The sequence below is a fragment of the Mesorhizobium sp. SEMIA396 genome, from assembly GCF_024518615.1.
Classification (GTDB): domain Bacteria; phylum Pseudomonadota; class Alphaproteobacteria; order Rhizobiales; family Rhizobiaceae; genus Mesorhizobium.
Genome location: NZ_JANIFC010000003.1, coordinates 450,948 through 549,411, shown reverse-complemented (window position 1 = coordinate 549,411; position 98,464 = coordinate 450,948). Strand labels below are relative to the sequence as shown.

The 98,464-nt window shown below is 63.7% G+C and carries 102 protein-coding genes and 3 pseudogenes (1 of these 105 running past the window's edge); 52 read left to right on the top strand and 53 right to left on the bottom strand.

Translation table 11 applies throughout. The features are described 5' to 3' along the window. Positions 1 to 297: 297 nt before the first annotated feature. The 3 genes from rho to hemE all read right to left on the bottom strand — a co-directional run bounded on the left by rho (position 298) and on the right by hemE (position 3,362). On the bottom strand, positions 298 to 1,563 hold the full coding sequence (gene rho / locus NP503_RS12140) for a transcription termination factor Rho (RefSeq protein ID WP_127268017.1): 1,266 nt from the start codon (positions 1,561 to 1,563) through the stop codon (positions 298 to 300). 231 nt (positions 1,564 to 1,794) lie between these two features. Next, the gene (hemJ, locus tag NP503_RS12135; RefSeq protein ID WP_127268018.1) at positions 1,795 to 2,331 is read right to left on the bottom strand and encodes a protoporphyrinogen oxidase HemJ; all 537 of its coding nucleotides are present in this window, start codon (positions 2,329 to 2,331) and stop codon (positions 1,795 to 1,797) included. Next, on the bottom strand, positions 2,331 to 3,362 hold the full coding sequence (hemE, locus tag NP503_RS12130) for a uroporphyrinogen decarboxylase (RefSeq protein WP_127268019.1): 1,032 nt from the start codon (positions 3,360 to 3,362) through the stop codon (positions 2,331 to 2,333). The genes hemJ and hemE overlap by 1 nt, the downstream gene beginning before the upstream one ends. Positions 3,363 to 3,767: 405 nt before the next feature. Between hemE and NP503_RS12125 the strand changes: the two genes are divergently transcribed. The 5 genes from NP503_RS12125 (at position 3,768) to dnaQ (ending at position 7,785) form a co-directional block, all read left to right on the top strand. Beyond that, positions 3,768 to 4,589, top strand: a complete 822-nt coding sequence (locus tag NP503_RS12125) for a pyruvate, water dikinase regulatory protein (RefSeq protein ID WP_027037546.1) — start codon at positions 3,768 to 3,770, stop codon at positions 4,587 to 4,589. A gap of 169 nt (positions 4,590 to 4,758) precedes the next feature. Beyond that, the gene (locus NP503_RS12120) at positions 4,759 to 5,358 is read left to right on the top strand and encodes a Maf-like protein (RefSeq protein ID WP_027037547.1); all 600 of its coding nucleotides are present in this window, start codon (positions 4,759 to 4,761) and stop codon (positions 5,356 to 5,358) included. After that, a complete protein-coding gene (locus NP503_RS12115) occupies positions 5,351 to 6,193 on the top strand; it encodes a shikimate dehydrogenase (RefSeq protein WP_127268020.1) in 843 nt (280 codons plus the stop codon). The genes NP503_RS12120 and NP503_RS12115 overlap by 8 nt, the downstream gene beginning before the upstream one ends. After that, entirely contained in the window at positions 6,190 to 6,789 is a 600-nt protein-coding gene (gene coaE, locus NP503_RS12110; RefSeq protein ID WP_127268021.1) for a dephospho-CoA kinase, read from the top strand. The genes NP503_RS12115 and coaE overlap by 4 nt, the downstream gene beginning before the upstream one ends. 294 nt (positions 6,790 to 7,083) lie before the next feature. Next, positions 7,084 to 7,785: a DNA polymerase III subunit epsilon gene (gene dnaQ / locus NP503_RS12105; protein WP_127268022.1), complete on the top strand. Its 702-nt coding sequence runs from the start codon at positions 7,084 to 7,086 to the stop codon at positions 7,783 to 7,785. A gap of 132 nt (positions 7,786 to 7,917) precedes the next feature. Here dnaQ and NP503_RS12100 read toward each other — a convergent pair. The 3 genes and pseudogenes from NP503_RS12100 to NP503_RS12090 all read right to left on the bottom strand — a co-directional run bounded on the left by NP503_RS12100 (position 7,918) and on the right by NP503_RS12090 (position 9,580). Continuing rightward, positions 7,918 to 8,201: pseudogene (locus NP503_RS12100) on the bottom strand (GIY-YIG nuclease family protein). A 253-nt stretch (positions 8,202 to 8,454) separates the two neighbouring features. Continuing rightward, positions 8,455 to 8,952, bottom strand: coding sequence for a protein-export chaperone SecB (gene secB, locus NP503_RS12095; protein ID WP_023813420.1), 498 nt, complete (start codon positions 8,950 to 8,952; stop codon positions 8,455 to 8,457). 130 nt (positions 8,953 to 9,082) lie between these two features. Further along, entirely contained in the window at positions 9,083 to 9,580 is a 498-nt protein-coding gene (locus tag NP503_RS12090; protein WP_127271639.1) for an FxsA family protein, read from the bottom strand. Positions 9,581 to 9,797: 217 nt separating this feature from the next. On the opposite strand from NP503_RS12090, the gene NP503_RS12085 reads away from it, so the two are divergent. Genes NP503_RS12085 through NP503_RS12070 form a run of 4 tightly spaced genes read left to right on the top strand, consistent with a single transcriptional unit; the run spans position 9,798 to position 12,576 of the window. Further along, on the top strand, positions 9,798 to 10,505 hold the full coding sequence (locus NP503_RS12085; protein WP_127268043.1) for a Tim44/TimA family putative adaptor protein: 708 nt from the start codon (positions 9,798 to 9,800) through the stop codon (positions 10,503 to 10,505). 25 nt (positions 10,506 to 10,530) lie between these two features. Beyond that, complete coding sequence (locus tag NP503_RS12080) at positions 10,531 to 11,655, top strand: murein transglycosylase A (protein ID WP_127268044.1); 1,125 nt, start codon at positions 10,531 to 10,533, stop codon at positions 11,653 to 11,655. Beyond that, entirely contained in the window at positions 11,652 to 12,182 is a 531-nt protein-coding gene (locus NP503_RS12075) for a Smr/MutS family protein (RefSeq protein ID WP_127268045.1), read from the top strand. Before NP503_RS12080 ends, NP503_RS12075 begins: the two co-directional genes overlap by 4 nt. A 25-nt stretch (positions 12,183 to 12,207) precedes the next feature. Then, positions 12,208 to 12,576 (top strand): helix-turn-helix domain-containing protein, encoded by a 369-nt coding sequence (locus NP503_RS12070; protein WP_127268046.1) that lies wholly within the window; start codon positions 12,208 to 12,210, stop codon positions 12,574 to 12,576. 84 nt (positions 12,577 to 12,660) lie between these two features. Here the strand turns inward: NP503_RS12070 and NP503_RS12065 are convergent, their stop codons facing one another. The 4 genes from NP503_RS12065 to NP503_RS12050 form a co-directional block, all read right to left on the bottom strand. Further along, positions 12,661 to 12,897: a hypothetical protein gene (locus NP503_RS12065; RefSeq protein ID WP_127268047.1), complete on the bottom strand. Its 237-nt coding sequence runs from the start codon at positions 12,895 to 12,897 to the stop codon at positions 12,661 to 12,663. 366 nt (positions 12,898 to 13,263) lie between these two features. Further along, positions 13,264 to 13,881 carry a transglutaminase-like cysteine peptidase gene (locus NP503_RS12060; RefSeq protein WP_027040328.1) on the bottom strand — a complete coding sequence of 206 codons (618 nt, stop codon included), beginning with the start codon at positions 13,879 to 13,881 and terminating at the stop codon, positions 13,264 to 13,266. Positions 13,882 to 14,114: 233 nt separating this feature from the next. Further along, the gene (locus NP503_RS12055) at positions 14,115 to 15,392 is read right to left on the bottom strand and encodes a polyhydroxyalkanoate depolymerase (protein WP_127268048.1); all 1,278 of its coding nucleotides are present in this window, start codon (positions 15,390 to 15,392) and stop codon (positions 14,115 to 14,117) included. A 233-nt stretch (positions 15,393 to 15,625) separates the two neighbouring features. Continuing rightward, entirely contained in the window at positions 15,626 to 15,985 is a 360-nt protein-coding gene (locus NP503_RS12050; protein ID WP_127268049.1) for a septal ring lytic transglycosylase RlpA family protein, read from the bottom strand. 309 nt (positions 15,986 to 16,294) lie between these two features. On the opposite strand from NP503_RS12050, the gene NP503_RS12045 reads away from it, so the two are divergent. Next, positions 16,295 to 16,471, top strand: coding sequence for a hypothetical protein (locus NP503_RS12045; RefSeq protein ID WP_164749060.1), 177 nt, complete (start codon positions 16,295 to 16,297; stop codon positions 16,469 to 16,471). Positions 16,472 to 16,534: 63 nt separating this feature from the next. On the opposite strand, the gene NP503_RS12040 is transcribed toward NP503_RS12045, so the two are convergent. The 4 genes from NP503_RS12040 to NP503_RS12025 all read right to left on the bottom strand — a co-directional run bounded on the left by NP503_RS12040 (position 16,535) and on the right by NP503_RS12025 (position 20,318). Then, complete coding sequence (locus tag NP503_RS12040) at positions 16,535 to 17,326, bottom strand: ATP-binding cassette domain-containing protein (protein ID WP_127268050.1); 792 nt, start codon at positions 17,324 to 17,326, stop codon at positions 16,535 to 16,537. A 10-nt stretch (positions 17,327 to 17,336) separates the two neighbouring features. Then, positions 17,337 to 18,113, bottom strand: a complete 777-nt coding sequence (locus tag NP503_RS12035) for an ABC transporter permease subunit (RefSeq protein ID WP_127271637.1) — start codon at positions 18,111 to 18,113, stop codon at positions 17,337 to 17,339. Beyond that, complete coding sequence (ssuD, locus tag NP503_RS12030) at positions 18,110 to 19,273, bottom strand: FMNH2-dependent alkanesulfonate monooxygenase (RefSeq protein WP_164749061.1); 1,164 nt, start codon at positions 19,271 to 19,273, stop codon at positions 18,110 to 18,112. Before ssuD ends, NP503_RS12035 begins: the two co-directional genes overlap by 4 nt. 91 nt (positions 19,274 to 19,364) lie before the next feature. Continuing rightward, the gene (locus NP503_RS12025; protein ID WP_127269228.1) at positions 19,365 to 20,318 is read right to left on the bottom strand and encodes a sulfonate ABC transporter substrate-binding protein; all 954 of its coding nucleotides are present in this window, start codon (positions 20,316 to 20,318) and stop codon (positions 19,365 to 19,367) included. Between the two features lie 329 nt (positions 20,319 to 20,647). On the opposite strand from NP503_RS12025, the pseudogene NP503_RS33395 reads away from it, so the two are divergent. Next, positions 20,648 to 20,761 (top strand): annotated as a pseudogene (locus tag NP503_RS33395) (GIY-YIG nuclease family protein); the annotation flags it as partial. Positions 20,762 to 20,900: 139 nt separating this feature from the next. Here the strand turns inward: NP503_RS33395 and NP503_RS12020 are convergent. From NP503_RS12020 to tauA, 4 genes are all read right to left on the bottom strand, one after another. Then, positions 20,901 to 21,086 (bottom strand): hypothetical protein, encoded by a 186-nt coding sequence (locus NP503_RS12020; RefSeq protein ID WP_127269227.1) that lies wholly within the window; start codon positions 21,084 to 21,086, stop codon positions 20,901 to 20,903. Between the two features lie 29 nt (positions 21,087 to 21,115). Then, a complete protein-coding gene (locus NP503_RS12015) occupies positions 21,116 to 21,976 on the bottom strand; it encodes an ABC transporter permease subunit (RefSeq protein ID WP_127269226.1) in 861 nt (286 codons plus the stop codon). Continuing rightward, on the bottom strand, positions 21,973 to 22,782 hold the full coding sequence (locus NP503_RS12010; RefSeq protein ID WP_127269225.1) for a taurine ABC transporter ATP-binding protein: 810 nt from the start codon (positions 22,780 to 22,782) through the stop codon (positions 21,973 to 21,975). The genes NP503_RS12015 and NP503_RS12010 overlap by 4 nt, the downstream gene beginning before the upstream one ends. A gap of 161 nt (positions 22,783 to 22,943) precedes the next feature. Next, positions 22,944 to 23,957, bottom strand: a complete 1,014-nt coding sequence (gene tauA, locus NP503_RS12005; protein ID WP_127269224.1) for a taurine ABC transporter substrate-binding protein — start codon at positions 23,955 to 23,957, stop codon at positions 22,944 to 22,946. Positions 23,958 to 24,445: 488 nt separating this feature from the next. On the opposite strand from tauA, the gene NP503_RS12000 reads away from it, so the two are divergent. The 10 genes from NP503_RS12000 to NP503_RS11955 all read left to right on the top strand — a co-directional run bounded on the left by NP503_RS12000 (position 24,446) and on the right by NP503_RS11955 (position 36,417). Next, positions 24,446 to 24,673, top strand: a complete 228-nt coding sequence (locus NP503_RS12000) for a hypothetical protein (RefSeq protein WP_127270314.1) — start codon at positions 24,446 to 24,448, stop codon at positions 24,671 to 24,673. A 147-nt stretch (positions 24,674 to 24,820) separates the two neighbouring features. After that, positions 24,821 to 25,297, top strand: a complete 477-nt coding sequence (locus NP503_RS11995; RefSeq protein ID WP_127269713.1) for an Rrf2 family transcriptional regulator — start codon at positions 24,821 to 24,823, stop codon at positions 25,295 to 25,297. Positions 25,298 to 25,328: 31 nt separating this feature from the next. After that, on the top strand, positions 25,329 to 26,663 hold the full coding sequence (locus tag NP503_RS11990) for an FAD/NAD(P)-binding protein (RefSeq protein WP_127269715.1): 1,335 nt from the start codon (positions 25,329 to 25,331) through the stop codon (positions 26,661 to 26,663). Positions 26,664 to 26,923: 260 nt separating this feature from the next. Continuing rightward, positions 26,924 to 28,345 (top strand): pyridoxal-phosphate dependent enzyme, encoded by a 1,422-nt coding sequence (locus NP503_RS11985; RefSeq protein ID WP_127269717.1) that lies wholly within the window; start codon positions 26,924 to 26,926, stop codon positions 28,343 to 28,345. Continuing rightward, complete coding sequence (locus NP503_RS11980) at positions 28,342 to 29,523, top strand: PLP-dependent aspartate aminotransferase family protein (protein WP_127269719.1); 1,182 nt, start codon at positions 28,342 to 28,344, stop codon at positions 29,521 to 29,523. The genes NP503_RS11985 and NP503_RS11980 overlap by 4 nt, the downstream gene beginning before the upstream one ends. Positions 29,524 to 29,768: 245 nt before the next feature. Further along, on the top strand, positions 29,769 to 30,740 hold the full coding sequence (locus tag NP503_RS11975) for a GlxA family transcriptional regulator (protein ID WP_127269721.1): 972 nt from the start codon (positions 29,769 to 29,771) through the stop codon (positions 30,738 to 30,740). Positions 30,741 to 31,059: 319 nt separating this feature from the next. Continuing rightward, positions 31,060 to 32,364: a Xaa-Pro peptidase family protein gene (locus NP503_RS11970; protein ID WP_127269723.1), complete on the top strand. Its 1,305-nt coding sequence runs from the start codon at positions 31,060 to 31,062 to the stop codon at positions 32,362 to 32,364. Positions 32,365 to 32,719: 355 nt separating this feature from the next. Beyond that, positions 32,720 to 33,400, top strand: coding sequence for an isochorismatase family protein (locus NP503_RS11965; RefSeq protein ID WP_127269725.1), 681 nt, complete (start codon positions 32,720 to 32,722; stop codon positions 33,398 to 33,400). Beyond that, positions 33,397 to 34,350, top strand: coding sequence for an alpha/beta hydrolase (locus tag NP503_RS11960; protein WP_127269727.1), 954 nt, complete (start codon positions 33,397 to 33,399; stop codon positions 34,348 to 34,350). Before NP503_RS11965 ends, NP503_RS11960 begins: the two co-directional genes overlap by 4 nt. A 426-nt stretch (positions 34,351 to 34,776) precedes the next feature. Then, a complete protein-coding gene (locus NP503_RS11955; protein ID WP_127269729.1) occupies positions 34,777 to 36,417 on the top strand; it encodes an ABC transporter substrate-binding protein in 1,641 nt (546 codons plus the stop codon). A gap of 425 nt (positions 36,418 to 36,842) precedes the next feature. Here the strand turns inward: NP503_RS11955 and NP503_RS11950 are convergent, their stop codons facing one another. After that, complete coding sequence (locus tag NP503_RS11950; protein ID WP_164748708.1) at positions 36,843 to 37,355, bottom strand: hypothetical protein; 513 nt, start codon at positions 37,353 to 37,355, stop codon at positions 36,843 to 36,845. A 361-nt stretch (positions 37,356 to 37,716) separates the two neighbouring features. Beyond that, on the bottom strand, positions 37,717 to 38,559 hold the full coding sequence (locus tag NP503_RS11945; RefSeq protein WP_127268674.1) for a hypothetical protein: 843 nt from the start codon (positions 38,557 to 38,559) through the stop codon (positions 37,717 to 37,719). A 397-nt stretch (positions 38,560 to 38,956) separates the two neighbouring features. Between NP503_RS11945 and NP503_RS11940 the strand changes: the two genes are divergently transcribed. After that, on the top strand, positions 38,957 to 39,373 hold the full coding sequence (locus tag NP503_RS11940; protein ID WP_127268673.1) for a hypothetical protein: 417 nt from the start codon (positions 38,957 to 38,959) through the stop codon (positions 39,371 to 39,373). A gap of 50 nt (positions 39,374 to 39,423) precedes the next feature. Here the strand turns inward: NP503_RS11940 and lepA are convergent, their stop codons facing one another. Continuing rightward, on the bottom strand, positions 39,424 to 41,229 hold the full coding sequence (gene lepA, locus NP503_RS11935; RefSeq protein WP_127268672.1) for a translation elongation factor 4: 1,806 nt from the start codon (positions 41,227 to 41,229) through the stop codon (positions 39,424 to 39,426). Between the two features lie 259 nt (positions 41,230 to 41,488). Between lepA and NP503_RS11930 the strand changes: the two genes are divergently transcribed. The 4 genes from NP503_RS11930 to msrA all read left to right on the top strand — a co-directional run bounded on the left by NP503_RS11930 (position 41,489) and on the right by msrA (position 44,811). Next, entirely contained in the window at positions 41,489 to 42,541 is a 1,053-nt protein-coding gene (locus NP503_RS11930) for a TadE/TadG family type IV pilus assembly protein (RefSeq protein ID WP_127268671.1), read from the top strand. 147 nt (positions 42,542 to 42,688) lie between these two features. Beyond that, entirely contained in the window at positions 42,689 to 43,381 is a 693-nt protein-coding gene (locus NP503_RS11925; protein ID WP_127269731.1) for a thioredoxin family protein, read from the top strand. A 101-nt stretch (positions 43,382 to 43,482) separates the two neighbouring features. Beyond that, positions 43,483 to 43,761 carry a hypothetical protein gene (locus NP503_RS11920; RefSeq protein WP_127269733.1) on the top strand — a complete coding sequence of 93 codons (279 nt, stop codon included), beginning with the start codon at positions 43,483 to 43,485 and terminating at the stop codon, positions 43,759 to 43,761. 318 nt (positions 43,762 to 44,079) lie between these two features. Further along, positions 44,080 to 44,811 carry a peptide-methionine (S)-S-oxide reductase MsrA gene (gene msrA, locus NP503_RS11915; RefSeq protein WP_127268581.1) on the top strand — a complete coding sequence of 244 codons (732 nt, stop codon included), beginning with the start codon at positions 44,080 to 44,082 and terminating at the stop codon, positions 44,809 to 44,811. A gap of 183 nt (positions 44,812 to 44,994) precedes the next feature. Here msrA and NP503_RS11910 read toward each other — a convergent pair whose 3' ends face one another. Together NP503_RS11910 and NP503_RS11905 are read right to left on the bottom strand one after the other, a co-directional pair. Continuing rightward, positions 44,995 to 45,999, bottom strand: coding sequence for a cytochrome d ubiquinol oxidase subunit II (locus NP503_RS11910; protein WP_127269735.1), 1,005 nt, complete (start codon positions 45,997 to 45,999; stop codon positions 44,995 to 44,997). Between the two features lie 295 nt (positions 46,000 to 46,294). Beyond that, positions 46,295 to 47,655 (bottom strand): annotated as a pseudogene (locus NP503_RS11905) (cytochrome ubiquinol oxidase subunit I). Between the two features lie 260 nt (positions 47,656 to 47,915). Between NP503_RS11905 and NP503_RS11900 the strand changes: the two are divergent. Both NP503_RS11900 and NP503_RS11895 read left to right on the top strand, forming a co-directional pair. Beyond that, on the top strand, positions 47,916 to 48,842 hold the full coding sequence (locus NP503_RS11900; protein WP_127268578.1) for an ABC transporter ATP-binding protein: 927 nt from the start codon (positions 47,916 to 47,918) through the stop codon (positions 48,840 to 48,842). Then, positions 48,839 to 49,600, top strand: coding sequence for an ABC transporter permease (locus NP503_RS11895; protein ID WP_127268577.1), 762 nt, complete (start codon positions 48,839 to 48,841; stop codon positions 49,598 to 49,600). Before NP503_RS11900 ends, NP503_RS11895 begins: the two co-directional genes overlap by 4 nt. A gap of 77 nt (positions 49,601 to 49,677) precedes the next feature. On the opposite strand, the gene NP503_RS11890 is transcribed toward NP503_RS11895, so the two are convergent. Continuing rightward, positions 49,678 to 50,715 carry a phosphatidylglycerol lysyltransferase domain-containing protein gene (locus tag NP503_RS11890; protein ID WP_127268576.1) on the bottom strand — a complete coding sequence of 346 codons (1,038 nt, stop codon included), beginning with the start codon at positions 50,713 to 50,715 and terminating at the stop codon, positions 49,678 to 49,680. A 352-nt stretch (positions 50,716 to 51,067) separates the two neighbouring features. On the opposite strand from NP503_RS11890, the gene NP503_RS11885 reads away from it, so the two are divergent. Then, positions 51,068 to 52,258 carry an NAD(P)/FAD-dependent oxidoreductase gene (locus tag NP503_RS11885; RefSeq protein ID WP_127269737.1) on the top strand — a complete coding sequence of 397 codons (1,191 nt, stop codon included), beginning with the start codon at positions 51,068 to 51,070 and terminating at the stop codon, positions 52,256 to 52,258. On the opposite strand, the gene NP503_RS11880 is transcribed toward NP503_RS11885, so the two are convergent. Then, a complete protein-coding gene (locus NP503_RS11880; RefSeq protein ID WP_013528677.1) occupies positions 52,250 to 52,474 on the bottom strand; it encodes a hypothetical protein in 225 nt (74 codons plus the stop codon). The two genes, NP503_RS11885 and NP503_RS11880, sit on opposite strands and share 9 nt — an antisense overlap. A gap of 225 nt (positions 52,475 to 52,699) precedes the next feature. Beyond that, positions 52,700 to 54,703, bottom strand: a complete 2,004-nt coding sequence (locus tag NP503_RS11875) for a PhoX family phosphatase (RefSeq protein ID WP_127267188.1) — start codon at positions 54,701 to 54,703, stop codon at positions 52,700 to 52,702. 537 nt (positions 54,704 to 55,240) lie between these two features. On the opposite strand from NP503_RS11875, the gene NP503_RS11870 reads away from it, so the two are divergent. Then, entirely contained in the window at positions 55,241 to 55,702 is a 462-nt protein-coding gene (locus NP503_RS11870; RefSeq protein ID WP_127267187.1) for a hypothetical protein, read from the top strand. Between the two features lie 317 nt (positions 55,703 to 56,019). Here the strand turns inward: NP503_RS11870 and NP503_RS11865 are convergent, their stop codons facing one another. Together NP503_RS11865 and NP503_RS11860 are read right to left on the bottom strand one after the other, a co-directional pair. Then, positions 56,020 to 56,679: a response regulator transcription factor gene (locus NP503_RS11865; RefSeq protein WP_023813468.1), complete on the bottom strand. Its 660-nt coding sequence runs from the start codon at positions 56,677 to 56,679 to the stop codon at positions 56,020 to 56,022. Further along, entirely contained in the window at positions 56,676 to 58,070 is a 1,395-nt protein-coding gene (locus NP503_RS11860) for a sensor histidine kinase (RefSeq protein WP_127267186.1), read from the bottom strand. The genes NP503_RS11865 and NP503_RS11860 overlap by 4 nt, the downstream gene beginning before the upstream one ends. A 172-nt stretch (positions 58,071 to 58,242) precedes the next feature. Here NP503_RS11860 and NP503_RS11855 point away from each other — a divergent pair, with 172 nt between their 5' ends. The 5 genes from NP503_RS11855 to NP503_RS11835 all read left to right on the top strand — a co-directional run bounded on the left by NP503_RS11855 (position 58,243) and on the right by NP503_RS11835 (position 63,361). Next, the gene (locus NP503_RS11855; RefSeq protein ID WP_013528672.1) at positions 58,243 to 58,584 is read left to right on the top strand and encodes a hypothetical protein; all 342 of its coding nucleotides are present in this window, start codon (positions 58,243 to 58,245) and stop codon (positions 58,582 to 58,584) included. A gap of 14 nt (positions 58,585 to 58,598) precedes the next feature. Beyond that, a complete protein-coding gene (locus NP503_RS11850) occupies positions 58,599 to 59,318 on the top strand; it encodes a phosphatase PAP2 family protein (RefSeq protein WP_127267185.1) in 720 nt (239 codons plus the stop codon). Positions 59,319 to 59,563: 245 nt separating this feature from the next. Then, positions 59,564 to 59,842: a helix-turn-helix domain-containing protein gene (locus NP503_RS11845; protein ID WP_127267184.1), complete on the top strand. Its 279-nt coding sequence runs from the start codon at positions 59,564 to 59,566 to the stop codon at positions 59,840 to 59,842. A gap of 69 nt (positions 59,843 to 59,911) precedes the next feature. Further along, complete coding sequence (locus NP503_RS11840; protein ID WP_127267183.1) at positions 59,912 to 61,645, top strand: SulP family inorganic anion transporter; 1,734 nt, start codon at positions 59,912 to 59,914, stop codon at positions 61,643 to 61,645. 339 nt (positions 61,646 to 61,984) lie between these two features. Next, positions 61,985 to 63,361 (top strand): adenylate/guanylate cyclase domain-containing protein, encoded by a 1,377-nt coding sequence (locus tag NP503_RS11835; RefSeq protein ID WP_127267182.1) that lies wholly within the window; start codon positions 61,985 to 61,987, stop codon positions 63,359 to 63,361. 128 nt (positions 63,362 to 63,489) lie between these two features. On the opposite strand, the gene NP503_RS11830 is transcribed toward NP503_RS11835, so the two are convergent. Genes NP503_RS11830 through NP503_RS11815 form a run of 4 tightly spaced genes read right to left on the bottom strand, consistent with a single transcriptional unit; the run spans position 63,490 to position 64,840 of the window. After that, positions 63,490 to 63,828, bottom strand: coding sequence for a hypothetical protein (locus tag NP503_RS11830; protein ID WP_127267181.1), 339 nt, complete (start codon positions 63,826 to 63,828; stop codon positions 63,490 to 63,492). A gap of 1 nt (position 63,829) precedes the next feature. Further along, positions 63,830 to 64,348: a hypothetical protein gene (locus NP503_RS11825; protein WP_127269739.1), complete on the bottom strand. Its 519-nt coding sequence runs from the start codon at positions 64,346 to 64,348 to the stop codon at positions 63,830 to 63,832. Further along, complete coding sequence (locus tag NP503_RS11820) at positions 64,341 to 64,700, bottom strand: hypothetical protein (RefSeq protein WP_164748707.1); 360 nt, start codon at positions 64,698 to 64,700, stop codon at positions 64,341 to 64,343. Before NP503_RS11820 ends, NP503_RS11825 begins: the two co-directional genes overlap by 8 nt. Beyond that, positions 64,697 to 64,840: a hypothetical protein gene (locus tag NP503_RS11815; protein WP_127269741.1), complete on the bottom strand. Its 144-nt coding sequence runs from the start codon at positions 64,838 to 64,840 to the stop codon at positions 64,697 to 64,699. The genes NP503_RS11820 and NP503_RS11815 overlap by 4 nt, the downstream gene beginning before the upstream one ends. A gap of 175 nt (positions 64,841 to 65,015) precedes the next feature. Here NP503_RS11815 and NP503_RS11810 point away from each other — a divergent pair, with 175 nt between their 5' ends. Continuing rightward, a complete protein-coding gene (locus NP503_RS11810; RefSeq protein ID WP_127269743.1) occupies positions 65,016 to 65,987 on the top strand; it encodes an AraC family transcriptional regulator in 972 nt (323 codons plus the stop codon). Between the two features lie 72 nt (positions 65,988 to 66,059). On the opposite strand, the gene NP503_RS11805 is transcribed toward NP503_RS11810, so the two are convergent. From NP503_RS11805 to NP503_RS11795, 3 genes are all read right to left on the bottom strand, one after another. After that, complete coding sequence (locus tag NP503_RS11805) at positions 66,060 to 66,866, bottom strand: YiiX/YebB-like N1pC/P60 family cysteine hydrolase (RefSeq protein WP_127269745.1); 807 nt, start codon at positions 66,864 to 66,866, stop codon at positions 66,060 to 66,062. Positions 66,867 to 66,947: 81 nt separating this feature from the next. After that, complete coding sequence (locus NP503_RS11800) at positions 66,948 to 67,880, bottom strand: CHAD domain-containing protein (RefSeq protein ID WP_127268426.1); 933 nt, start codon at positions 67,878 to 67,880, stop codon at positions 66,948 to 66,950. Beyond that, positions 67,877 to 68,350, bottom strand: a complete 474-nt coding sequence (locus NP503_RS11795) for a CYTH domain-containing protein (protein ID WP_127268427.1) — start codon at positions 68,348 to 68,350, stop codon at positions 67,877 to 67,879. The genes NP503_RS11800 and NP503_RS11795 overlap by 4 nt, the downstream gene beginning before the upstream one ends. A gap of 90 nt (positions 68,351 to 68,440) precedes the next feature. Between NP503_RS11795 and NP503_RS11790 the strand changes: the two genes are divergently transcribed. Genes NP503_RS11790 through NP503_RS11775 form a run of 4 tightly spaced genes read left to right on the top strand, consistent with a single transcriptional unit; the run spans position 68,441 to position 72,144 of the window. Then, entirely contained in the window at positions 68,441 to 69,127 is a 687-nt protein-coding gene (locus tag NP503_RS11790; protein WP_127268428.1) for a CerR family C-terminal domain-containing protein, read from the top strand. Positions 69,128 to 69,140: 13 nt separating this feature from the next. Then, positions 69,141 to 70,094, top strand: a complete 954-nt coding sequence (locus NP503_RS11785; RefSeq protein ID WP_127268429.1) for an HlyD family secretion protein — start codon at positions 69,141 to 69,143, stop codon at positions 70,092 to 70,094. Then, positions 70,091 to 71,011, top strand: a complete 921-nt coding sequence (locus NP503_RS11780) for an ABC transporter ATP-binding protein (protein WP_127268430.1) — start codon at positions 70,091 to 70,093, stop codon at positions 71,009 to 71,011. The genes NP503_RS11785 and NP503_RS11780 overlap by 4 nt, the downstream gene beginning before the upstream one ends. After that, complete coding sequence (locus NP503_RS11775; protein ID WP_127268431.1) at positions 71,008 to 72,144, top strand: ABC transporter permease; 1,137 nt, start codon at positions 71,008 to 71,010, stop codon at positions 72,142 to 72,144. The genes NP503_RS11780 and NP503_RS11775 overlap by 4 nt, the downstream gene beginning before the upstream one ends. An 83-nt stretch (positions 72,145 to 72,227) precedes the next feature. Here NP503_RS11775 and NP503_RS11770 read toward each other — a convergent pair whose 3' ends face one another. From NP503_RS11770 to NP503_RS11760, 3 genes are all read right to left on the bottom strand, one after another. Further along, complete coding sequence (locus tag NP503_RS11770; RefSeq protein WP_127268432.1) at positions 72,228 to 72,827, bottom strand: DNA-3-methyladenine glycosylase; 600 nt, start codon at positions 72,825 to 72,827, stop codon at positions 72,228 to 72,230. Between the two features lie 97 nt (positions 72,828 to 72,924). Beyond that, the gene (locus tag NP503_RS11765) at positions 72,925 to 73,902 is read right to left on the bottom strand and encodes a threonine/serine dehydratase (protein WP_127269749.1); all 978 of its coding nucleotides are present in this window, start codon (positions 73,900 to 73,902) and stop codon (positions 72,925 to 72,927) included. Between the two features lie 309 nt (positions 73,903 to 74,211). Beyond that, positions 74,212 to 74,535 (bottom strand): hypothetical protein, encoded by a 324-nt coding sequence (locus NP503_RS11760; RefSeq protein WP_023813492.1) that lies wholly within the window; start codon positions 74,533 to 74,535, stop codon positions 74,212 to 74,214. Between the two features lie 176 nt (positions 74,536 to 74,711). Between NP503_RS11760 and mbfA the strand changes: the two genes are divergently transcribed. Further along, the gene (gene mbfA, locus NP503_RS11755; RefSeq protein WP_127269751.1) at positions 74,712 to 75,695 is read left to right on the top strand and encodes an iron exporter MbfA; all 984 of its coding nucleotides are present in this window, start codon (positions 74,712 to 74,714) and stop codon (positions 75,693 to 75,695) included. 165 nt (positions 75,696 to 75,860) lie between these two features. On the opposite strand, the gene NP503_RS11750 is transcribed toward mbfA, so the two are convergent. The 3 genes from NP503_RS11750 to NP503_RS11740 all read right to left on the bottom strand — a co-directional run bounded on the left by NP503_RS11750 (position 75,861) and on the right by NP503_RS11740 (position 76,813). Continuing rightward, complete coding sequence (locus NP503_RS11750) at positions 75,861 to 76,205, bottom strand: antibiotic biosynthesis monooxygenase (protein WP_127268914.1); 345 nt, start codon at positions 76,203 to 76,205, stop codon at positions 75,861 to 75,863. Beyond that, on the bottom strand, positions 76,202 to 76,534 hold the full coding sequence (locus NP503_RS11745; RefSeq protein ID WP_127268912.1) for an NIPSNAP family protein: 333 nt from the start codon (positions 76,532 to 76,534) through the stop codon (positions 76,202 to 76,204). Before NP503_RS11745 ends, NP503_RS11750 begins: the two co-directional genes overlap by 4 nt. 63 nt (positions 76,535 to 76,597) lie before the next feature. Then, positions 76,598 to 76,813 carry a DUF1127 domain-containing protein gene (locus NP503_RS11740; protein ID WP_127268910.1) on the bottom strand — a complete coding sequence of 72 codons (216 nt, stop codon included), beginning with the start codon at positions 76,811 to 76,813 and terminating at the stop codon, positions 76,598 to 76,600. 68 nt (positions 76,814 to 76,881) lie between these two features. Between NP503_RS11740 and NP503_RS11735 the strand changes: the two genes are divergently transcribed. Further along, positions 76,882 to 77,556: a helix-turn-helix transcriptional regulator gene (locus tag NP503_RS11735; RefSeq protein WP_127268908.1), complete on the top strand. Its 675-nt coding sequence runs from the start codon at positions 76,882 to 76,884 to the stop codon at positions 77,554 to 77,556. 12 nt (positions 77,557 to 77,568) lie between these two features. Here NP503_RS11735 and ligD read toward each other — a convergent pair whose 3' ends face one another. Continuing rightward, positions 77,569 to 80,085, bottom strand: coding sequence for a DNA ligase D (gene ligD / locus NP503_RS11730; RefSeq protein ID WP_127268906.1), 2,517 nt, complete (start codon positions 80,083 to 80,085; stop codon positions 77,569 to 77,571). Positions 80,086 to 80,097: 12 nt separating this feature from the next. Next, positions 80,098 to 80,967: a Ku protein gene (locus NP503_RS11725; RefSeq protein ID WP_127268915.1), complete on the bottom strand. Its 870-nt coding sequence runs from the start codon at positions 80,965 to 80,967 to the stop codon at positions 80,098 to 80,100. Between the two features lie 378 nt (positions 80,968 to 81,345). Between NP503_RS11725 and NP503_RS11720 the strand changes: the two genes are divergently transcribed. Continuing rightward, a complete protein-coding gene (locus tag NP503_RS11720) occupies positions 81,346 to 81,486 on the top strand; it encodes a hypothetical protein (RefSeq protein WP_013528645.1) in 141 nt (46 codons plus the stop codon). Between the two features lie 254 nt (positions 81,487 to 81,740). Continuing rightward, entirely contained in the window at positions 81,741 to 82,127 is a 387-nt protein-coding gene (locus NP503_RS11715; RefSeq protein ID WP_256754965.1) for a thiol-disulfide oxidoreductase DCC family protein, read from the top strand. Between the two features lie 49 nt (positions 82,128 to 82,176). Here NP503_RS11715 and NP503_RS11710 read toward each other — a convergent pair whose 3' ends face one another. The 3 genes from NP503_RS11710 to NP503_RS11700 all read right to left on the bottom strand — a co-directional run bounded on the left by NP503_RS11710 (position 82,177) and on the right by NP503_RS11700 (position 85,867). Continuing rightward, complete coding sequence (locus tag NP503_RS11710; protein WP_127267559.1) at positions 82,177 to 82,560, bottom strand: DUF1850 domain-containing protein; 384 nt, start codon at positions 82,558 to 82,560, stop codon at positions 82,177 to 82,179. Further along, positions 82,557 to 84,677 (bottom strand): TRAP transporter permease, encoded by a 2,121-nt coding sequence (locus NP503_RS11705; RefSeq protein WP_127267558.1) that lies wholly within the window; start codon positions 84,675 to 84,677, stop codon positions 82,557 to 82,559. The genes NP503_RS11710 and NP503_RS11705 overlap by 4 nt, the downstream gene beginning before the upstream one ends. Positions 84,678 to 84,907: 230 nt before the next feature. Beyond that, the gene (locus NP503_RS11700; RefSeq protein ID WP_127267557.1) at positions 84,908 to 85,867 is read right to left on the bottom strand and encodes a TAXI family TRAP transporter solute-binding subunit; all 960 of its coding nucleotides are present in this window, start codon (positions 85,865 to 85,867) and stop codon (positions 84,908 to 84,910) included. 258 nt (positions 85,868 to 86,125) lie between these two features. Between NP503_RS11700 and NP503_RS11695 the strand changes: the two genes are divergently transcribed. Both NP503_RS11695 and NP503_RS11690 read left to right on the top strand, forming a co-directional pair. Next, a complete protein-coding gene (locus NP503_RS11695; RefSeq protein WP_127267556.1) occupies positions 86,126 to 86,494 on the top strand; it encodes a YciI family protein in 369 nt (122 codons plus the stop codon). Between the two features lie 7 nt (positions 86,495 to 86,501). Then, positions 86,502 to 87,746 carry an RNA polymerase sigma factor gene (locus NP503_RS11690; protein WP_127267555.1) on the top strand — a complete coding sequence of 415 codons (1,245 nt, stop codon included), beginning with the start codon at positions 86,502 to 86,504 and terminating at the stop codon, positions 87,744 to 87,746. Positions 87,747 to 87,749: 3 nt separating this feature from the next. On the opposite strand, the gene NP503_RS11685 is transcribed toward NP503_RS11690, so the two are convergent. The 6 genes from NP503_RS11685 to hrcA form a co-directional block, all read right to left on the bottom strand. Continuing rightward, positions 87,750 to 88,376, bottom strand: a complete 627-nt coding sequence (locus NP503_RS11685) for a glutathione S-transferase family protein (RefSeq protein WP_127267554.1) — start codon at positions 88,374 to 88,376, stop codon at positions 87,750 to 87,752. Between the two features lie 130 nt (positions 88,377 to 88,506). Then, complete coding sequence (gene cysK / locus NP503_RS11680; protein ID WP_127267553.1) at positions 88,507 to 89,487, bottom strand: cysteine synthase A; 981 nt, start codon at positions 89,485 to 89,487, stop codon at positions 88,507 to 88,509. A gap of 194 nt (positions 89,488 to 89,681) precedes the next feature. Beyond that, entirely contained in the window at positions 89,682 to 90,299 is a 618-nt protein-coding gene (locus NP503_RS11675; RefSeq protein WP_127267552.1) for a LysE family translocator, read from the bottom strand. 274 nt (positions 90,300 to 90,573) lie between these two features. Next, the gene (locus NP503_RS11670; RefSeq protein ID WP_127267551.1) at positions 90,574 to 91,923 is read right to left on the bottom strand and encodes a sorbosone dehydrogenase family protein; all 1,350 of its coding nucleotides are present in this window, start codon (positions 91,921 to 91,923) and stop codon (positions 90,574 to 90,576) included. A 98-nt stretch (positions 91,924 to 92,021) separates the two neighbouring features. Next, positions 92,022 to 92,219 (bottom strand): hypothetical protein, encoded by a 198-nt coding sequence (locus tag NP503_RS11665; protein ID WP_023814156.1) that lies wholly within the window; start codon positions 92,217 to 92,219, stop codon positions 92,022 to 92,024. A gap of 24 nt (positions 92,220 to 92,243) precedes the next feature. Further along, complete coding sequence (gene hrcA / locus NP503_RS11660) at positions 92,244 to 93,326, bottom strand: heat-inducible transcriptional repressor HrcA (RefSeq protein ID WP_023814157.1); 1,083 nt, start codon at positions 93,324 to 93,326, stop codon at positions 92,244 to 92,246. Positions 93,327 to 93,524: 198 nt separating this feature from the next. Between hrcA and rph the strand changes: the two genes are divergently transcribed. The 5 genes from rph to NP503_RS11635 all read left to right on the top strand — a co-directional run bounded on the left by rph (position 93,525) and on the right by NP503_RS11635 (position 97,479). Further along, positions 93,525 to 94,241 (top strand): ribonuclease PH, encoded by a 717-nt coding sequence (gene rph / locus NP503_RS11655; RefSeq protein ID WP_056585385.1) that lies wholly within the window; start codon positions 93,525 to 93,527, stop codon positions 94,239 to 94,241. Positions 94,242 to 94,424: 183 nt separating this feature from the next. Then, entirely contained in the window at positions 94,425 to 94,835 is a 411-nt protein-coding gene (locus NP503_RS11650; RefSeq protein WP_127269530.1) for a VOC family protein, read from the top strand. Beyond that, positions 94,835 to 95,482: an RdgB/HAM1 family non-canonical purine NTP pyrophosphatase gene (rdgB, locus tag NP503_RS11645; protein WP_127269531.1), complete on the top strand. Its 648-nt coding sequence runs from the start codon at positions 94,835 to 94,837 to the stop codon at positions 95,480 to 95,482. Before NP503_RS11650 ends, rdgB begins: the two co-directional genes overlap by 1 nt. After that, on the top strand, positions 95,479 to 96,642 hold the full coding sequence (gene hemW / locus NP503_RS11640) for a radical SAM family heme chaperone HemW (protein ID WP_127269532.1): 1,164 nt from the start codon (positions 95,479 to 95,481) through the stop codon (positions 96,640 to 96,642). Before rdgB ends, hemW begins: the two co-directional genes overlap by 4 nt. Before the next feature lie 399 nt (positions 96,643 to 97,041). After that, positions 97,042 to 97,479 carry an EamA family transporter gene (locus tag NP503_RS11635; RefSeq protein ID WP_127269533.1) on the top strand — a complete coding sequence of 146 codons (438 nt, stop codon included), beginning with the start codon at positions 97,042 to 97,044 and terminating at the stop codon, positions 97,477 to 97,479. 73 nt (positions 97,480 to 97,552) lie between these two features. Here NP503_RS11635 and NP503_RS11630 read toward each other — a convergent pair whose 3' ends face one another. After that, positions 97,553 to 97,741 carry a hypothetical protein gene (locus tag NP503_RS11630; protein WP_127269534.1) on the bottom strand — a complete coding sequence of 63 codons (189 nt, stop codon included), beginning with the start codon at positions 97,739 to 97,741 and terminating at the stop codon, positions 97,553 to 97,555. 134 nt (positions 97,742 to 97,875) lie between these two features. Here NP503_RS11630 and rsmI point away from each other — a divergent pair, with 134 nt between their 5' ends. Beyond that, on the top strand, positions 97,876 to 98,464 hold the 5' portion of the coding sequence (gene rsmI / locus NP503_RS11625; protein ID WP_127269756.1) for a 16S rRNA (cytidine(1402)-2'-O)-methyltransferase. 341 nt of this gene lie beyond the right edge of the window; the window shows 589 of its 930 coding nt (coding positions 1-589); the start codon lies at positions 97,876 to 97,878; the stop codon falls past the right edge of the window.

The following is a 98,464-nucleotide window of genomic DNA, read 5'->3' as shown; positions in this document are numbered from 1 at the left end:
GCGCTGGCGCGAAAACTCCTCGTCATTCTCAATGCAAAAGCACGCGATGCGCGCATGGAGTTCGCCAATGCAACTTGACACCACAGATAGTCGCTCATTGCCCTGCCGGGCATTTCTCCCCGTATAGGGACGGGGAGAAAGACGCCGTCATGGACGGTTTCGCCAATTTTCAACGCAGCAGAACGAGCGCCGAGGTTGCGGCCATCTCCCTTCTCCCCGTCACTATACGGGGAGAAGGTGCCGGCAGGCGGATGAGGGGCAGCGCAAGCAGTTGGCCGTTGGCCCTCGCCAGTCCTCTTACGTGTTCATCGAATCGAAGAAATCGGCATTGGTCTTGGTCTGCTTGAGCTTGTCGATCAGGAACTCGATTGCGTCGGTGGTGCCCATCGGCGCCAGGATGCGGCGCAGCACGAAGATCTTCTGCAGATCCTGCTTGGAAACCAGCAGGTCTTCCTTGCGGGTGCCGGACTTCAAGATGTCCATGGCCGGATAGATGCGCTTGTCGGCCACCTTGCGGTCGAGCTGGATTTCGCAGTTGCCGGTGCCCTTGAACTCTTCGAAGATGACTTCGTCCATGCGGCTGCCGGTATCGATCAGCGCGGTGGCGATGATGGTCAGCGAACCGCCTTCCTCGATGTTGCGGGCGGCGCCGAAGAAGCGCTTCGGCCGCTGCAGCGCGTTGGCGTCGACACCACCGGTCAGCACCTTGCCGGATGACGGCACGACGGTGTTGTAGGCGCGGCCGAGACGAGTGATCGAATCGAGCAGGATGACGACGTCGCGGCCATGCTCGACCAGGCGCTTGGCCTTCTCGATGACCATTTCGGCGACCTGCACGTGGCGCACCGCCGGCTCGTCGAAGGTCGAGGAGATCACCTCGCCCTTCACCGAGCGCTGCATGTCGGTCACTTCTTCCGGCCGCTCGTCGATCAGCAGCACGATCAGATAGCATTCCGGATGGTTGGCGGTGATCGAGTGGGCGATGTTCTGCATGAGAACCGTCTTGCCGGTACGCGGCTGCGCGTTGATCAGAGCGCGCTGCCCCTTGCCGATCGGCGCGACCAGGTCGATCACACGCGGCGAGATGTCCTTGGTGGTCGCATTCTCGATCTCCATCTTCAGCCGCTTGGTGGGATAGAGCGGCGTCAGATTGTCGAAGTGGATCTTGTGACGGATCTTTTCGGGATCGTCGAAATTGATGGTGTTGACCTTGAGCAGCGCGAAATAGCGCTCGCCCTCTTTCGGGCTGCGGATCGGCCCTTCGACCGTATCGCCGGTCTTCAGCGAAAAGCGCCGGATCTGCGACGGCGAAATATAGATGTCGTCGGGACCTGGCAGATAATTGGCGTTGGCGGAGCGCAGGAAGCCGAAACCATCCTGCAGCACCTCGACCACGCCATCACCGATGATCTCGATCTCCTGGGCGGCCAGCTTCTTCAGGATCGCAAACATCAGCTCCTGCTTGCGCATGACGCTGGCGTTTTCGACCTCGAGCGATTCGGCATAGGCGATCAGCTCTGGCGGTTTCTTGTTCTTGAACTCGGCGAGTTTCATTTCTTGCATAGACGGACCTTGAATAGATGGAGTCTGGGTAGGCTTTGGGAAAAATATCGGCGGGATGCGACAAATGCCGGGCGCGGCCGAAAACAATGAGGGGCGGCGCATGACGGGAAGGAAGACCCGTCTTTTATCGTCGGTCGGGTGAAAGAGCAAGCTGCGTTTTGCGTGACCTATGAAGGCTTGAAACGCATCACTGCCCGTCGTTGTCTCCTGGCCGTTTTTGAGCAGCATGCATCAGAACGGCTTGACCACCACCAGGATGACGATTGCGATCATCAGCAATGTGGGGATCTCGTTGACCATCCGCCAGTGCCTGGCCGGTTTTTCATTGCGGTCCTCGGCGAATTTGCGCACCGCGCCCGCGAGATAGCCATGCATGGCGGACAGCAAAAGCACCGCACCGATCTTGGCATGCAGCCAGCCGCCCTGGAAACCAAAACCCTTCCAGGCGAGCCACAGGCCGAACACCCAGGTGACGATCATCGCCGGGTTGATGATGCCGCGCAGCAGGCGCCGCTCCATCACCTTGAAGGTCTCCGATTGCACCGAGCCCTTCTCGGCATCGGCGTGATAGACCAGCAGCCGCGGCAGATAGAGCATGCCCGCCATCCATGAGATGACGGCGAGGATATGGATCGCCTTTGCCCAGAGATAGAAGCTGTCGGGTGCCGCGAAATACAAAAGCGCGGTGAGAACGACCAGCACCGCGATACCTGACATCATCCGCATCATCGCCTGACCGGTGCTGTTCGTGTTTTTCATCTCAGCCATCAGCGTGTCGCGCTCCGCACCTGTTTCACCATCGCCTCGACATGGGCGATCGGCGTCTCCGGCGTGATGCCATGACCGAGATTGAAGATCAGCGGTCCGTCTCCCAGCGCTCCCAGGATCGCCTCGACGCCGTCGGATAGCGCCTTGCCGCCAGCCACGAGCCGCAAGGGATCGAGATTGCCCTGAACCGCACCCGAGCGCTGCAATTCCTTCGCCGCGATCAGGGGTACCGTCCAGTCGATCCCTAGCGCCGTCACGCCGGTCTTCTGTCGATATGTCCGGTAGCGCGAACCGGCACCCTTGGGAAAACCGATGATCGGAACATCGGGATGAACCGCCCGCACCCGGCCAACGATCTCGGCCATCGGCTGAACGCAGAACAGGTCGAAACTCTCATCGTCCAGCACGCCGGACCAGGAATCGAATATCTGCACCACATCCGCACCCGCCTCGATCTGGCGGATGAGATAGGCGGCCGAATGTTCGGCAAGCACCTTCAGCAATCGTTGAAAGGCCACCGGTTCGCGATAGGCAAAAAGCCGCGCCGGCGCCTGGTCGGGCGTGCCATGACCGGCGATCATGTAGGTCGCCACCGTCCACGGCGCGCCGCAGAAGCCGATCAGGGTTGTCTCTTCGGGCAGTTTGGCCCGCAACCGGCGAACCGTCTCATAGACCGGTTCGAGATTCACGTGAAACACCTCGCCTTCCAGAGCCAAAATCTCCGGCGCGGTGATCGGCGTCAGCAGCGGCCCTCTGCCCTCTTCGAAGCGGACGTCACGGCCAAGCGCATGCGGAACGACAAGGATATCGGAAAACAGGATCGAGGCATCGAAGCCGAAGCGCTCGATCGGCTGCAAGGCCACTTCGACCGCAAGGTCTGGATCATAGCAGAGGTCCAGGAACGAGCCCGCGCGTCTGCGTGTCTCCCGATACTCCGGCAGGTAGCGTCCGGCCTGACGCATCATCCAGAGCGGAGGCGGAAAATGGGCCTTGCCCCTGAGGACATCCAGCATGATCCGGTTCTGGGGCATCGAGCGCTCGCTTCTCCCAGCCTCTTCTATAATCAAAGATTCTTATATCTAAGATTCTTCTGATTCTAAGAGTCTGTTGGTTCTGGTGGTTGCCACCTGTCCCGCTTTGCCCCGGAAAACACCAGCCAACATATTGTCGCGTGCTTCTTTTTCCCAGATGTAGGGTTCTGGGGATAGATCGGAATCGATCAAGCGAGTCAAAGTGTTAGGCACAGTGGTGAAAAGCAGGTCCTGTGGACGGACCGCAGTCGAAAAAAGCCGTCCCCAAACTTGTCCCCAGTCGCCCGACGAAGCTGACAGCGCATCGAATTGTGGACAAACTGCCATCTGATACAGTCGCCTCCGACAGGCCCGTCTTTTCATCCCGCTTTATCCACAGAAGCCCACAGCCCCAGGTGACCCCCTGTGAACAAACCCCAGAGCTTCTTCCACCTGCACCTGATTTCCGACGCGACCGGCGAAACGCTGCTCGCCGCCGGCCGGGCAGCTTCGGCGCAGTACAAGGACGCGCGCGCCATCGAGCATATCTATCCGCTGATCCGCACCGAAAAGCAGGTGGCGAAGGTGTTCGAGGACATCGAGGAGGAACCGGGCATCATCCTCTATACGGTCGTCGACCAGAAGCTGGCGCGCGGCATCGACGAGCGCTGCGCGGCCATGGGCCTGCCCTGTGTGTCGGTGCTGGAGCCGGTGCTGACCGTGTTCCAGTCCTATCTCGGCACCCCGGCCGGCCGCCGCGTCGGTGCCCAGCATGTTCTCGACGCTGAATATTTCCGCCGCATCGATGCGCTCAATTTCACCATGGACCATGATGACGGCCAGTTGCCGCTCAACATGGACGATGCCGATGTCGTGCTGATCGGCATTTCGCGCACGTCGAAGACGCCGACCAGCATCTATCTCGCCAACCGCGGCATCAAGACCGCCAACATCCCGATCGTGCTTGGCGTGCCGGTGCCGGAAAGCCTGGTTGCCGCCAGCAAGCCGCTGATCGTCGGGCTAATCGCCACCGCCGAGCGCATCTCGCATGTCCGGCAAAACCGCATCCTCGGCAACAGCAGTTCGTATGAGGCATCGGATTATGTCGACCGCGCGGCGATCAGCGAAGAGCTAGCCTACGCCCGCAAGATCTGCACGCGCCATGGCTGGCCGATGATCGACGTCAGCCGCCGCTCGATCGAGGAAACGGCGGCGGCCATCGTTGCCCTGCGGGGGAAGACGCGCTAGGGCGTCGATATTCAGGTGATGCCGGCCTGCAAATGGCGGTTTCCTGCGCTTCCGGTGCTCACGTACTTTAAGTACGCTCCGCTCCGGTTCTCGGAAGCCACCATTTTCGACTCGGCCTGACCTGAATCTCAACACCCTAGTCGGTGCCAGAAAACCAGGCGTACAAACCATGACCGAAAAACTCATCCTCGCTTCCGGCAGTCCGTTCCGCAAGGCGATGCTCGTCAATGCCGGCGTCGATGTCGAGGCGGTGCCGGCCGATGTCGACGAGCGCGCGCTCGAGGGGCCTTTGCAGGATAGCGGCGTCTCGCCCGAGGATGTCGCCCTGGTGCTGGCCGAGGCCAAGGCCACAGAAGTGAGCGAGCGCAGGCCGGGCGCCCTGGTGCTCGGCTGCGACCAGACGCTGTCGCTCGTCGACGAGGTGTTCCACAAGCCGGCTGACATGGAAGGTGCCCGCCGTCATCTGCTGGCGCTGTCGGGCAGGACCCACCAGCTCAACAGCGCCGCGGTGCTGGTTCGCGACGGCAAGGTCTTGTGGCGGCATGTCGGCATTGCTTCGATGACCATGCGCAAGCTCGACCCGGCCTTCGTCGGCCGCCATCTCGCCCGCGTCGGCGCCAAGGCGCTGGGAAGCGTCGGCGCCTATCAGATCGAAGGCGAAGGCATTCAATTGTTCGAGAAAATCGAGGGCGATCATTTCACCATTGTCGGCCTGCCGCTTCTGCCGCTGCTGGCCGAACTGCGTGACCTGGGGGCAATCGATGGCTGAGGCGTCGAAGAAGGCCTTCGTGTCAGGCCATCCGGTCAAGCATTCGCGCTCGCCAAGAATCCATGGCCACTGGCTGGCCAGGCATGGCATTGACGGCAGCTACCAGGCCATCGATGTCGCGCCGCAGGATTTTGCCGAGTTCGTGAACACGCTGCAGGCAAACAATTACCGCGGCGGCAACATCACCATCCCGCACAAGGAAGTCGCCTTCGCGTTGGCCGAGCGCCGCGACCAGGCGGCGCAAGAGATCGGCGCCGTCAACACGCTGTGGTTCGAGAACGGCGTCCTGTGGGGCGGCAACACCGACGGTCACGGCTTTGCCGCCAACCTCGACGATCATGCGCCGGGCTGGGCAAGCAACGGTCCGGCGGTGGTGCTTGGCGCCGGCGGTGCGTCGCGCGCCGTCATCCATGCGCTGAAGCAGCGCGGCGTTGCCGACATCCGCATCGTCAACCGCACTCTGGCCCGAGCGCAGGAATTGAGGGATCGTTTCGGCGCCGGCGTGTCGGCGCATGGCATGGCGGCGACCGATGAACTGCTCGGCGATGCCGGCCTGCTGGTTAACACCACAGCGCTCGGCATGCATGGCAATGAAGGCCTGTCGGCCGATCCCGCCCGGCTGCCGGACCACGGCATCGTCACCGACATCGTCTATGTGCCGCTGGAGACGCCGCTGCTCGCCGCCGCCCGCGCGCGAAATCTGAAGACGGTCGACGGCCTCGGCATGCTGCTGCATCAGGCCGTGCCCGGCTTCGAGCGCTGGTTCGGCGTCAGGCCGCAGGTCACGGGGGAATTGCGCGCGCTTATCGTCGCCGATCTGGTGCCGAAGCCATGATCGTGCTCGGACTCACCGGCTCCATCGGCATGGGCAAGTCGACCACGGCCAGGATGTTCGCTGACGCCGGCGTGCCGGTCCATGATTCCGACGAGGCAGTGCATCGCCTCTATGCCGGCAAGGCAGCCCCCCTGGTCGAGGCCGCCTTTCCCGGCACCACACTTGCCGGCGTGGTCGATCGTGCCAAACTTGGCGCGCGCGTGCTCGGCGATGCCGCCGCGCTGAAGCGGCTCGAGGCGATCATTCACCCATTGGTGCGCGCCGACGCCGATGCCTTCCTGGCCAAGCATCGTAACGCGAGCGAATCGATCGCGGTGCTCGACATTCCCCTGCTGTTCGAAACCGGCGGCCGCAACCGCGTCGACAAGGTCGTCGTCGTCACCGCCCCGGCCGAGACCCAGCGCGAACGCGTGCTGGCGCGGCCGGGCATGACGGAAGAAAAACTGGCATCGATCCTGGCCAAGCAGGTGCCGGACGCGGAAAAACGCCGCCAGGCCGATTTCGTCGTCGACACCGGGCGGGGATTGGACGCTGCGCGTGTTCAAGTGAACGCGATCATTGCGGAGCTAATTGGGCGCGGCGGACCGCGCCACTGACACTGGCTGCTGTCTGTCAACGTCGGCGCCGCCCCTCATCTGCCTGCCGGCATCTTCTCCCCGTATAGTGACGGAGAGAAGGACGCTGTCGCAAAGGATTTCGCCAATCTCCAAGGTTCGGAAAGGGAGCCGAGGTTGCGGCCAGCCCCTTCTCCCCGTCACTATACGGGGAGAAGGGCCCGGCAGGGCGATGAGGGGCAGCGCAAACCTGTAGTGATTGCCTTGATCAGCTTCGTTTCCCATTGCCATTTTGTTCCGGTCTCACGATTCTGCTCCTTTGGAGCGACTGATTCGATGCGTGAAATCATCTTCGACACGGAAACCACCGGCCTCGATTCGCGCGACGACCGCGTCATCGAGTTGGGCGGCGTCGAGCTGGTCAACCGCTTCCCGACCGGCAGGACCTTCCACCACTACATCAACCCGCAAGGCCGCGCGATCCACGCCGAGGCGCAGGCGGTGCACGGCATCAGCGCGGCGGACCTCGCGGGCAAGCCGACCTTTGCCGAGATTGCGCAGGAGTGGCTGGACTTCACCGACGGCGCCAAGCTGGTCGCCCACAACGCAACCTTCGACGTCGGCTTCCTCAACGTTGAATTCGGCCGGCTGGGTCACCCGGTCATAGACAATGGTTTTGTCGTCGACACGCTGGCGCTGGCGCGCCGCAAGCACCCGATGGGCCCCAACTCGCTCGATGCGCTCTGCCGGCGCTACGGCATCGACAACACCAAGCGCACCAAGCACGGCGCCCTGCTCGATTCCGAATTGCTGGCCGAGGTCTATATCGAGCTGATCGGCGGCAAGCAGGCGGCACTCATCCTCGACAGCGCCACCGCGCCGGCGCAAGGCGAGAATGTCCGCCAGATCGAAATCATCATCAGCCAGCGCCCGGCACCCCTGCCGCCGCGTGTCACCGAAGCCGAACGCGCCGCGCACACCGGCATGGTCGGGACGCTTGGCGAAAAGGCGCTGTGGCTGAAGGTTGCGGCTGGCTGAGCAACTACTGACCGAAACCCTCGCGTCTTCGTCATCCTAGGGCGGAGCAGGAGCGAAGCGACGTTGCGGAGACCCTAGGATCCATGCAGTGACAGTGGTGCAGTGGCTCCGGCGGTGCAAAAAACCGAACGCCTACCACCCCGTCCCGCGAATCAGCTCGAACCATTCCGGATTGGCCTTTTCAATTAGATCTTCCGTTGGCGCGGCCAGCGTTTCAGCGACTTCTCGCGCTGGATGGCATCGGTGATATCGAAAAATTCTTCGTACCAGACCAGCCGCTGAACACCGTAGCGGCTGGTGAAGCGCGAGCCCTCACCGGATTTGTGCTCCGGCATGCGGCGACCGAGATCGTTGGTGACACCGATATAGATGGTGCCGGCCTTCTGGCTCGCAGTCATGTAGACATAGCCGGTCATCGTTTTAGCGTAGCGAGCATAGGCGCGGGGGCAAGCGCCATTCTGATCCGTTGCATTCTAAGGCGCACGTCACGGCATGGATCCTAGGGTCTGCGCTGCGTCGCTTCGCTCCTTGCTTCGCCCTAGGATGACGAAGACGGGAGGGCTAGGCCATTCGAAGGGCGCCGGCGCCTCAGCTATCTCTCCAGCACCTCAAACAGAAAACCCGGCGCGAGGCCGGGTTCTCAGAAAACAACAGCGATGGCAGCCGAGCTCAGCTCACCTTGACCTTGGACGCCTCGTCCTCGGCCAGCTTCTGCTGGAACATCTGTGCGAAGTCGATGGGGTCGAGCATCAGCGGCGGGAAGCCGCCATTGCGGGTTGCCTCGGCGATGATCTGGCGGGCGAACGGGAACAAAAGGCGCGGGCATTCGATGAACAGGATCGGCAGCATGTGCTCCTGCGGAAAACCTGCGATGGCGAACACGCCGCCATAGACCAACTCGACATTGAACAGCACTTCCTGGTCGAAGGACGCCTTGGCGTTCAGCGTCAGATTGACGTCGAACTGCTTGTCGGAGAGCGGGTTGGCGTTGACGTTGACGTTGATGGCGATGCCCGGCGCCTTGTCGCGACCGCGCAGCGAATTGGGCGCGCCGGGGCTTTCGAAGGACAGGTCCTTCACATATTGCGCCAGAACGTTGAGCGACGGCTGCGCCGCATTGCCGTTTCCGTTGGCTGCGCCGACCGGCGCGTCATCTTTGCTGGCCATAAGCCTTGTCCTCTTGCCTGGGCAGCGTCGCTGACCGAATTGAAATCGGGCGTTCGCTACCATGGCGGGGATGACAAGACAAGGTTTGCCGCCTTGCTTCCGGGCTGCGGGATGGAGATGGGACGGCGCCCTAATCGTCCTTCAGGCGGCGCCACGGCGAGTTGTGATCCGGTCCGCGCTTCAGATCGTCTTCGCGCGAATAGTCGCCGTCTTCGAGGTCGATGACCCTGTCGCGCCGGCCACGAAAACCGCCGGTCGAGAAATCGGTGGCGACGACAATGCGGCCCTTGAACCGGCTCCAGGCAAAATCGCGCAATGGCGGCAGGAACAGCAGCAGGCCGATGATGTCTGATATGAAGCCGGGGATGATCAGGAGGATCGCCGCAACCACGATCATGGCGCCGTGCGCAAGATGGCGGCTGGGGTTCTGGCCGGCGGCCATCTCGGTGCGGATGCGGGCCATCACACCAAAGCCCTGGTATCGGAGCAAAAGCACGCCGGCGATGCTCGAGGCCAGCACGAGGCCGACCGTCGCCAGCGCGCCGACCTCGCGGCCGACGATGACGAAACCGGCGATTTCCAGCAGCGGAAGCGCGAGGAGAAAGAAGGGAAGCAGCGAAATGCGCAAGTCTTGCCAACCTTTTTCGATTGTTATGATCGTTTCGATTGTTTTGGCCGCCAGCGAGCAATCGCCGCTGGCACTGAGGCTGTTAGATAGGTATGCCTGCCTTTGATTTGAATGATTGCGCCTTGCGTTCTATATGCTTTGAATGTTGAACGCTATGCGACCGTGGCCATTGGGCCTGACGGTCCGGCCACAGGGCAGGGATTGATTGGCGGAAGATATGGGATTCTTCGACTTCGGCACGATTTTCTTCCTGATTGCGGCGGTGGTCATCTTTTTCCAGCTGCGCAATGTGCTGGGCCGCCGCACCGGCAGCGAACGGCCGCCCTTCGATCCCTATTCGGCGGCTCGCACCGGCGACAAGGATGCCGCCCAGAAATCCGAAAACGTCGTCTCGCTGCCGCGCAAGCGCGCGCCAGGCGAGCCGGCTCCCGACACCTATGCCGCGATCGACGCTTTCGCCAAGCCCGACACCGACCTCAACAAGGGCCTGCGCACGATCAAGGACAATGATCCGTCCTTCGAGCCGAAGGGTTTCGTCGACGGCGCCAAGATGGCTTACGAGATGATCGTCATGGCCTATGCCGACGGCGATCGCAAAACGCTGAAGAACCTGTTGTCGCGCGAGGTCTATGACGGTTTTGTCGCCGCCATCGGCGAGCGCGAGGCCAAGGCGGAAAAGATCCAGTCCTCCTTCGTCGGCATCGACAAGGCCGACATCGTCTCGGCCGAGATGAAGGGCGGCGAGGCGCATGTCACGCTGCGCATCATCAGCGAGCTGATTTCGGCGACCCGCGACAAGGCAGGCGCGGTCATCGACGGCGACCCGGAAACCGTCGCCGAGGTCAAGGATGTCTGGACCTTCGCCCGCGACACGCGCTCGCGCGATCCGAACTGGAAGCTCGTCGCCACCGAGGAAGAAGACTAGTTCGGAAACACGCGGCGAGGCTCCGGTGTCGCTATCGCCTCTTTTTGTCGAGAAAGCCTTTGGCGACCTGCCCGGCTGGGACGATGACGACCATCTGGCGGCCTTCGCCGCCTTTCGCCGCTCGGCCTTCCATGTGCTGACCAAACCCTATCGCAGCGGTGCGCTCGGCGTCGACTTCCAAGCTTTTGCCGATGCCTACGCGGAGGCGCGGACCGTTTCGCCGGCGAATCGGTCGCCGGTTTTGGCCCGCGGGGAAGCCCGCGCCTTCTTCGAGCGCCATTTTGCCCCGGCGCTTGTCCCTGCCGAACATGGCGGCGCCGGGCTCGTCACCGGCTTCTATGAACCGCAAGTCGAGGCGTCACCGGTGCGCACGGACCGATTTTCGGTGCCGTTGCTGTCGCGCCCGGCCGATCTCGTCGATATCGACGACGGAAACCGGCCGCCCGGCCTGGATCCCTACCTCGCTTTCGCGCGCCAGACGCCGAACGGGCCGGTCGAGTATCCCGACCGTGGCGAGATCGAGCGCGGCGCGCTCGACGGCAAGGGCCTGGAAATCGCCTGGCTGGCCGACAAGGTCGATGCCTTCTTCATTCACGTGCAAGGTGCCGCACGCCTCGCCATGACCGACGGCCGGCTTGTCCGCGTCACCTATGCCGCCAAATCCGGCCAGCGCTTCACCGGGCCCGGCAAGATCCTGAGCGAGATTGGCGAGATCCCGCTGGCGGAGGTGACGATGCAGTCGATCCGCGCCTGGTTCAAGGCGCATCCGGACCGCGTCGACGAGATACTGCGTCAGAACCGCTCCTACATCTTCTTTCGCGAGGCCGATGTCGAGGACGCAACCCTTGGCCCGATCGCCGCCGCCAAGGTGCCGCTGACGCCGGGCCGCTCGATCGCCGTCGACCGCCTGCTGCATACATTCGGCACGCCCTTTTACATCGACGCGCCGACGCTCACTGCTTTCGACGCAAAACCGTTCCGCCGCCTGATGATCGCGCAGGACACCGGCTCCGCCATCACCGGACCGGCGCGGGGCGACCTGTTCGCCGGATCGGGCGATGCCGCGGGCGAGATCGCCGGCGTGATCCGCAATGCCGCGGATTTTTATGCGCTGGTGCCGCGCGCGCTCGTTGCGGGTGCGGTCCGATGACCCGGCGCCCGGACAAGCTCAGCGAGGATGACCGGGTTCTGTGGAACCTGGTGGCGCGCACGGCCAAGCCGCTGAAGGGCAAATTTGCCGTCGACATCCCCGACATTGCCGCCGAGGCCAGGCCAAATCAGCCGCAGCCGGCGCTGGCCTCTGCCAACGCCGCAGGGACCGCAAAGCCGAAGGCTCAGCAAGTCACGCACCGCCTCGACGAGCCGACGCTGGACAAATTATCGAAAGGCCGGCTGCCGATCGAGGGCCGTGTCGACCTGCACGGCATGACCCAGGACGAGGCTTATTCGCTGCTGTTTTCGTTCCTGCACCGGGCGCATGCCGGCGGCGTCCGCTATGTCCTGGTCATCACCGGCAAGGGCTCGTCCTCCGGCGGCGATGGGGTGTTGCGTCGCGCCGTGCCGGCCTGGCTGTCGACGCCCGCCTTCCGGCCGCTCGTCTCCAGCCACGACCATGCCGCCCGCAACCATGGCGGTTCGGGTGCGCTCTATATCCGCCTGCGGCGGGCGCGCCTGTGAGGAGTTCTATCATGAGGGCGGGGACATGACCCCGTTCGGAGAGAAGCTGCGCACGCTACGAGGCGAACGCGGTGTCCGCCAGAAGGACATGGCGGCGGCGATCGGCGTCAGCGCCGCCTACCTGTCGGCGCTCGAACATGGCAGGCGCGGTGCCCCGACCTGGACGCTGATCCAGAAGATCATCGGCTATTTCAACATCATCTGGGACGATGCCGAGGAACTGGCGCGGCTGGCCGAGGCCTCGCACCCGCGTGTAAAAATCGACACGTCGGGTCTTTCCCCCGCTGCCACCGAGCTTGCCAATCTGCTGGCCGAAAACATCGAGAAACTCGACGAGGCCGAGCTTCGCCGCATCACTGCATTGATCCGCGCGGCGTTGAACCAGCGGCCGTAGCCGACGATCCGAGCGTGATGCAGGTTCGCCTGCCTCAGCAGGAAACTGCCCGCCGGCGGACCGCCAGCGGGCACAGTGGTGAGATCATTTCTTGCCGGCCGTGCCGCCATTTCCGCCCCGGCCGTGATCGCCATTGCCGCCATGGCCATTGTTTCCACCCCCCAGGCAGCCCGACGCCCCGGCATCACCGCAACAGCGGCCGGCCCAGAGGTCGTTGAGGTTGGTTTTGGAACAGCTGGTGGTCTGCTCGGCCATGGCGGATCCGGCCATGCTCGACACCGCGAGAGCGGCAAGAAGGGTGTTTCGCAGAAAAGCAGTCATCTGAAGTCTCCATGGTTGGTTTCGGTTCACGGCTGTGTGTCGCTGGCCGAAGCGAAATGGTTCACGGAGAAATGCGAAAATTCATTGGGGGGCGGTCGCGGTGGGAAATATTGGCAGACGTCGCGCTGCCCCTCATCCGCCTGCCGGCACCTTCTCCCCGTATAGTGACGGGGAGAAGGTGCAGCCGCGCGGTTGGCGCTTACGACGTTGATGATTGGCGAAAGCGACGATGAAGGCGTCTTTCTCCCCGTCCCTATACGGGGAGAAATGTCCGGCAGGACAATGAGGGGCGGCGGCGACCTATGATGTGAAAGCAGCTAAAGCGCGCCACAAGAACGCGACGTGCCGGGATGGGCGTACCAAAACCTACTGAACCGCGCCGACCAGAACTTGCTGGCCACCGCGGATCGAGACCCAGCGGCCGGTGTTGTCGATCGCCTGCCGCTTGAGGAAGCGGTAACCGGTCGCGTCCCATGGCTTGACCTTGTCGGTCAGATTGTCGAGCACATAGTCGCCCTCGTCGGTGCGCACCGTCAGCACGGCGTGGCCCTCGCCGTCGGGCTTGCGCACGACGGTGATCAGCAGATCGGCAAGCGATATGCTCATGCGTGAAAGCTGGCGCCGCTTTTCCAGCACATAGTCCTCGCAATCGCCGACGCCCTTGTCGGGATAGGCCCAGACCTCGTCCTTGCCGTAGATGTCCATGTCGCTCATCGGCTTGACGGCGGCATTGACCCTGGCAGTGACATTGAGGAGCTTGCGCATCAGCCCGTCGCTCATCGGAGCCGGCGCCAGATTGGTCGGGCGGATCGAGCACTCGCCCGGATGCAGCTTGCAGAAATCATAGTGGCCGATCGGCTGCGAGGTGAGACCCCCGGTCGCCATCGCTCCACCCGCCAAAGCCGGTGCCACCCAGCCCGCCGTCACTGCCAGCCCGGCCGCCACATACACGCGCAGCCGTTGCGCCATCGATGAGGAAATCATTGTCCCCGCTCACCCTTTGTTATTAACGAAAGGTTAAGGGGGATTTACAGTCCGTGTCAATTACGACGACGGTCGGATTGTCGGCATGGTTACCCGAGGGGCTGGACAGCGGCACTTGTGCAACAGAATCGGCCAGCCAGCCGGCTTTTACCGGTCAATCTCACGGTTTGTCGCCGTTAAGCTTGGTTCTATGCAGGTCATCGTCCAAAAATCCGCAATTTGGGCGACTTGCATTATCTCTTGGCGGCGCGGACCAGCTTCGGTTTCACCGCGACACGCTCCTGGCGGCCATAGCTGGTGATGAAGTCGACGATGCGCGGCACGATTTCGGAACGGAAGCGCGAACCGTTGAACACGCCGTAATGGCCAACCGCCGGCTGCATGTAGTGGGCATGCCGCTCAGCCGGGATATTGGGGCACAGATCATGCGCCGCCTTGGTCTGGCCAAGGCCCGATATGTCATCGTTCTCGCCTTCGACCGTGAACAGCGCGACGTTGCGGATCGCCGACGGATCGATCCTGGTGCCGCGATGCGTCATCTCGCCCTTGGGCAAGGCCTGGCGAACGAAGACGGTGTCGACGGTCTGCAGATAAAACTCCGCCGTCAGGTCCATGACAGCCAGATACTCGTCGTAGAAATCGCGGTGCTTCTCGGCATTGTCGCCATCATGCTTCACCAGATGCATGAAGAAGTCCTTGTGGGCGATGATGTGGCGGTCGAGGTTCATGCTCATGAAGCCGGACAGCTGCAGGAAACCGGGATAGACCTCGCGGCCGAAGCCCGGCACCGGCCAGGGCGCATGCATCACGACATTGTCGCGGAACCAGTCGATGCCCTTTTCCTGCGCCAGCAGATTGACCGCAGTCGGATTGCTGCGGGTGTCGATCGGGCCGCCCATCAAGGTCATGGTCGAGGGCACGAAGGGGTCGCCCTTCGTTTCCATCAGCGCCACGGCGGCCAACACCGGCACGGAAGGCTGGCACACCGCCATCACATGCGTGTCCGGCCCCAGCGTGTGCAGCATGTCGATGACGTAATCGATGTAGTCGTCGAGATCGAACTGGCCATCGGCAAGCGGCACCATGCGGGCATCGACCCAGTCGGTGATGTGCACGTCGGCATAGGGCAGCATCGCTTCCACCGTGCCGCGCAGCAGCGTCGCATAATGGCCCGACATCGGCGCCACGATCAGAAGCTTCGGATCGGGCTTGCGCCCGGCGGGCACGGCACGCTCGAAGCGGACGAGATTGCAGAACGGCTTCGACCAGACGGTCTTCTCGGTGACCTCGACGCTCTTCCAGTCGACCACGGTCTTGCTCAGGCCGAAGGCCGGCTTGCCGTAGCGGCGCGTGGTGCGCTCGAACAGTTCGGCCGTCGCCGCGATCGAACGGCCCCATTGGGTGTGGGAAAACGGATTGAGTGGATTGGAATAGAACATCCGCACCGCGTCGGCATAGAGGCGCGCCGGCTGCAGGGCCGCGTGGTTCATCTCATAGAGCTGGTAGAACATCGAGAACCCCGCTGCTGCCTGCGACCGAAGGGACGACGAGCAGCGCCGAGCCCTAGATGTCTCGCGGGGAAGTTAACAACTAATTGCTGCGATGCAATACGTCACGCTGCGTGACCAATGCTTCTTTGGTTCAAGGCCATGGAAATCGGGGCCGAACGGCGCCAGCCGGCTCAGTGTGCGGCTGCGAAATGTGTAGGCAATGTGTCCGGCCCTTTTGCCGGACACAGGGAGCTCTAGACGCGCGCCATGCACACGGAAGTATGGCCGGAGCCGATGAAGCCGAGCTGGCCGGCGGCACCCTTCGACAGGTCGAGCACGCGCCCCTTGATGAACGGACCGCGATCGTTGATGCGCACGACGACGCTGCGGCCGTTGTTCTTGTTGGTCACCTTGAGCTTGGTGCCGAAAGGCAAGGTGCGATGCGCGGCGGTCAGCGCCGACGGGTTCATGCGCTCGCCCGAGGCGGTCTTGGAGTGCAGGGCATACCACGAGGCGCGGCCGCACTGGGCGGCGGCGGTCGCCGAAGAAGCGCCGACCATCAGGCCAGCAGCGATCGTTACCGCGACAAGCGCGGTCTGTTTTGGGTTCTTCATATTTGGGGGATGGCTCCGTTTTTGACAGACCCCAGCCGTTAGGTGCCAAATAAGGCGCGAAATGCGGCAGTGATCTGGCGGTTCCGTGGCAATGGCACACGTTTGGAGTCGCTGGGTAACAGTCTGTCAGGGATTTTCCGGCACGCGATGGTCAATCAATGATGATCTTTGTGTTGAGGTCAGACGTCCGTTTGACAAGATCGAACATTAATATCCAAGTAGAGCCCGGCATGGTCGGGCCACTTCCTTCGGCTCTTTTATCGCGGCCCCGATGCTCCAACCAATCGACTTCGAAAGCGAGATCCGGCAATGAGGCTGATCAAAAATCTGCTGGCCTTGATTGTGCTTGCCGTCGGCGTGCTGTGGTCGCTGCAAGGCGTCGGCGTTGTCGGCGGCAGCTTCATGACCGGCCAGTCGCAATGGCTGTATATCGGTGTCGTCACCATGCTGGTCGGGCTGGGGGGATTGGTGTGGGCCAATCGCTAGAGGGTGAGCTTCGAAGAAAGGTCGACCCCCACTCCGCCAATTGCGGCGCCGCCCCCGACAAACCTACCCGAACAGCCGATCCAGAATCTTGCCTTCCAGCCGCGCAAGCTCCACCGAACCGCGCCGGCGCGGCCGTTCCACGGGCACATCCAGATCAAGCGCGATCCGGCCTTCGCTGATCACCACGACCCGGTCGGCCAGCGCGACCGCTTCGGCGACATCATGCGTGACCAGAACGGCGGTGAACTTCTGCGCGATCCAGATGCGTTCCAGAAGCTGCTGCATCTCGATGCGGGTCAGGGCGTCGAGTGCGCCGAGCGGCTCGTCGAGCGCCAGGATCTGCGGGTGGCCGACCAGCGCGCGGGCCAGCGCCACGCGCTGCTTCTGGCCGCCCGACAGCACCGAAGGCCATTCGTCGGCCCGGTCGGCAAGCCCGACCTCGCCGAGAATGTCGAGCGCGCGTTGCCTTGCCTCCGCGCCGGAAGCAATCCCGGTCAGCCCGACCTCGACGTTTTTCACCACGCTGGCCCAGGGCAGGAGCCGTGGTTCCTGGAACATGAAGCGCGTGCGGCTGTGTCCTTCCTCTTCGACGCCGAATGTCAGCGATCCCGATGTCGGCCGGTCGAGCCCGGCCAGAAGCCGCAAAAGCGTGCTTTTGCCGCAGCCGCTCTTGCCGATGACGGCAAGGAACTGCCCGGCCGGCACGTCCAGGTCGATGCCGTCGAGCACGGTCTTGTCGCCGAAGCGCTTGCCGGCTTGCCTGAAGGCAAAGGCCCGCTGCCCTTCGACGGAGCCGATCGGTCGCACCGGCGTGGCGACGAAGGAACGGGCTGCGGTCAGGCTGGCGGCGGTCATGGGCAATCTCTCATCTGTTCTGGAAGGCCGGATGCCAGCCGAGCGACAGCCGCTCGAGCAGGCGGGCGAGGCTGTCGGCGAGCTTGCCGAGCAGCGCGTAGATCAGGATCGACAGCACGACGACATCGATCAGCAGGAATTCGCGCGCCTGCATGGCCATGTAGCCGAGGCCGGAACTGGCCGAGATGGTTTCGGCGACGATCAGCGTCAGCCACATGATGCCCAGGGCATAGCGCAGGCCGACGAAGATCGCCGGCAGCGCACCGGGCAGGATGACGCGGAAGAACAGGGCGCGCCGGTCCATGCCGTAGACGCGGCCCATCTCGACCAGATGCGGGTCGACGCTCTGGATGCCGAGCAGCGTGTTGACATAGATCGGAAAGAACACGCCGAGCGCCACCAGGAACAGTTTGGCTTCCTCGTCGATGCCGAACCACAGGATGACCAGCGGGATCAGCGCCAGGTGCGGGATGTTGCGGATCATCTGCAGCGTCGTGTCGGTCAGGCCGCGGCTGAGCGTCGAGAGCCCGTTGGCAAGGCCAAGCGCAAAGCCGATCGAGCCGCCGATGGCGAAGCCGGCAAGGGCGCGCGCGGTCGAAACGCCGATGTTGCGGACCAGTTCGCCCGACAGCGTCAGCCGCCAGAAGGCCTCGGCGACCGCACTTGGCGCCGGCAGCACGTTGGCGGGCATGACGCCCGCGCGGCTGGCAATCTCCCAGCCGGCAATAACCAGCGCCGGGAGCAACCAGCCGATGGCATTGCTATGCAGGCGCGTGGCAAAGCTCATGACGAAGCCTGCAGGCGGTTGGCGCCATGGAAGCCGACCGAGAATTCGTTGGCGATGTTCTCATGCGCCCGCTGCCGCCTGGTGCCGAGCCCGAGTTTCGGGAATAGAAGCTCGGCGACGCGGTACGCTTCCTCGAGATGCGGATAGCCCGAGCCGATGATGGTATCGATGCCGATCGCCTGGTATTCGCGGATGCGCTCGGTGATCTGTTCCGGCGTGCCGACCAGCGCCGTGCCGGCGCCACCGCGCACCAGCCCGACACCGGCCCACAGATTGGGCGAGACGACCAGTCTGTCACGGCGTCCGCCATGCAATTGCGCCATACGGCGCTGGCCGACCGAATCCATCTGGTTGAGGAAGCGCGCCTGCGCATTTTCGATCTGGGCGTCGGTGACATGGCTGATCAGCCGGTCGGCGGCGCGCCAGGCTTCGTCCTCGGTCTCGCGAACGATGAAATGCAGCCTGATGCCGAAGCGCAGTTTTCTGCCGCGCAGTGCCGCTTTTGCGCGCGCCGCAGCCAGCTTCTCGGCAACCTGCGCCGGCGGTTCGCCCCAGGTCAGATACATGTCGACGAGGTCGGCGGCGAGGTCCTGGCCTGCGTCCGACGACCCGCCGAAATAGAGCGGCGGCCGCTCCTGGTGCGGCAGAAGGTCGAGGCGGCCATTCTCGACGCGGTAATATTTGCCGTCGAAATTGACCCGCTCGCCGGACACCAGGCCGCGCCAGATGGTCAGGAACTCATGCGCCTGGGCATAGCGCTCGTCATGCGGCAGGAAGACGCCGTCGCCGGCGAGCTCGGTCGGGTTGCCGCCGACCACGACATTGAGCAGCAGGCGGCCATTGCTCAAGCGATCGAGGGCGGCGGTCTGGCGCGCGGCGAAAGTCGGCAGCGTGACACCCGGCCGCAGCGCAACGAGAAACTTCAGCTTTTCGGTCAGCGTCGCGAGACCTGTCGCGGTGATCCAGGAATCCTCGCAGTTCTGACCCGTGGGCAGCAGCACGCCGGGAAAGCCGAGCCGGTCGACCGCTTGCGCGATCTCCTTGAAGTAGCCGAATTCGGGCGGTCGCTGCTGCTCCTCGGAACCGAGATAAGAACCGTCGCCATGCGTCGGGATGAACCAGAAGAAATCGAGCGGTGCGGTGCTGGCAGGCGCGGTCATGTCTGGCACAGTCACGGGCGGATCTCCTGTAGATATGGGTGCAAACGCAAATGGCGCCGGGCGTACTCACCCGGCGCCGTCAGGGGACAAGTTAGTTGCCGGGTGCCGTCCACACCGCGTCGGAGATGCGGACCGCTTTCGGGATCAGCCCGAGCTTGTAAAAGCGGTCGGCGGTGGCCTGCTGGCCGGCGATGATCTCGTCGGTGATCGGAAAGATGCCGAACTTGGTGCGGTTGGCGGCGATGATCTGCGCGTCGAGCGGCACGCCGGTGACCTCATGCAGCGCCGCGGCCACCTTGTCTCGGTTCTGGTCGGCCCATTTCGCCGCCTCGCCAAGCGCCGATATCGTCGTTGTGATGGTTTCGGGATGCGCCTTGGCGAAATCCTTGTTGGCGAGGAAGTAGGTGTTAACCTTGAGCACCTCGCTGGAGCGGGCCAGCACACGCGGCTGGTAGCGGGTTTCGGCGATGGCGAAGAACGGATCCCAAACGCTCCAGGCATCGATCTGGTCGCTGGCGAAGGCTGCGGCTGCATCCGCCGGGCTGAGATAGACCGGCGTGATCTGGTCGAAGGCAAGGCCAGCCTTTTCCAGCGCCGCGACGAGCAGATTATGCGCGCTGGTGCCCTTGCCGACGCCGACGCGCTTGCCCTTGAGATCGGCGATCGACTGGATCGGCGACGCCGGCTTGACGAAGATCGCCTCGCCCTCGCCATTCGACGGCAGCGCGGCGGCATAGACGATGTTGGCCCCCGCCGACTGGCCGAAGATCGGCGGTGCGTCGCCGGTCCAGCCGACATCGATGGCGCCGACATTGAGCGCCTCGACCAGCGGCGGCCCGGCGGTGAACTCGACCCATTTGACCGTCACGCCCTTGTCTTCAAGGGCCTTTTCGATCACCTGCTGCTGTCTGGCGATCACCGGCAGGCCGGTCTTCTGATAGCCGATGCTGAGCTGCTTCAGCTCCTGCGCTGTGGCGCCGGATGACACGGCAACCGTCGCCGCCAGCAGGCCGATGCCGAAAACACGTCTCGTTAGATTGAACATTGATCCTCTCCTTCGATGCGGATCGGCGCCGGGAAAATGGCCTCGCCGGTTGGAAGATGGATCAGGCTAGGTAGTTCTATAAATTTAGTAGAGGAATGATTTTGCGAGTTGAGGCATCGATGTGGAATTGTCTTCTACGGCAGCCCAGAATTCGTCATCCTAGGGCGGAGCAAGGAGCGAAGCGACGCGGCGCAGACCCTAGGATCCATGCCGTGACATTGGCTTTAGGATGCAACGGATCAGAATGGCGCTTGCACGCCCAATAACGCGGGCTACCCTGAAACCATGACCGGCTACGTCTACATGACCGCGAGCCAGAAGCGCGGCACGATGCCATCCAGCGCGAGAAGTCACTGAAGCGCTGGCCACGTCAATGGAAGATCGAGTTGATCGAAAAAGCCAATCCAGAGTGGTTCGAGCTCTTTCGTGGAACCGGCTGGTAGGCGCTCGGTTTCTTTCACCGCCGGAGCATGGCATCACCGTCGCGGCATGGATCCTAGGGTCTGCGCTGCGTCGCTTCGCTCCTTGCTCCGCCCTAGGATGACGAAGACGCGGGGACGGCGCAAAGTCGCACCGCCCCCTTCACTGCGACCAATACTGCCAGGCCCAGTAAAAACTCTCGTCGCGTGGCGGCAGGCGGTCGCGCTCGGCGTCCCAGCGGACCGGCGTTGGCGATTTCGGTTGCTGTTCTGGCGGCTGGCTTTCCCTGGTCCAGGCGAGAAGCCAGTTACCGGCTTGGGCGAACAGCACGGCGGTGGAATGGGTCATCGTCATTCTCCTGCTCCTCTGGGCTCCGATCATTCGCGTCCCGCCCACGGGACGAGCACGCGCTCGATCCTGCGGATGGTGAATTCGAGCACGAAGGCGATGGCCGCGATTACCAGTATGCCCATCACCACCACGTCGGTGACGAGGAACTGGGCGGCCGACTGGATCATGAAGCCAAGCCCGCGTGTCGCCGCCACCAGTTCGGCGGCGACCAGCGTCGACCAGCCGGCGCCGAGCGCGATGCGCAGGCCGGTCAGGATCGACGGCAGCGCGCTGGGCAGGATGACGTGGCGGACCACTTGGCGCTGGGTAGCACCCAGCGAGCGCGCCGCGTTGATGCGCTCCTGCGAGACGCCGCGAACGCCGGACGCGGTCGACAGCGCCACCGGCGCCAGCATGGAAATAGTGATCACCAGGATCTTCGACGGTTCGCCGATGCCGAACCAGATGATGACCAGCGGCAAGTAGGCAAGCGGCGGGATAGGCCGCAGGAATTCCAGCAGCGGATCGAAGATGCCGCGCCCGATCGCGCTGATGCCGATGGCGAGACCAACCGGCACGCCAATGGCAAGGGCGGCGACCAGCGCGGCGAATACTCGCCACAGGCTGGCGACGGCATGCTGCAGCAGCGTAGCATCGACGAAGCCGTCACGGGCGACGGTGATGAACTTGTTCCACACGGCGGCAGGTGATGGCAGGAACACTGGCGACACCAGTTGCAGGCGGGCCGACAGCGCCCACAGCGCCAGCACCACCAGGATGGTCACAGCGCTGACCGCGCGGGCCGAAACGCCTTTGCGCTTGGGGCTGGGTCGCGACCATGGCACCGACAGGCCGTCGGCCTCGTCGATCTTGTGTCCCGGCCGCTCGGTGTAGGAGGTAACGGTCATGCCGCCTCTCCTTCGAAGATCGCGTCGGTCAATTCGCCACGCGCCACCGCAAAAGCCGGATCGGCCTTGATGGTGCGGATGGCTTCGCCCGATGCGTAGCGCCTGGAGAAGCCGGGTTCAAAAGTCCGCACCACGCGGCCTGGGCCGGGCGCTAGCACGACGATGCGGGTGGCCAGCACCAGCGCCTCCTCGATGCCATGCGTCACCATCAGCACGCCGACCTCGCTTGCCGTCCACAGATCGAGCAGCGTCGTCTGCATGCGTTCGCGCGTCAGCGCATCGAGCGCGCCGAGCGGTTCGTCGAGCAGCAGGAATTCGGGTTCGGCGGCGAGCGCCCGGGCCAGGCCGACGCGCTGGCGCATGCCGCCGGAAAGCTCCCAGATGCGCTTGTCGCCGGCGTCGGTGAGCTTCACCAGCGCCAGCAGCTCATCGGCGCGCTGCGCCCGCTCGGCTGGCCTGACACCGCGCAGCCTGAGCGCGAAGGCAACGTTTTCGCGCGCCGTCAGCCATGGGAACAGCGCGTCGTTCTGGAACACCACCGCCCGGTCCGAGCCCGGCGCGGTGATCGGCTTGCCGTTGATGGAGGCGCGCCCGCGTGCCGGCGCGACAAGGCCGGCGGCGACGTTGAGCAGCGAGGTCTTGCCGCAGCCGGACCGGCCGACCAGCACGACGAAATCGCCCTTGGCGACATCGATCGACACCCGTTCGACGGAAGGCGCCGCCTGGCCGTCATAGTGGATCGAGACCTTGTCCAATACGAGATGGGGGTCCAGTACGAGATGGGGGTCGAGCACGAGATGCGGCATGGATGCCTCGCGGTTCGTTGAAATCCGACGGCCCCGGCGCTCGTCAGCGGTTCCGGGGCAGTCAGCACGCGGCGTCAGGGAAGAAGCGCGCGGGCCGGGTTCAGAGCAATTCCAGGAAAAGTGTGAAGCGGTTTTCCGTCCGGAATTGCGTTAAACGAGTACTAGTTCGAGGCGAGCGCCTCTGTGACGTATTTCGACGATACGTATTTCGAATAGTCCGGCAGCACGGCGTCGATCTTGCCTTGCTCCTTGAGGAAGGCGGATGTCGCTTCCACCGCCTTGACCGTGCCGCCGCCGAGGAATTTGTCGGAGGCCTGCTCTTCCAGCGTCGGGAAGACATAGCCCTTGAGCAGCTGCGGCACTTCTTCCAGCTTGGCGCCGGTGAGTTTGGCGATCGCGGCCGCCTGCGGCGACGACACCGACCACGCGTCGGGCTTGGCGAGGAACTCGGCATAGGCGGCGCCCGTCACCTTGACGAAGTCGCGCACCGCTTCCGGGTTCTTTTCGGCGAAGTCGGTGCGCACGATCCAGGCGTCGAAGGTTGGCGCGCCCCAGGCGGCGACCTGCGAGGAATCCACCACCACCTTGCCCGTCGTCTTGATCTGGCCGAGCGCCGGATCCCAGACATAAGCCGCGTCGATGTCGCCACGCGAGAATGCGGCGGCGATTTCCGGTGGCCTGAGATTGAGGATCTCGACCGACTTCGGATCCACGCCCTCATGCTTCAGCGCGGCGAGCAGGCTGTAATGCGTCGTCGAGACGAACGGCACGGCGACCTTCTTGCCGGCGAGGTCGGCGACTTTCTCGATGCCGGCGCCGTTGCGCGCCACCAGCGCCTCGGATTCGCCGATCAGGCCGACTATAAAGATGGTCTGGATCGGCAATTCGCGGCTAGCCGCCGCCGCCAGCGGGCTCGAGCCGACATAGCCGATATCGACCGAGCCGGAAGCGACCGCGGCGATGACATCGGCGCCGGAATCGAATTTGCGCCAGTCGATTACTGCCTTCGTCTCCTTTTCATAGGCGCCGTCGGCCTGCGGCACTTTCGAAGGCTCGACCACCGTTTGATAGCCGATGGTGATTTTGAGGTCGTCGGCATGGGCCGGGCCGAGGAAGGCCGCGCCGGCAAGTGCCGCCGACGAGAGGAGAACAATGCGTCGCGAAATGGTGGACATGGAGGGCTCCTGAAAAGAGAAAAATCGGAATGCCCCATGATAGTCCGCTAATTCTATTAGGTTTGTAGAGTTAAATCCTTCCAACGAAGGCGGGCTTGTTAGAAAAAAGCTGTCGGTGGTCGGCGGATAGGGCGGATGAGGCGGTTGTAGCGTGCAGGGTGTCGCCATAGGGCAGACCTTTTGATGCCGGCGGGACAGCGCCCCCCTCTGTCCTGCCGGACATCTCCCCCTCAAGTGGGGAGATTGGCAGTTTCGGCTTCAGCGCTTTTCTCGTTGACGGTAGAGATGGGGCGAAAGCGGTCGTGACGTCCAATCTCCCCACTTGAGGGGGAGATGGCCGGCAGGCCAGAGGGGGGCGCTGGCCCACCGGCCTTTAACCTCCTGAGCTGCTGCGATGGCTGCGCCTACCCCCCCACCGCGAACTAGATTTCCTGCTTCTAACCTCTGCCAGGCAAATTCATGCCTCAAATAGCCAACGATTTGGAAACATGTTCCGCGTGATCGGAGGTAAGTATAGTAATCTTATCGACATGAGGGAACTGGAGGCGACGATGAGCGGCCACTCCATCACCATGATCGCTCGCGACCCGGATCGGCTTTTGCCGTTGCGTGAGTCGACGCCAGTTGGAGGACCATTTGCCATCTCGCTGCCGTCAAAGCGTATTTTTGTGCTCTCTAGGGCACAAAGGCCGGTCAAAATCGCTGCAGCGGCTTGAAAACGAAGCAAAATCAGCAGTTCTCGGCTTGTACATCATGTCACTAGAATTTATGTGTCATGCGGGCTTGGACGCGGCGGCAACGCCCGCCAGGCGTTTTGCAACCGATGGTTCCATGCCGTCGCATGCCAGAGAAATTTTGATCTCATGCTCACCAAAAAAGGTAAGTACGGCCTCAAGGCGCTTGTCCACCTCGCGCGCTTGCCGGCCGGACAGCTCGCCTTCGTCAACGACGTCGCCACCGGCAACAACATCCCGAAGAAATTTCTCGACGCCATCCTGGGCGAGTTGCGCAATGCCGGCTTCGTCCAGAGCCGCAAGGGCAAGGATGGCGGCTATCGCCTGGCGCGCCCCGCCGATGAGATCAAGGTCGGCCATGTGGTGCGCGTCCTCGACGGCCCGCTGGCGCCGATCCCCTGCGCCAGCCGCACCCAGTACCAGCGCTGTGAAGATTGCAACGAGGCGACATGCCAAGTCCGACATCTGATGCTCGAGGTCCGGCAGGCGATCGCCGAGGTGCTCGATCAGCGCAGCCTCGCCGAAATGCGCGATATCTCTCTCGACGACCTGTCGGTCGCGAGGGACATCGGCGATCTGCCGGTCGCGGTGAAGGTCCAGGCCTGACACTGGCGTTGCGCAGAGCGAAGGCACGCCTATGACCGGGCGCGCCAACTCCATCATCATTGTCGGCGGCGGCGCCAGCGGCGTCGTGCTGGCCGCGCATCTCCTGAAGTCGCCCAATCCCGACCTGCGTGTCACGCTGATCGAAAGGCGCCCGCATTTCGGCCAGGGCATCGCCTATTCGACACTGCTGTCGGCGCATGTCTTGAATGTCAGCGCCGCCGGCATGAGCGCCTATGCCGACGATCCCGGCAATTTCTGGCGCTGGCTGCAGGAGCGCGGCCTGGCAACGGCCGAGCAGGCGCCCTTCTATGCGCCGCGCAGCATCTATGCCCGTTACCTCGGCGAGTTGCTCGACGAGCTGCAGGCGCGCGAAAAGCAGACCGGGCGGCTTCGGTTGATCCGCGAGGAAAGCCTCTCGATCACGCCCACCGCATCCGGTGTCGAAGTGGCGCTGGCCAACGGCACCAGCGTCGTTGCGCATCTCGCCGTGCTGGCCACCGGCCACGACGAGGAGCCGGCGCAAGGCCATGCCATCAGGATGGGATCGGAAGCCGATACAGCACTTCCGACCGACGCCGGCGTCATGGTGCTGGGCACCGGCCTGAGCATGGTCGATGCCTTCCTGGCGCTGGAACAGCGCGGCCATCGCGGCGACATCATAGCTGTGTCGCGGCGCGGCCTGTTGCCCTCGCCGCATCGCAAGGGCAATCCGATCAAGCTCGACGTCGCCGACATTCCGCTCGGCACCCAGCTCTCCTATTTCGTCGGCTGGTTCCGCGACCTGATCAAGGAAAACCAGAAGGCCGGCATCGACTGGCGCGACGTCGTCGACGGCCTGCGGCCGTTCAACCAGAAGATCTGGCAGAACTGGCCGGCTTCCGCCAAGCGCCGCTTCGTCGAGCACACCAAGGCCTGGTGGGACATCCACCGCCATCGCATGGCGCCCGAGGTCTACACCCGTGTCACCGAAGCCGTGCAATCCGGCCGCATTCGCCTGGTCGCCGGCCGCGTCGTCGACATCGCGCGCAACGGCGAATTCACCGTCCAGGTCCAGTCACGCCACACGCAGCGTCTCGAGACCTTCGAGGTCGCCCGCATCTACGATTGCTCTGGTATCGTGAGGGACATCTCGACCTCATCGAACAGCGTCGTGCGCTCGCTGGTCGACCGCGGTCTGGCACGGCCGGATCCGCTGCGCATCGGCCTCGATGTATCGGCCAAATGCGAGATCATCGCCGGCGACGGAACCATCTCGGCCAAGATCCTCGCCGTCGGCCCGCTGACGCGCGGCACCTTCTTCGAGATCGACGCCATTCCCGATATCCGCGTGCAGTGTGCGAGGCTGAGCAAGCAGCTGCTGGGATGAGAGCTCCGCGCAAACCCCAACGCCGTCGTCATCCTAGGGCGGAGCAGGAGCGAAGCGACGTCGCGGAGACCCTAGGATGACGAACGCGCGGAGGGTTCGCCGGACTTCGAAGCGACACTTGCCAACCCAAACCCGGAATTTCATTCCGCATCTGGCCGGTTGATTGGCACGATCTATCTTCTTTCCGACTGCAAAGGGCTGGAAAAGAGGATACGCTGCCGCCCTGCCCAGAGGCGGTCGCTTGGTCATGGAGCATCGATATGAGCGAGCACGAGATCGCCGCAGCCGACGAATTGTCCCGCCTGCGTCCGCCCTACAAATCCGTCCTCGACCTGATCGGCCAGACGCCGGTTGTCGAACTGACCAAATTCGACACCGGCAAATGCCGGCTGTTCATCAAGCTTGAAAGCCAGAACCCGGGCGGCTCGATCAAGGACCGTATCGCGCTGTCGATGATCGCCGCGGCTGAAAAGCAGGGCAAGCTTCGGCGCGGCGGCACCATCGTCGAGGCGACCGCCGGCAATACCGGCCTCGGCCTTGCCCAGGTCGGCATCCCCAAGGGCTACCGCATCGTGCTGGTCGTGCCAGACAAGATGTCGCGCGAAAAGATCCAGCATCTGCGCGCGCTCGGCGCCGAGGTGCGCATGACGCGCTCCGATGTCGGCAAGGGCCATGCCGAATATTACCAGGACATGGCCGAGAAGATCGCGGCGGAAACGCCCGGCGCCTTCTATGCCAACCAGTTCGCCAACCCGGCCAATCCGCTGGCGCATGAGACCACCACCGGTCCGGAGATCTTTTCGCAGCTCGACGGTGACGTCGATGCGGTGGTCGTCGGCGTCGGCTCCGGCGGTACGCTGACCGGGCTTGGCCGCTACTTCGCCAAAGTGTCGCCGAAGACCGAAATGGTGCTGGCCGATCCGGTCGGCTCGGTGCTGGCGCCGCTGATCAAGACCGGCAAGATGGAAGAGGCCGGCAGCTGGACCGTCGAAGGCATCGGCGAGGATTTCGTGCCGCCCAACGCCGATCTGTCGCTGGTCAAGAAGGCCTATTCGATCCCCGACAAGCAGAGCATGCTGGCGGTGCGCGACCTCTTGTCGAAGGAAGGTATCCTCGCCGGCTCATCCTCGGGCACGCTTTTGTCCGCCGCGCTGCGCTATTGCCGCGAGCAGACGGTGCCCAAACGCGTTGTCACCTTCGTCTGCGACAGCGGCAACAAATACCTGTCGAAAGTGTTCGACGATTTCTGGCTGGCCGAGCAGGGCCTTGCCGAGCACGAGCAGCATGGCGATCTGCGCGATCTGGTGATGCGCTCGCACCGCACCGGCGACACCGTCTATGTCGGCCCGGACGAAAGCCTGCTCAACGCCTATGGCCGCATGCGCCGTTCCGATGTCTCGCAGCTGCCGGTGCTCGACAATGGCAAGCTCGTCGGCATCGTCGACGAAAGCGACATCCTGGCCAAGGTCGACGGCCCCTATGACGGACGCTGGGAGCGCTTCAACGGCCCGGTCCGCACGGCCATGACCTCCAATCTGCACACGCTGCAGGCCAGCCAGACGCTGGATGCGCTGCTGCCGGTCTTCGACCGCAACGAGGTCGCCATCATCTTCGACGGCGACGAGTTCGTCGGGCTGATTACCCGCATCGACCTGATCAACCATCTGAGGCGCGCACGATGACCGCTGAAACACCACCACCGGGCAAGAACCGTCTGGCTTTCTCGACGCGCACCATCCATGGCGGCCAGAGCCACGACCCGCTGACCGGCGCGGTGATGGTGCCGATCTACGCCACCTCGACCTTTGCCCAGCAGTCGCCCGGCGTGCACAAGGGCTTTGAATATGCCCGCAGCCAGAACCCGACGCGCTTTGCCTTCGAGCGCGCCGTGGCCGACCTCGAAAGCGGCTCGGCCGCCTTTGCCTTCGCGTCCGGCCTGGCGGCGATCGCCACCGTGCTGGAGCTGCTCGATTCCGGCGCTCACATCGTCGCCACCGACGACATCTATGGCGGCTCGTTCCGGTTGATGGAGCGGGTGCGCAAACGCTCGGCCAATCTGCAGGTCTCGTTCGTCGACTTCACCGACCTCGCCGCCGTCGAGGCCGCGATCCGGCCCGAGACGAAAATGCTGTGGGTCGAGACGCCGACCAACCCGCTGCTGCGCATCGTCGACCTCGAAGGCGTCGCCGCACTCGCCAGGCGCAAGGGCATTTTGTCGGTCGCCGACAACACGTTCTGCAGCCCTTATATTCAACGCCCGCTGGAGCTCGGCATCGACATCGTGGTGCATTCGACCACCAAATATCTCAACGGCCATTCCGATATGGTCGGCGGCGTCGCCGTGGTCGGCGACAACAAGGATCTCTCCGCCCAGCTGAAATTCCTGCAGAACGCCATCGGTGCCATCTCGGGCCCGTTCGACAGCTTTCTGGCGCTGCGCGGGCTGAAGACGCTGGCGCTGCGCATGGAGCGTCATTCCGCCAACGGGCTGAAGATCGCGCAGTGGCTGGAAGCGCGCCGCGACGTGCGCCGCGTCATCTATCCCGGCCTCGCCAGCCACCCGCAGCACGCCGTCGCCGTCCAGCAGATGCACGCCTTCGGCGGCATGATCACAGCCGTGCTCGACCGCGACCTAGCCGGCACCAAAAAGTTCCTCGAACGCACGCAGCTGTTCACGCTGGCCGAAAGCCTCGGCGGCGTGGAGAGCCTGATCGAGCATCCGGCACTGATGACGCATGGCTCCATTCCGGCCGAGAAACGGGCCGAGATCGGTATATCGGATTCGCTGGTAAGATTGTCGGCGGGGATCGAGGATGGAGATGATCTGATCGCGGATTTGGAGCAGGCGCTGGGGGGATAGACCCTCAAATCGCCAAAATCGGCGCCGCCCCTCATTGCCCTGCCGGGCATTTCTCCCCGTATAGCGACGGGGAGAAAGACGCTAGCCGCGGCCGCCGGTGATTGGCGTAAGCGCCGATAACAGCGTCCCTCGCCCCGTTTACGGGGAGAGGATGCCGGCAGGCAGGTGAGGGGCGGCGCTGACGTTCCGGGTTCAAGCATCAGGCCAATTGACGCCGCACTCCATCTGCCCGAAGTCTAGCGCCCATGGCCACACACGCCCCACCCAAACCCACCGACACCCCTCTCACCTTCGCGGTGCTGGTCTTCCCCGGCTTTCCGATGATGGCGTTCAGCTCGGTCATTGAGCCGCTGCGTGCCGCCAATGTCCTGGCGAAAAGAGAATGCTATCGCTGGATCATCGTCGGCGGCACAAAAGGCCCGGTCGAGGCCTCGAACGGCGTCGTCATCCAGCCGGGTTTTTACGCCGAGGACGCGCCGAAGGTCGACCGCATCGTCGTCTGCTCGGGCGGCGATGCCGACCACCTCGTCGCCGAGGACGCGGCAAGCTGGATCCGCAAGAGCCTGCGCAATGGCGCCCATATCGGCGCGGTGGCGGACGCGGCTTTCTTCCTGGCGCGGGCCGGCCTGCTCGACGGCCATGCCTGCACCTTGCACTGGACCAGCCAGGCCGCCTTCACCGAAGCTTTTCCCAACATCGAGCTCAGGCGCGACCTCTACGTCATCGACCGCAAGCGCTTCACCTCGGCCGGCGGCGTCGGCAGCCTCGACATGATGCTGGAGATCATCACCCGCGACTACGGCGCCGAGCTTGCCGCAGGTGTCGCCGAATGGTTCGTGCACAGCCAGCTGCGTTCCAGCATCGACCGCAAGATGATGCCGCTGCGGCTGCGCACCGGCGTCCGCAACGAACTGGTGCTGTCGGCCATCGCCATCATGGAGGACGCGGTGGAAGAGCGGCTCGGCATGGCCGAGCTGACCGCAAAGCTCGGCGTCTCCTCCGACAAGCTCGAACGCAGCTTCCGCTCCGAACTCGCTATCTCGCCCAACGGCTACTACCGCCGGCTGCGGCTGAAACGCGCCGCCGACCTCCTGGCACACTCGACGCTCGCCGTGCGCGACGTGGCGCTGGCGTGTGGGTTTGCATCGATGTCGAGTTTTGCGCGGGCGTTTCGCGAGGAGCATGGGCATCCGCCGAGATTGGCGAGACGGCATTAGGGCGCTTGCTGACGGGTGAGACGTTGGCGGGACAGCGCCCCCCTCTGTCCTGCCGGACATCTCCCCCTCAAGGGGGGAGCTCGGACTGCATCTCTGCTTTCGCTAATCTCAGATGTTGAAGAAAAGAACGGCGGCATCGAAACTGCCAATCTCCCCCCTTGAGGGGGAGATGCCCGGCAGGGCAGAGGGGGGCGCGAAGGATCGCGACGTAACCGATTAGCCAGCGGCATCCCGCACAACACCTGCGGTTTCCCGCACAATACCCACGCCCCGCCTGCGCCATGCTCCGACCTCGCAACCCAGCCAAGGCCGTACCCCCATGAGCATCGTCGTTTTCGACCCCGACAGCACTGAGGACGTGGACTTCAAGGACCGCATGCGCCACCCGGCCGCGGCCGATCCGGCCGGCGGCATGTGGCTGTCGGACACCGAGCCGTCCTTCATCGATGCCGATGCGCTGCGCAAGGGCCGGCTGGCCAAGCTGCGCGGCTGGATGCGCGAGGCCGGCTATGGCGGCGTCGTGTTGTTCGATCCCTACAACCAGCGCTACGCCACCGGTTCGCGCAACATGTTCGGCTATTTCCTGCGCAACTCGACCCGCTATTTCTTCATCCCGACCGAAGGGCCGATCGTGCTGTTCGAATATCCGCAGAGCTATCATGTCTCGATGGTGCTCGACACGATCGACGAGGCGCGTCCTTCCAAGCTGGTCTGGTCGTCGGTCTCCGGCCGCGACGACGAGACCGCCGGGCCCTTCGCCGACGAGATCGCCGAGCTTCTGAAGCAGCATGGCGGCGGCTCGATGAAGCTCGGCCTCGACCGCTGCAGCCATCTGCAGGCGCTGGCGCTCGAAAAGCGCGGCTGCGAGGTTCGCGATTGCCAGGGCGAGATCCTGGCGGTGCGCGCGGTCAAGACGCCCGAGGAAGTCAAATGCCTGCAGGTGTCGATGGCCGGCGCCGAGGCCGCCGTCTATGCGGTACGCGAGGCGATCAAGCCCGGCGTCTCCGAAAACGACCTGTTCGCCATCATGTATGGCGAGGTCATCCGCCAGGGCGGCGAGTTCATCGAGACGCGGCTGCTGACATCGGGCCAGCGTACCAATCCGTGGTTCAACGAGGCCAGCGGCCGCAAGATCCGGCCCGGCGAACTCTTGGCGCTCGATACCGACACGATCGGCTGCTACGGCTATTATTCGGATTTCTCGCGCACCTTCCGCTGCGGGCCGGGCAAGCCGACGCCCTACCAGAAGTCGCTCTACCGCATGGCGCACGACCAGGTTCAGCACAACATTTCGATCGTCAAACCCGGCATGGCGTTCCGCGAGATTGCCGAGAAGGCGTGGAAAATCCCGGACCGTTTCGTCGACCAGCGCTACACCTCGGTAATGCACGGCGTCGGCATGCATGGCGAAACGCCGTTCATCGCGCATGCCATGGATTACGAGACCTATGGCCGTGACGGCCATATCGTGCCAGGCATGGTGGTGAGCGTGGAAAGCTATATCGGCGAGAAAGGCGGCCGCGAGGGCGTCAAGCTGGAGGACGAGATCCTGATCACCGAGACGGGCACGGAGCTGCTTTCGCGCTTTCCCTATGAGGACGAGTTTCTGGAGACGCAGGTTTGAGGGCGGTTTCGTACACCGGCGCCGGATCGCGAGCCTTCGCTGCTGTCGCAGCCTTCCATCGCTTCGTCATCCTAGGGCGGAGCAAGGAGCGCAGCGACGCGGCGCAGACCCCTGGAGCTGCTTTGCAGCCCAAGGGATCCATGCCGCGACCTCTATGCACCGCAACGGTACAAGTTCTGCACCGCTGCACCATTCGATCAACATCACGGCATGGATCCTCGGGTCTCCGCGACGGAGCTTCGCTCCTGCTCCGCCCGTGGATGCCGAAGGTGGGGAGGCGCCGGCCAATCACCGCTGCTTGCGCCAGCTCGCTAAACAGAGCGGTGTCGCCCGCCCACAACCAAGGCGCATCGGCATGAAAACCCCCATCTCCATCAAGCCCGGCACGGTGGCCGCGATCTTCATCGACCTGCAGGAAGAGCACCGGCAGGACCCCCGCTATCTGGTCGAGGGCTTCAGCAGCATCCTCGCCAATGTCCAGCGCCTGCAGGCGGCGGCGCGGCAAAACCATGTGCCGCTCTACCACTGGGCCTACATCGTCGATCTCGACAAGCAGGACCGGCCGTTTCATCCGGTCGGTGAAGACGGCAAGTCGGCTTTCTCCGACAAGAGCGATCCGCTGACCGAGATCTGCCGTGAGGTGGCACCGATCAACGGCGAGGCGCTGCTGGTCAAGGCCGAGGCCAGCGCCTTCCGCACCGGCCCGGCGGCCCGCGACATCAAGTCTTCAGGCATCGAATGGCTGGTCATATCGGGCGTCTGGACCGAGGCCTGCATCGACGCTTCCGTCAAGGATGCGGTGGCGAAGGGCTTCCGCGTGCTTTTGGTCAAGGATGCCTGCGGCAGCGGCAGCGCGGCCATGCACCAGACCGGCATCCTCAACCTCGCCAACCGGCTCTATGGCGGCGCCGTCACCGACACCGACGGCGCCTGCCGGCTGCTGGCGGGCGAGACCGTCACCGCCTGGCAGGTCGAGGGCTCGGTGCCGCTGCGCTTCAGCTTCGACAACGCGGCCGCGCTCTACGCCGATCTATGAGCCGCGGCCCCTACGAAACACGGCTCGACCCGGCCCTGTGGGCCTATATCGACGCGGTCAACGCCTGGTATCCGCCCGAAATCATCGGCCTGCCGATCGACAAGCAGCGCGCCGTCTATGACAGGATGAGCCGGGCCTTCCACCAGGGCCGCCCAGCAGGCGTCAAGGCCAGCGACGGCCTGATCGCCGCCGGCCGCGACATCCCGGTCCGCCGTTACCAGCTTGCCGGTAGTGCCGCGAAGGCGATGGTGATCTACTACCACGGCGGCGGCTTCATCCTCGGCGGGCTGGAAAGCCATGACGACATCTGCGCCGAGCTCTGCGCCGGCACCGGTTTCGACGTGCTGTCGGTCGACTACCGCCTGGCGCCGGAACACGTCCACCCCGCCGCCTTCGACGATGCGGTGGCCGCCTTCGAATGGGCGGCAGCGACGTCAGACCTGCCGCTGGTCCTGTGTGGCGAAAGCGCTGGCGGCAATCTCGCCGCCGCCGTGGCGCAGGCGACGCGCCGCCATATCAGAGCTGCGGTCGGGCAAGTGCTGATCTATCCCGAACTCGGCGGCGACGAGACCGCCGGTTCCTATGTCGAACACGCCGAGGCGCCGCTGCTATCCGTGGCCGACATCGCCTTCTACCGCGACGTCCGCTCGGCCAGGCGGCAATCGCCCGACGACCCGACCTTCTCACCGCTGCGCGACACCGATTTCTCCGGCCTGCCGCCAACGGTGATCGTCACGGCGCAATGCGACCCGCTGTCGTCGGATGGCGAGACCTACCGCGACCGCATTGTGGCCGCCGGCGGCAAGGCCCGGTGGCACGAGGAACCGAGGCTGGTGCACAGCTTCCTGCGCGCCCGAACGACGGTGCCGGCCGCGGCGGAAGCGTTTGCGCGGATTGTCGGCGCGGTTGCTGCGCTGGGCCGAGGTGAGTGGCCGACGGTGGAACGCTAATCTCCCCCCTTGAAGGGGAGATGTCGCCGAAGGCGACAGAGGGGGTCGTCGCGCGTAGAGCGCTAGCATCATCTTTTTTAAAGTAGGAGGTCGCGTCCCGTCGTGCCGACCCCCTCTGGCCTGCCGGCCATCTCCCCCTCAAGGAGGGAGATTGGCGCCGCGCCGTTGGCGCATCTCCTCGCAGCGCGGCTGCAAAGCATAAGCGCACTGCCGACTCCCCCTGCGGAACCCCGCACAATCACTGCGGAAAACCGAACACTCCCTAGCGTCACCCCGCTCTATCATTCCCGCTCAGGCAACGGCGCCCCGGCGGTCGCGTCCGCCCCCGCGTCTGTCGATCGGCCGGGGCGATTTTTCTGTGCATGCCGTTGTCCCAAAACCGCTGGGCACTTTTGGGCGGCATGCATCAACAACAGGGGAACGACGATGAAATTCATGCTGACCGACCGCAAACTCCACCCGCAAGCCAAATCCGTCGCCGATGATTTCAGGACCGGCGGCATCAACCGCCGCGAATATCTGGTGCTGATGGCCGGCCTCGGTGTCAGTGCCGCCGGCGCGTTTGCGCTGGGCGGGCTCGCCCCCACCCCTGCCCGCGCGGCAGAACCGAAGAAGGGCGGCGTCCTGCGCGTCGCCATGAACGTCAAGGGCTTCAAGGACCCGCGCACCTTCGACGGCGTGGAGATGTCGAATGTCGCCCGCCACTGCAACGAATATCTGGTGCGCTGGAACACCGACTTCTCCTTCGAGCCCTGGCTGCTCGAAAGCTGGGAGGCGAGCGACGACGCCAGGACGCTGACCCTGCATGTGCGCAAGGGCATATCCTGGTCGAATGGCGATGCCTTCAACGCCGATGATGTCATTCACAACCTCACCCGCTGGTGCGATGCCTCGGTGCCGGGCAATTCGGTCGCCGCGCGCATGGGCGCGCTGGTCAATGCCGACACCAAGAAGGTCGTCGATGGCGGCATCGCCAAGGTCGACGACTTCACCATCAAGCTCAATCTGCCGAAGCCCGACATCTCGCTGATCGCCGGCATGGCCGACTATCCGGCGCTGATCATGCACCGCTCCTATGAGGGCGACGGCGATCCCCTGAAGGCGCTCGCCATCACCACCGGCCCCTGCGAGCTGGTCAGCTGGGATGCCGAGACGGGTGCGGAGGTGAAGCGCAGGGATAAGCCCTGGTGGAAGGGCGAATTCCATCTCGACGGCATCAAATGGGTCGACTACGGCTCCGACCCCAACGCCATGCTGTCGGCCTTCGAATCCGGCGAGATCGACACCGACCACGAAACCGCTTCCGACGCCGTCTCGCAGACCGAGACGATGGGGCTGATGAACTCCGAGATCGCCACCGGCTCCACCATCGTCGCCCGCTTCAATGTCGCCAACGCGCCCTATGACGACGTCAAAGTGCGCCGCGCCGCCCAACTCGCCGTCGACAATTCCGCCGTACTGGCGCTCGGCCTCGGCGGCCGCGGCAAGCCCGCCGACAACCACCATGTCGGCCCCATGCATCCCGAATATGCCGATATCGGCCCGGCCAAGCGTGACGTCGACCAGTCGAAGAAGCTGCTTGTCGAGGCCGGCAAGGCCGACCACGAATTCGAGCTCATCTCCGTCGATGTCGAATGGCAAAAGAGCACCGGCGACGCCATCGGCGCGCAGATGCGCGACGCCGGCCTGAAGATCAAGCGCACCGTGCTGCCCGCCGCCACTTTCTGGAACGACTGGAGCAAATACCCCTTCTCCTGCACCGAATGGCTCGGCCGCCCGCTCGGCGTCCAGGTGCTGGCGCTCGCCTACAAATCCGGCGCCGCCTGGAACGAGAGCGCCTACGCCAATCCCGAATTCGACACGCTGCTCGACAAGGCGCTGGCGACGCCGGACGCCAAGGCGCGCAAGGAGATCATGGCCAAGATCGAGCAGAATTTGCGCGATTCAGGCATCATCATCCAACCCTACTGGCGCTCGGTCTACCGGACGTACCGCAAAGGCGTCGAAGGCTGCGAACAGCACCAGGCGCTGGAACAGCATTTCGAGAAGGTGTGGATTGAGTCTTGAAGCGCCAACGTTCGCTTTACCTTCTCCCCTTGTGGGAGAAGGTGGATTGTCGCGAAGCGGCAAGACGGATGAGGGGTGTTCCAGCTTGGCGAGACGCCAACAGTAAACGAATCTGAACCAGAGCAGAACCTTCACCGCCTCACTCCGTCACGCACCCCTCATCCGTCTCGGCGCTGCGCACCGATCCACCTTCCCCCACAAGGGGGGGAAGGCAAGAAGCGTCGGCGCTCCTTCAAGTGCGGCGCTGGCCGGTGGATCGCTGCGATCATCTGCGGGTGGAAAATGGCCGGCGCGAATGCCGGTGAGGCAGTTGCCTGAGCCCGCGCCGGCCATTGGCGAACCTAGGTCCGCCGCCCGGAATTTCTACCGCCCCGCTGATGCCCGATCAACCAGGCCGGACGTTTGGTACGGAAGCGGACAAAAGCTCACCGCTCCGCCCTCAGCAGCGTCCAGATCCAGTCAACAAAGGTCAGCACCAGGAAAGGATAGCCGGCGGCGGGCAACGGCGCGGAGGTCGGCAGCAAGGGCGCGCGCCAGAGGATCATGCAAGCCGAGACGACAAACAGCACGGCGGCCACGAGCGCGGTGAGCCGCATCCACAGGGCAAATGTCCTGGGCATGCTGACCATGACCAGTGCTGCTGCCCACAGCGTGATGCCGCCGACATAGGAAGGCACGCTGGCCTCAAGCCCCGCCGCATTGCCCGCCATCAGCAGGGTCTCTCCGGCCAGGAAGGTCAGGAACCCGGCAGCGACGCAGTCATTGCCCAGCCGCTGGTATTTCATCGTCAGCAGCGCGGTGGCGACCACGAGCGCCGCGCCGTCGATCGTCCAGAGCGTTTCGCGCAGCGGAGCGCTGGCGACGAAGGTGCCGGCAAGGCCGAAGGCGCCGCCGATGGCGAGGCCGAGAGAGGCGATGGTGTCTGATGTGGTGCGCATGTGATGTGTCTCCCCAAGCTGGGTGTACGATACGCTTGGGCGCCGCACCATGAACAGCTCAAAGCCGACACGGCCGAGCGCCACCAACCTATCAGTACAAACACCTTCCTGCCCGGCGCGCTGATGGCCAGCCCCCTTCAGCTAAAGATCGCAGCACCGATGGACGGCCCCAGTGCCGGAAGAGTCTTCCGGCAGTACTGTTTTGAATCTCGGCGGGACAGACATGGCGGATGGAGTGAATCGGAAAGCGGGGACCGACCTCGATAAAATTCCAACCGCCGAGTTGTTCGAAACCGACTGGCAGCAGACGCTGGATCTCAAAAGAGATGCATGTGTGCGCGCCAGTAAATTCGCCTGCAGTTCAGACCAACTCCCGGGCGCGGTCCAGAATCTTGTCGATGTGATCGCTGTCAATCAACTCGAGCATCTCTTTCACGGAGCCTGTTTTAAGGGACTTGGTAAACTGCACTATCGAAATAGAAGGGCTCCCGGCATACGAGAGCAGGGCCATTTTAGTGAAGTTTTTCGAAAAAGCAGGATAAAGCGGTGCATCAAACTCCGCGTCCCACTCGCCATTCCGAATGGCTCGCTCTGTGAGAACAGCCATCAAGACGACTCCCAAGGCTCGTTGGACCTTGTGCTTCTTTCCCAAAGGGAAGCCAAAGGCAGGGAAACAAAATTCGATCATGAACCGCAGCGCATTAAAAAAAGCAGACGCATAGATCCTGCGATCATTGCCGAAATCTGCTGCATACAGAGTCGCGAAAATCTGCGCCGCGACGGCATCGGCAATCACATCGAGTTCGCCCAGCTTGTGAGGGCCAGCCGTCTGCTTCAACGTCTGGACATCGGCAAAATCCACCATCCTCTGTGCTACGTGTTGCATTTCGTGGAACAGGTAAATTGATACCGCAGTCTCGCAGAAATCTTCAATGTCAAGGTCACGAAAATCTCTGGATTCCCCAGCTTCCCAGATGAGATTCAGCCCAGCCAAGCTCAGCTCAAGAGTCGCAGTTTTTCGATCGAGGCGAAATGCTGCCTTGCCGAGATCGCTCGACACCATCACCTTTTTTATATCATTCAGTTTCGCGACAGCCGCCCTGGCATCAGAAGGGGCAAGCGTCAAAACGCTCAAATAATTCTCCTTGAACCGGGCGAACACTCGATCGACCGTAATCTGCCATTCCGCAACTGTTCTTGCCATGTCGGCTCCCCAAAAAGAGGAAATGAGGTCGATGGGTAACCCAAAAGTACCCCAACAACAAGTGCAGAGAGAAAAAAATTCCTGTTGCGGCGCACTAAAATTAGGGTTTAATAGCCTCGCTATCATCCATGAGTGATTTGGGGTACCCCCAGGCAAGGGAAACGACGCTTGGTACCTCATTCAAGGGAGGAACAAATGGGTACTTATTCTCAGGGAACGGAAATGACAAGGGGCTCCTTCACGCGCGCATGCCAGCTATCCCTTTTTAGGGGTTGTTTAATAGCGTGTTAACCCTAATTCCTGATCATGAACCAGCAAGTAAATCCGTTGGGATATGATTGAAGTCCCTTATTGGGACCCCCGAAGGGGTACTTCGGGGAACGTTGAGGAGTTCGCTATGACTTATCAGGAGACTGCAGCGCTCGGTCAAAGCGCAAGCGGTGCCGAAGGTGCGCGCGACGGAAGCGCCTCCCAGGAACTGCGGCAATGGACGATCAAGAATTTGGATGCATCTGTAGTTGACAAGGCTCGAGCAGCAGCCAAGCGAAAGGGAATGAAGATTAGTGCCTGGGTGGCCGCGACACTTGAAAATGCTGCCGACATGCAATCCGTCGAGAGCGACCCGTCAAGGAATTCTTTGGCGATTGATCTTGATGAGATTGTCTCAAAGATAGAGGAGATTCGCAGAGAGGATCGACTCTTAATTGAAAGAATTGAGAAGGATATCTCGCAGCTAGTGAAGGGGCAACACGGGATGCTTACAGAGATGCTATCTCGAAGTGGCAAAGGTAGGACTGAGAGCGATCACTCTTAGTTAGCTGGGAACCCACCCGGTCGATACGTTCGGCCAAAGGCCGAACCCGCTCAATCGCCCATCTTCAAGGCCTGGATAAACGCCTCCTGCGGGATATCGACCTTCCCAAACTGGCGCATCCGCTTCTTGCCTTCTTTCTGCTTGTCCAGCAGCTTGCGTTTGCGCGAGACGTCGCCGCCGTAGCATTTGGCGGTGACGTCCTTGCGCAGCGCCGAGATGGTTTCGCGGGCGATGACCTTGCCGCCGATGGCGGCCTGGATCGGGATCTTGAACAGATGGTTCGGGATCAGCTCCTTCAGCTTCTCGCACATCTGCCGGCCGCGCTTTTCCGCCGCCGTGCGGTGCACCAGCATGGAAAGCGCGTCCACCGGCTCTTCATTGACCAGGATCGACATCTTGACGAGGTCGCCCTCCTTGTAGTCGGTGAGGTGATAGTCGAACGAAGCGTAGCCCTTGGAGATCGACTTCAGCCGGTCGTAGAAATCGAAGACGACTTCGTTGAGCGGCAGATCGTAGATCAGCATGGCGCGCTTGCCGACATAGGACAGGTCGGCCTGGATGCCGCGCCGGTCCTGGCAGAGCTTCAATATGCCGCCGAGATAGTCGTCGGGGGTCAGGATCGTGGCGCGGATCCACGGCTCCTCGATCGCCGAGATCTTCACCACGTCGGGCATGTCGGCCGGGTTGTGCAGTTCCTTCATCGAGCCGTCGGTCAGAGCCAGCCGGTAGACGACGCTGGGTGCCGTGGCGATCAGGTCGAGGTTGAACTCGCGCTCCAGCCGCTCCTGGATGATTTCCAGATGTAAGAGGCCAAGGAAGCCGCAGCGATAGCCGAAGCCGAGTGCCGCGCTGGTTTCCATTTCAAAGGAGAAGCTGGCGTCGTTGAGGCGCAATTTGCCGACCGCGGCGCGCAGATCCTCGAAATCGGCGGCGTCGACCGGGAACAGGCCGCAGAACACCACCGGCTGCGCCGGCTTGAAGCCGGGCAGCGCCTTGGCCGTGGTGCGCTTGTCCTCGGTGATGGTGTCGCCGACGCGGGTGTCGGCCACTTCCTTGATCGAGCCGGTGAAGAAGCCGAATTCGCCGGGGCCGAGCTCGTCGACATTGATGCGGGCCGGCGTGAACACGCCGGTGCGCTCGACCAGATGCTTGGCGCCGGTGCCCATCATGCGGATGGTCTGGCCTTTTTTCAGCACGCCGTCGATGACGCGCACCAGCACGATGACGCCGAGATAGGCGTCGTACCAGCTGTCGACCAGCATCGCCTTCAAGGGCGCGGCCGCGTCGCCTTCGCGCGGCGGCGGCAATTGGTGGACGATGGCTTCCAGCACGTCGGGAATGCCCAGACCGGTCTTGGCCGAGATCAGCACGGCGTTGGAAGCGTCGATGCCGATCACCTCCTCGACCTGCTCGCGGATGCGCTCGGGCTCGGCGGCCGGCAGGTCGACCTTGTTCAGCACCACGACGATCTCGTGGTTGTTGTCGATCGCCTGGTAGACATTGGCCAGCGTCTGCGCCTCGACGCCCTGGGAGGCATCGACCACCAGCAGCGAACCCTCGCAGGCGGCCAGCGAACGCGACACTTCATAGGCGAAGTCGACGTGTCCGGGCGTGTCGATCAGGTTGAGGATATAGTCCTCGCCATTGTTGGCGCGGTACTTCAGCCGCACCGTCTGCGCCTTGATGGTGATGCCGCGCTCGCGCTCGATGTCCATCGAGTCCAGCACCTGCTCCTTCATGTCGCGCAGCTCCAGTCCGCCGGTCAGCTGGATCAGCCGGTCGGCAAGCGTGGATTTGCCATGGTCGATATGCGCGACGATGGAGAAATTGCGGATGTGGTCGAGGGGCGTGCTCATGGCGCGCGTTTAGCAGGGGTGGCTTGCCCGAGCAAGCGGCAGGCTGCCGCCGCACATGTAGCGCGGCCCGCTGCCCGGCAAGCCGTACGGCCGCTGCCGCGAAAGCAGAGCAGGCGGCTGCCGGGGCAAGCGGTGCGGGCGCTTGTCGCCTTTTCCTCCGGATTCCTCGAAAAATCGATAAATTTTAACCACACGCGTTAGAGCATAATTTGTGATCGGCATGTTAGCGGAGGGAAATATCTGATGTAAGGACGAAGGCATGCGGGGGCTTGCAGGCAGTTTTATCGAGTCGCGGAGCGGCTCGTTCGCACCGATACTTGTTCTCGCCATGATACCGCTGATCACCGCGGTCGGCTTTTCCGTCGACTACACCTCCGCGGTCCAGACCAGGTCGACCGAGCAGGCGGCACTCGACGCCGCGATCCTGTCGATCACCACGATGGACACGGCCTCGACGAAACCGCAGCGTCAGTTGGTGCTGCAGGATACCTACAAAGAAAACGGCGGACAGGGCACTGCGACGCTGAACAGCTTCGACGTCAGCGCCAACGGCACCGCCACCGCGCAGGCCACCGCGAGTTTCGCCATGAAGACCGTGTTCATGCAGATGGCCAGGATCCCTACGGTGGCGATCGGCGTCACGTCGGCGGTGAACAAGGCGCCAGCTTTGGTGGAGGCGACCTTCAAGGTCAGCGGGGTGTCGGGTTACTGGAACAAGACAATGACGCTCTACGGCACGATGTTCGGTGCGAAGGAGGGCAAGCCTCTGATGACGATCGATTACAAATACGGCGGGGGCACGGATCCCAAAGGGTACGGCACCACCACCGTCAGCAAGATCGACAGTCTGGGCGTCGCCACGGTGGCCCAAACGCAGGTTTGCAAGGTCGGCAAAAAGGCGCCTGACGGGGTGACGCTGAACACCGACCAGTTTGGCACGAAATATTACTGCGTCGACACGATGGCTGCCGGCAACACCGCCGGTGCCTCAATCGACGTCAGCCAGATGGCTGGCCTCTATCTGCAGATGAACGTCCCATCTGGCAATCCGCAAAACCTCTATTCGAACGATCCGGCCACGTCCAACCGGCTCTATAGCTCGACAAGCAAGGACATCCCCCCGGCCGAAATGGCGACCGGCCAGATCGTCGATATCTTTGGCCTCGTTCCTTGTGGATCGACAGCCTACCAGGCCTGGGAAGACGGCGGCAACAAGGTCCCGGCGCCCGTCAGCAACGCCGACTTCTTCTACAACGTCACCGGCAAGTGCGACTTCAACAAGCGGCCCAACAACACGCGGCTGACGCAGTAGAAGCTGCTCTTCTTGCCTTCTCCCCTTGCGGGAGAAGGAAGAACGCTAGCGATCACAAACCGGTGAGCGCTGTAACGAAGGCGCCGACAGCGGCGAAGTGGGGATATCAGCGGTGCATCCAGGCGCCGCCGCCCACGGAGCAAGCCGATGTCCCGCAAGTTCGTCACAGTGTCCAGCCTCTCGGCGCTTGCGCTGGCGGTGTCGCTCGGTGCGGCGGCCGCCCAGCCGCTCAGCGTGGTCGAGCTGTTCACCAGCCAGGGCTGCTCGTCCTGCCCGCCAGCCAACGCCAATCTGATCAGGGTCAAGGACCAGCCCAGCGTGCTGGCGCTGTCGTTCAACGTCACCTACTGGGACTATCTCGGCTGGAAGGACATTTTCGGAAAACAGGAATTCACCCGGCGCCAGGTCAATTACGAGCCGGCGCTCGGCCATGACGGGCCGTTCACGCCGCAAGTGGTGGTCAACGGCCATGCCGATGTCGTCGGCGCCGCACCTGGCGAGATCGAAAAGCTGATCTCGGTGAGCGGCCGGACGAGCGGCCCGGCATTGTCGCTCGATGGCGGCAAGATCAGCATCGGCGCCGGCGCCGCACCTGGCGGCCACGCCGATGTCTGGCTGGTGCGCTATGCCAAGGGCATCGTCGAGGTGCCGGTGTCGCGCGGCGAAAACACCGGCCGCACCTTGCCCCACGCCAATGTCGTGCATGCGCTCGAAAAACTCGGCGGCTGGACCGGCGCGGCCACGACGTATCCGCTGCCCCACGCATCCGGCGGCCTGAGCACGGCCGTGCTCGTGCAGTCGCCCGGTGGCGGACCGATCCTGGCGGCCGCGACCGACTAGATCGCGCTTCGACAAGAGATTGCGCAACGCCGCATGGAGCGGCGCCGCATAGCACGGCCGCCAAGAGGGCGCGCCATCACGACCAACCCAAGGAGATCATCATGACCATTTCCCGCCTGACGCTGCCGGCGCTCGCTCTCGCTCTGTGCTCGACGGCGCTGTTTGCCGGCGGCATCGCCCGCGCCGACGACGCGACCAACGCGATGAAGCCGGCTGCAAATGCCATGAAACCGGCCGCGGATGCGATGAAGCCTGCAAACGATGCAATGAAGCCGGCCGATCCGATGGAAACCAATTCCATGAAGCCGGCCGCCGACGCCATGAAGCCGGCGACGGATGCGATGAAACCGGCAACGGATGCGATGGCTCCGGCCAACTAGTTCTGCCGCGTCTCAGCCGTTCATTCACAAGGGCGGCCCTTGGCGCTGCCCCTCACCTGCCTACCGGCATCCTCTCCCCGTATAGTGACGGGGAGAGGGGCGCTCATCGACGGTTTCGCCAATCATCGGTGTTGCAGATAGAAACGCCAGCGTCGCGGCCAGTTGCTCTCTCCCCGTTTTGCGGGGAGAGATGTCCGGCAGGACAGTGAGGGGCAGCGCTGACGGTAAGATTCCGCATTCGGCGCACGCGAATGTGCGTCGCGCCGCACTATTTGATGCAATAGACTGATCCCTATGGAAGCCACGAGGAGTGCAACCATGACCAACATCAAGATTTCAAACCGTTCGCTCGGCTTTGTCAAAGGCGCCCTCGCCGCGCTTGCACTTGCCGCAGCGGGCGCCGCCTTCTGGCTGACGCCGGCGGTTTCGGCCGAGGACGCGGTGAAGATCCCGCCGCCGGCAATCGACGAGAAGGCGGCCGCCGGCACTGAAAAGGCAATCTTCGCCGGCGGCTGCTTCTGGGGCGTGCAGGGCGTCTTCCAGCACGTCAAGGGGGTCACCAGGGCTGTCTCCGGCTACTCCGGCGGCGACAAGGACACCGCCGTCTACGAGACGGTCGGCTCAGGCCGCACCGGGCATGCCGAATCCGTCGAGATCACCTACGATCCATCGAAGGTGACCTATGGCCAGCTGCTGCAGGTCTATTTCTCGGTCGCCCACAACCCGACCCAGCTGAATTTCCAGGGTCCGGACTCCGGCACGCAATACCGCTCGACGATCTTCGCCGAAAACGATGCACAGAAGAAGATCGCGCAAAGCTACATCGCCCAGCTCGACCAGGCCAAGGTGTTCCCGGAGCCGATCGTCACCACGCTGGAAACCGGCAAGACCTTCTATCCGGCCGAGAATTACCATCAGGATTTCCTGACGCTGAACCCGACCTATCCCTACATCGTCTACAACGACCTGCCCAAGGTGGCGAATTTGAAGGCGCTGTTCCCGGCGCTCTACAGCGACAAGCCGGTGCTGGTGCTGTCGGCGAGCAATTGAGCTGAGCGCTGTTAATCTCCCCCTTGAGGGGGAGATGGCCGCGAAGCGGCCAGAGGGGGTCGGCTCGACCGGTCTCGGCCTCTTGCGACAGAATGAGGTTAGCGCTCTCCGTGTGGCGACCCCCTCTGTCGCCTTCGGCGACATCTCCCCCTCGAGGGGGGAGATTAGCTCCCGCCATCCCCTTCAATCATACGTCAGATCCGTCGCCTTGCCGCCGAACACCCGGTAGGCATAGAACGAATAGAAGATGATGACCGGCAGCACGACCACGGTGCCGGCGAGGATGATGGCCAGGCTCTCCGGCGCGGAAGCCGCCTGCCAGATGGTCAGGCGATCGGGCACCACGAACGGGTAGAACGACCAGGCGAGACCGGCAAAGCCGAGCGCGAAGATGGCGGCCAGCGTCAGGAACGGCATCAGCGAATGGCGGTCGTCGGGCTTCGGCAGATGGAAGGTCTGCCGCCACAGCCACAGGAACAAAAGCGCCGACAGGATCGGCAGCGGCGACAGATAAAGCATTTCCGGCCAGACGAACCATTTGTCGAAGATGCGCGGGCTGGCGAAGGGCGTCGCCAGCGACACCGCCGCCATGCCGAGCGCGGTCAGCACCAGCGCGGTGCGAAGCCAGCGCACCGCTTTCTTCTGCAATTCGCCTTCAGTCTTGTAGATCACCCAGGCCGCGCCCATCGCCGCGTAGGCGGCGGCAAGGCAGAACGCCACCAGCACGCCGAACGCCATGCCGCCGAGGCCGACGTCGAGCCCGAGCACATAGACGCCCAGCATATAGCCCTGCGCCAGCGAGGCGATGAGCGAACCCAGGAAGAAGATACGGTTCCAGCGATGCTTGCGGCCAGCTGGCACCTTGGCGCGGAAATCGAAGGCGACGCCGCGCAGGATCAGCCCGAGCAAAAGCACGAAGACCGGAATGTAGAGCGCCGTCAGGATGACGCCATGCGCCAGCGGGAAGGCGACCAGCAGCAGGCCGACGGCCAGCACCAGCCAGGTCTCGTTGGCGTCCCAGAACGGGCCGATCGCGGCAATCATCGTATCCTGTTCGGCGTCTTCAGCGGCGGCGAACAGAATGCCGATGCCGAGATCGAAACCGTCGAGAATGACGTAGATCAGGATGGCGAGGCCCATCAGGCCGGCGAAGATCAGCGGAAGCGCGGTTGGCCAGTCGAAGGTCATCTTTTTCTCCTCACTCACCAGAGCCGGCTAATCGCGATGTGATCGGATGGGGCTCTATCGAGGCTTCAGATCGATTGCCGAAGTCGGCGCCGCCCCTCACCTGCCTGCCGGGCACTTCTCCCCGTATAGGGACGGGGAGAAGGGGGCTGGCCGCAATCTCGGCGCTTTTCTTGCAACGCTGGTGACTGGCGAAACCGTCGATGCGAGCGCCCCTCTCCCCGTCCCTATACGGGGAGAGGATGCCGGCAGGCAGGTGAGGGGCCGCGCCGGCGCCCGGCTGGAGTGCCATATCAAATCACTCCCCCGCAGCCGGCTGCGACATCGGCGCGTTGAGCACGCCGGGCAACGGCGAGTTGTCGCCGTCCTTCGCCGCCTTCAGCGCCAGGTGCACCAGCACGCCGAGATAGGCGATCAGCAACAGCACATAGAGAACGAGGTATATGGCGAGCGTCAGCGCGACATGGCTGCCGGCCACCGGGCCGACCGCGTCGGCGGTTTTCAGCACGCCCGTCACCAGCCAGGGCTGGCGGCCGATTTCGGTGGTGTACCAGCCGGCCAACGTCGCCAGCCAGCCCGACAGCCCCATCGGCACCATCAGCATGGCCAGCGGCTTCGGCAGGCTGTGCCGGCGCTTGAGGAAGAAGGCCGCCGACCAAGAGACGAGCAGCATCAATATGCCCGTGCCGACCATGACGCGGAAACCCCAGAACACCGGAAAGACCGGCGGATGATTGCCGGGATAGTCGTTCAGTCCCGGCACCACGCCGCTGGCCGAGTGCCGCAGCACCAGGCTGGCCCCATCGGGAATGGCGATCTCGAATTTGTTTTCCTTCGCCGCCTCGTCGGCAGCGCGAAGAGCACCAGCGGCACGTTGGGGCCGGTGTTCCAGTTGGCCTCCATGGCGGCGATCTTCTGCGGCTGATGCTCCAGCGTGTTCAGCCCATGCTGGTCGCCGGCGAAGATCTGGATCGGGATCAGGATCGCCGCGGTGAAGACGCCGGTGCGCAGCGCCTTCCACATCGATTCCGAGCGGTCGCCGGTGAGATAACGCAGCGCCGACAGGCCTGATATCAGGAACGACACCGTCAGCCCCGACGCCAGCAGCATGTGGGTCAGCCTGTAGGGCATCGACGGATTGAAGATGATTGCCCACCAGTCGACCGCATGCGCCACGCCGTCGCGCATCTCGAATCCGGCCGGCGTCTGCATCCAGGAATTGAGCGCGATGATCCAGAATGCCGAGACGGTGGTGCCGCCGGCGACCAGCACCGTCGCCAGCGTGTGGATGCGGTTGGAGACGCGGCGGAAGCCGAACAGCATGATGCCGAGAAAGGCCGCTTCGAGGAAGAAGGCGGTGAGGATTTCGTAGGCCAGCAGCGGCCCGGCGATGTTGCCGACCTTTTCCATGTAGCCCGGCCAGTTGGTGCCGAACTGAAAGCTCATGGTGACGCCCGAAACCACGCCCATGGCAAAGGACAGCGCGAACACCTTCACCCAGGTGAAATAGGCGCGCATCCAGGCGGAATCGTTGGTCGCGTTGTAACGCAGCTTGAAGAACAGCAGCACCCAACCCAGCGCAATGGTGATCGTCGGAAATAGAATATGGAATGAAATATTCGCGCCGAACTGGATACGCGAAAGTATGAGCGGGTCCATGATGGGCTCCGGCTGCTGCAAATACTCGCGAAGGATAGGCCCGAAGCGAGTTCAGGTCAAAGCGGCGTCCTGCCGCGAGGCTGAACGCCACAGGACAATTTTGCCGGTTGCGTGCCGCGCAACTCCGGGCCTGTGCGCCGCACCTGCAACGGCCGGCCGGCACGATTGTCGAGAACTGTCAGCAGGGCATTGACTTGCGGTTGCAAGCACCGACATTCGGCCTATATCAGGGGACCTCTTTCAAGCAGCCGTTTTCATCCATGCCTTCCATCCTGTCCATTTCCGGGGTCTCCAAGACCTACGCCACCGGTTTCACCGCGCTCAAGGAAGTCAATCTCGACATTCAGCGCGGCGAGATCTTCGCGCTGCTTGGACCCAATGGCGCCGGCAAGACGACGCTGATCTCGATCGTCTGCGGCATCGTCAACCGTTCGTCGGGCACCGTCACCGTCGACGGCCACGACATCAACAAGGATTATCGCGCCGCGCGCGGTCTGATCGGGCTGGTGCCGCAGGAACTGACAATCGACGCCTTCGAGAGCGTCTGGGCGACGGTCAATTACAGCCGTGGCCTGTTCGGCAAGCCGGCCAACCCCGGCTTTGTCGAGAAGGTGCTGCGCGACCTGTCGCTGTGGGACAAGAAGGACGCCAAGGCGATCACCCTGTCGGGCGGCATGAAGCGCCGGCTGATGATCGCCAAGGCGCTGTCGCATGAGCCGCGCATCCTGTTCCTCGACGAGCCGACCGCCGGCGTCGACGTCGAGCTGCGCCAGGACATGTGGGCGATGGTGCGCCGGCTGCGCGAGGACGGCGTCACCATCATCCTCACCACGCATTATATCGAGGAAGCCGAGGCGATGGCCGACCGGGTCGGCGTCATCAACCGCGGCGAGATCATCCTGGTCGAGAACAAGGCCGAACTGATGCGCAAGCTCGGCCGCAAGCGGCTGGTGCTGGAACTGCGCAATCCGCTGACGGCCATTCCCGAGGCGCTCTCGCGCTATGCGCTGGAGTTGTCGCCCGATGGCGGGCAGCTGACCTACACCTATGACAATCAGGCCGAGCGGCCCGGCGTCGCCTCGTTGATGCGCGATCTCGAGGCCGGCGGCATCCAGTTCCGCGATATCGACACGCAAAACTCTTCGCTCGAGGAGATCTTCGTCAATCTGGTGAGGAGGGAACCATGAACCTTCGCGCCGTATGGGCGATCTATCGGATGGAAATGGCGCGTGCTTTCCGCACCGTGCTGCAGAGCATCGTCTCGCCGGTCATCTCGACATCGCTGTATTTCGTCGTCTTCGGCTCGGCCATCGGCTCGCGCATCACCGAGATCGACGGCATCAGTTACGGCGCCTTCATCGTGCCGGGTCTGATCATGCTGTCGCTGTTGACGCAGTCGATCTCCAACGCCTCCTTTGCCATCTACTTCCCGAAATTCGTCGGCTCGATCTACGAGCTTCTGTCGGCGCCGGTCTCCTATCTGGAGATCGTCATCGCCTATGTCGGCGGCGCCGCGACCAAGTCGATCCTTCTCGGTCTGATCATCCTGGCCACCGCCTCGCTGTTCGTGCCGCTGACCATCCTGCATCCGTTCTGGATGCTCGCCTTCCTGGTGCTGACGGCGGTGACCTTCAGCCTGTTCGGCTTCATCATCGGCATCTGGGCGAAGAGTTTCGAGCAGCTGCAGCTGGTGCCGCTGTTGATCATCACGCCGCTGACCTTCCTCGGCGGCAGCTTCTATTCGATCAACATGCTGCCCGAGATCTGGCGCACGGTGACGCTGTTCAATCCGGTCGTCTATCTGATCAGCGGCTTCCGCTGGAGCTTCTACGGCAAATCCGATGTCTCGGTCGGTATCAGCCTCGGCATGACGATCGTCTTTCTGCTGATCTGCATAGCGATCGTCGCCTGGATCTTCAGGACCGGCTACCGGCTCAGGAACTGAGCGGCGAAAGCGCCGTGTGACGCTGTCAGGTCTGTCGAGATTCAAGTCAGGCCGGCCTCACCTGAATATCGCCAGACCTAGATCGCCTTGACCAGCCGCAGCAACCCCAGCATCTCGACATACGTCCCCTTGCGGAAGGCGATGTAGACCGGCTCCTCGACGCCGTGGAAGCGGCGCTTGAACGCCGCTTGGCCCTGCAGGTTGAACCTGCGCCGATTGACCCAGGGAGAAGAATAGGCGCGCTGGAAGGCATTGCGCCAGAAATCGCTTTCGGCAAATCCGCTCGGGCCCACATCGACGAGCGGCGACAGGCCGAGCGTGACCACCGAGATGCCCTCTTCGCGAAAACGGTCAACGGCGAACTTGGTCAGGCCGATCTCGGCATGCGGTGAGGCGTCGAGATGCTTGCGCTTGAAGGCGGTGGTGTAGCCGATGACCTTGCCGCCGGCAAACAACGGGTCGAAGTCGAGCAAAGCGACCAGTTCGCCATCGGGACCGTGCAGGACGAAACGGCGCATGTCGGTGCCGAGATGGTCGGCGAAATGGCGGTTGAGAAAACCCATCTCCCAGCGCTTGACGATGCGGTCGCCGCGCCAGTTTTCCGAAAGCCGGGCGATCTCGTCGAGGTAGATCGTGCGCTTGTCCTCTTCGAACGAAAAGCCTTTCTTCAGCAGCCAGCGTTCGGAGTAGCGCACGGTCTCGTTGCGCTTCCCGGAAAAATCATGCTCGGGCAGGGCGAGGCGGGTGTCGATGCCGAGGCGATTGACCTTGTAGCCAAGGCCGGCCAGCACGCGTGCGGTGTCCTCGCCGACCTGCACGAACCATGGGCTGCCGGCGGTCTCGACGAAGCGCTTGATGTAATCGGCCCGACGCGCCGGAGCCGCCACCGGGTCGCCGAGCGCGAAATGGTGCTTCATCTTGGTACCGAAGGCGATGTAGCCATCGGCGTCGCCGAAATAGGAAAGCTTGCCTTGCACGGCGGTGGAATAGGCGAGCGAGAAGTCGCCATAGCGGCGCACCAGTGCCAGGCGTTCGATATGGGTCAGCGCCTGCCGCTCGACCTCGGGCGCGGCGGCCTCAAGGATCTTGTCGAAATAGAACCGCAAGGAGGGCATGGTCGAGATTCCGCGTGCCGCCTACAGCGCCGGCCGTCCAGGACGCGCCAAGGTGCTGTAACACTTTGATTCTGCGCATGACTCGAAAATCGGACTCGATTTCGGGCATGCGCGTGGGGGATAACCGAGACCCGCCAGCCACCCAAGGCCTCGAATCAATCACATTGCCGCGACCTGATTACCGTTGATATCGCGCATATGCCATATAGAGCGCAACCGCGGCCCGGCGTGTGGCGCTAAATCGCATCGCTCGAAATTCGGCCGCGGTTTGCTGCAGGGGATCCTGCGCGCGATCAAACGGTTACAGCGTCCTGCGAGCCTTACGGCGGGACGTCCAATGGGATTCGAGTGAATGACTGATACGACAATCAGATCGGTTGCGGATCTGCCGGCCACGGTCGAGCCGGCAATCGTCGTCGGCGCCGGTGCTGCCGGGCTGGCTGCCGCGCATGCCTTGATGAACGCCGGCGTGCCTACGGCGATCCTGGAAAAGGAAAGCCGGCTGGCCGAGCCCTGGCACCGGCGCCACCAGCAATTGCATCTCAACACCCATCGCGATCTTTCTTCGCTGCCTGGTCTCGCCTTTCCCCCTGGCACGCCCGCCTTTCCGCAAAGAATGGTCGTCATCCGCCACATGAACGATTTCCAGAAGGAGAACCGGCTGCCGGTGCAGTTTGGCGTCGCGGTCGAAGAGATCATCTTCAAGGGCGATCACTGGGCATTGCGCACCAGCGCCGGACCGCGCTTGGCCCGCAATGTCGTCATCGCTACCGGCCGCGACAGGCAGCCGTTCACGCCCGAATGGAAAGGCATGAGGGATTTCGTCGGGCGCATCATCCATTCGGCGGATTTTGGTGACGCGCAAGCCTATGCGGGCCAAAAAGTGCTGGTCGTCGGCGCCGGCAATTCGGGCTTCGATGCGCTCAATCATCTGGCCGGCATAGACACGGCCGCCATCTGGCTGTCGGCCCGCAACGGTCCCGCCCTGCTGCCCAAGCGCATCTGCAAGATCGCCGTGCACCGGCTTTCGCCGATCATGGCGCGCTTGCCGTTGCGGCTCGCCGATGCGGTGATGGCGGCAACGCAGCGGCTGGTTTTCGGCGACCTGACCAAATTCGGTCTGCCGCCCGCGCCTGCGGGCGGCGCCAGCCGCCTGAGCTCGGATTACACCGCGATCGCCGCCGACGACGGCGCCGTCGGCGCCATCAAGGCCGGCAAGATCACCGTCGTGCCGGGCATACGGGAATTCACCCGCGATGGCGTGATCCTGGCCAATGGCAGCCTGATCCATCCCGACATCGTCATTGCCGCGACAGGCTACCGCACGGGGCTGGAGCCCATGGTCGGCAAGCTCGGCGTGCTCGACGCCAAGGGCGTTCCGCTCTTCAACGGTGGCGAAGCCGATCCAAAATTGCCCGGTCTGTGGTTCACCGGCATGCGGCCAAGCATTCGCGGCTGCTTCGCCAATGCCGGCATCCTGGCCAAGGCGATCGCCAAACGAATTGCAAGGTCGGCCTCGCACCAATCCAGCGCATCACGCTGATTTCGGTTCCAGCCGCCGGAAACCGACGGCTTCCATCAGCATGTCCTCTTCCACCATGCCGGCATTGTGCAAGGCGAGCAGGTTAAGCGCGATTTCCCGCGCGTCGGCGGAATCGGGATGTGCCTCGCGCCGCCGGCAGGCCTCGTCGAACACGCGCTGCAGCTTGGCGATATCGGCTGGCTTGAGCAAGCCACGGTCATAGACGGACTTCGACATGGCGATCTCCTGATAAAGACCTAGAGCGCCATGTTTAAATTGCCAATCTTTCCCGAGGCTTGACCGACTTCCCCCCGTCGCCTCGCCATCCTGGGGCGGAGCAAGGGGCGAAGCGACGCGGCGCAGACCCCAGGAGCTGCTCCGCAGCCCAAGGGATACATGCCGCGGCTCAAGGCGCAGCAGCGGCGCAAATTCTGCTCCGCTGCTGCCCATGCGAGTGGGCAATCAGACCGCGATCTTGCCGCCGCCCTGTTTGGTGATGGCGACGACCGACGGCCGCACCGGCATGTCGGGCTTGAAGTCGGGCCAACGCGTCGACAGGTCCTCATAGTAGGACGGGCGCCCGAACGCTTCCCAGTCCTCTCCGCCGTCGCCCGGATGCTGGACGGCGACGAAGGCGGTCTGGTCGTCGGGCGCAAACAGCGGACCGCACATTTCGGCGCCGATCGGCACGCGGAAGAATAGTTTCGAGGTCGCCCGCGCCGCCCCCTCCGTGTCCACCGCCCATAAGCCATCGGTGCGGCCGGTGGCTTTCGGACCCTGGCCGTCGGTCGCGACCCAGAGACGCCCGGCCGAATCGACCGCGCAATTGTCGGGCATGCCGAACCAGCCATTGGCCGTCGTTGCCGTCGAGAAGGTGGCACCGACATCGGCAACCGAGGGATCGCCGCATTTCAGCAGCACTTCCCACTTGCCCTTGGCGGCCGTGAAATCACCGCCGTCCTCGGCGATCTCGATGATGTGGCCGAAGGCGTTTTCGGCGCGCGGGTTGGCGGCGTCGACCTGGTCGGCCTTGCGCTTCGAATTGTTGGTCAGCATGACATAGACCTTGCCGTTGACGCCATTGGGCTGAATGTCTTCCGGGCGGTCCATCTTGGTGGCGCCGAGCAGGTCGGCGGCGCGGCGCGTCTCGATCAGCACGTCGGCCTGGCCAGTGAAACCGTTTTCAGCCGTCAGCGGCCCCTGGCCGAACACGATCGGCAGCCATTCGACCGTGCCGTCTTCGGCGAACCTGGCGACATGCAGCGTGCCATCGTCGAGCAGGTCCTTGTTGGCGGCACGGTCGTTCGGATTGAACGCGGCCCTGGTCACGAACTTGTAGACATAGTCGAAGCGCTCGTCGTCACCGAGATAGAAGACGACGCGGCCGTCCTTGGCGACGATCGATTCGGCGCCCTCATGCTTGAAGCGGCCCATGGCGGTGCGCTTCCTCGGCGTCGAGGTCGGGTCGTTGACATCGACCTCGACGATCCAGCCGAAGCGGTTGGCTTCGTTGGGTTCCTTGGCGAGGTCGAAACGCTCGTAATGCGCCGCCCATTCATAGGCGCCTTCGGGAATGCCGAGACGCTTGTAGTTCGCGGCTTCCTTGTGGTCTTCCGGCAGCTCGCCGGAAAAATAGCCATGGATGTTCTCCTCGGCCATCACATAGGTGCCCCAGGGCGTGACGCCGCCGGCGCAATTGTTGACGGTGCCGAAAACCTTGGTGCCGGACGGATCGGCTTTGGTCTTGACGCGGTCATGGCCGGCAACGGGGCCGGACAGCGCCATTTCGGTGTTGGCGGTGATGCGGCGATTGAGCTTGCCGTCGCGCACCACCTGCCATTTGCCACCGTCCTTGCGGATCTCGACGATGGTGCCGCCATGGGCGGCCATCTCGACATCGACCTGCTCCTTCGAGAGGGGTGCGACTTCTGCCGACTTCTTGCCGTCCTTCTCGACGATCTTTACGATGCCCGGGAACATCAGATGCGGATTGGTGTATTCGTGGTTGACCACCAGCAGGCCATGTTCGGCCGAGCCGTCGATCGGGATGTAGCCGACATAGTCATTGTTGTAGCCGAACTGTTTCGCCTGGGCCTCGGCCGACTGTTTCGTCGGGTCGAAGTCGGGCGAATCGGCAAACAACGGATCGCCCCAGCGCAGCAGGACATCGGCATCGTAACCCGACGCGACATGGTGCTTGTCGTCGATGCCGGCCTCAAGTTCGTCGAACGCGAAGGCCGAGCCTTCCGCGGCCCTGGCCTCGTCGGCGCTGATCAGCGCCAGCGGGCTGACGGTGGCGGCGATGGCCGAGACGGCCAGCGAGCCCTTGAGGAAGCCGCGGCGCGAGAACCGCGCGGCGATGATCTCGCCCATGGTGCGGTTGTCGGAGGCGTTGATGGCCGGGCCGTCGTTTTCCTCGAGCAGGCTGGTGCGGAATCGGGTGTCGGCGGAGCGAAGGTCAGTCATGGTGGCTTGCCTCTGGCTGTCGGGTTGGCTGGAGCGTGGGGTACCTGTTTGACCCCCCTTATAATCGCCGGGTCACATTTTCGTGACATCGGGAGACCTTTCAGGCGCGACAGGCATTACGCGCAGCGCTGGCTCAGCATTCCCGAAGGCCGTGAACTGCTCCGGAATCGTCTTTTCGAGAGGAAGGAGACCTTCGGCGGCATGTTTCGCCGCGCATCCATGGGGTCAGTCGTTGCAAACGGCCGGCTCGACAAAGTCACCTCCGCCGCCCCCGGCGGAGGTGACTTGATGTTCGGCGTCTGCCGTCGTCAGGCGTAGGGAAAGCGAGTCTCCCATTTAGCGATGGCGGTCGCGGCGCCGTTCATGCAAAGCTAATGTAGCATACGCTTGGGACTTTAGTCCAATCTTGCGCTTTCAAAGGTCCTAGTTGACAACCGCAACGGTCGGAGGTCGCTTCCGGACCCCGCGTCTTTCGGCAATGTTGTTGCACTGCAACGTTGGGGTGGGGCGCGCCGGGCTCAGTCGTCGGAGATCAAAATGCACAGATCGGTCACGACCCGTTGCTGCCGGCTGGCGCTCAAATCGGCAGCGGCGCTGGCGTTGACGATTGCTCCCTACCAAATTGTCCTGGAGGGCTCCGTTCCCGGCATTCACACCGCCAGCGCATACGCCAAGGGTGGCGGTAACAGCGGTGGTGGCGGCGGCAACGGCGGCAATTCCGGCGGCGGCAATGGAGGGAACAGCGGCGGGAATAGCGGGAATGGCAACAGCGGCAATAGCGGCAAATCGGGATCCAATCAGGGTAAGAGCGGAAGCCATGTCAATGCAAAGACCGGTGACAAGGTCGACGTGACCGGCAACAAGATCACGGTCCGGCATCCCGACGGCATAACGGAAAAGCTTGAGAACGGACGTTTCAGCATGAAGGACGCGCTCGGTCGCACGATCATCGACCGCCAGGCCACGCCGGCCGATGCCGATCGTCTCAAGGCCTTGTGAAGCTGGCCAACAGGCAACGGTCAGCTTTGCACGTCACCTCCGCCGCCCCCCGGCGGAGGTGACCTCGTTTTTGGCGGTGCCGCCCCGGTCCCCGAGGCGCGACGCGCTTTTGCGCGGTCCGCACCTTGCGGAGGCACGCAACCTTGCAATCGTTGTTTTGCGCAATCCAGGACGGAAACCGCTGCGAATTCCCCTAGAGCCGGATGATTTCAGGTCGAAATCGGCCTGAAATCTAAATCCGCCTCTAAATCAAAGAGATAGAGCATGATGTCTTCCGAAAACCGCTTCACACCTTTCGGCATCATGCTCTCGTTGCTTTAGGAAGGCCTGTCGCGGTCGCGCAACTCACGCATCATCAAGGCTGCTTCGGTGCGGTTTCGCACATTGAGCTTCGACAGCACCCCGGTCATGTGATGCTTGACGGTCTTCTCCTGCAGCTCAAGCCGCAAGGCGACTTCCTTGTTGCTCAGCCCCTCCGCCACCAGCCGCAGGATTTCCGTCTGCCGATCGGTGAGCTGCCGCAGCCGTTCCGCAATGCCGTCGGTCGGCTGCTGGGACTGGAGATCCGAAAGCAGCCGGGCCGACAGCGTCGGCGACAGATAGCTTTCGCCGGCTGCAACATTGCGCAGGATGTCGGCGAGCCCGCGCGACCCGACGCCTTTGAGGACATAGCCATTCACCCCTGCGTTCAGCGCCTTTGTCACATCGGCGTTGGCCTCCGAAACGGTCAGCATGACGATCTTCTGGGCCGGATGGCTGGCGAGAATGCTTGCCACCGCGGTCAGCCCGCCGCCCGGCATGGAGATATCGAGCAGCAAGATGTCGGGCCGCACCGTCGTGGCGAGGCGTTCGGCATCCTGCGCCGTGGCGCCCTCGCCAACCATCTCGAAGCCTCCGATCTCCGACAGGCTGCGCGTCACACCTTCGCGAAAGAGGGGGTGATCGTCGACAATGGCGATGCGAATGGTCCCAGTCATGCTTGCTCCTCGACCGATAGACGGATCACCAAACGCGTACCTTGCGGCCCGGTCAAGGTTTCGAACTGTCCGCCAATGCTTTCGACCCGCTCCCTGAGGCCGGCGAGGCCGAGACCCTCGACCCGTGCCGCCGGATCGAAACCGGGCCCGCCGTCCGACACTTCGACAAAAAGCCGGCCACCTTTCATCCCCGCACTCACCGCCTGATCCTTGCCCAACCCGTGGCGATAGGCGTTGTTCAGCCCTTCCTGGACGAAACGATAGATGCTGATCTTCTCGGAGGCGCCGGGCTCCGGCAAGTGTCCGGTCAGCGTCAGCGTCACCGACGTTCCCGTCCTCTGCTCGTGTTCCTTGACCGCCAGCCGCAGAATGTCGGTTGCGGCAGCCGTCTCGATCTGCGGCAAAACAAGGCCGGTGCAGATGCCGCGTATTTCGCGCATCGCGTCCTCCAGTGTCTTGCGGATCATTGCGACCTCGGTCGAACGGCTTACGCTCGAATGGCCGTCGCTGGAAAATATCGGGCTGTCCATGCGCAGCGCCGCCAGTGCCACGAGTTGGGCCGGGCCGTCATGGAGGTCGGCGCCGATCCGGCGCAGATATCTTTCGTTGAGCGCGGTGGCGCGGCGGGACGCCCGTTGCACGCGCAGTCGCAAAGCACTGTTTTGCGCCACCAGACCCTGCAGCTCCGAGACCTGGCGGCGCAGTGCCCCACGCTGATCGTCGATGGTGCGGCTGCCGCGCAGGACGATGCCCGACAGGAGCAGGAATGCCGCGAGCGTCGCGCCGGCCACGATCAGCCAGCTCGACCACAGGGCGGACGCCAGGGTGGCCTGGAAATCGTCGGCGATCTCATAAAACTCGGTGACCGCCACCACCTCGCCCGACCAGGGCTCGCGCACGGGATTGTATATCTCCAGCAATGGCAAGCCGGTAGCCTTCTCCTCGCGTTCATCATCATCGAATGTATTGAATTCAGCGACGACATTGCCTTCGAAGGCGGAACGCAGATTGTCGCTCGGACCGAAGCGGCGGCCGATCAGGGACGCCTCCTTAGCGTAGAGAACCGTGCCGTCGCGGCGCCAGAGCACGAACGATTGGAGGCGCTTGCCGAGCGCGCCCTGGCCAAGCGTCTCGTCCAGCGCCTGCTTGACGGACTCGCTGAGCTCCTGGTCCTTGCGTAAGTCGGGAAGCAGCGGCGCAATCACGCTGTCGACATAGAGCGCCGTCGTGGCGGCCGAATTGCGGATGACGCCGTCCCGGATCTGCGCCGTCACCCAGGTGCCCACCACCAACATGACGGCCAGCAGGCCAAAGCCGCCGGCAACGACGAATTGCAGGGCAAGGGAAAGCTCGCTCCAGCGCCGCATCAGGTTTTGAAAACTGCGAATCATGAGCCCCTGACCGCCCTTCGAACCGACAGATTGGGCGATGTTAGTACTTTGAGCTTCCGGCTTGCCATTGCCAAGGGCTTCGTTTGGTCGAGGTCGCTTGACGTCCCGGCGCGCTTGGGAAACAACGTCCGCGACGCACGCGGCGGGAGCCGCTCCGAGAGGGGACGAAACGTTGAGTTTTTCGGGATTGCTGCAGCTCGGCTTTTCGACGGTCATTTTCCTGCTGGCGGCGACAGCCGCCAAGCAATGGGGCCTTGCGCCGAGCCTTGGCAAGATAGCGCTGACGCTGGCGCTCTATTCGCTGGGCAATCTGATCATGCTGCGGCTGATCCGCGAATTCGGCATGTCGGTGTCGTTCAGCCTTTCCGCCGTCATCCAGCTGGTCTCCGTGAACGTCGTGGCGCTGGTCTTCTTCGGCGAGCGCGTCAATGCGCTGCAGGCGACCGGCATCATGCTGGCGATCGCAGCGGTGGCGCTGATCACGCTCGGACCCTATCTGCAAGGTCGGCTGTAACGGGCGAATTGCCGATGAAGAACGCCGCGAACGCTTTGCTCAACCGGGTCGAATTCCCGGTGCTGCTGGCCGGCCTGGTCATCGCCGCCGGCCTGTGGGGATTCGAGGAGCTGATGGAGATTGCGCGCGCCACCACGCCGCACGCCTTCGACACCGAGATCCTGCTCGCCTTCCGCCAGGCGGGGCGCCCTGACAGCCCGATCGGCCCGCTGTGGCTGCAAGGGGCGATGCGCGACATCACAAGTCTTGGCAGCGGCAGCGTGTTGGTGCTGATCGTGACGGCGGTAATCGTCTATCTCCTGCTTATCCGCAGGCCGGCGACCGCCCTTTTCATCTTCGTGGCGGTGGCCGGCGGTCAGGTGCTGTCGAGCCTGCTGAAAGCCGGCATCGACCGGCCGCGCCCCGAACTCGTCTCGCATCTCGTCAACGAAACGACGCTGTCTTTTCCGAGCGGCCACGCCATGCTGTCGGCCGTGACCTATCTGACGCTCGGCGCGCTGGCGGCACGCTTCCTGCCCGGTCGAACGACGAAGATCTATGTGCTGTCGCTGGCGGTGCTGACGACGCTGCTGGTCGGCATCAGCCGCATCTATCTTGGCGTCCACTGGCCATCGGATGTGCTTGCCGGCTGGTGCGCCGGCTTCGTCTGGGCGATGCTGTGCTGGCTCGCTGCCCGGGCGTGGCAGCGATGGCGCGGGCAGCGCCTGAACGGCGACAGCGAGACTGGAGACTAGATCAGCCGGTCGATCAGCCCGTGCCCGCAGCCCACCGACAGCAAGGCCGCCCAGGTCATGAAGGTCTTGAAGAATTCAACCGCGTTACCCCCTGCCTAGATGGACACCCTAGGCACAATCCCGGGAAGTATCTGAATGATCGGTCAGCCGCCCCTTTACGCCTCAGACGTTCATCCTAATGCTTGAAACATCACAATGATAGTATTATACCTTATTCCTGCAGACTCAGACGGGGATTCCGGCCGATGATCACTGCCGCGCAGATGCGCGCCGCAAGGGCGCTGGCCGGCATCGATCAGAAGACGCTCGCCGAGCGCGCCGGCGTTTCGCTTCCAACCATCCAGCGCATGGAGGCGAGCGATGGCGTGGTCAGGGGCGTGGTCGACACGCTGATGAAGGTCATCCAGGCTCTCGACGAGGCCGGGGTGGAGCTGATCGGCGAGAACCAGACCAGCGAGCGCGGCGGCCGGGGCGTGCGCCTCAAGGCTGCCGTGCCGCGGGATCCCAAGGCTGAGCCGGCATAAAGTCGCGACGGCGACCGCCGACAGCCCTGCCGACGATCCCGCCGCCTTTCAGGGTGCGAAAGGCAGTCCATGGATCAGACGCAGCGGGCAGTGCATCAACCGGCCCACAGGTCGGCCCATAGGCCGGTAAAACCGACATTTTCCGAATTGTTCACGCCGAAGCTGGTGACGGTCTGGCGCGAGGGCTACACGTTCGCCGACTTCAAGGCGGACGCCATTGCCGGGCTGACGGTCGCCATCGTCGCGCTGCCCTTGTCGATGGCGATCGCCATCGCCTCGGGCGTGACGCCCGAGCGCGGCCTCTACACCTCGATCGTCGGCGGCTTCATCATTTCGGCGCTCGGCGGCAGCCGCTTCCAGATCGGTGGTCCGGCCGGCGCCTTCATCGTGCTGGTGGCCGCGACGGTTGCCCGGGTCGGCATCGATGGACTGCTGTTGGCAACGATGATGGCAGGGGTCTTCCTGCTCGCCATGGGCTATCTCCGCCTCGGCACCTACATCAAGTTCATTCCCTATCCGGTGACGGTCGGCTTCACCGCCGGCATCGCCGTCATCATCTTTTCAGGACAGATCGTCGAACTGTTCGGGTTGAAGCTTGCCGGCAGGGAGCCGGGCCCGCTGGTGCCGAAGTTGATCGCGGTCGGTGAGGCGGCCGGCACCATCAATCTTGCGGCGACCTTCGTGGCGGTGTTGACCATCTTCACCATCGCCGGCCTGAAGCGCTGGCGGCCGACATGGCCTGCCATGCTCATCGCCATCGGGCTGGCATCGCTGGTCGTGGCGCTTCTCTCGCTGCCGGCGGAGACGATAGGCACTCGCTTTGGCGGCATCCCGCGTAGCCTGCAAATGCCCGCTCTGCCGCCGATCAGCCTGGGCAGGATGATTGACGTGCTGCCGGATGCCATTGCCTTTGCCCTGCTCGGCGCGATCGAATCGCTGCTGTCGGCGGTGGTCGCCGACGGGATGACGGGCCGGCGGCATCGTTCCAACTGCGAACTGGTGGCGCAAGGCTTCGCCAACATCGCGTCCGCCCTGTTCGGCGGCATCTGCGCCACCGGCACCATCGCCCGCACCGCGACCAATGTGCGGGCCGGCGCCCACGGACCGGTTTCGGGCATCGTCCACTCCGCCATCCTGCTCGCTTTGATGCTGGTGGCGGCGCCGCTCGCCAGCTACATCCCGCTCGCAGCCCTGGCTGGCGTGCTGGCGGTCGTGTGCTGGAACATGTTCGAGAAGCAGGCCTTCGCCACCTTGCTGCGTGCCTCGCGCGGCGATGCGCTGGTGCTGATGGCGACCTTTCTGCTCGTCATCTTCCGCGATCTCACCGAAGGCATCGTCGTCGGCTTCGTGCTGGGCTCGATCCTGTTCATCGACCGCATGGCCAAGTCGATTGCGGTCGAGGCCGATCAGCCGCTGGTGCAGGAGGATGTCGCCGACAGCGCCAACGCCTACGATGCCAGCGAGGCGACCGACGCCGACACCGTGGTCTACCGCATCTCGGGCGCCTTCTTCTTCGGCGCGGCATCGACCGTCGGCACCGTACTCGACCGCATCGCCGACCAGCGCAGGAACTTCATCCTCGACTGCTCGGCCGTACCGTTCTTCGATTCGACGGCGGCCAACGTCATCGAGGGCGCCGCCCACAAGGCCAGGCGCGCCAGCGTCCGCTTCATCATATCAGGCGCCGCGCCGCAGATCCGGCGCATGCTGATCAACCACGGCGTGAAGCGTCCGCTGGTGACCTATGCAGCGTCGATCGAGGAGGCGCGGGCGCAGCTGAAAGGCAAGATCGAGGTGCGGTAGGGGCCGGGATTTGCCGGCCGGCGGTCGCCTGAACGTCAACTTTTTGATCTCAAGCAAGCGGGGAGCACGCTTTAGGCGAGCGGGCTCACTTTAGTCCCAGATGCAAGGAAAGTCGCTTCGCGGCGGCGTCGAATGCCACCAATCTTCGTGACCTGAACAGGGAAGCCTCCGCCTATCCTGCTTCAGCTTTCACCGTGGTCCTTTGTCCGGACATTTTACTCTTTGCAGCCGCGTTTCAAAAATGAAACCGCAATCATGGTAGAGTTCGCGCACTGATTTGCCAGTAGAAGGCGGGTTTGCCAAATGCGTGACACGTCCCCGCGAAATCGAAGTGATCCTATGCCGACCGCGCCAACACTTGAACTTCGCCGCTATTCACGGCTGAGAAATTTGCGAGAGCGCGCAGAACGCCAAGGTGCTGCATTGCAGTTCTGGGCGCGTACGGCATCGCTCGCCGTGATCTCCTGCTTCTTTTCATTAATCAGCCGCTGGGATGCCTCTCTGCTCTTCGTGCTGGCGGGCCTCATGTTGTTCCAGCTCGTCGGCCTGATCCAGTTTCGCTTTGCGCGCCGTCGCAACGCGCCATGGTGGATCGGTTATCTCGTAGGCACGCTGGACATCGTTCTGTTGACCGTTCTGCTGGTAACGCCCAACCCGTTTTCCCCGGAGGTCGCGCCGGCCGCGATGCAACTGCGCGAAGGCAGCTTCAAATTCCTGTTGATTTTCGTGTGCCTTGGCGCGCTGACCCTTTCGACCCGATTGGCGCTCTATCTCGGAGCGCTCGCAGCCTTGACGTGGACGATCGGGGTGGGATGGGTGATTCTTCATGCGGGAACCGTCCTTCCGGCGACGAACCTCTATTCGCTGCCGACGACAGAGCGACTGAACCTCTATCTCAATCCCAATTTCGTCGACACATTCGCGCAGGCGACCAACGTGTTGGTTGTGCTGATTATCGGCGCGATCATGGCGTTGGTCGTCTCTCGTTCTCGACATCTGTCGGAAGACTATGTCAAGGCAGAGCGCGCCCGCGCCAATCTCGCCCGGCATTTTTCGCCAAATGTCGTCGACCAGCTCGCCGCGGATGACGAGCCCTTCGGTCCGGTCCGCCGGCAGGATATCGCGGTACTGTTCGCCGACATCGTCGGCTTCACACACTATTCCGAGGATCATCCGGCCGAAGCAGTGTTCGAACTTCTGCGTCAGTTCCACCGTCGCATGGAGCAGGTCGTTTTCGACCACCATGGCACCGTCGACAACTATATCGGCGATTGCATCATGGCCACATTCGGGGTTCCGCAAGCCAGCCATAACGACGCAACCCGAGCCATCCAGTGCGCTGAAGCGATGATCGCCGCTCTCGAAGACTGGAATGTGCAGCGGGTGTCCAGGGGATACCCGTCGCTGGACGTTCGGATCGGTGCACAATATGGCGCAGTCGTCATCGGTGCGGTCGGCAGCGAGCGCAATCTTTCCTTCGCGGTGGTGGGCGACACCGTCAACGTCGCCAGCCGTTTGCAGGCGCTTTGCCGTGAACTTCAGGCAAACATTTGCTTTGGGTCACGACTGATAGAAGCCGCGAAGGCGGAATCGCCCACGACACAGTTGAATGCGCGCGATCATGGGCCGGTGAGCATCCGCGGTCGGGATGAACCGGTCCATGTCTGGGTCGAACACAGAGCCGAAAACCAGGGTGCTGTTTCGGTTTCGGCGTGATATAGCCGCCATGTGAAACGCCTGCATCTGCCGGAAAGTTCACGCCTGAAGGCATCATGCGCTCGCAGGCACTGAGCGAGGCGTCGATGTTCCTCTATCTGCGCGATCTCGAGGAGTGCGAAATCGTCTCAGCATGATTGCATCTGGCGGCTGAGCTTGCCGCGCACGGCCCCGGCGGTGCCGACGGCGCCATTGACCGCGCCCATCATCTTCATCTGCCCGGCGGTCTCGTTCATGCGCGCCCGGCAATCCTGCATTTTTCTGGTCGCCTCGACTGCAGCCAGGGCTTCGCCAAGACCTTCCGGCGAGTCCGTCTGGCTGCAGCTGGAAGCCAGCAGGCAGATAAGCATTGCGATCGGGCTGCCCCGCCTGACACGTGCCGTGGCTGGGAAAATGCCGCGATGTTCGGCCTCGAGGCTCCCGCTCGGAGTTGCTTTTCCCGCCACCCGTTTGCTGTTGCCCAACATCCTATCGCCCCATCGCCGGGCCGAGGATGAGGCTGCGGATTTTTGGCGTCAGCGGCCTGACGACATCGGCGAAGGGGTCGCCCTCGGCCCGCAAAGCCATCAATCCTTCGACCTCTTCGTCGATGGCCGAGATGGTCTCTGACTTCTGTGCGTCGGTCAGCTCCCTCATGCCGGATATGGCACCCCTGAGCTTGGCGAAAATGGCATCGAGTTCTGCGGCCGACATCGTCGCCAGGAACCCGCGCATGGTCTCGCCAAGCGCGACCTTCCAGCTGTCGGCGGTGAAGCCGGCTGTGCCGATCAAGCCCTTGTCCGCCGCATCGCGCTCATACCAGTCGGCGGCGATCTCCTCGTCATAGGCGAACTGACCGAATTCGGGCTGCAAGGCCTCGATCAGGCCGACGACCGCCGACGCATCCCGCGCTGTCAGCGCCAAGGCATGCGGGCTGTCGAACATCATGCCGGCAAGTGCGAGCGCGCCGGCTAGCCGGCGCATGGCTGCGAAACGCCGCTCAGCCATAACAGTCCTCCACAACGCCGGCCCGGGCACTGCTCGTCGCCTGGGACTGCAGAACCGAGCCGCCGATCGAGGCGGCCTGGCCGGCAATGACCCCACCATTGCCAGCCAGACCGCCAAGACCCCCCGCCATCGACAGGACACCGCCGAGCAGAGCCGCATTGGTCTGCGCCTTCGCCGCCTTCTTGGCGGCCTCGGCGCAGGCGGTTTCCGTCGATGGTTCGTTCCGGGCCTTGTTGCTGCCGGCCGCGCTCGCGATCAATGCCGTGTTGCTGTCGGCCTGGCCCGTTTGGCAGCCCGCCAGGGCAATGGTCAGGGCCACGAAAATGCTTTTTTTCATGGTGCTGCTCATCATCGGGCAGCGCGCGGCGGCAGCTTGACCTCGCGGTGATCGGTCACCGTGTTGCCCAACGAGATCGACAGCAGATAGGCACGCGGATTGAAGCCCGCCGCGGCCAGTGCCGACAGCGTCTTGAACAGTTGCAAATGAAACATCGTGCCCCCTTGGATTGCCGCCAATACGGTTCCGGTTTCGGAATCGCGCCGCAAACTAGGGGCATCGAAGGGGGACAGCTTGGACAGAACGGCACTGAAAGCGGCCAAAACGGCCCGGTATTGACGTTTTGCAGGCCGCGGCGCATATGACCGCGCTCTTGGCATGGGGGTGTCGATGACTGCGACGATGGGGCCGTCAGCTTCGTTCAGGCTGGCGACGGAGATGTTTCCGGAGCGGGATCGCGTCGAGATTACGCGCGAGGTTTACGGCCGCACGGTTCTGAGGGTGGACCTCGATCCGCTTGCGCCGGCGCAGATCGACATGCGGGTGCGCGCGTTGCCGGGCCTCGGCATCGCCACCGGCAGCTCATCGGAATTCCGGGTGCATCGCACATCGTCGCTGATCGACAACGACGACTTCGTTCTTCTGGCGGCCCTCGATGGGGGCAGCGTGATGAAGCACCGCGGCCGCGAGGAGGCGGTCGGCAACGGCCAGGCGCTGATGATGAGCGGTGACGAGGTTGGCCTCAACCTGATCGGCGCCGGCGGGTTCCGCTTCATCAATCTGAGTTTTTCGCGCAAGCAGCTTTCGCCTCTGATCGGCGATCCGGCAGCGGTCCTTATGCGGCCCTTGCCGACCCAAAGCGGGGCGATGCGGCTGTTGCTCGACTATATCAACTCGATCCAGGAGGTCGGAGACGAGTTGACTGCGGAGGCCTGTCACCTTGCGGCGACGCATGTCTTCGACCTTGCCGCACTCGCCATGGGCGCGACCAGGGATGCGGCCCAGATCGCACGCGGCCGTGGCGTCAGCGTTGCCCGCTTGCGCGCCATCAAGGCCGATATCGTCGCGCATGGTGGCCATGTCGACCTGTCGGCGCGGGACGTCGCCGCCCGCCACGGACTGTCGGCCCGCTATGTCCGCAAGCTGTTCGAGAGCGATGGCACATCCTTGATTGATTTCATGATGAACCAGCGGCTGGCGCGTGCCCATCGCATGCTTGGCGATCCGCGCCATGCCGGACGCAGCATCACCGCGATCGCCTACGAGGCCGGCTTCAACGATCTTTCCTATTTCAACCGGGCGTTCCGCCGCCGTTATGACGCCACTCCCTCGGACGTGCGCGTTGCGGCTTGCAAGCACTGACGCCAAAGCGCCGCCTGCCGGGCCGCGCTCCCGTGCCGTGCCGTCCATGCTGTTGGACTCATTTGATCGCGTCTATTCGGCGGCCTTTGCCCCGGGATCGGCAACCTTGTCGTCCCAGACCATCTGCCGGTAGTCGAAACCATATTCCAGCGTCGGTTTGACGATGCGGAAATAGGGCGACAGGTCGAAATCGCGCGGCGTGTAGAGCGAGTGGTGGCGGATGTGCAGGATTTCCTTGCGCGAATAGTTCGACTGCGCGGAGGCTCGGCCGGGCGCACGGGTGATTTCGGGCAGGATCGGATAGCGGATCTGGCCATAGGCCTCGGCGATCAGCGTCGAGCAGATCGCCCGTGTCGGGTCGCCGGAGCCGAAGGCCAGCATGCGGCGGCGCCAGCGCACCGGCACCGGCGGTGTGGGCAAGAAAAAACGCAGCATGTCGAAAATGTTCTTGAGGTCGTATTTCAGGCCGAGCCTGCCGATCATGAAGGCGACGACCTTGTCGCGATCCTCCGGCGCCAGCCCGCTCGCCCGGCAGATGCGGGTGTTGTAGGTGCGGTAGCGCGACAATGGCACGGCGACGCAGCCTTCGCCGATCGTGACCTCGATCAGGCGCGGCCGTTCCGAGCCGTCTTCCGGCGCGGGCAAGGCATCGCCGACATAGAAGGCCGCATGCGACCAGGTCGACTGGGTCAGGTACTTGATCGCCGCCGAGATCTTCTGATTGCCCTCGATCAGCAGGATGTCGCCCGGCTCAAGCGTGCGGCGCAGCGTTTCGGCATCGGACGGAGTGTAGGGCTCGTAGCCGGACGATTCTCCCTGCAGCCGGCCGGCAAGCCAGCGGCCAAGTCGATCCAGAAGCGTGTCGCCGGGCTCGGTCATGCCCCATGGCGATTAGCATGGGCGGGTAATGAGGGCTAGCGCACGCCTTCCTCCCCCGTCCGGAGCGCGAGGAAGAGCGTCCTACGATGCCGCGGCCTCTTCCGGCGGCGCAGCCAGATCGTCGCGCGCCTTGCGGGCCAGTTTGCGTGTCGAGCGTTTGGGATTGTCGCCGAACAGCTCGGCCGCTTCGGCCAGGCAGCTCTTCTTCAGCTGCTTCTCCGACCGCTTCAGCAGCTTGCCCAGAAGTTTCGTGTCCTCGGGCAGCCCGAGTGGCTGGTCGTCGGCCTCGAGCAACGCGCGCATCACCAGCACATCGTGCAGGTCGCCCAGCCGCTCGCCCAGTTCGTCGACCGCCTTGCGCCGGGCCTTGATCGGTGTCGGCCACAGCCTGCCGAGCAGCGACAGATGCATGCCGTGGGTCTTGGCCGCCTTGCGCAAATCGTGGAAATCATCGGCCGCGCCCCGCGATCTGGCCTTGTCGAGCGCCTTCCTGGCACGGCGCAGCGTGACGCGGGCACCTTCGGCAAGCACGTCGGCCGCCTGTTCCGGCTGGTCGGGCAAGGCCAACGCTTCGACGCGTTTGAGGCCATCCTCGCAAGCGGCGGTCGCCGCGCCGATCGCCGCCTCGAGCCCGCTGCCTTCGTGCAGTTCATGCTGGCGCGCGATCAGCCTGTCGCGCGCAGCAGTAAGCCCATCGTCGGCGCTCTCCTTGGGAAAGCTCGCCGCCAGCCGGTCGATGGTTTCGATCAGCGCTGTCGCCTCGCGCGGACCGGCAAGCAGGCCGGCTACATTGCGATAGCACTGGTTCTCGGTCTCGCAGAATGTTTCGTCGCCGGAACGAACAAGCCGCAGCAGGGCGCGGGCGCTCTTCAGCCGCTTGCGGCACTTGTGCAGCGCCTGTTCCGGCCGGCTCCGTGCGGCGTCAAGGTGATGCAGCGCCTTGCCGATTTCCTCGGCAAGGATACGCCTGACCTCGCCGGTCAGCGGCAGGCGCGGATCGATACGAAAGCTCATGCGGCGATCTCCGGTATCCCCCCAAGGGCGAGCGACGCGTTGTAGAATTTTGACTCGCCGGTGACTTCGCGGCCGAGCCAATCAGGCAGCATTTCGTCCGGCACGTCCTCCGGCGTCTCAAGTTCGGCGATCACAAGTCCCGCAAGCGGACCGCCGAAGACATCGATTTCGTAGAGATAGCCACGGTGCCTAACATGGTGACGTGTCTTCTCGATGACACGTCCGATGGCGAAGTCCAGCATCTCCACCGCCTCCGAGAGCGGGATCGAGTATTCGAATTCGTCGCGTTCGCGCGCCTTGCTGCCGAATTTGAGTGTCAGCTTGGCGGAACCGCCATCGCTGATGCGGATGCGCACCGTGCGCCCGGGGCCGGCAGCGAGATAGAACTGGAGAATGCGGATATTGGCCTCGGCCAGTTCCCGCCATGCGGTGCTGGTGACCAGGAATTTTCGTTCGACTTCCTTGCCCATGGCCGGGCACTAAAGCGTTTGCCGCCGTCGATGGCAAGATAATGACGAACAGAAGTTGACTTTAATCAATCGATTGATTAAACTGCGCTCATGGTCAAACTGCCTGAGCCCAAAATTCTTCGCCGCGAGCCCGCCGAGATGACGCGCGCGGCCCTTGTCCAGGCGGCGCTGAAGCTGTTCGGAAGGCAGGGCTTCGATGGCACCTCGACGCGCGAGATCGCCGCCGAGGCGCGAGCCAATATAGGCTCGATCGCCTATCATTTCGGCGGCAAGGAGGGTCTTCGCGCCGCTGCCGCCGACTTTATCGTCGAGACCATCCAGGGTGTAGCCGGTCAGGCGCTCGGCAATGTACAGGCGCCTGCGCCGGGACCAGCCAATCCGGAGGCGGCGCAAGCGCTACTCTTCGCGGCGCTGGAGCGGATGGTCGGCTTTGTCGTGGCCAGCCCGCAGGCCGGCGAGATCGTGCAGTTCGTGTTGCGTGAGCTTTCGCATCCGACGGCAGCCCTCGACCGCATCTATGACGGCGTCTTCGAGCCGACGCATCGCCGGCTGTGCCAGCTCTGGGAACAGGCGACCGGCGAGCCCGCCGAAAGCGAGGCCACAAGGCTCACCGTGTTCACGCTGATTGGCCAGGTCATCTATTTCCGCATCGGCCGCGAGGCGGTGATGCGCCGCATGGGCTGGAAAGACATCGGCGCCGCCGAGGCGGCCAAGGTGGTGACGGTCACATCGGGTAATCTCAAGGCCATATTGGCTTCCAAAAAGAGCAAAGCATGAAGGGGCAAAGACCATGAGCTTTCTGTGTTCGCTGCCGCTCGCCGCGCAGCTCTTCTCGGCCTGTGCCCCGGCTGCCCCGCTGGCCGTCGGCTATGTCGAAGGCGACTATGTGCTGCTGGCACCGATCGAGGTGGCGCAGGTCGAGACCGTCACGGTGAAGCGCGGCGACCGTGTGGTGCCTGGCACGACCGTGGTGACGCTGGAAAGTGCCGATGCCAAGATCGCGGTGGCGCAGGCGCAGGCCGGCCTTGCCCAGGCGCAGGCGCAGTTGGCTGACCTGCAGATCGGCAAGCGGCCGGAAGAGATCGCCGTGCTGAAGGCCGAGGTCGACATGGCCAGCGCCCAGGCCGCCGACGCCAAGCGCAAATACGACCGCGCCGCCGATCTGTTCAAGCGCGGCGCCGGCACGCAAGCCGATTTCGACACCGCGTCGGCCACGCTGGAAACGGCCAATGCGCAGGTCGGCCAGGCCAATGCCAATCTCGCCGTCGGCGGCCTGCCTGCGCGCCCTGAGACGATCAAGGCCGCCGACAATCAGGTCAAGCAGGCGCAGGCTACCTTGGAGCAAGCTCAGTGGCGGCTGTCGAAACGGGTGCTGGCAGCCCCTTCGCCGGGCCGCGTCAACGATGTCATCCGCAATCCGGGCGATACATCAGGTCCGACCGCGCCTGTGATCTCGATCCTGCCCGACGGCGCGGTCAAGCTCAGCGTCTACGTCCCGGAGAGCGCCTTCTCCTCGGTCAAGGTCGGCACCTTGCTCGGCGTCCATTGCGACGGCTGCGGCCCGGATGTGAAGGCGCGCGTCAGCTACGTGTCGCCCGATCCTGAGTTCACGCCACCGGTGATCTATTCGCTCGAGAACCGGCAGAAGCTGGTCTACCTGGTCGAGGCGCGGCCGGAGGGCGATGCCGGCCCGCTGCAGCCGGGCCAGATCGTCGATGTTGATCTCGCGGACAGTGCAAGATGAACGCCATCGATGTCCACGGCCTGGTCAAGGGCTTTGGCGACAAGACCGTCGTCGACCATGTGACGATGTCGGTCGCCGAGGGCGAGATCGTCGGCTTTCTCGGCCCCAACGGTTCGGGCAAGACCACCACCATCCGCATCATGTGCGGCCTGCTGACGCCGGACGAAGGCGAAGGCACGGTGCTCGGCTTCAACATCCGCACCGACAGCCTGCGCATCAAGCGTGAAGTCGGCTACATGACGCAGAAATTCTCGTTCTACGAGGATCTGACGATCGGCGAGAATCTCGAATTCGTGGCGCGGCTCTATCGGCTGAAGCCGGTCGAAGAGCATGTCGCGAGCACGTTGGAGGACCTCGGCCTGACGTCGCGCCGCAACCAGCTGGCCGGCACCTTGTCGGGCGGCTGGAAGCAGCGGCTGGCGTTGGCCGCCTGCATCATGCACAAGCCGAAATTGCTGCTGCTTGACGAGCCTACGGCCGGTGTCGACCCGAAAGCGCGGCGCGAGTTCTGGGACGAGATCCATCGCCTGGCCAGCGGCGGGCTGACCGTGCTGGTCTCCACCCACTACATGGACGAAGCCGAGCGCTGCCACCGCATCAGCTATATCTCCTACGGCAAGATGCTGGCCACCGGCACTGTCGCCGAGGTGGTGAGAAATGCCGGGCTGACCACGTTTGTGCTGCAGGGTCCGCGGCTCGATCAGGTCGCCGAAGCGCTTCAGGGCCGCTCCGGCGTCGACCAGGTGGCGCCTTTCGGCGCGACGCTGCATGTCGTCGGCTCCGACAAAAAGAAGCTCGAAGCCGCACTCGCCGACGTCGAGAAAGAGCACAAGGGCGTGAAAGTTTCGCCCGGCGAAACCAGCCTCGAGGACGTCTTCATCCAGTTCATGTCCGGCTCGAAGGACAACATGGCATGAACAGCGTCTTTTCCTTCGCCCGGCTTGGCGCGCTGCTGATCAAGGAATTCATCCAGATGCGGCGCGACCGCATCACCTTCGCCATGATGCTCGGCGTGCCGCTGATACAGTTGGTGCTTTTCGGCTACGCCATCAACAACGACCCGAAAAGCCTGCCGGCAGCACTCGTGGCGACGAGCAACGATCCCTACACGCGTGCCATTGTCGCGGCGCTGCAGACCACCGGCTACTATCGTTTCGACCATGTCGCGCAAAGTGCCGCCGAGGCCGAGTTCCTGATATCGCGCGGCGACGTCGCCTTCGTCGTCACCATCCCCGCCGATTTCGCCAGGAGGGTGGAGAGCGGCAGCAACCCGCAGATACTCATCGAGGCGGACGCCACCGACCCGGCGGTGGCCAGCGGCGCCATTTCGACGCTCGGCACAGTCGCCAGCCAGGCGCTGCTGAGGGCGCAAGGCACGCAGGAAGCCGCCGCCGAGGCCGCCAAGGGTCGGCTCGATGTCGTCGTACACCGGCGCTACAATCCCGAAGGCATCTCGCAATACAACATCGTGCCCGGCCTGCTCGGCGTCATCCTGCAGATGACCATGGTGATGATGACCTCGATCGCGCTGACGCGCGAGACCGAGCGCGGCACGATGGAAAACCTGCTGGCGATGCCGTCCAGCCCGCTCGAGATCATGATGGGCAAGGTGCTGCCCTACCTGGCGGTCGGCGGCGTGCAGGTGGTGGTGGTGCTGGCGGCGGCGAAGCTGCTGTTCGCCATCCCCTTCACCGGATCGATGTCGCTGCTCCTGACCGCCGTGCTGATCTTCGTGCTGGCGCTGGTGCTGCTCGGCTATACGATTTCCACCATCGCCCGCACGCAGATGCAGGCCCTGCAACTGACCTTCTTCTTCTTCCTGCCGTCGATCATGCTGTCGGGTTTTATGTTCCCTTATCGCGGCATGCCGGACTGGGCGCAAATCCTCGGCGAGATCTTCCCGCTGACGCATTTCCTGCGCATCACCCGCGCGGTGATGCTGAAGGGCGCGGAACTGCCGGCGGTGTCAACGGAGATCGGCTGGCTGGTGGTGTTCGTGGCCTTGTTTGCCGGCGTGGCACTGGTGCGGTTCAGGCGGACGCTGGATTAGATGCCGCACGACCTCCAGTCTTGGCACCAGCCTTTGCGGAAGGGAGAAATGCTTTCGCCAATCTCCATGGTTTGTAACTGCCACTAACCGTTGAGCGATTTCGGGCCGCTGACGAAGGCGCTCCCCTTGACGTAAAACCGCAGCGGGCGATCGGCATCCTTTGTAATGCCGATCCGGACGCCTTGGGCGATGTCGCCGGCTTGATGCTCGTCGGTTGCCAGCCATAGCGGGCCTTTGCGGCAAAGATCGAGCCCGTCGAGCGAACGATCGATCCGCAACGCCTGGGCCAGCCTTCCCGGTCCTCGCGCCAGGTCGCGCAGGCGCTCGACGCCGCGGTTGAGCCGCATGATCGCAATGCCCTCGAGTGGCTCGAGCGCCCTGATCAGCACGCCGGTTCCGACCCCCGGCATCTCGCTCGAGACATTGAGCATGTAGGAGATGCCGTAGGCGAGATAGACATAGGCGTGCCCGGGTTCGAGAAACAGCGAACGGTTGCGCGGGGTCATCCCCCGGTAACCGTGTCCGGCGGCGTCACCGGTCACATAGGCCTCGGTCTCGACGATGCGGCCGCTGGCGATGCCTTCAGGCAGCTCGCGCACCACGAGTTTGCCAACGAGGGTGCGGGCAAGGGATGCCGTATCGTCGGGCAGCTCGGAACGCGTGAGCGGGCGGTAGATGACCATGCTCAGCGCGGCGACGATTTGGCGGCGGGCGAGGAGTGATCCAAGGCGGAGCCTGTCGCCAGATACTCCATATCAGATACCCTTGGACATCGCCGTCTCAAGCAGCCGCCATGATCCCGGCATAAGTGCCGAAATCGACATTGCCGCCGGACAGCACCACGGCAATGCATTTGCCGGACAGCTCGATCTCGCCCGATGACAGTGCCGCCAGCGCCACACAGCCGCCGGGCTCGACCACCAGCTTGAGATAGGCCATGGCGTCGCGCATCGCCTGCGCCGCCGCCTGGTCCGAGACGGCGATGCCACCGGTGAGATTCCTGCGGTTGATCTCGAAGGTGATCACGCCAGGCTCGGCGGTCAGCAGCGCGTCGCAGATCGAACTATGGCCGGGCTCGTTCGAAACCCTTGCACCGGCGGCCAGCGACCGGCGGGTGTCGTCGAAATGCTCGGGCTCGACCGCCCAGACCGCCGTGTTCGGCGAGGCATCCTTGACGGCAACGGAGATGCCACTCGACAAGCCGCCGCCGCCGCAGGGGACGATCACCGCGTCGAGGTCGACGCCAAGCGCTTTTGCCTGGCGCATCAATTCGAGGCCGATCGTGCCCTGGCCGGCAATGATGGCCGGATCGTCGAAAGGCGGCACCAGCACCATGCCTCTTTCCATGTAAGGACGGATCACGGTCATGCGGTCGTCGCGAAAGCGGTCGAACGGGACCACCTCCGCGCCCATCTTGCGCACATTGGCAATTTTCATCGCCGGCGCGTCTGAAGGCATGGCGATCACCGCCTTGACGCCGAACATCGCGGCCGAGGCGGCGACGCCCTGCGCATGATTGCCCGATGAGAAAGCGACGACGCCTCGGCTGCGCTCCTCCGCGCTGAGCGACGACAGCTTGTTGTAGGCGCCGCGGAACTTGAACGAGCCGGTACGCTGCAGCGTCTCCGGCTTGAACAGGATGCGGCCCCCGAAGCGTCTGTTCAGCTCCTGCGATTCGATCAAGGGGGTTTCGATGATCAAGCCGGAGAGACGCGCGGCGGCGGCGTGGATGTCGGCGATGCCGGGAAGGGTGGTCATGGTGGGTCCTGTGGGAAGATGTTGCCCTTCATGATGCCCGCAAAGGGAGGTGGCGCACCATGGGAAAAATGTGACCGTTACAAAGTTTAGCGAGTCATGATCGGCGTTTGCGCCGCCCCTCATCTGGCTGCCGCCATCTTCTCCCCGTAAACGGGGAGAAGGACGCTGTCGCCTTTGGTTTCGCCAATCTTCAGCGTTGCAAGGGGGTGCGGCGCTTCCCGCCAGCTTCTTTCTCCCTGTTTACGGGGAGAAATGCCCGGCAGGGCAATGAGGGGGCAGCGCCGAGATCGGCCAAATTGGCCACCCAATCTAGCCAAGCAAAGTCCTCTGCCTCTTGCCCCCACCCAGCTTGCGCCAGTTGTTGAAACGGTGGCTGGCGGCGGCAAAGGATATCTTCATCTGCTGGGCGACCGAGTAGCGCGACTTGCCCTCGTCGAACATGCGGTAGCAGCACTCGACGCCCTCCTCCGTCAGTTTGCCGTCCGGCGCCTTGTTGTGCGGGTTGGCGGGGTCGAATTTCTCGACCTGCTGCTCGACCAGGCCCTTCAGGCGCTGCAGGTCGGCCTCGATGCTGGCGATGAGATCGAGAACGGGCTTGGGATCATAGGGGTGCGGAGGCTGTTTTGCCGTCATCTGCCGGTTCCTTGTTCTTGGCTTGAGTCCAGCAATATAGGTGAACATTCACTGATAATGAAGAGTCACCGCGGGCGTGGGGCTTCAACAATTCTTGACCGCGACCCAAGCGCGCAATTGACCGAAGGTGTTCAAAACCCTAGTTTAGAACTATTCTAAACTAGGGTGAATTCCTCATGCTTTCCCGTGTTTTCGGCTTCGGCCGCCGCCCCTTCGAATCGCTCTCCGAACAGGAGATCCTGGCGCTGGCCATTTCCTCCGAGGAGGATGACGGTCGCATTTACCGGGCCTATGCCGACGGGCTGACGGAAAACTTCCCGCAATCGGCAAAAGTGTTCGAGGAGATGGCCGAGGAAGAGGATGGCCATCGCGATGCGTTGATCGAGCTTTTCCGCAAGCGGTTCGGCGAGCGCATACCGCTGATCCGGCGCGAACATGTGAAGGGTTATTACGAGCGCAAGCCCGACTGGCTGGTCCGGCCGCTCGGCATCGAGCACGTGCGCAGCCATGCCGAGGCGATGGAGCGGCAAGCCTACCTTTTCTATGTCGAGGCGGCCAAGCGCACGGCAGATGCTTCGACGCGAAAACTGCTCGACGATCTGGCGGTGGCCGAACTGGGCCATGAGACCCTGGCGCAGCGGCTGGAACAGAAACATGTGCCGGGCGCCGTCAAGGCCGAGGAGGCCAGCGCCGAGCAGCGCCAGTTCATCCTCACCTATGTGCAACCAGGGCTGGCCGGGCTGATGGACGGGTCGGTGTCCACTCTGGCGCCGATCTTTGCCGCTGCCTTTGCCACGCACGACACCTGGCAGACGCTGCTGGTCGGGCTTGCCGCCTCGATCGGCGCCGGCATTTCGATGGGCTTCACCGAAGTCGCTTCCGACGACGGCAAGCTGTCGGGCCGCGGCTCGCCGATCAAGCGCGGTCTGACCGTCGGCATCATGACGACGCTGGGCGGTCTCGGACACGCGCTCCCCTATGTCATTCCGCATTTCTGGACGGCCACCGGGGTTGCCGCGGTGGTGGTGTTCTTCGAATTGTGGGCGATCGCCTTTGTCCAGAACCGCTACATGCAGACGCCTTTCCTGCGTGCCGCCTTCCAGGTGGTGCTGGGTGGCGCCCTGGTGTTCGCGGCCGGCGTGCTGATCGGGAATGCATAGTTTTTTCCCTTCCCCCCTTGTGGGGGAAGGTGGATCGGCGCGCAGCGCCGAGACGGATGAGGGGTGTTCCAGCGGAGTGAGACGTTGGCGTTCCCTGGAACACCCCTCATCCGTCGCCTGCGGCGACACCTTCTCCCACAGGGGGAGAAGGAAGAAACTTGCCACTCACCCATTCACCGCCCGGCTATCCCTAGGCGCCTCGTCTCTCTCCGTCAGTCCATAATCCCTCATCACATGGGCGATGCGCAGACGGTAGCCGGCAAAGATACCGCCCCGGCCGGCCTTCTGCGCCTGGCGGTGTTCCTCGGTGTTGCGCCAGGCCTTCACGGCTTCCTCGTCGCGCCAGAATGACAGCGACAGGATGCGGTTCGGATCGGCCAGGCTCTGGAAACGCTCGATGGAAAGAAAGCCGTCAATGCCGTCGAGCAGTGGACGCAGGTCCGCGGCGATGCTCAGATAGGCGTCGCGCCGGCCTTCCGCCGGCTCGACCTCGAAGATCACGGCAATCACGGCAGCACCAGTTTCGCGTGCGGGCCTGAGGCCAGTTTCAGGAACATGCGATCCTCCTTCAGGATGAACCTCTCGCGCTTGGCGAATTCGTAGTTTGCCTTGCCGGTGGGATCGGCGGCAAGCCGGGCGCGATAGGCTTCGTAGGCGGCCAGGCTCTCGATGTTGTAGGCGGCATACGCGGTCGTCGCCGAGCCCTCATGCGGCGCGTAGTAACCGATCAGATCGGCGCCGCAGCGTGGAATGGCCTGGCCCCAATTGCGCGCATACTCCTCGAAGGCCGCCTTGCCGAACGGGTCGATCTCGTAGCGGATGAAGCAGGTGATGGTCATTGTGGTCTCCTTGGGGTGCGTCGATAGTTCGAGCGGCATCGAAACGTTGTGTCGTCTGGTCTGCTAGGGCTGCCAGAAGGACTTCGCGCATTCGCGGCGCACGTCTTGCCGCGTTAGCCCAAGATCGCGCAGCTGATGATCATCCATCTCGGCAAGGTCCAGACGCTGCAAATGGCGGTCATACCAGCGGGCCAGCAGCCGCGAACGCAGCCAGGTGACGAACGGGAAGAATTGACGGCTGGGGAGCGAGGCTGAGGGGAAAGCGGTTCGTGCGGCCATCGTCGTCTCCTTGATCTCACCTGAGAATAGTGATTATCTGACAAGAACGCTTCGATGAGGAACGAACTATGCGTGAAGGACCCGACATCGCCAGCATCGCCAGCCTGGTCGGCGACCCGGCACGGGCAAACATGCTGAATGCCCTGATGGGCGGCACGGCGCTGACGGCGAGCGAACTGGCGCTCGAGGCCGGCGTTTCGCTGCCGACCGCCAGCTCGCATCTGGGCAAACTGATGGAAGGTGGGCTGCTCACGGTGGCGAGCCAGGGCCGGCATCGCTATTACGGCCTCGCCGGACCGCAGGTGGCCGGCATGATCGAAGCCATCACAGGCGTCGCGGAAGCCGTCGGTCCAAAGCGTGTGCGCCCCGGTCCGCGCGATGGTGCCATGCGGGTGGCGCGCGTCTGCTACGATCACCTCGCCGGCGAGCAGGCGGTGGCGATGCTCGATCGGCTCGTCGCCAAGAACGTATTGGTCCGCGACGAACAGGAGATCAGGCTCGGGCCATCGGCGGCTTCGCATTTCGCGGCGATAGGCATCGACGTTTATACCAAGCCGCGCCGGCCGGTGTGCCGCGCCTGCCTCGACTGGAGCGTGCGCCGTTCGCACCTCGCCGGCACGCTGGGCGCCGCCATCCTCGAGAAGATCCTGGCCGAGAAATGGGCGCGCCGCGAGAAGGACAGCCGCGCGGTGATCTTCTCGCCGCCGGGTAGACAGGCGTTTGAGAGGGTGTTTCTGTCTTGAACGGGCGAAGCGTTAACCCCGCCTCAGAGCCTTGCCCTGCTTAAAGAAATCCGACCACGGATCGGCTTTCGCCAGCTGTTTCAGCGTAGTCTTGCCGCCGATCGGGAAAGCGTTCGGCGCCAAGCCGGCCTCGATCTCTGGCCAGGTCACCGGCATCGACACGGTGGCGCCCTTCTTGGCGCGTGACGAATAGGGCGCGACCGTCGTCGAGCCCCTGCCATTGCGCAGATAGTCGACGAAGATCTTTCCAGTGCGCGCTTTTTTCGACAGCGTCGCCGTGTAGCGGTCGGGGGCACCCTGCTCCAGCGCACGGGCAAAATCATGGGCGAAGGTTTTGACCTCATCCCAATCCGCCGCTGGTCTCAGCGGCACCATGACGTGAAAACCCTTGCCGCCCGAAGTCTTGACGAAATTCGGCAGCGACAGCTCGTCGAGCTTGCCCCTGATATCGAGTGCCGCCTCGCGGACCGCTTTCACGTCGATACCTTCATCGGGATCGAGATCGAAGATGATCTGGTCGGGCTTTTCGATCTCGTCGATCGTGCACCCCCAGATGTGGATCTCGACCACGCCATACTGGACCAGTGCGGCGACACCATCGAAATCCCGGATGTACAAGATCTCCTCGCCGTCAGTCGGATCCTTCATGCGCGCGATCTTGTCGCTCATACCGGCCGAGGCATGTTTCTGGAAGAAACGCTGGCCACCGACACCGTCCGGCGCCCGCACCAGGCTGAGCGGCCGGTTGACGACAAACTGTTCCATGCGCGGCCAAACCTGCGCGTAATGGTCGAGCAGGCCCTGCTTGGAGATGTTTTCATCCGGCCACAGCAGCTTGTCGGGATGCGAGAGTTTTACCGTGGTCGTCATCGATCCGGCGGCTTTGCCACCCGATGCCGGCTTGGCCGTGCTCTTGCCTGTCGATGTCTTGCCTGTCGACGCTTTGGGCTTTTCCTGCACGACTTCCTCCGCCGGCTTGTCCTCGCGCAATCCCTGGAACGAGGCGTGGCGTATTATACGGTCCGAGGTCCAGCTGCGAAACTCCACTTCGCCGACAAGTTCGGGCTTGACCCAGACCAGGCCCTTGCCCTTCGGCACGGCGGTGGAGAAGGGCGATGTCTTTGCCGTCAATGCATCGAGTTTTGCCTTCAGCTCGTTGGCGCCCTTGCCGGAGAAACCAGTGCCGACGCGGCCGGCATAATGCAGCTTGCCGCCCTCGTGGAAGCCGACCAGGATCGAGCGCAGGCCGCGCCCGGTCTTGTCCGACGGCAGATAGCCGCCGATGACGAATTCCTGCCGCGCCGTGCATTTCGACTTCACCCAGGTCGGGCCGCGGCCGCTGCGATAGGGTGCATCGGCACGCTTGGAGACGACGCCTTCCAGGCCCATCCGGCAGGCATGCTCCAGCATGATCTTGCCGGGTTCGGAAAAGTGGTCGCTGAAGCGGACCGCCGGATTGTCGGACTGCTTGCCGAGCAAATCCTGCAAGGCCTGCTTGCGCTCGACCAGCGGCTCGCGCCGCAAATCCCTTCCATCGAGGCGCATCAGATCGAATACGTAATAGATGAAGCGATTTGTCCGCTTCGCCGACAGATCCTGCTGCAACAGCGCGAAAGACGAGACGCCGCTGTCGGCGAGCACGACCACCTCGCCATCGATGATGGCGTCGCTGCACTTCAGCCCGGCCAGCTCCGCGACGATCTCGCCGCCGAACTTCTTCGTCCAGTCGAGGCCGGTCCGGGTCAGCAGCCGCACATCGGTGCCGGCGATCTGCGCCTGCATGCGATAGCCGTCGAACTTCACCTCATGCAGCCAGTCCTTGCCCGGCGGCGCATCGCGCTCCAGCGTGGCCAGCTGCGGCTCGATGAAGTCGAGTTTCTTGCCCGCGGCCTTCGTCTTGCCGGCGGCCGGCTTGTTGGAATGCCAGACCTTCGGCTTCTCACCCTTCGCGGCCTTGCCCTCGCCGACCTCCTCGATCGTCAGGCCCGACTTCACCGATTCCGGCGCCTCCTTGAGGATGTCCTCGCCAGGACGCGCGGCGGCATCGTCCGACTTGATCAGCAGCCAGTTGTCGCGTTTTTCACCCGCACGCGGCTTCAGTCGCACCAGATGCCATGCCCCATGCAGCTTGTGTCCCCTGAGCTCGAAGCTGATATGGCCCTTCTTCATCGCCTTGGCCGGGTCGATCTCGGGGGTCCAGGTGCCCTCGTCCCAAACGATGACCGAACCGCCGCCATATTCGCCCTTGGGAATGGTGCCCTCGAACGGCGCATAGTCGATCGGGTGATCCTCGACATGCACGGCCAGTCGCTTCTCATGCGGATCAAGGCTCGGGCCGCGCGTCACCGCCCAGCTCCACAGCACGCCGTCATGCTCGAGGCGCAGGTCGTAATGCAGCCGCGTCGCGGCATGCTTGTGGATGACGAAGATGCCGCCCGCGCCGCCCTGCTTGGTCCGGGCGACCTTGCCGGCCGGTTCGGCGGTTTTCTTGAAATCGCGCTTGGAGTGATATTGTTCGAGGCTGGCCATCCGTTGGGTTCCTCAGGCCGATTTGCGTTTGGGCGCGCTGGCTTTCGGCTTGGCGCGTTTGGCCGCCGGCTTGGCTTTCGCCGACGAAGACCTTTTCGATGATCCGGAATCTGACAGGCTCTTCTTCAGCGCGTCGAACAGATTGACGACATTGGAAGGCTTGGGCGCCGCCTTGGCCTTCGGCGCCTTGTGGCCGGCCTTCTTGGCGCGGATCAGCTCCAGCAGCGCGTCCTCGTATTTGTCGTCGAATTTCGAGGGATCGAACTTCGTCTTCTTCTTGTCGATGATCAACTCGGCGAGGTCGGTCATCTCCTGATCGGTCTTCACCGACTCGATGTCGCCGAAGACGGTGTCCTGCTGGCGCACCGTGTTGTCGTAGCGCAGCGTCGTCAGCACCATGCCTTTGCCGAGCGGCTCGATAACCACCGGCCGTTCGCGTCGGTAGAGCACGATACGCGCCAACCCGGCCATCTTCTTGCCCGCCATCGCGTCGCGAATGACGGCGAACGCTTCTTCCGACACCTTGTCGGCCGGCGCGACATAATAGGGCGTATCGAGATAGATCTGCTGGATCGAAGCTTTGTCGACGAAACCGTCGAGCGCCATCGTGTGCGAGGATTCGATCTGCACCGCCTCGATCTCGTCTTCCTCGATATGGATGAAATCGCCATCGTCGAGTTCATAGCCCTTGATCTCGTCATCCTCCCCCAGAGGCTTGCCGGTTTCGGCATCGACATAGAGGCGCTTCACCGTGTTGCCGGTCTTGCGGTTGAGAATGCGAAACGAGACCCGCTCCGTGTGGGTGACGACATTGGTGAGTTCGACGGCACAGGTGACCAGCGAAAGCTTTAAATAGCCTCTCCAGGCCGGACGCGGCGCCATGATATCTCCCTTCCACAACCAGATGAAGGTGAGAACGGACAGACCGCGCTCCAGTTCCGCGCTCACGGACCGATCTGGATGCCAAGGGCGCGCCCGAGGCCTTATGGCCGCCAGCACCTGAATTTCGCGGGCGCGGCAAAAGTTGAAACAGAACCGCGCGCGCGCGACATTCAAACGAAACATATGTGATGCAAAAGTCACATTGGCCGGAATGCCGGCCAACTGCACGGAAAGACCCCGAATCAGCCGCAATCCAGCCACGAAGCGAGGCATTTTCGACCAGATATTAACATCACGTTCACCGACTATTCACGCCTCGACGCTATGATGACCGCAATTCGGAAGGGACATCCGAAAATCGGGACAGGGACAAGGGTAATGAACTTCCTCGCGCACCTCATCGGCTATGCCGCCGCCATCCGCGAATTCGTCGCGCCGACCTATCGGCCCGAGCGCTATTACATGCGCGGCCCCGGCCCTGCTTGCGCCCGTCGCGGCAACTCGCTGGGCGCGCACTGATCATGGCTTTCGAAAATCGCCACAACAGCAGGATCTGCAGGCCGGCCGCCTCTACCCGCGCCACCACCTATCGCGCCGAGCGTCCCGCTCTCGCCGACAGGCGCCGTGCGACATCGCCACGGCTTTGATACCGACGCTGGCCGGCTTAGTGTCATAGGACACGAGCAGCCGAGGCCAGCGTGACCGACCATTCCCAACCCAGTCGACCCCAGTCAAATCGTCCCTCCGGAACAACTCTCGACGCACGCCATCGATTGATCGTTTTCGATGGCGTCTGTGTGCTCTGCTCCGGCTTCGTGCGCATGGTGGTCAGGCTCGATCGCCAAGGCCGTTTCCGCTTCGCCACCGCGCAGTCGCCCTTCGGTGAAACGCTGTTTCGGAAGCATGGACTGCGCACGGACTCTTACGAAACCAACCTCGTCCTGATCGACGGCGTCGCCTTCACGCGGCTCGACAGCTTCGTCGCTGTCATGGCGGAACTCGGCTGGCCCTGGCGGGCGGCAAAAACGCTGCTGCTGCTGCCGCGCCCGCTGCGCGACTGGCTCTATGAGCGCGTTGCCAGGAATCGCTACGCGCTGTTCGGCAGGAAGGACAGCTGCGAGGTTCCTTCTCCGGAGCTGCGCGAGCGGTTCCTTGACTGAGGATGTGGCTGCTGGAGAACGAGCCGCCGCTCAGCGCATTGATCGGGCGTTATCGCGGTTGGCTCGAACCGGTGGATTCGCACGGCTTCAGCACGATCGCGTCGCCGGCCCCCTTGCCCAATTCCCGGCAGCCTTGAACCGAGCACAGCGTCCAGCCGTCGCCGGTTGCGCCAGAGGCGGCGAGTATGACGCGCCGCTGTGGGCCGACCGTGGGCGTGTAGGCCCACCAGCCATTCTTCAGCACCGCGCCTTCCGATGGCTCCATGCCGGCGCCCGAGCTCTTGACCCGCGCCTCGACCAGCTGCAGGCCGATAGGCGTGACCTTCCAGTCTTCCTCCCAGCGCGTCCGTTCCACCGAATGCGTCCAGGACAGCGTAAAGGCGGCGACGGAGAACGTCACCATCTTGCCGGCGGCCAGGATGCAAAGGCTCATGTTTTGGCTGAAGCCTGCCGCGCACGAAAGCAGTGCCAGCCGATCCAGGCCAGCGCCAGCGCCCAGCCGGCCTCGTCGGTCAGCGGCACCGCGGCGACCAGCAGCACGCCGGCCGCGAAGGCGATGAGCCGTTCCCACAATGCCATGCGGCTGGCGAGGAAACCGACGGCGGCGGCACCCCACAGCACGATGCCCATGCAGGCCTTGGCGACGATGTAGGCGACCTCGACGGGATAGCCGAACTGGGCGGCGATCGGCCCGGCGTCCTGCAGCATCAGAGCCGGCGTGTAGACCGCCATGAACGGCACGACGAAGCCGGCAATGGCGAGTTTAGTCGCCTGGATGCCGATCTTCAGGCCACTTTCCCTAGCCATGGGTGCCGCGGCAAAGGCGGCCAGCGCCACTGGCGGCGTCAGATCGGCCATGATGCCGAAATAGAAGACGAACATGTGGCTGACCAGCAGCGGCACGCCAAGCTCGAGTAGCGCCGGCCCGGCCAGCGACGAGGTGATGATGTAGTTGGGAATGGTCGGGATGCCCATGCCCAGCACCAGGCAGGTGAGCATGGTCAGCAACAGCGACAGGAACAGATTGTTCTCGCCGATGGAGATGATCCAGCCGATGAAGGTCGAGGCGATGCCGGTCAGCGTCAGCGTGCCGATGACGATGCCGACGATGGCGCAGGCAATGCCGACCGGCAGCGCGTTCTTGGCCCCTTCGGCGAGCGAGTCGACGCAGATCCGCAGCGTCTCGCGGCCGCCCTTGAATGTGAAGCAGGCGACCACCAGTGCGGCGATGACGGCGCCGAGGAGATTGACGCCGAACTTCATGAACGAAGCGGCGGCAAGCCCGAGCGCGATCCAGAAGACGATGCGGAAGGCGAGCGGACCGATCGCTGCTGCCAGCGGCGTGCCGAGGATGAGCACGATGGTCAGCGCCAGGCCCATCGTGCCGGCGAAGATCGGCGTGTAGCCGGCAAACAGCAGGTAGACGAGCGCTGCCAGCGGCAGCACCAGCGGCCAGTGCTGTTTCACCGCGTCCCACGGATTGGGCAGGTCCGCCTTGGCCATGCCGTGCAGCCCGGCCTTGCCGGCTTCCAGATGCACCTGCCAGAAGCACGCGCCGAAATAGAGCAGCGCTGGGATGATCGCCGCCTTGACCACATCGGCATAAGGCACGTTCAGCGTCTCGGCCATGATGAAGGCGACCGCGCCCATCACCGGCGGCATGATCTGGCCGCCCATCGAGGAGGTCGCCTCGACGGCACCGGCAAAGGCCGAGCGGAAGCCGAAGCGCTTCATCAGCGGGATGGTGAACTGGCCGCTGGCCACCACATTGGCGACTCCCGAGCCGGAAATGGTGCCCATCAGCGCCGACGACAGCACGCAGACCTGCGCCGGGCCGCCGCGCCATGTGCCGACAAGGCCCAGCGCGAAATCGTTGAACAGCGCGATCATGCCGGCGCGTTCGAGAAAGGCGGCAAAGACAACGAAGATGAAGATGTAGGCGGCCGAGACATAGATCGGCGTGCCGTAGATGCCTTCGGTGCCGTAGGCGAAGGTGTCGACCAGCTGGGCGAAATCATAGCCGCGATGGACGAGCGGCGGCGGCAGATGGTTGCCGAAAAAGCAGTAGGCGAGGAAGATGAAGGCGATGATCGCCAGCGGCAGCCCCATCAGCCGCCGCGCCGCCTCGAAGACCAGCACCACCAGCACCGCGCCGACGATGAGATCCGGCGTGGTCAGGAAGCCGGAGCGGCGGATGAGGTCGGTGTAGAACACCCAATTGTACAGGCCGGTGCCGAAGCCGAGCGCCCCGAGCGCCCAGAACGCTGCTTTGGCCGGCATGCTCTTGGCGCGCAGATTGGCGATCAGGCCGAAGCCGAGCAGCAGCAGGAAGCCGACATGCATCGCCCTCACCACCTGGCTCGGCATGCTGCCATAGGCGGCGACATAGATCTGGAACACGGAAAAGGCGACGGCGATGAGAAAGGCGGCCTTGCCGGCGATGCCGTCGCCGAAGCCGGGTGGCAGGCCTTCGACCTGTTCTTCGACGGCAGGCAGATGGAAGGTGGTGGATTTGCCGTCGGTCGTTGTTCCAGACGATGCTTCGCTCATCCGACTGTCTCCAGAAGGAGCGAAGTGTAGTGCGAGGCGCCCCCCTCTGTCCTGCCGGACATCTCCCCCTCAGGGGAGATCAGCAGCGTCGGTGTCTGCGCACGTTCTGCAACGCTAGCGAATGGCGAAAGGTATGGTGACGGCCAATCTCCCCCCTTGAGGGGGAGATGCCCGGCAGGGCAGAGGGGGACGCCTGGCGAGTGCATCTCCGATAGCCGAGCCATGCTCCGCTACTTCAACAATCCCTTCTCCTTGTAATACCGTTCCGCACCGGGGTGCAGCGGCACTGGCATGCCGTCGAGCGCCTTGGCCTGGTCGATCGCCTTGGCGGCGGCATGGGCCGCGGCAAGCTGGTCGAGATGGTCGAATATCAGCTTGGTCATCTGATAGGCGATCTCGTCGGAGACATCGGCGCGGGTGATGAGGAAATTGCCGACGGCGGCGGTGGCGACATCCTCGCTTTGGCCCTCATAGGTACCCTTGGGAATGACCACCGAAAGATAGGGCGAGCCGATCTTCGCAACATCCTCGGCCGGCACCGCCACGACATTGATCGGCACCGAGGTGGCGAGGTCGCGGATCGAGGCGACGCCGAGTCCGGCCGATTGCAGAGTGGCGTCGAGCTGCCGGTTTTTGATCAGCTCGACCGATTCGGCGAAGGGCAGGTATTCGACCCGGCCGAGATCCTCGTATTTCAGCCCCGCGGCGGCGAAGATCGCGCGCGCATTGAGTTCGGTGCCCGACGCCGGTGCGCCGACCGACAGGCTCTTGCCCTTGAGGTCGGCCAGCGTCTTGATGCCGGACTCCTGGCTGGCGACGATCTGGATGTAATTGGGATAGATGGCGGCGATGCCGCGCAATTTGTCGAGCTTGCCTGGGAAACCGGCCTCGGCATTGCCTTCGGCGGCCATCTTGACGGAATCGCCGAGCGCAAAGGCGATCTCGCCCTTGCCCTGCTGCAGCAGATTGAGGTTTTCAACCGAAGCCTTGGTCGCCTGCACCTGGGTGCGAGCGCCTTCGATGCCCTTGCCGTAGATTTCCGACAACGCCACGCCGAGCGGATAATAGACGCCGGATGTGCCGCCGGTCAGCACGTTGATGAATTCCTGGGCTCCTGCCGACACAGCGCCAAGGCCAAGTGACAGCGCCACAGCGCCGGCTGCAACAAGTTTCGTTCTGAAATGAAACATCCGATTTCCCTCCCTGAAATATCGACGACCGCACCGCCTCCCAGGTGCGAACCGGGGCGAGTTTAGACAGTGGGCCGGAAATGCCAACCCGCAATTGTGCTCGTTAGACGAACGGTTGAGAGATCGGGAAGCAGATGGCGGCTTGCACAAAAATCCGTCGGAGCGGAAAGTTTTCCGCATCCTGTCGAAATCGTGCGCTGCCGCGCGACATACGTCCGGCTCGCAACGACGCGGCCTTCGAAACAACGGGAGAAGACCATGCGATACATGATTTTGATTTACGCCGACGAAGCCGCGATGGCGAATGCCCCGGCCGAGGCGACCTACCAGATGAGTGCCGCCTATGGCGCCTATACTGAGGCCCTGAAGAAATCCGGCGCGTGGCTGGCCGGTGACCGGCTGCGCCCGAGTCAGGCGACCACCTCGGTTCGGGTGGCTGGTGGCAAGACCAACGTCCTCGACGGCCCCTATGCCGACACCAAGGAGCAGCTTGCAGGCTTCTACATGATCGAGGCTGCGGATGCCGACGCCGCGATCGCCTGGGCGGCGCGCTGCCCGGCGGCCAGCGCCGGCACTGTCGAGCTGCGGCCGATCTGGGAACTGACCGAGTACCTGTCTGAGAAATGACGATGTGATGGACAGTCGCTCCGAGAACGCCCGGGCGGCCGCCGAGGCTGCCGCCCGGCAGAGCTACGGCAAGCTGGTCGCCTGGCTCGCTGCGCGCACGCGCGACGTGGCCGCCGCCGAGGACGCGCTGGCCGATGCCTTTGCCGCCGCCCTCGAGCGCTGGCCGCGAACCGGCGTGCCGGAAAAGCCGGAAGCCTGGCTGCTGGCGGTGGCGCGGCGGCGCCGTGTCGATGCGGTGCGGCGGCGGCTCACCAGCGAGGCCGGCCGCGAGCATCTCAAGCTGATTGCGCAGGAGGCGGAGGAACGCATGACCGAGGAAGACCTGCCCGACGATCGGCTGCGGCTGATGTTCGCTTGCGCCCATCCGGCGATCGAATCGAGCGTGCGTTCGCCGCTCATTCTGCAGACGGTGCTGGGGTTCGACGCCGCGACGATCGCCTCCGCCTTCCTGGTCTCGCCCGCAACCATGGGCCAGCGCCTGGTGCGGGCCAAGAGCCGCATCCGTGAAACCGGCATTCCGTTCCGCGTGCCGGAGCGGGCCGAACTCGGCGAAAGGCTGGACGCGGTGCTGGAGGCGATCTATGCCGCCTTCGCCGAAGGCTGGTCCGATCCGGCCGGCACCGAAACGCGGCGCCGCAACCTGGCGACCGAAGGCATCTGGCTCGGCCGGCTGGTGGCCTCGCTGATGCCGGAGGAACCGGAGGCACTGGGCCTGTTGTCGCTGATGCTGTTTGCCGAGTCTCGCCGCGCCGCACGGCGCAGCGCCGAAGGCGACTTCGTGCCGTTGGCGGAGCAGGATTGCCTTCTATGGGACCGTGCCCTCATCGACGAGGCGGAAGCGCTGCTTTCCCACGCAGCGGCCAAGGGCGTCATCGGCCGCTACCAGCTTGAGGCGGCCGTGCAGTCCGCGCATGCGGCACGAAGGCTCACCGGCCGCACCGACTGGGTGGCAATCCAGGAACTCTACGACGCGCTGCTTTCGATCGCAGGATCGCCGGTGGTGGCGATAAACCGCGCGGTGGCGATCGCCGAGGCCGAGGGCGCAGTGGCCGGATTGGCGGCTCTTTACGTGCTGGGCGACGACAAGCGGCTTGACGAGTACCAGCCCTATTGGGCCGCACGCGCCGGTCTCCTGGCCAGGCTTGGTCAGGTACCGCAAGCCTGCGAAGCCTATGACCGGGCGATCGGCCTCGAGCGCGACCCGGCGGTGCGCCGGTTCCTGCAAGGAAAAAGAGCGGTGCTCAGAAATTGAGCTTCAGCCCGGCCACATCTCGTGCGAGGTGTTGAGCGTCTTCATCAGCGGATGGTCGCGCAGCCGCGCCCACAGGCGTTCGATGTTCGGCCATGCCGTCCGCGCGCTGTCGATGTCGGGATACCAGGCCACCAGCATGACCAGATAGATGTCGGCCAGCGACATCCGGTCACCGACCAGCCAGTCACGGCCTTCGAGCGCGGCATCGAGAACGGCAAAGCCGCGGTCCATCTCTGCCACGGCCGCCTGCTTGACCGCCTTGGTGCCTTCGGGATCGGCAGTGTAGCGGTATGCGTAGTAGAAACGCAGCACCGCCGAATAGAGAACAGACGACATAAAGGCCATCCAGCGCAGGAAATCCGCGCGGGCAGGCGCTTCTGCTCCCGGCGCCAAATTGGCGTCGGGGTGTCGCTCGGCAAGCACGATGCAGATCGCTGCCGATTCGGTCATCGAGCTTCCGTCCGGCAAGGTCAGCACCGGCACCTGGTTCAACGGACTGATGTCGAGGAAGGCGGGATCGGGCCGGTCGGTCTTCGGCACGTCGATCTGCTCAAATGGTACATTGGCCAGCGCCAGCGCCGCCTCGACCACGAAGCCGCCGCTGCCGGGACGGGTATAAAGCTTGTACATAAATTCTCCCCCGGCCCGCGCAAAGCAGGCCGGGGGAGATATGAACCGGAAGCGGTGTGGCGCTCAAGCCGCCGATGGCGGCCACGGGCGTTTTTTCAGCGGGCCAGCTTGGTCACGAAGAAGCGTCGGACTACGATCCCAGCCCCTCGAACAGGATTGTCGACAGGTAACGCTCGGCGAAGGACGGGATGACCACCACAAGATTTTTGCCCTTGTTCTCCGGCCGCGAGCCGACGACGATGGCCGCCTGCAGGGCGGCGCCCGAAGAGATGCCGACCGGCACGCCTTCGAGGCGGGCGACGAGGCGGGCATTGGCCACGGAATCCTCGTTCGACACTTTGACGATCTCGTCATAGATCGTCGTGTCGAGGATTTTGGGCGCAAAGCCGGCGCCGATGCCCTGGATTTTGTGCGGGCCGGGCTGGCCGCCCGACAGAACAGGCGAGGAGTCCGGCTCGACGGCGACGACATGCACGGAGGGCTTGCGCTTCTTCAGCACCTGGCCGACGCCGGTGATGGTGCCGCCGGTGCCGATGCCGGCGACGAAGATGTCGACCTCGCCATGCGTATCGTTCCAGATTTCCTCGGCCGTCGTCGTGCGATGGATTTCTGGATTGGCCGGGTTCTCGAACTGCTGCGGGATGATCGCGTTGGGGATCGTCGCTGCCAGTTCGTCGGCCTTGGCGATGGCGCCCTTCATACCTTTCGGGCCTTCTGTCAGCACCAGCTCGGCGCCCAGCAGCGCCAGCATTTTCCGGCGCTCGATCGACATCGTTTCGGGCATCGTCAGGATCAGCTTGTAGCCCTTGGCGGCAGCGGCGAAGGCAAGCGCAATGCCGGTGTTGCCCGACGTCGGTTCGATCAGCGTGGTCTTGCCGGGAGAGATCTTGCCCGACGCCTCCAGCGCCTCGATCATCGCCACGCCGATGCGGTCCTTGACCGAGGCGATCGGATTGAAGAATTCGAGCTTGGCGATGAGATTGGCGACGATGCCCTTTTCCCGGGCGAACTTGTCGAGCCGCACCAGGGGCGTATCGCCGATCGTGTCGGTGATGGAATCGTAGACGCGGCCGCGGCCGGGCACGCGGGCTGATGTGGCGGGCTTCTTCATTTGTTTCGCTCCCAGAACTTCAGGCGAGTAAGGATTTCAGGCAAGTGGAATTGCAGGCAAGATAGGACCTTCGACCGTGCAAGATAGACTGTCGATTGAAAATATCCGAGTGGGACCTGTGTCTAAAACAGTGCCGTCTCGGAAAAGCATTTCCCGCAAAGGCCTGTTTGCGAAATGCTTTGGCCGAAAGCTCGCTATTGGCGGGCGGCAATCGCTGCAGCAGCACCGACCATGAAGCCGGCAGCCGTGCGGTTCAGCGCCTTGAGCGCGCGCGGAGATTTCAGGAACCAGCGCGCCTTGGCAGCCAGCGCAAGATACGGCACCAGCACCACCAACAGCACGACAACGGTCAGCGCGACGAGGATACCATAGTCTGCCAGCGTGATGGTTTTCAGGTCGACGATGGTCGGCGTGATGGCGAGATAGAAGATCATCGTCTTCGGATTGCCGAGCGTGACAGTCAGGCCGGCGGCAAAGCTCGACAGCAATCCCGCGCTGCCCGTTCGGGCCTCGACGGTCTCGGGCGTGATGCCGCTGTTCCAGAAGCGCCAGCCGAGGAAGGCGAGATAGGCGACGCCGAGCCATTTGATGGCCAGGAAAACCATGCCGAAACTCTGTGCGACGAAGGCGAGGCCAAGCACCACGGCGGTCAGATAGGTGATGTCGCCCACCATCAGGCCAAAGGACATCGCCAGCGACGAGCGGAAGCCGGAGCCGAGCGCACGCGCGACCAGCGCGGTGATGCCGGGACCAGGGATCGCGGCTGCGATGCCGAGGGCGGCGCTGTAGGCGAGGAATCCGGTAAGGGTCATGGCATTCGTCTCAGATCAGAATGCCTTGTCGCATGGGACCGGCTAAGATTGAATTCCCTGGGGTCGGATTCTATTGCACCAGATATCGGGGGCCTCGCCTCACGAAGCCCCCTCATCCGGCCGCTTCGCGGCCACCTTCTCCCCACTGGGGAGAAGAGACGAGCACGGGCCCGCCTACCTCCTCTACCCGCCGGGGAGAGGTCGGATTGTCCCGAATTGCTCTTCGCAATTCGGTTGGCAATCCGGGTGAGGGGGCCTGCGCTACCCAAGCAGATCAGGAGCGACCGTCGCCATGGGTGACACGCCAGATGGTACCGTTGCCGTCCTCGGTGACGATCAGCGCGCCATCCATGGTCACCGCCACACCGACCGGCCGGCCCCAGACCTCGCCGTTGGAGACGAAGCCGGTGATGAAATCCTCATATTCGCCGGTCGGCTTGCCGTCCTTGAACAGCAATCGCACCACCTTATAGCCGGTCCGGTTGCCGCGGTTCCATGAACCGTGCAGAGCGACGAAAGCATCGCCCTTGTATTCGGCCGGAAAGCTCTTCCCTTCGTAGAAGGCGATGTTGAGCGGAGCCGAATGCGCCTGCATCAGCACATCGGGAACGGTCGTTTTGCCGGCAAGATCGGGGCGCTCACCCTTGTGGCGCGGATCCTCATTGTCGCCGATATAGTACCAGGGCCAGCCATAGAAGGCGCCCTCCTTGACCACGGTCGCGTATTCGGGCGGCACATTGTCGCCAAGCGCATCGCGTTCGTTGACGACGCACCACAGCGCGCCGGTCGCCGGCTGCACGGTCATACCCGAGCAGTTGCGCAGGCCGGTGGCAAAGATGCGGCCGTTCTTGCCATCGGGATCGAAGGCCAGCACGCCGGCGCGGCCGTCTTCGGAACCCCAGGCTGCACCCAACGGCTGCGACTTCGCCCAGGCGTCGAGGCCGCCCTTCGGTTCCTTGCCCATGCGCTCGGCGACATTCGATCCCGAGCCGACCGACAGATAAAGCGTCTTGCCATCAGGCGAGAAGGCGATGTCGCGGGTCCAGTGATGATTGGCCGGGATGTTGCCGACGATGGTTTCCGGATCGCCGGAGGCCTTCAGGTCGCCATTGCGGTAGGCAAAGCGCACGATGCTGTCGCTATTGGCGACATAGACCCATTGCGGGTCAGCGCCCGGCGGATAGAAGGCAATGCCATAGGGCCGTTTGAGACTGCCGGCAAAGATGCCGTCCTGCACAGGGCTCGCACCGCCTTCGGCGAGGCGATAGATGCGGACCTGGTTGGCTTTGCTGTCGGCGACGAACAGGTCGCCGTTCGGCGCGACGCGCACGACGCGTGGATTGTCGATGCCGGATGCAACCAGCTCGGCCGAGAATCCCGGCGGCAGTTGCAGCTTCGCGTCTGCCGGCATGTCCGCAACGCCGGCGCTGTTAGAGGTCGATCTGTTGGCATAGGGCTTAGGCAGATCATCCGGTTCGATCAGGCGGCGTGTGCCCGGCTTGTCGGCTCGCCAGTCACCGAAGGCGTCCGCGCCTTTCAGCACCGGCTCGTCCGCCTGCTGGGCGAATGAAGCGGTCGAGAGAAACAGTGCGGCGGAAAGTGCGGAGCCGGCAAAACGCATCATTCGGTCCTCCAATGTTTGGGCGTGAAAACAGGAACGACCGGTTTCGTCGATCGTTCCACGGCACATGATGAGGTGGAGGAAGCTTCCGGTTCCCCGGTTCAGGTCCCGGCGGCGTAAAAATCGTCGTCGAGGCGTTTTTCCAACTCGACGAGATCGGCCGGCAGCGGCAGGCCCATGGCGCGCATTTCCTGCAGTTTTTCGCGCAACTGCTCCTGGATCTCGTGCTGGTCTTCCGGCTGGTTGACCATCTCCTCCAGCAGGAGGCTGATCCGGGCCTTGAATTCTTCGAGCGCCATCATCGTCTCCTCGGTTGGATCAGCTCAGCGCAGCATGCGTGAAATCAGCTGCGCCGTATAGTCGACCATTGGGACGATGCGCGCGTAGTTCAGCCGGGTCGGGCCGATGACGCCGAGCGCGCCGACGACGCGGGCATCCTTGTCGCGATAAGGCGCCACCACCAGCGACGAGCCCGACAGCGAAAACAGCTTGTTTTCCGAGCCGATGAAGATGCGCACGCCCGAGCCCTGCTCGGCGAGGTCAAGCAGCTGGATAAGCCCGTCCTGCGTCTCCATGTCCTCGAACAGATGCCGCAGCAGTTCGATGTCGGCCTGGGCGGTGACGTTTTCGAGCAGATTGGCGCGCCCGCGCACGATGAGCCGTGCCGGCAGGCCGCTATCGGCGCCGGCCCACACCGCCAGCCCCTTCTCGACTAGGTCCTGCGACAGCGTGTCGAGCGCGGCCCTGGTTTCTTCCTTGATGCGGGCGATCTCGATCCGCGCCTCGGCCAGCGTGCGGCCGCGTATATGGGCGTTAAGGAAATTCGAGGCCTCGTGCAGTTGCGAGACGGTGATGCCGGCGGGCAGCTCGACGACGCGATTTTCGACGTCGCCATTCTGCGACACCAGCACTGCCAGCGCCTTGGTCGGTTCGAGCTGGATGAATTCGATGTGCTTCAGCGCCACCTCGTTCTTGGCGGCCAGCACCAGGCCGGCGCCGCGCGACATGCCCGACAGCATCTGGCTGGCCTCGGTCAGCATGTGTTCCAGCGTCGCGCCCGAGCCGGACGCCCGAACCTGTGCCTCGATGGCGCGGCGCTCCTCGTCGGAAAGATCGCCAAGCTCCATGAAGGCATCGACGAAGAAACGCAGGCCGGCCTGCGTCGGCAGCCGGCCGGCCGAAATGTGCGGCGCGTAGATCAGGCCGAGATGCTCGAGGTCGCTCATGACGTTGCGGATGGTGGCCGGCGACAGCGAAGACGGCAGGATGCGCGACAGGCTGCGCGAGCCCACGGGTTCGCCGTCCCTGAGGTAGGAATCGACGATGCGCCGGAAGATGTCGCGCGAACGCATGTCGAGCGACTGGAGCGCGGGCGACTGCGAAGCGGGATCGACTGCCTTGGTCATACGGCCAAAAACCTCCGGCCCAAGGATATAGACTTACACTGCACCCGCGCAACCCGGTGTCTGTGTGAGATCACCCGGTGTCTTTGTGAGATCACCCGGTGTCTGAGTCAGATCGTCGGGCCATTTTCCTTTGCGCCACGCGTCCCATGCGGTTACAAGCCGGCCAAGATTCCGAAAAATGACAAGAAAGCAGCCTGAATGCGCCCTTCCAAACGCCAATTCGACGAAATGCGTGCCATCTCCTTCGAGCGCGGCGTCTCCAAGCATGCCGAAGGCTCATGCCTGGTGAAGTTCGGCGACACTCATGTCCTGTGCACGGCCAGCCTCGAGGAAAAAGTGCCGGGCTGGATGCGCAATTCCGGCAAGGGCTGGGTGACGGCGGAATACGGCATGCTGCCGCGCTCGACCGGCGAGCGCATGCGCCGCGAGGCTTCGGCCGGCAAGCAGGGCGGCCGCACGCTCGAAATCCAGCGGCTGATCGGCCGCTCCCTGCGCGCCGTGGTCGACCTGCAGGCGCTGGGCGAGCAGCAGATCACCGTCGACTGCGACGTCATCCAGGCCGATGGTGGCACCCGCACCGCATCGATCACCGGCGGCTGGGTGGCGCTGTATGACTGCCTGCGCTGGATGGAAGCGCGCCAGATGGCCAGCGTCGCCAAGGTGCTGAAGGACCATGTCGCGGCGATCTCCTGCGGCATCCATGACGGCCAGCCGGTCATCGACCTCGACTATATCGAGGATTCTTCGGCCGGCACCGACGCCAATTTCGTCATGACCGGCAAGGGTGGCATCGTCGAGATCCAGGGCACCGCCGAGGGCGAGCCTTTCTCCGAGGAGCAGTTCGCGGACTTGATGGGCCTGGCCAAGAAAGGCATCCAGAGGTTGGTGAGTCTGCAGCAGATGGCGGTGGCTTAGTTTTTCGATGTCGAGTTTGAGCGCCCCCCTCTGGCCTGCCGGCCATCTCCCCCTCAAGTGGGGAGATTGGCGACTTCTGCGTTGTCGCGCACCCTGCAACGCCGGAGATTGGCGAATACCGAAATGGCATCCGATCTCCCCCCTTGAGGGGGAGATGGCCGGCAGGCCAGAGGGGGGCGCCTCGTGACGCCCTCGGCCATCCTTGAATCCGCTCTCTACGTCACCGATCTTCCCGCAGCGGAAACCTTCTACACCGACATCCTCGGCCTCAATCTCCTCGGCAAGGTCGACGGCCGCCACCTCTTCTTCCGCTGCGGGCCGGGCGTGCTGCTCGTCTTCAACGCCGAGGCGACGAAAGTGCCGCCGGCGCCTGACGCCAGGCTGCCGGTGCCGCCGCATGGCGCGGTCGGCCAAGGTCATCTGTGCTTTACGGCGACCGGCGATGAAATCGCCGGCTGGAAAGCCCATCTCGCGGCGAAGAAGATCGCCATCGAAAGCGAATTCGAGTGGCCGCAGGGCGGCCGTTCGATCTATATACGCGACCCCTCGGGCAATTCGATCGAATTCGCCGAGCCACGAATCTGGGGCCTTTGATGCATTCTCTTGATGGCAAGAAGATCGTCGTCGCCAGCCACAATGAAGGCAAGCTGCGCGAATTCGCCGACCTGATGGGGCCGTTCGGCTTCGAAGCGAAGTCGGCCAAGGAGTATGGCCTGCCGGAGCCGGACGAGACCGGCACCACCTTCGAGGAGAACGCCTACATCAAGGCGCTCGCCGCCGCCAAGGCGACCGGCCTGCCGGCGCTGTCGGACGATTCCGGCCTGTGCGTCGACGCGCTTGATGGCGCGCCCGGCGTCTACACCGCCAACTGGGCCGAAACCCCGGATGGCAGCAGAGATTTCGGCATGGCCATGCAGCGCACCGAAGTGGCGTTGCAGGAGGTCGGCGCGGCCTTGCCGCAACAGCGCAAGGGACGCTTCGTTGCCGTCATCTGTCTGGCGTTTCCCGACGGCGAGGCCGAATATTATCGCGGTGAGGCCGAAGGCACGCTGGTCTGGCCACCGCGCGGCGAACTCGGCTTCGGTTACGACCCGGTCTTCCTCCCCGACGGCTTCGAAAAGACCTTCGGCGAAATGAGCGCCGAGGAAAAGCACGGCTGGAGGCCCGGCCAGCCGACGGCGCTGTCGCACCGCGCTCGCGCTTTCCAGAAGTTCGCTAAAGCGAGATTGGGCTCGGCATGAGCATCCTGCTCGACCGGACGCCCGGCTTCGGCGTCTATGTTCATTGGCCGTTCTGCGCGGCCAAGTGCCCCTATTGCGACTTCAACAGCCATGTCCGCCACCAGCCGGTCGATCAGGACCGCTTCGCCAGTGCCTTCGAGGCCGAGCTGGCGACGATGCGCGAACGCACCGGGCCGCGCGAGGTGACCAGCGTTTTTCTCGGCGGCGGCACGCCGTCGCTGATGAAGCCGGAAACCGTGGCCAGGGTTCTTGACGCCGTGGCGAAGAACTGGACTGTGCCTGACGGCATCGAGGTGACGCTGGAGGCCAATCCGTCCTCGGTCGAGGCCGAACGCTTTCGCGGCTACCGGGCAGCCGGCGTCAACCGCGTGTCGCTCGGCGTGCAGGCGCTGAATGACAAGGATTTGCGCTTCCTCGGCCGGTTGCACAATGTCGAAGAGGCCCTGCACGCCATCGGCCTCGCGCGGGAAATATTCCCGAGGCTGTCCTTCGACCTCATCTATGCCCGGCCCGGCCAGACGCCGGAGGCTTGGGCATCGGAGCTGGAACAGGCGATCGGCCATGCCGCCGACCATCTGTCACTCTACCAGCTGACCATCGAGGAGGGCACGCCGTTCCACGCGCTGCATGCGGCGAAAAAATTCATCATTCCCGACAATGACCACGCCGCCGACCTCTATGCGCTGACGCAGGAGATTACATCGGCGCATGGTTTGCCGGCTTACGAGATTTCCAATCACGCAAGGCCGGGTGCCGAGAGCCGGCACAACCTCACCTATTGGCGCTATGGCGAATATGTCGGCGTCGGGCCGGGCGCGCATGGCCGCTTCGTCGAGAATGGCCGCCGCACGGTGACGATCGCCGAGCGGATGCCGGAAACCTGGGCCAATCTGGTCGAAGCCAAGGGCCATGGCGTCACCGGCGGCGAAATCCTGACGCGTTCGGAAGAGGCCGACGAATTCCTGCTGATGGGCCTGCGGCTCGCCGAAGGCATCGACCTCTCCCGCTACGAAACGTTCTCCGGACGCGGCCTGTCGTCAGCACGGCTGTCGATGCTGCAGGGAGAGGGGCTGGTGGCGCCGATCGGCAATTCGCGCCTGCGCGCCACGGCCGCCGGCATGATCGTGCTCGACGCCGTGGTCGCCGATCTGGCGCGGTAGGCAGGTAGCTTTGCCTGCGCCAAGCTCCTCCCGCCTCGTCATCCACGGGCGGAACGACGCGAAGCGGCGCGCAGACCCGAGGATCCATGCCGCGACGGCTGCTGCGGGGCGTCACGGTCCAGAATGGGCATGCCTGCTCTGCCACTTGTCCCGTTCAAACAATAGATTTCGTTGCCGGCGCATCTTCTCCACGCCAGCTTTCCAAATTCTGCACCGTAGCGAAATTCAGAAGTCACGGAATGGATCCTCGGGTCTTCGCGACGTCGCTTCGCTCCTGCTCCGCCCGTGGATGACGAAGGTGGGGAAGCCTCGTCCAATCTCCGAAGCTTAGGATTACACTTCTGAAGGCACGCGTTTCACGGTATCTCGGTTGAGACCTCATCCGCAAAGGCCACCGGCATGAACCTGACCGTATCCTCCTGGCAATTCTGGGCATTGCTCTCAGCTGCGTTCGCTGCCCTGACGGCGATCTTCGCCAAGGTTGGCATCGAGAACATCAATTCCGATTTCGCCACCTTCATCCGCACGGTCATCATCCTGATCGTGCTCGGTGCCATCCTGCTTGCCAGCGGCCAGTTCCAGTCGCCGGCCACGATCTCGGCAAAGACTTGGGCTTTCCTAGGCCTGTCCGGTCTGGCGACCGGCGCGTCATGGCTCTGCTACTTTCGCGCCCTGAAGATCGGCAATGCGGCGCAGGTGGCGCCGATCGACAAGCTAAGCGTCGTGCTTGTGGCGGTGTTTGGCGCGGCCTTTCTCGGCGAGCGGTTGTCCGGAGCGAATTGGCTTGGCGTCGCTCTTATCGCGGCGGGCGCGGTGCTGGTCGCCTATCGAGGCTAGTTGCGCGCCGTTGCGGGCATTCTTTGTTTCAAGACGGGTGATGAAGATATCGAAGCGATTGGGCATCGTCCGGTCAGTGCTCCGTCGTGCTATCGGGTTTGTTGTCGGAAAGCCTGACGTTGGTCGGCAAAGCGCTCACGGCTCGCTCTTTGGCCAGGCTGTGCTCGGTCTTGGCAGATAGGCGCTTGTCCCTGGGCGCGGCACCGCGCTTGCGGCCGGCATAGTAGGGCTCGAAAGCGTCCTGTATCTTCAGGCTGTCCATCCTGTCCTCCTCCGGAATCAGGGGGCTAATCTGCCAACGCCGGTTTGGTTCCCCACTGTGGCAAAGGAAAGGCGAATTCCTTACATCGGCGTCAGCTTTTGCAAGCCCGCGTCAGCCGTGCCAAACAGGGCTGAATGGAGAAGTCATCGGTGACCGCAGAGACGAGCAAGCGCAGCTATGTGGTCGGGCAGACCGAGATCGCGGCACGGCCATTGGAGCCGGCGCTCTATCTGGTGGCGACGCCGATCGGCAATCTCGCCGACATCACGCTGCGCGCGCTGGAGACGCTGGCCGCTGCCGACATCGTCGCCTGCGAAGACACGCGGGTGTCGCGCGTGCTGCTCGACCGCTACGGCATTCGCCGCCGCACCACGGCCTATCATGAACACAATGCCGGCGAGGCCGGGCCGAAGCTGATATCGGCACTTCAGGCCGGGCAGAGCGTGGCGCTGATCTCCGATGCCGGCACGCCGCTGGTATCCGATCCCGGCTACCGGCTGGTCGGCGAGGCGCTCGACCACGGCATTCGCGTCGTGCCTATCCCCGGCCCGTCAGCGCCGCTGGCGGCGCTGACGGCATCCGGCCTGCCCTCCGATGCCTTCCTGTTCGCCGGCTTCCTGCCGGTCAAATCAGGGCAGCGGCTGACACGGCTGGAAGCACTGAAGGCCGTGCCGGCGACATTGATTTTCTTTGAATCGCCGCGCCGGCTGGCTGACTCCCTGG

Excerpts from the sequence above, each read along its gene's own strand:
- rho (WP_127268017.1), bottom strand. The coding sequence starts at position 1,563 with ATGCAAGAAATGAAACTCGCCGAGTTCAAGAACAAGAAACCGCCAGAG.
- hemJ (WP_127268018.1), bottom strand. The coding sequence starts at position 2,331 with ATGGCTGAGATGAAAAACACGAACAGCACCGGTCAGGCGATGATGCGG.
- hemE (WP_127268019.1), bottom strand. The coding sequence starts at position 3,362 with ATGCCCCAGAACCGGATCATGCTGGATGTCCTCAGGGGCAAGGCCCAT.
- NP503_RS12120 (WP_027037547.1), top strand. The coding sequence starts at position 4,759 with ATGACCGAAAAACTCATCCTCGCTTCCGGCAGTCCGTTCCGCAAGGCG.
- NP503_RS12115 (WP_127268020.1), top strand. The coding sequence starts at position 5,351 with ATGGCTGAGGCGTCGAAGAAGGCCTTCGTGTCAGGCCATCCGGTCAAG.
- coaE (WP_127268021.1), top strand. The coding sequence starts at position 6,190 with ATGATCGTGCTCGGACTCACCGGCTCCATCGGCATGGGCAAGTCGACC.
- dnaQ (WP_127268022.1), top strand. The coding sequence starts at position 7,084 with ATGCGTGAAATCATCTTCGACACGGAAACCACCGGCCTCGATTCGCGC.
- secB (WP_023813420.1), bottom strand. The coding sequence starts at position 8,952 with ATGGCCAGCAAAGATGACGCGCCGGTCGGCGCAGCCAACGGAAACGGC.
- NP503_RS12085 (WP_127268043.1), top strand. The coding sequence starts at position 9,798 with ATGGGATTCTTCGACTTCGGCACGATTTTCTTCCTGATTGCGGCGGTG.
- NP503_RS12075 (WP_127268045.1), top strand. The coding sequence starts at position 11,652 with ATGACCCGGCGCCCGGACAAGCTCAGCGAGGATGACCGGGTTCTGTGG.
- NP503_RS12070 (WP_127268046.1), top strand. The coding sequence starts at position 12,208 with ATGACCCCGTTCGGAGAGAAGCTGCGCACGCTACGAGGCGAACGCGGT.
- NP503_RS12065 (WP_127268047.1), bottom strand. The coding sequence starts at position 12,897 with ATGACTGCTTTTCTGCGAAACACCCTTCTTGCCGCTCTCGCGGTGTCG.
- NP503_RS12060 (WP_027040328.1), bottom strand. The coding sequence starts at position 13,881 with ATGATTTCCTCATCGATGGCGCAACGGCTGCGCGTGTATGTGGCGGCC.
- NP503_RS12055 (WP_127268048.1), bottom strand. The coding sequence starts at position 15,392 with ATGTTCTACCAGCTCTATGAGATGAACCACGCGGCCCTGCAGCCGGCG.
- NP503_RS12050 (WP_127268049.1), bottom strand. The coding sequence starts at position 15,985 with ATGAAGAACCCAAAACAGACCGCGCTTGTCGCGGTAACGATCGCTGCT.
- NP503_RS12045 (WP_164749060.1), top strand. The coding sequence starts at position 16,295 with ATGAGGCTGATCAAAAATCTGCTGGCCTTGATTGTGCTTGCCGTCGGC.
- NP503_RS12040 (WP_127268050.1), bottom strand. The coding sequence starts at position 17,326 with ATGACCGCCGCCAGCCTGACCGCAGCCCGTTCCTTCGTCGCCACGCCG.
- NP503_RS12035 (WP_127271637.1), bottom strand. The coding sequence starts at position 18,113 with ATGAGCTTTGCCACGCGCCTGCATAGCAATGCCATCGGCTGGTTGCTC.
- ssuD (WP_164749061.1), bottom strand. The coding sequence starts at position 19,273 with ATGACCGCGCCTGCCAGCACCGCACCGCTCGATTTCTTCTGGTTCATC.
- NP503_RS12025 (WP_127269228.1), bottom strand. The coding sequence starts at position 20,318 with ATGTTCAATCTAACGAGACGTGTTTTCGGCATCGGCCTGCTGGCGGCG.
- NP503_RS12020 (WP_127269227.1), bottom strand. The coding sequence starts at position 21,086 with ATGACCCATTCCACCGCCGTGCTGTTCGCCCAAGCCGGTAACTGGCTT.
- NP503_RS12015 (WP_127269226.1), bottom strand. The coding sequence starts at position 21,976 with ATGACCGTTACCTCCTACACCGAGCGGCCGGGACACAAGATCGACGAG.
- NP503_RS12010 (WP_127269225.1), bottom strand. The coding sequence starts at position 22,782 with ATGCCGCATCTCGTGCTCGACCCCCATCTCGTACTGGACCCCCATCTC.
- tauA (WP_127269224.1), bottom strand. The coding sequence starts at position 23,957 with ATGTCCACCATTTCGCGACGCATTGTTCTCCTCTCGTCGGCGGCACTT.
- NP503_RS12000 (WP_127270314.1), top strand. The coding sequence starts at position 24,446 with ATGTTCCGCGTGATCGGAGGTAAGTATAGTAATCTTATCGACATGAGG.
- NP503_RS11995 (WP_127269713.1), top strand. The coding sequence starts at position 24,821 with ATGCTCACCAAAAAAGGTAAGTACGGCCTCAAGGCGCTTGTCCACCTC.
- NP503_RS11990 (WP_127269715.1), top strand. The coding sequence starts at position 25,329 with ATGACCGGGCGCGCCAACTCCATCATCATTGTCGGCGGCGGCGCCAGC.
- NP503_RS11985 (WP_127269717.1), top strand. The coding sequence starts at position 26,924 with ATGAGCGAGCACGAGATCGCCGCAGCCGACGAATTGTCCCGCCTGCGT.
- NP503_RS11980 (WP_127269719.1), top strand. The coding sequence starts at position 28,342 with ATGACCGCTGAAACACCACCACCGGGCAAGAACCGTCTGGCTTTCTCG.
- NP503_RS11975 (WP_127269721.1), top strand. The coding sequence starts at position 29,769 with ATGGCCACACACGCCCCACCCAAACCCACCGACACCCCTCTCACCTTC.
- NP503_RS11970 (WP_127269723.1), top strand. The coding sequence starts at position 31,060 with ATGAGCATCGTCGTTTTCGACCCCGACAGCACTGAGGACGTGGACTTC.
- NP503_RS11965 (WP_127269725.1), top strand. The coding sequence starts at position 32,720 with ATGAAAACCCCCATCTCCATCAAGCCCGGCACGGTGGCCGCGATCTTC.
- NP503_RS11960 (WP_127269727.1), top strand. The coding sequence starts at position 33,397 with ATGAGCCGCGGCCCCTACGAAACACGGCTCGACCCGGCCCTGTGGGCC.
- NP503_RS11955 (WP_127269729.1), top strand. The coding sequence starts at position 34,777 with ATGAAATTCATGCTGACCGACCGCAAACTCCACCCGCAAGCCAAATCC.
- NP503_RS11950 (WP_164748708.1), bottom strand. The coding sequence starts at position 37,355 with ATGCGCACCACATCAGACACCATCGCCTCTCTCGGCCTCGCCATCGGC.
- NP503_RS11945 (WP_127268674.1), bottom strand. The coding sequence starts at position 38,559 with ATGGCAAGAACAGTTGCGGAATGGCAGATTACGGTCGATCGAGTGTTC.
- NP503_RS11940 (WP_127268673.1), top strand. The coding sequence starts at position 38,957 with ATGACTTATCAGGAGACTGCAGCGCTCGGTCAAAGCGCAAGCGGTGCC.
- lepA (WP_127268672.1), bottom strand. The coding sequence starts at position 41,229 with ATGAGCACGCCCCTCGACCACATCCGCAATTTCTCCATCGTCGCGCAT.
- NP503_RS11930 (WP_127268671.1), top strand. The coding sequence starts at position 41,489 with ATGCGGGGGCTTGCAGGCAGTTTTATCGAGTCGCGGAGCGGCTCGTTC.
- NP503_RS11925 (WP_127269731.1), top strand. The coding sequence starts at position 42,689 with ATGTCCCGCAAGTTCGTCACAGTGTCCAGCCTCTCGGCGCTTGCGCTG.
- NP503_RS11920 (WP_127269733.1), top strand. The coding sequence starts at position 43,483 with ATGACCATTTCCCGCCTGACGCTGCCGGCGCTCGCTCTCGCTCTGTGC.
- msrA (WP_127268581.1), top strand. The coding sequence starts at position 44,080 with ATGACCAACATCAAGATTTCAAACCGTTCGCTCGGCTTTGTCAAAGGC.
- NP503_RS11910 (WP_127269735.1), bottom strand. The coding sequence starts at position 45,999 with ATGACCTTCGACTGGCCAACCGCGCTTCCGCTGATCTTCGCCGGCCTG.
- NP503_RS11900 (WP_127268578.1), top strand. The coding sequence starts at position 47,916 with ATGCCTTCCATCCTGTCCATTTCCGGGGTCTCCAAGACCTACGCCACC.
- NP503_RS11895 (WP_127268577.1), top strand. The coding sequence starts at position 48,839 with ATGAACCTTCGCGCCGTATGGGCGATCTATCGGATGGAAATGGCGCGT.
- NP503_RS11890 (WP_127268576.1), bottom strand. The coding sequence starts at position 50,715 with ATGCCCTCCTTGCGGTTCTATTTCGACAAGATCCTTGAGGCCGCCGCG.
- NP503_RS11885 (WP_127269737.1), top strand. The coding sequence starts at position 51,068 with ATGACTGATACGACAATCAGATCGGTTGCGGATCTGCCGGCCACGGTC.
- NP503_RS11880 (WP_013528677.1), bottom strand. The coding sequence starts at position 52,474 with ATGTCGAAGTCCGTCTATGACCGTGGCTTGCTCAAGCCAGCCGATATC.
- NP503_RS11875 (WP_127267188.1), bottom strand. The coding sequence starts at position 54,703 with ATGACTGACCTTCGCTCCGCCGACACCCGATTCCGCACCAGCCTGCTC.
- NP503_RS11870 (WP_127267187.1), top strand. The coding sequence starts at position 55,241 with ATGCACAGATCGGTCACGACCCGTTGCTGCCGGCTGGCGCTCAAATCG.
- NP503_RS11865 (WP_023813468.1), bottom strand. The coding sequence starts at position 56,679 with ATGACTGGGACCATTCGCATCGCCATTGTCGACGATCACCCCCTCTTT.
- NP503_RS11860 (WP_127267186.1), bottom strand. The coding sequence starts at position 58,070 with ATGATTCGCAGTTTTCAAAACCTGATGCGGCGCTGGAGCGAGCTTTCC.
- NP503_RS11850 (WP_127267185.1), top strand. The coding sequence starts at position 58,599 with ATGAAGAACGCCGCGAACGCTTTGCTCAACCGGGTCGAATTCCCGGTG.
- NP503_RS11845 (WP_127267184.1), top strand. The coding sequence starts at position 59,564 with ATGATCACTGCCGCGCAGATGCGCGCCGCAAGGGCGCTGGCCGGCATC.
- NP503_RS11840 (WP_127267183.1), top strand. The coding sequence starts at position 59,912 with ATGGATCAGACGCAGCGGGCAGTGCATCAACCGGCCCACAGGTCGGCC.
- NP503_RS11835 (WP_127267182.1), top strand. The coding sequence starts at position 61,985 with ATGCCGACCGCGCCAACACTTGAACTTCGCCGCTATTCACGGCTGAGA.
- NP503_RS11830 (WP_127267181.1), bottom strand. The coding sequence starts at position 63,828 with ATGTTGGGCAACAGCAAACGGGTGGCGGGAAAAGCAACTCCGAGCGGG.
- NP503_RS11825 (WP_127269739.1), bottom strand. The coding sequence starts at position 64,348 with ATGGCTGAGCGGCGTTTCGCAGCCATGCGCCGGCTAGCCGGCGCGCTC.
- NP503_RS11820 (WP_164748707.1), bottom strand. The coding sequence starts at position 64,700 with ATGATGAGCAGCACCATGAAAAAAAGCATTTTCGTGGCCCTGACCATT.
- NP503_RS11815 (WP_127269741.1), bottom strand. The coding sequence starts at position 64,840 with ATGTTTCATTTGCAACTGTTCAAGACGCTGTCGGCACTGGCCGCGGCG.
- NP503_RS11810 (WP_127269743.1), top strand. The coding sequence starts at position 65,016 with ATGACTGCGACGATGGGGCCGTCAGCTTCGTTCAGGCTGGCGACGGAG.
- NP503_RS11805 (WP_127269745.1), bottom strand. The coding sequence starts at position 66,866 with ATGACCGAGCCCGGCGACACGCTTCTGGATCGACTTGGCCGCTGGCTT.
- NP503_RS11800 (WP_127268426.1), bottom strand. The coding sequence starts at position 67,880 with ATGAGCTTTCGTATCGATCCGCGCCTGCCGCTGACCGGCGAGGTCAGG.
- NP503_RS11795 (WP_127268427.1), bottom strand. The coding sequence starts at position 68,350 with ATGGGCAAGGAAGTCGAACGAAAATTCCTGGTCACCAGCACCGCATGG.
- NP503_RS11790 (WP_127268428.1), top strand. The coding sequence starts at position 68,441 with ATGGTCAAACTGCCTGAGCCCAAAATTCTTCGCCGCGAGCCCGCCGAG.
- NP503_RS11785 (WP_127268429.1), top strand. The coding sequence starts at position 69,141 with ATGAGCTTTCTGTGTTCGCTGCCGCTCGCCGCGCAGCTCTTCTCGGCC.
- NP503_RS11780 (WP_127268430.1), top strand. The coding sequence starts at position 70,091 with ATGAACGCCATCGATGTCCACGGCCTGGTCAAGGGCTTTGGCGACAAG.
- NP503_RS11775 (WP_127268431.1), top strand. The coding sequence starts at position 71,008 with ATGAACAGCGTCTTTTCCTTCGCCCGGCTTGGCGCGCTGCTGATCAAG.
- NP503_RS11770 (WP_127268432.1), bottom strand. The coding sequence starts at position 72,827 with ATGGTCATCTACCGCCCGCTCACGCGTTCCGAGCTGCCCGACGATACG.
- NP503_RS11765 (WP_127269749.1), bottom strand. The coding sequence starts at position 73,902 with ATGACCACCCTTCCCGGCATCGCCGACATCCACGCCGCCGCCGCGCGT.
- NP503_RS11760 (WP_023813492.1), bottom strand. The coding sequence starts at position 74,535 with ATGACGGCAAAACAGCCTCCGCACCCCTATGATCCCAAGCCCGTTCTC.
- mbfA (WP_127269751.1), top strand. The coding sequence starts at position 74,712 with ATGCTTTCCCGTGTTTTCGGCTTCGGCCGCCGCCCCTTCGAATCGCTC.
- NP503_RS11745 (WP_127268912.1), bottom strand. The coding sequence starts at position 76,534 with ATGACCATCACCTGCTTCATCCGCTACGAGATCGACCCGTTCGGCAAG.
- NP503_RS11740 (WP_127268910.1), bottom strand. The coding sequence starts at position 76,813 with ATGGCCGCACGAACCGCTTTCCCCTCAGCCTCGCTCCCCAGCCGTCAA.
- NP503_RS11735 (WP_127268908.1), top strand. The coding sequence starts at position 76,882 with ATGCGTGAAGGACCCGACATCGCCAGCATCGCCAGCCTGGTCGGCGAC.
- ligD (WP_127268906.1), bottom strand. The coding sequence starts at position 80,085 with ATGGCCAGCCTCGAACAATATCACTCCAAGCGCGATTTCAAGAAAACC.
- NP503_RS11725 (WP_127268915.1), bottom strand. The coding sequence starts at position 80,967 with ATGGCGCCGCGTCCGGCCTGGAGAGGCTATTTAAAGCTTTCGCTGGTC.
- NP503_RS11720 (WP_013528645.1), top strand. The coding sequence starts at position 81,346 with ATGAACTTCCTCGCGCACCTCATCGGCTATGCCGCCGCCATCCGCGAA.
- NP503_RS11710 (WP_127267559.1), bottom strand. The coding sequence starts at position 82,560 with ATGAGCCTTTGCATCCTGGCCGCCGGCAAGATGGTGACGTTCTCCGTC.
- NP503_RS11705 (WP_127267558.1), bottom strand. The coding sequence starts at position 84,677 with ATGAGCGAAGCATCGTCTGGAACAACGACCGACGGCAAATCCACCACC.
- NP503_RS11700 (WP_127267557.1), bottom strand. The coding sequence starts at position 85,867 with ATGTTTCATTTCAGAACGAAACTTGTTGCAGCCGGCGCTGTGGCGCTG.
- NP503_RS11695 (WP_127267556.1), top strand. The coding sequence starts at position 86,126 with ATGCGATACATGATTTTGATTTACGCCGACGAAGCCGCGATGGCGAAT.
- NP503_RS11690 (WP_127267555.1), top strand. The coding sequence starts at position 86,502 with ATGGACAGTCGCTCCGAGAACGCCCGGGCGGCCGCCGAGGCTGCCGCC.
- NP503_RS11685 (WP_127267554.1), bottom strand. The coding sequence starts at position 88,376 with ATGTACAAGCTTTATACCCGTCCCGGCAGCGGCGGCTTCGTGGTCGAG.
- cysK (WP_127267553.1), bottom strand. The coding sequence starts at position 89,487 with ATGAAGAAGCCCGCCACATCAGCCCGCGTGCCCGGCCGCGGCCGCGTC.
- NP503_RS11675 (WP_127267552.1), bottom strand. The coding sequence starts at position 90,299 with ATGACCCTTACCGGATTCCTCGCCTACAGCGCCGCCCTCGGCATCGCA.
- NP503_RS11670 (WP_127267551.1), bottom strand. The coding sequence starts at position 91,923 with ATGATGCGTTTTGCCGGCTCCGCACTTTCCGCCGCACTGTTTCTCTCG.
- NP503_RS11665 (WP_023814156.1), bottom strand. The coding sequence starts at position 92,219 with ATGGCGCTCGAAGAATTCAAGGCCCGGATCAGCCTCCTGCTGGAGGAG.
- hrcA (WP_023814157.1), bottom strand. The coding sequence starts at position 93,326 with ATGACCAAGGCAGTCGATCCCGCTTCGCAGTCGCCCGCGCTCCAGTCG.
- rph (WP_056585385.1), top strand. The coding sequence starts at position 93,525 with ATGCGCCCTTCCAAACGCCAATTCGACGAAATGCGTGCCATCTCCTTC.
- rdgB (WP_127269531.1), top strand. The coding sequence starts at position 94,835 with ATGCATTCTCTTGATGGCAAGAAGATCGTCGTCGCCAGCCACAATGAA.
- hemW (WP_127269532.1), top strand. The coding sequence starts at position 95,479 with ATGAGCATCCTGCTCGACCGGACGCCCGGCTTCGGCGTCTATGTTCAT.
- NP503_RS11635 (WP_127269533.1), top strand. The coding sequence starts at position 97,042 with ATGAACCTGACCGTATCCTCCTGGCAATTCTGGGCATTGCTCTCAGCT.
- NP503_RS11630 (WP_127269534.1), bottom strand. The coding sequence starts at position 97,741 with ATGGACAGCCTGAAGATACAGGACGCTTTCGAGCCCTACTATGCCGGC.